The 115,343-nt window shown below is 71.3% G+C and carries 96 protein-coding genes and 6 pseudogenes (2 of these 102 only partly in view); 44 read left to right on the top strand and 58 right to left on the bottom strand.

Annotation, left to right across the window (positions count from 1 at the left end):
* Positions 1–287, bottom strand: the 5' end (the start) of a protein-coding gene (locus tag OG622_RS43460; protein WP_371582408.1) for an NAD(P)-binding domain-containing protein. Its footprint begins 1,078 nt before the window's first position; the window shows 287 of its 1,365 coding nt (coding positions 1–287); its start codon is at positions 285–287; its stop codon lies off the left edge, out of view.
* 114 nt (positions 288–401) lie between these two features.
* Here OG622_RS43460 and OG622_RS43455 point away from each other — a divergent pair, with 114 nt between their 5' ends.
* Entirely contained in the window at positions 402–767 is a 366-nt protein-coding gene (locus OG622_RS43455) for an ArsR/SmtB family transcription factor (protein WP_371582406.1), read from the top strand.
* Positions 764–1,267: pseudogene (locus OG622_RS43450) on the top strand (N-acetyltransferase family protein). Before OG622_RS43455 ends, OG622_RS43450 begins: the two are co-directional and overlap by 4 nt.
* 89 nt (positions 1,268–1,356) lie before the next feature.
* Here OG622_RS43450 and arsB read toward each other — a convergent pair.
* Together arsB and OG622_RS43440 are read right to left on the bottom strand one after the other, a co-directional pair.
* The gene (gene arsB / locus OG622_RS43445) at positions 1,357–2,445 is read right to left on the bottom strand and encodes an ACR3 family arsenite efflux transporter (RefSeq protein WP_371582404.1); all 1,089 of its coding nucleotides are present in this window, start codon (positions 2,443–2,445) and stop codon (positions 1,357–1,359) included.
* On the bottom strand, positions 2,442–2,750 hold the full coding sequence (locus OG622_RS43440; protein ID WP_371582403.1) for an ArsR/SmtB family transcription factor: 309 nt from the start codon (positions 2,748–2,750) through the stop codon (positions 2,442–2,444). The genes arsB and OG622_RS43440 overlap by 4 nt, the downstream gene beginning before the upstream one ends.
* A gap of 133 nt (positions 2,751–2,883) precedes the next feature.
* Here OG622_RS43440 and OG622_RS43435 point away from each other — a divergent pair, with 133 nt between their 5' ends.
* The 3 genes from OG622_RS43435 to OG622_RS43425 all read left to right on the top strand — a co-directional run bounded on the left by OG622_RS43435 (position 2,884) and on the right by OG622_RS43425 (position 4,842).
* Positions 2,884–3,282 carry an arsenate reductase ArsC gene (locus OG622_RS43435; protein ID WP_371582402.1) on the top strand — a complete coding sequence of 133 codons (399 nt, stop codon included), beginning with the start codon at positions 2,884–2,886 and terminating at the stop codon, positions 3,280–3,282.
* Between the two features lie 103 nt (positions 3,283–3,385).
* A complete protein-coding gene (locus OG622_RS43430) occupies positions 3,386–3,940 on the top strand; it encodes a hypothetical protein (RefSeq protein WP_371582401.1) in 555 nt (184 codons plus the stop codon).
* Positions 3,937–4,842 (top strand): amidohydrolase family protein, encoded by a 906-nt coding sequence (locus OG622_RS43425; protein WP_371582399.1) that lies wholly within the window; start codon positions 3,937–3,939, stop codon positions 4,840–4,842. Before OG622_RS43430 ends, OG622_RS43425 begins: the two co-directional genes overlap by 4 nt.
* Positions 4,843–4,976: 134 nt before the next feature.
* On the opposite strand, the gene OG622_RS43420 is transcribed toward OG622_RS43425, so the two are convergent.
* From OG622_RS43420 to OG622_RS43410, 3 genes are all read right to left on the bottom strand, one after another.
* Positions 4,977–6,404 (bottom strand): cytochrome P450, encoded by a 1,428-nt coding sequence (locus OG622_RS43420; RefSeq protein ID WP_371582397.1) that lies wholly within the window; start codon positions 6,402–6,404, stop codon positions 4,977–4,979.
* Positions 6,405–6,565: 161 nt separating this feature from the next.
* Complete coding sequence (locus OG622_RS43415) at positions 6,566–7,204, bottom strand: phosphoribosylanthranilate isomerase (protein WP_371584404.1); 639 nt, start codon at positions 7,202–7,204, stop codon at positions 6,566–6,568.
* 50 nt (positions 7,205–7,254) lie between these two features.
* Positions 7,255–8,499, bottom strand: coding sequence for a PucR family transcriptional regulator (locus tag OG622_RS43410; protein ID WP_371582395.1), 1,245 nt, complete (start codon positions 8,497–8,499; stop codon positions 7,255–7,257).
* Between the two features lie 332 nt (positions 8,500–8,831).
* Here OG622_RS43410 and OG622_RS43405 point away from each other — a divergent pair, with 332 nt between their 5' ends.
* The gene (locus OG622_RS43405; protein ID WP_371582393.1) at positions 8,832–9,707 is read left to right on the top strand and encodes a DUF4394 domain-containing protein; all 876 of its coding nucleotides are present in this window, start codon (positions 8,832–8,834) and stop codon (positions 9,705–9,707) included.
* Positions 9,708–9,866: 159 nt separating this feature from the next.
* On the opposite strand, the gene OG622_RS43400 is transcribed toward OG622_RS43405, so the two are convergent.
* The 3 genes from OG622_RS43400 to OG622_RS43390 form a co-directional block, all read right to left on the bottom strand.
* On the bottom strand, positions 9,867–11,180 hold the full coding sequence (locus OG622_RS43400) for an LCP family protein (RefSeq protein WP_371582391.1): 1,314 nt from the start codon (positions 11,178–11,180) through the stop codon (positions 9,867–9,869).
* 221 nt (positions 11,181–11,401) lie between these two features.
* A complete protein-coding gene (locus OG622_RS43395; RefSeq protein ID WP_371582389.1) occupies positions 11,402–12,334 on the bottom strand; it encodes a M56 family metallopeptidase in 933 nt (310 codons plus the stop codon).
* A 6-nt stretch (positions 12,335–12,340) separates the two neighbouring features.
* Positions 12,341–12,727: a BlaI/MecI/CopY family transcriptional regulator gene (locus OG622_RS43390; RefSeq protein ID WP_371582387.1), complete on the bottom strand. Its 387-nt coding sequence runs from the start codon at positions 12,725–12,727 to the stop codon at positions 12,341–12,343.
* A 161-nt stretch (positions 12,728–12,888) separates the two neighbouring features.
* Between OG622_RS43390 and OG622_RS43385 the strand changes: the two genes are divergently transcribed.
* Positions 12,889–13,464: a TerD family protein gene (locus OG622_RS43385; RefSeq protein WP_371582386.1), complete on the top strand. Its 576-nt coding sequence runs from the start codon at positions 12,889–12,891 to the stop codon at positions 13,462–13,464.
* 525 nt (positions 13,465–13,989) lie between these two features.
* Positions 13,990–14,238: a hypothetical protein gene (locus OG622_RS43380; protein ID WP_371582385.1), complete on the top strand. Its 249-nt coding sequence runs from the start codon at positions 13,990–13,992 to the stop codon at positions 14,236–14,238.
* A gap of 22 nt (positions 14,239–14,260) precedes the next feature.
* Here the strand turns inward: OG622_RS43380 and OG622_RS43375 are convergent, their stop codons facing one another.
* From OG622_RS43375 to OG622_RS43360, 4 genes are all read right to left on the bottom strand, one after another.
* On the bottom strand, positions 14,261–14,695 hold the full coding sequence (locus tag OG622_RS43375) for a hypothetical protein (RefSeq protein WP_371582383.1): 435 nt from the start codon (positions 14,693–14,695) through the stop codon (positions 14,261–14,263).
* Positions 14,696–14,728: 33 nt separating this feature from the next.
* Positions 14,729–15,199 (bottom strand): SHOCT domain-containing protein, encoded by a 471-nt coding sequence (locus OG622_RS43370; RefSeq protein WP_371582381.1) that lies wholly within the window; start codon positions 15,197–15,199, stop codon positions 14,729–14,731.
* 114 nt (positions 15,200–15,313) lie between these two features.
* The gene (locus OG622_RS43365) at positions 15,314–15,886 is read right to left on the bottom strand and encodes a hypothetical protein (RefSeq protein WP_371582379.1); all 573 of its coding nucleotides are present in this window, start codon (positions 15,884–15,886) and stop codon (positions 15,314–15,316) included.
* 26 nt (positions 15,887–15,912) lie between these two features.
* Positions 15,913–16,617 (bottom strand): HdeD family acid-resistance protein, encoded by a 705-nt coding sequence (locus OG622_RS43360; RefSeq protein WP_371582377.1) that lies wholly within the window; start codon positions 16,615–16,617, stop codon positions 15,913–15,915.
* Between the two features lie 183 nt (positions 16,618–16,800).
* Here OG622_RS43360 and OG622_RS43355 point away from each other — a divergent pair, with 183 nt between their 5' ends.
* Positions 16,801–18,216 carry a DUF2252 domain-containing protein gene (locus tag OG622_RS43355; protein WP_371582376.1) on the top strand — a complete coding sequence of 472 codons (1,416 nt, stop codon included), beginning with the start codon at positions 16,801–16,803 and terminating at the stop codon, positions 18,214–18,216.
* Positions 18,217–18,337: 121 nt separating this feature from the next.
* Here OG622_RS43355 and OG622_RS43350 read toward each other — a convergent pair whose 3' ends face one another.
* From OG622_RS43350 to OG622_RS43340, 3 genes are all read right to left on the bottom strand, one after another.
* The gene (locus OG622_RS43350) at positions 18,338–18,535 is read right to left on the bottom strand and encodes a hypothetical protein (RefSeq protein WP_037690953.1); all 198 of its coding nucleotides are present in this window, start codon (positions 18,533–18,535) and stop codon (positions 18,338–18,340) included.
* A 196-nt stretch (positions 18,536–18,731) separates the two neighbouring features.
* Positions 18,732–19,253, bottom strand: coding sequence for a hypothetical protein (locus OG622_RS43345; protein ID WP_371582373.1), 522 nt, complete (start codon positions 19,251–19,253; stop codon positions 18,732–18,734).
* A gap of 187 nt (positions 19,254–19,440) precedes the next feature.
* Entirely contained in the window at positions 19,441–21,108 is a 1,668-nt protein-coding gene (locus tag OG622_RS43340) for an MFS transporter (protein ID WP_371582371.1), read from the bottom strand.
* A 685-nt stretch (positions 21,109–21,793) separates the two neighbouring features.
* On the opposite strand from OG622_RS43340, the pseudogene OG622_RS43335 reads away from it, so the two are divergent.
* Positions 21,794–22,066 (top strand): annotated as a pseudogene (locus OG622_RS43335) (hypothetical protein); the annotation flags it as partial.
* Complete coding sequence (locus OG622_RS43330) at positions 22,063–30,186, top strand: SDR family NAD(P)-dependent oxidoreductase (RefSeq protein ID WP_371582370.1); 8,124 nt, start codon at positions 22,063–22,065, stop codon at positions 30,184–30,186. The pseudogene OG622_RS43335 and the gene OG622_RS43330, both read left to right, overlap by 4 nt.
* Before the next feature lie 131 nt (positions 30,187–30,317).
* On the opposite strand, the gene OG622_RS43325 is transcribed toward OG622_RS43330, so the two are convergent.
* Positions 30,318–31,295, bottom strand: a complete 978-nt coding sequence (locus tag OG622_RS43325; RefSeq protein ID WP_371582369.1) for an RNA ligase family protein — start codon at positions 31,293–31,295, stop codon at positions 30,318–30,320.
* 668 nt (positions 31,296–31,963) lie between these two features.
* On the opposite strand from OG622_RS43325, the gene OG622_RS43320 reads away from it, so the two are divergent.
* From OG622_RS43320 to OG622_RS43295, 6 genes are all read left to right on the top strand, one after another.
* Positions 31,964–32,725, top strand: a complete 762-nt coding sequence (locus OG622_RS43320) for a DeoR/GlpR family DNA-binding transcription regulator (RefSeq protein WP_371582368.1) — start codon at positions 31,964–31,966, stop codon at positions 32,723–32,725.
* 140 nt (positions 32,726–32,865) lie between these two features.
* Complete coding sequence (locus tag OG622_RS43315; protein ID WP_371582367.1) at positions 32,866–34,221, top strand: sugar ABC transporter substrate-binding protein; 1,356 nt, start codon at positions 32,866–32,868, stop codon at positions 34,219–34,221.
* 82 nt (positions 34,222–34,303) lie between these two features.
* Positions 34,304–35,263 carry a carbohydrate ABC transporter permease gene (locus OG622_RS43310; protein ID WP_371582365.1) on the top strand — a complete coding sequence of 320 codons (960 nt, stop codon included), beginning with the start codon at positions 34,304–34,306 and terminating at the stop codon, positions 35,261–35,263.
* Positions 35,260–36,144, top strand: a complete 885-nt coding sequence (locus tag OG622_RS43305) for a carbohydrate ABC transporter permease (protein WP_371582364.1) — start codon at positions 35,260–35,262, stop codon at positions 36,142–36,144. Before OG622_RS43310 ends, OG622_RS43305 begins: the two co-directional genes overlap by 4 nt.
* Positions 36,141–37,130 (top strand): zinc-dependent alcohol dehydrogenase family protein, encoded by a 990-nt coding sequence (locus OG622_RS43300; RefSeq protein ID WP_371582362.1) that lies wholly within the window; start codon positions 36,141–36,143, stop codon positions 37,128–37,130. The genes OG622_RS43305 and OG622_RS43300 overlap by 4 nt, the downstream gene beginning before the upstream one ends.
* Before the next feature lie 217 nt (positions 37,131–37,347).
* A complete protein-coding gene (locus OG622_RS43295) occupies positions 37,348–38,232 on the top strand; it encodes a carbohydrate kinase (protein WP_371582360.1) in 885 nt (294 codons plus the stop codon).
* Between the two features lie 337 nt (positions 38,233–38,569).
* On the opposite strand, the gene OG622_RS43290 is transcribed toward OG622_RS43295, so the two are convergent.
* From OG622_RS43290 to OG622_RS43255, 8 genes are all read right to left on the bottom strand, one after another.
* A complete protein-coding gene (locus OG622_RS43290) occupies positions 38,570–39,742 on the bottom strand; it encodes an exo-alpha-sialidase (RefSeq protein WP_371582359.1) in 1,173 nt (390 codons plus the stop codon).
* The gene (locus OG622_RS43285) at positions 39,739–40,518 is read right to left on the bottom strand and encodes an HpcH/HpaI aldolase/citrate lyase family protein (protein ID WP_371582358.1); all 780 of its coding nucleotides are present in this window, start codon (positions 40,516–40,518) and stop codon (positions 39,739–39,741) included. Before OG622_RS43285 ends, OG622_RS43290 begins: the two co-directional genes overlap by 4 nt.
* A gap of 71 nt (positions 40,519–40,589) precedes the next feature.
* Positions 40,590–41,579 carry an aldo/keto reductase gene (locus OG622_RS43280; protein ID WP_371582357.1) on the bottom strand — a complete coding sequence of 330 codons (990 nt, stop codon included), beginning with the start codon at positions 41,577–41,579 and terminating at the stop codon, positions 40,590–40,592.
* Positions 41,576–42,517 carry an ABC transporter ATP-binding protein gene (locus OG622_RS43275; RefSeq protein WP_371582356.1) on the bottom strand — a complete coding sequence of 314 codons (942 nt, stop codon included), beginning with the start codon at positions 42,515–42,517 and terminating at the stop codon, positions 41,576–41,578. Before OG622_RS43275 ends, OG622_RS43280 begins: the two co-directional genes overlap by 4 nt.
* The gene (locus OG622_RS43270) at positions 42,514–43,392 is read right to left on the bottom strand and encodes an ABC transporter ATP-binding protein (protein ID WP_371582355.1); all 879 of its coding nucleotides are present in this window, start codon (positions 43,390–43,392) and stop codon (positions 42,514–42,516) included. Before OG622_RS43270 ends, OG622_RS43275 begins: the two co-directional genes overlap by 4 nt.
* Positions 43,393–43,395: 3 nt before the next feature.
* Positions 43,396–44,310, bottom strand: a complete 915-nt coding sequence (locus OG622_RS43265) for an ABC transporter permease (RefSeq protein ID WP_371582353.1) — start codon at positions 44,308–44,310, stop codon at positions 43,396–43,398.
* Positions 44,311–44,312: 2 nt separating this feature from the next.
* A complete protein-coding gene (locus OG622_RS43260) occupies positions 44,313–45,242 on the bottom strand; it encodes an ABC transporter permease (RefSeq protein ID WP_371582351.1) in 930 nt (309 codons plus the stop codon).
* A 3-nt stretch (positions 45,243–45,245) separates the two neighbouring features.
* Positions 45,246–46,823, bottom strand: a complete 1,578-nt coding sequence (locus OG622_RS43255) for an ABC transporter substrate-binding protein (protein WP_371582349.1) — start codon at positions 46,821–46,823, stop codon at positions 45,246–45,248.
* Between the two features lie 219 nt (positions 46,824–47,042).
* Between OG622_RS43255 and pdxA the strand changes: the two genes are divergently transcribed.
* From pdxA to OG622_RS43240, 3 genes are read left to right on the top strand one after another with little or no spacing between them, the layout of a single operon-like run.
* Positions 47,043–49,391 carry a 4-hydroxythreonine-4-phosphate dehydrogenase PdxA gene (gene pdxA / locus OG622_RS43250; RefSeq protein WP_371582348.1) on the top strand — a complete coding sequence of 783 codons (2,349 nt, stop codon included), beginning with the start codon at positions 47,043–47,045 and terminating at the stop codon, positions 49,389–49,391.
* A 56-nt stretch (positions 49,392–49,447) separates the two neighbouring features.
* On the top strand, positions 49,448–50,260 hold the full coding sequence (locus OG622_RS43245; protein ID WP_371582346.1) for a DeoR/GlpR family DNA-binding transcription regulator: 813 nt from the start codon (positions 49,448–49,450) through the stop codon (positions 50,258–50,260).
* Positions 50,261–50,311: 51 nt separating this feature from the next.
* On the top strand, positions 50,312–50,992 hold the full coding sequence (locus OG622_RS43240; protein WP_371582344.1) for an SDR family NAD(P)-dependent oxidoreductase: 681 nt from the start codon (positions 50,312–50,314) through the stop codon (positions 50,990–50,992).
* Between the two features lie 151 nt (positions 50,993–51,143).
* Here OG622_RS43240 and OG622_RS43235 read toward each other — a convergent pair whose 3' ends face one another.
* From OG622_RS43235 to OG622_RS43220, 4 genes and pseudogenes are all read right to left on the bottom strand, one after another.
* Positions 51,144–51,596: a PaaI family thioesterase gene (locus OG622_RS43235; RefSeq protein ID WP_371582342.1), complete on the bottom strand. Its 453-nt coding sequence runs from the start codon at positions 51,594–51,596 to the stop codon at positions 51,144–51,146.
* Positions 51,597–51,811: 215 nt separating this feature from the next.
* Positions 51,812–52,023: pseudogene (locus tag OG622_RS43230) on the bottom strand (enoyl-CoA hydratase/isomerase family protein); the annotation flags it as partial.
* Positions 52,024–52,050: 27 nt separating this feature from the next.
* On the bottom strand, positions 52,051–52,215 hold the full coding sequence (locus OG622_RS43225) for a hypothetical protein (protein ID WP_371582340.1): 165 nt from the start codon (positions 52,213–52,215) through the stop codon (positions 52,051–52,053).
* Positions 52,216–52,278: 63 nt separating this feature from the next.
* Entirely contained in the window at positions 52,279–53,439 is a 1,161-nt protein-coding gene (locus OG622_RS43220; protein ID WP_371582339.1) for an iron-containing alcohol dehydrogenase, read from the bottom strand.
* 128 nt (positions 53,440–53,567) lie between these two features.
* Between OG622_RS43220 and OG622_RS43215 the strand changes: the two genes are divergently transcribed.
* Positions 53,568–54,548, top strand: coding sequence for a LysR family transcriptional regulator (locus OG622_RS43215; protein WP_371582337.1), 981 nt, complete (start codon positions 53,568–53,570; stop codon positions 54,546–54,548).
* Positions 54,549–54,588: 40 nt separating this feature from the next.
* Positions 54,589–55,221, top strand: a pseudogene (locus OG622_RS43210) (AMP-binding protein); the annotation flags it as partial.
* Positions 55,222–55,356: 135 nt separating this feature from the next.
* Here the strand turns inward: OG622_RS43210 and OG622_RS43205 are convergent.
* Complete coding sequence (locus OG622_RS43205) at positions 55,357–55,959, bottom strand: TetR/AcrR family transcriptional regulator (protein ID WP_371582336.1); 603 nt, start codon at positions 55,957–55,959, stop codon at positions 55,357–55,359.
* 168 nt (positions 55,960–56,127) lie between these two features.
* Between OG622_RS43205 and OG622_RS43200 the strand changes: the two genes are divergently transcribed.
* On the top strand, positions 56,128–56,841 hold the full coding sequence (locus OG622_RS43200) for an SDR family oxidoreductase (RefSeq protein WP_371582334.1): 714 nt from the start codon (positions 56,128–56,130) through the stop codon (positions 56,839–56,841).
* A gap of 202 nt (positions 56,842–57,043) precedes the next feature.
* On the opposite strand, the gene OG622_RS43195 is transcribed toward OG622_RS43200, so the two are convergent.
* Positions 57,044–57,313 carry a hypothetical protein gene (locus OG622_RS43195; protein WP_371582332.1) on the bottom strand — a complete coding sequence of 90 codons (270 nt, stop codon included), beginning with the start codon at positions 57,311–57,313 and terminating at the stop codon, positions 57,044–57,046.
* Positions 57,314–57,420: 107 nt separating this feature from the next.
* Between OG622_RS43195 and OG622_RS43190 the strand changes: the two genes are divergently transcribed.
* The gene (locus OG622_RS43190; protein ID WP_371582330.1) at positions 57,421–57,633 is read left to right on the top strand and encodes a hypothetical protein; all 213 of its coding nucleotides are present in this window, start codon (positions 57,421–57,423) and stop codon (positions 57,631–57,633) included.
* A gap of 51 nt (positions 57,634–57,684) precedes the next feature.
* On the opposite strand, the gene OG622_RS43185 is transcribed toward OG622_RS43190, so the two are convergent.
* Positions 57,685–58,680 (bottom strand): NADP-dependent oxidoreductase, encoded by a 996-nt coding sequence (locus OG622_RS43185; RefSeq protein WP_371582328.1) that lies wholly within the window; start codon positions 58,678–58,680, stop codon positions 57,685–57,687.
* A gap of 148 nt (positions 58,681–58,828) precedes the next feature.
* On the opposite strand from OG622_RS43185, the gene OG622_RS43180 reads away from it, so the two are divergent.
* On the top strand, positions 58,829–59,452 hold the full coding sequence (locus OG622_RS43180) for a TetR/AcrR family transcriptional regulator (protein ID WP_371582326.1): 624 nt from the start codon (positions 58,829–58,831) through the stop codon (positions 59,450–59,452).
* A gap of 369 nt (positions 59,453–59,821) precedes the next feature.
* Here OG622_RS43180 and OG622_RS43175 read toward each other — a convergent pair whose 3' ends face one another.
* The 4 genes from OG622_RS43175 to OG622_RS43160 all read right to left on the bottom strand — a co-directional run bounded on the left by OG622_RS43175 (position 59,822) and on the right by OG622_RS43160 (position 61,852).
* Positions 59,822–60,064: a DUF5302 domain-containing protein gene (locus tag OG622_RS43175; protein WP_371582324.1), complete on the bottom strand. Its 243-nt coding sequence runs from the start codon at positions 60,062–60,064 to the stop codon at positions 59,822–59,824.
* 254 nt (positions 60,065–60,318) lie between these two features.
* Positions 60,319–60,723 (bottom strand): XdhC family protein, encoded by a 405-nt coding sequence (locus OG622_RS43170; protein ID WP_371582322.1) that lies wholly within the window; start codon positions 60,721–60,723, stop codon positions 60,319–60,321.
* Positions 60,724–60,748: 25 nt separating this feature from the next.
* The gene (locus OG622_RS43165) at positions 60,749–61,153 is read right to left on the bottom strand and encodes a hypothetical protein (protein ID WP_371582321.1); all 405 of its coding nucleotides are present in this window, start codon (positions 61,151–61,153) and stop codon (positions 60,749–60,751) included.
* Positions 61,154–61,399: 246 nt separating this feature from the next.
* Positions 61,400–61,852 (bottom strand): DUF5707 domain-containing protein, encoded by a 453-nt coding sequence (locus OG622_RS43160; protein ID WP_371582320.1) that lies wholly within the window; start codon positions 61,850–61,852, stop codon positions 61,400–61,402.
* A 291-nt stretch (positions 61,853–62,143) separates the two neighbouring features.
* Between OG622_RS43160 and OG622_RS43155 the strand changes: the two genes are divergently transcribed.
* From OG622_RS43155 to OG622_RS43140, 4 genes are all read left to right on the top strand, one after another.
* A complete protein-coding gene (locus OG622_RS43155) occupies positions 62,144–64,543 on the top strand; it encodes a histidine kinase (protein WP_371582319.1) in 2,400 nt (799 codons plus the stop codon).
* Positions 64,540–65,220, top strand: a complete 681-nt coding sequence (locus OG622_RS43150) for a response regulator (protein ID WP_371582318.1) — start codon at positions 64,540–64,542, stop codon at positions 65,218–65,220. The genes OG622_RS43155 and OG622_RS43150 overlap by 4 nt, the downstream gene beginning before the upstream one ends.
* Before the next feature lie 43 nt (positions 65,221–65,263).
* Positions 65,264–65,590 carry an SCO4225 family membrane protein gene (locus tag OG622_RS43145; RefSeq protein ID WP_371582316.1) on the top strand — a complete coding sequence of 109 codons (327 nt, stop codon included), beginning with the start codon at positions 65,264–65,266 and terminating at the stop codon, positions 65,588–65,590.
* Positions 65,591–65,822: 232 nt separating this feature from the next.
* Positions 65,823–66,125 (top strand): hypothetical protein, encoded by a 303-nt coding sequence (locus OG622_RS43140; protein ID WP_371582315.1) that lies wholly within the window; start codon positions 65,823–65,825, stop codon positions 66,123–66,125.
* 400 nt (positions 66,126–66,525) lie between these two features.
* Here the strand turns inward: OG622_RS43140 and OG622_RS43135 are convergent, their stop codons facing one another.
* On the bottom strand, positions 66,526–66,912 hold the full coding sequence (locus OG622_RS43135; RefSeq protein ID WP_371582314.1) for a TetR/AcrR family transcriptional regulator C-terminal domain-containing protein: 387 nt from the start codon (positions 66,910–66,912) through the stop codon (positions 66,526–66,528).
* Here OG622_RS43135 and OG622_RS43130 point away from each other — a divergent pair.
* Positions 66,857–67,369: a zinc-binding dehydrogenase gene (locus OG622_RS43130; RefSeq protein ID WP_371582312.1), complete on the top strand. Its 513-nt coding sequence runs from the start codon at positions 66,857–66,859 to the stop codon at positions 67,367–67,369. The genes OG622_RS43135 and OG622_RS43130 overlap by 56 nt on opposite strands.
* A gap of 296 nt (positions 67,370–67,665) precedes the next feature.
* Complete coding sequence (locus tag OG622_RS43125) at positions 67,666–67,872, top strand: hypothetical protein (RefSeq protein WP_371582310.1); 207 nt, start codon at positions 67,666–67,668, stop codon at positions 67,870–67,872.
* Positions 67,873–68,053: 181 nt separating this feature from the next.
* On the opposite strand, the gene OG622_RS43120 is transcribed toward OG622_RS43125, so the two are convergent.
* A complete protein-coding gene (locus OG622_RS43120) occupies positions 68,054–72,064 on the bottom strand; it encodes a DNA-binding protein (RefSeq protein ID WP_371582308.1) in 4,011 nt (1,336 codons plus the stop codon).
* A gap of 257 nt (positions 72,065–72,321) precedes the next feature.
* On the opposite strand from OG622_RS43120, the gene OG622_RS43115 reads away from it, so the two are divergent.
* A complete protein-coding gene (locus OG622_RS43115; RefSeq protein ID WP_371582307.1) occupies positions 72,322–73,005 on the top strand; it encodes a hypothetical protein in 684 nt (227 codons plus the stop codon).
* A 131-nt stretch (positions 73,006–73,136) separates the two neighbouring features.
* On the opposite strand, the gene OG622_RS43110 is transcribed toward OG622_RS43115, so the two are convergent.
* Positions 73,137–75,824: a LuxR C-terminal-related transcriptional regulator gene (locus OG622_RS43110; RefSeq protein ID WP_371582306.1), complete on the bottom strand. Its 2,688-nt coding sequence runs from the start codon at positions 75,822–75,824 to the stop codon at positions 73,137–73,139.
* 729 nt (positions 75,825–76,553) lie between these two features.
* On the opposite strand from OG622_RS43110, the gene OG622_RS43105 reads away from it, so the two are divergent.
* The 4 genes from OG622_RS43105 (at position 76,554) to OG622_RS43090 (ending at position 83,912) form a co-directional block, all read left to right on the top strand.
* On the top strand, positions 76,554–77,687 hold the full coding sequence (locus tag OG622_RS43105) for a PP2C family protein-serine/threonine phosphatase (protein ID WP_371582304.1): 1,134 nt from the start codon (positions 76,554–76,556) through the stop codon (positions 77,685–77,687).
* 227 nt (positions 77,688–77,914) lie between these two features.
* A complete protein-coding gene (locus OG622_RS43100; protein WP_371582302.1) occupies positions 77,915–81,205 on the top strand; it encodes a discoidin domain-containing protein in 3,291 nt (1,096 codons plus the stop codon).
* Positions 81,202–82,698, top strand: coding sequence for a family 43 glycosylhydrolase (locus tag OG622_RS43095; protein ID WP_371582301.1), 1,497 nt, complete (start codon positions 81,202–81,204; stop codon positions 82,696–82,698). The genes OG622_RS43100 and OG622_RS43095 overlap by 4 nt, the downstream gene beginning before the upstream one ends.
* 68 nt (positions 82,699–82,766) lie before the next feature.
* Positions 82,767–83,912, top strand: coding sequence for a macro domain-containing protein (locus OG622_RS43090; RefSeq protein ID WP_371582300.1), 1,146 nt, complete (start codon positions 82,767–82,769; stop codon positions 83,910–83,912).
* A 254-nt stretch (positions 83,913–84,166) separates the two neighbouring features.
* On the opposite strand, the gene OG622_RS43085 is transcribed toward OG622_RS43090, so the two are convergent.
* Together OG622_RS43085 and OG622_RS43080 are read right to left on the bottom strand one after the other, a co-directional pair.
* Entirely contained in the window at positions 84,167–84,850 is a 684-nt protein-coding gene (locus OG622_RS43085) for an RES family NAD+ phosphorylase (RefSeq protein WP_371582298.1), read from the bottom strand.
* Position 84,851: 1 nt separating this feature from the next.
* Positions 84,852–85,586 carry a DUF3168 domain-containing protein gene (locus OG622_RS43080; protein ID WP_371582296.1) on the bottom strand — a complete coding sequence of 245 codons (735 nt, stop codon included), beginning with the start codon at positions 85,584–85,586 and terminating at the stop codon, positions 84,852–84,854.
* Between the two features lie 136 nt (positions 85,587–85,722).
* On the opposite strand from OG622_RS43080, the gene OG622_RS43075 reads away from it, so the two are divergent.
* On the top strand, positions 85,723–90,945 hold the full coding sequence (locus OG622_RS43075) for a CHAT domain-containing protein (protein ID WP_371582295.1): 5,223 nt from the start codon (positions 85,723–85,725) through the stop codon (positions 90,943–90,945).
* 63 nt (positions 90,946–91,008) lie between these two features.
* Here the strand turns inward: OG622_RS43075 and OG622_RS43070 are convergent, their stop codons facing one another.
* From OG622_RS43070 to OG622_RS43045, 6 genes are all read right to left on the bottom strand, one after another.
* Positions 91,009–91,596 (bottom strand): hypothetical protein, encoded by a 588-nt coding sequence (locus tag OG622_RS43070; RefSeq protein WP_371582294.1) that lies wholly within the window; start codon positions 91,594–91,596, stop codon positions 91,009–91,011.
* Between the two features lie 63 nt (positions 91,597–91,659).
* Positions 91,660–93,225 carry an AAA family ATPase gene (locus OG622_RS43065; RefSeq protein WP_371582292.1) on the bottom strand — a complete coding sequence of 522 codons (1,566 nt, stop codon included), beginning with the start codon at positions 93,223–93,225 and terminating at the stop codon, positions 91,660–91,662.
* Positions 93,226–93,247: 22 nt separating this feature from the next.
* Complete coding sequence (locus OG622_RS43060) at positions 93,248–93,802, bottom strand: hypothetical protein (protein ID WP_371582291.1); 555 nt, start codon at positions 93,800–93,802, stop codon at positions 93,248–93,250.
* Positions 93,799–94,149 (bottom strand): hypothetical protein, encoded by a 351-nt coding sequence (locus OG622_RS43055; protein ID WP_371582290.1) that lies wholly within the window; start codon positions 94,147–94,149, stop codon positions 93,799–93,801. Before OG622_RS43055 ends, OG622_RS43060 begins: the two co-directional genes overlap by 4 nt.
* 75 nt (positions 94,150–94,224) lie before the next feature.
* Positions 94,225–96,009: a hypothetical protein gene (locus OG622_RS43050; RefSeq protein WP_371582289.1), complete on the bottom strand. Its 1,785-nt coding sequence runs from the start codon at positions 96,007–96,009 to the stop codon at positions 94,225–94,227.
* A 150-nt stretch (positions 96,010–96,159) separates the two neighbouring features.
* A complete protein-coding gene (locus OG622_RS43045) occupies positions 96,160–96,627 on the bottom strand; it encodes a hypothetical protein (protein ID WP_371582288.1) in 468 nt (155 codons plus the stop codon).
* A gap of 866 nt (positions 96,628–97,493) precedes the next feature.
* Between OG622_RS43045 and OG622_RS43040 the strand changes: the two genes are divergently transcribed.
* From OG622_RS43040 to OG622_RS43030, 3 genes and pseudogenes are all read left to right on the top strand, one after another.
* Complete coding sequence (locus tag OG622_RS43040; RefSeq protein WP_371582287.1) at positions 97,494–98,045, top strand: hypothetical protein; 552 nt, start codon at positions 97,494–97,496, stop codon at positions 98,043–98,045.
* Between the two features lie 110 nt (positions 98,046–98,155).
* Positions 98,156–98,939, top strand: a pseudogene (locus tag OG622_RS43035) (transposase); the annotation flags it as partial.
* 80 nt (positions 98,940–99,019) lie between these two features.
* Positions 99,020–100,876, top strand: a complete 1,857-nt coding sequence (locus OG622_RS43030) for a zinc ribbon domain-containing protein (RefSeq protein WP_371582286.1) — start codon at positions 99,020–99,022, stop codon at positions 100,874–100,876.
* Between the two features lie 154 nt (positions 100,877–101,030).
* Here the strand turns inward: OG622_RS43030 and OG622_RS43025 are convergent, their stop codons facing one another.
* On the bottom strand, positions 101,031–101,636 hold the full coding sequence (locus OG622_RS43025) for a hypothetical protein (RefSeq protein WP_371582285.1): 606 nt from the start codon (positions 101,634–101,636) through the stop codon (positions 101,031–101,033).
* A 1,034-nt stretch (positions 101,637–102,670) separates the two neighbouring features.
* Here OG622_RS43025 and OG622_RS43020 point away from each other — a divergent pair.
* A complete protein-coding gene (locus OG622_RS43020) occupies positions 102,671–102,835 on the top strand; it encodes a hypothetical protein (protein ID WP_371582284.1) in 165 nt (54 codons plus the stop codon).
* 109 nt (positions 102,836–102,944) lie between these two features.
* On the opposite strand, the gene OG622_RS43015 is transcribed toward OG622_RS43020, so the two are convergent.
* Positions 102,945–103,508 (bottom strand): hemerythrin domain-containing protein, encoded by a 564-nt coding sequence (locus tag OG622_RS43015; RefSeq protein ID WP_371582283.1) that lies wholly within the window; start codon positions 103,506–103,508, stop codon positions 102,945–102,947.
* 271 nt (positions 103,509–103,779) lie between these two features.
* Here OG622_RS43015 and OG622_RS43010 point away from each other — a divergent pair, with 271 nt between their 5' ends.
* Positions 103,780–105,474, top strand: a complete 1,695-nt coding sequence (locus tag OG622_RS43010; RefSeq protein ID WP_371582282.1) for a dolichyl-phosphate-mannose--protein mannosyltransferase — start codon at positions 103,780–103,782, stop codon at positions 105,472–105,474.
* Positions 105,475–105,503: 29 nt separating this feature from the next.
* Here the strand turns inward: OG622_RS43010 and OG622_RS43005 are convergent, their stop codons facing one another.
* The 7 genes from OG622_RS43005 to OG622_RS42975 form a co-directional block, all read right to left on the bottom strand.
* Positions 105,504–106,082, bottom strand: a complete 579-nt coding sequence (locus OG622_RS43005; RefSeq protein WP_371584403.1) for a hypothetical protein — start codon at positions 106,080–106,082, stop codon at positions 105,504–105,506.
* 50 nt (positions 106,083–106,132) lie between these two features.
* Entirely contained in the window at positions 106,133–107,512 is a 1,380-nt protein-coding gene (locus OG622_RS43000) for a hypothetical protein (RefSeq protein ID WP_371582280.1), read from the bottom strand.
* On the bottom strand, positions 107,509–108,342 hold the full coding sequence (locus tag OG622_RS42995; protein ID WP_371582279.1) for an ABC transporter ATP-binding protein: 834 nt from the start codon (positions 108,340–108,342) through the stop codon (positions 107,509–107,511). Before OG622_RS42995 ends, OG622_RS43000 begins: the two co-directional genes overlap by 4 nt.
* Entirely contained in the window at positions 108,339–109,175 is an 837-nt protein-coding gene (locus OG622_RS42990; protein WP_371582278.1) for a zf-HC2 domain-containing protein, read from the bottom strand. The genes OG622_RS42995 and OG622_RS42990 overlap by 4 nt, the downstream gene beginning before the upstream one ends.
* Positions 109,172–109,732, bottom strand: coding sequence for an RNA polymerase sigma factor (locus OG622_RS42985; RefSeq protein ID WP_371582277.1), 561 nt, complete (start codon positions 109,730–109,732; stop codon positions 109,172–109,174). The genes OG622_RS42990 and OG622_RS42985 overlap by 4 nt, the downstream gene beginning before the upstream one ends.
* A gap of 90 nt (positions 109,733–109,822) precedes the next feature.
* Entirely contained in the window at positions 109,823–110,440 is a 618-nt protein-coding gene (locus OG622_RS42980; RefSeq protein WP_371582276.1) for a dihydrofolate reductase family protein, read from the bottom strand.
* A gap of 95 nt (positions 110,441–110,535) precedes the next feature.
* On the bottom strand, positions 110,536–111,024 hold the full coding sequence (locus OG622_RS42975; protein ID WP_371582274.1) for a DUF5709 domain-containing protein: 489 nt from the start codon (positions 111,022–111,024) through the stop codon (positions 110,536–110,538).
* Positions 111,025–111,253: 229 nt separating this feature from the next.
* On the opposite strand from OG622_RS42975, the gene OG622_RS42970 reads away from it, so the two are divergent.
* A complete protein-coding gene (locus OG622_RS42970; RefSeq protein WP_371582273.1) occupies positions 111,254–112,018 on the top strand; it encodes an IclR family transcriptional regulator in 765 nt (254 codons plus the stop codon).
* 101 nt (positions 112,019–112,119) lie between these two features.
* Positions 112,120–113,277 (top strand): PP2C family protein-serine/threonine phosphatase, encoded by a 1,158-nt coding sequence (locus OG622_RS42965; protein ID WP_371582272.1) that lies wholly within the window; start codon positions 112,120–112,122, stop codon positions 113,275–113,277.
* Between the two features lie 90 nt (positions 113,278–113,367).
* Here the strand turns inward: OG622_RS42965 and OG622_RS42960 are convergent.
* Positions 113,368–114,229, bottom strand: a pseudogene (locus OG622_RS42960) (GNAT family N-acetyltransferase).
* Between the two features lie 53 nt (positions 114,230–114,282).
* On the bottom strand, positions 114,283–115,343 hold the end of the coding sequence (locus OG622_RS42955) for a hypothetical protein (protein ID WP_371582271.1). Its footprint extends 2,335 nt past the window's final position; only the last 1,061 of its 3,396 coding nucleotides appear in the window; its start codon lies beyond the right edge, outside the window — the gene reads right to left on this strand; its stop codon occupies positions 114,283–114,285.

Below are 115,343 nucleotides of genomic sequence, written 5' to 3'. Positions count from 1 at the left end.
GGCTGGAGGTAGCGCTCGGCCCAGTCCGCGCCGGAGGGGTAGGTCGCACCGTCGGGGGCCGTCCAGCCGGTGGGCGCGAGGAGCTTCTCGGCGGCCGGGTCCACCAGCTCGGACCAGGTGGAGAACAGCCGCACGTGGCCCCACTCGCGTACCGCGCCGCCGGCGGCCGTTCCGGTTTCCAGGACCAGTGGCGTGAGGCCGCGCTCGGTGAGGTGGGCGGCGGCGGCCAGGCCGGCGGGGCCCGCTCCGATCACGACGACGGGCAGGGCTTCGGTGGATGTGTTCACGACGGACTCCCCTATTGATTCGATGTTTGTCGATGTCCTGACGCCTCAAGAGTGCACCGCATATCGACGTCCGTCAACATAGACATCTGTCGAAATTCGAAGGATGATGGGGGCATGTCGACTGTGAAGGTGTTGCCGCTGCTGGAGCCCGAGGCCGCGGCCCCGTGCTGCCCACCCCTGTCCGAGCGCCCACTGACGGCCGAGGAGGCGGAGCGGACCGCCTTGATGTTCAAGGCCCTCGGCGATCCGGTACGCCTGCGCCTGTTCTCACTGGTGGCCTCGCACGAGGGCGGGGAGGCGTGCGTGTGCGACATCTCCGACGTCGGCGTCTCCCAGCCCACGGTCTCCCACCACCTGAAGAAACTCCGCGAGGCCGGCCTGCTCTCCTCCGAGCGGCGCGGCACCTGGGTCTACTACCGGGTCGAGCCCTCGGTCCTGGCGGCCATGGGTCAGCTCCTCACCCGCGCGCCCACGCCGTGAGCCCCGCCATCACACCACTCACCGGCGCACACGCGGACGAAGTCCTCGCCATTTGCCGGGCGGGCATCCACGAGGGCAACGCCACGTTCGAGACCACCGCCCCCGACTGAACGGAGTTCGAGGCGGCGAAGCCGCCCGAGCACCGCTTCGCCGCGCTCGACGCCGACGGCAAGCCGCTGGGCCGGGTGGCCGCCACCGCGGTGTCCGGCCGCTGCGCGTACGCCGGAGTCGTGGAGCACTCCGTCCACGTCCACCCCGCGGCCCGGGGGCGCGGGCGCGGGGTGGCCAGAGCCCTTTGGACGCGCTGATCGCCTCCACGGAAGCCGCGGGCATCCGGACGATCCGGTCCGGGATCTTCCCGGAGAACACCGTCGACCTCGCCCTCGACCAGCGCGCCCGGTTCCGGTCATCGGCACCCGCGAGCGCCTCGGCCGCCGTCACGGGACGGGACCTGGCGTGATGGCGTCCTGCCGGAGCTCCGCAGCCGCCACGTCGGCTGACGCGGCGAGGACCGGACGGGCGGAGCAGGCGCCGGCCGGCGGTGAGCCCTGCCCTGCGGTGAACCCTGCCCGGCCACCGCCGGCAGCCCCTAGGCGAGCCGCTCCTGCGTGAATTTCCGGCGCCAGGCCAGCGACACGTAGACCAGGGCGACCAGGACGGGGACCTCGATGAGGGGGCCGACGACGCCGGAGAGGGCCTGGCCGGAGGTGACGCCGAAGGTGGCGATGGCGACAGCGATGGCGAGCTCGAAGTTGTTGCCGGCCGCCGTGAAGGCGAGGGTGGCGGTGCGGTCGTAGTTCAGGCCGATCGCCTTGCCGAGGGCGAAGGTGCCGAACCACATCACCGCGAAGTAGACCAGCAGCGGCAGTGCGATCCGGGCGACGTCCAGTGGCTGGGAGGTGATGGTCCTGCCCTGCAGGGCGAAGAGGATGACGATCGTGAACAGCAGGCCATAGAGGGCCCACGGGCCGATCCTCGGCAGGAACTTCGCCTCGTAGGTCTCGCGGCCCAGCCTTTTCTCCCCGATCCGGCGGGTGAGGAACCCGGCCAGCAGCGGGACACCGAGGAAGATGACGACGTTCAGGGCGATCTTCCACATGGAGATGTCGAGGTGTTCGCCGTCGCCGAGACCGAGCCATCCGGGCAACAGGTCGAGGTAGAACCAGCCGAGCACGCCGAAGGCGACGACCTGGAATGCCGAGTTCAGGGCGACGAGGACGGCGGCGGCCTCGCGGTCGCCGCAGGCGAGGTCGTTCCAGATGATGACCATGGCGATGCAGCGGGCAAGGCCGACGATGATCAGGCCGGTGCGGTACTCGGGCAGGTCCGCCAGGAAGATCCAGGCCAGCATGAACATGAGCGCGGGGCCGAGGATCCAGTTGACGACCAGCGAGGAGATCATCAGCCTGCGGTCGCCGGTGACCGTGTCGAGCTTGTCGTAGCGGACCTTCGCCAGGACCGGGTACATCATGATCAGCAGGCCGACCGCGATCGGCAGGGAAATGCCGCCGACCTCCACCTTGGCGAGCGCGCCGTTCAGGCCGGGGATCAGCCGGCCGAGTCCGAGGCCGAGGCCCATGGCGAGAAGGATCCAGACCGCGAGGAAACGGTCCAGGGTGGAGAGCTTCGCGACGACCGAGGAGTCCTCGGCGGCGGCGGGAGCTTGGGTGGGGGTCACGGACAGGCCCTCTTGTTCTCGGCGGCGGTGCGCGCGGATTCGGCAAGGTCGGCGAACTGGCCGGCGAGCTGGGCGATGACGTCCGGGCGCAGTTTGTAGTAGACGAAGCGGCCGCACGGCTCGGTGTCCACGACCCCGGCCTCTCTGAGCACCTTCAGGTGGTTGGAGAGGTTGGTCTGCTTGGCACCGGTCTCCTCCACGAGGTGCGTGGCGCACAGCGTCTCGCGGGAGAGCAGGGTCACGATCCGAAGCCTGAGGGGGTCCGCCAGGACCCGGATCAGTTCAGTGTCGACTGACGTCATCATGGACTGATACTTTCACATCAGTAATGGCTGACACCATCAGGTGATGATGTCATTGCCGACTGATATCCGCCTCTCTGCCTGCCTTCCCCGCCTCCCCGCCTGCCTGCCTGCCTGCCTGGAGAAGAGACCCTTCGTGTCCGAGAAGCCCTCCGTTCTGTTCGTCTGCGTCCACAACGCCGGCCGCTCGCAGATGGCCGCCGCCTGGCTGACCCATCTGGCCGGGGACCGCGTCGAGGTCCGTTCCGCAGGCTCCGCACCCGCGGGCTCCGTCAACCCGGCCGCGGTCGAGGCGATGCGCGAGGTCGGCATCGACATGTCCGCCCAGACGCCCAAGATCCTCACCGTTGAAGCGGTCAAGGCGTCGGACGTGTGTATCACCATGGGCTGCGGGGACGCCTGCCCCGTCTTCCCCGGCAAGCGCTACCTCGACTGGAAGCTCGACGACCCCGCCGGACAGGGCGTCGAAGCCGTCCGCCCGATCCGGGACGAGATCGAGCGGCGCATCCGCGGCCTGATCGCCGAACTCCTGTGAGCTCGCCCCTCGACTCCGACGCCGAGAGCGGAGTGACGGCTGTTGCCGCTCAGAGGACGGCGGTAACCCTGGCCTCAGGGACAAAGCTCAGGACGAGACGGACATGGGCCACCATGCCGAGACCTTCGACAAGGGTCTGCGTGACGACCACTTCCGCGGCCACCGCCAGGCTGTCGGGCAGGGCTGGGAGTTGTCGTCAATCAACACCTCGACCGCCCGCCAGGCGCCGGCGTGCCAGCTCGAAGCCCTCCACCGGGCAACGGCATGGGCGCCGTGTTCTTCGCCGTGTTCGCCGTGGCCGGGCGGATCGAGCGCAACTACATCCGGGAGAAGACCCCTGGAGGGTCAGGTCACCGCAGAGGCCAAGGGAAGCCATGGCGAACGGCCGAAGGTCATCGACGACGACATGCTCACCTTCGCCGTCGCACTCAAGGTCGCCGCGCGGGCGGTGGATCTGGCGGCACCGGCCGTACTGGGGCGGGGACCGGCGTTCCTGCGGCGTGCGATCAGGGAAGTTCTTCCCCGCCTGGACGACGACCGGCAGTACGGGGTGGACGTGGAGACGGTGCGCCGCGACATCCTGGAGTCCGACAACGTCCGGAGCACCCTGCGCGCCCTGACCGGGGAAGCGCCGGCCTTGGTGGGAGGAGCGGCATGACCAACTGCGACGTGCACCAGCATCTGTGGACCCCCTCGCTGGTGGCGGCCCTGCGGTCACGCCGCGAACCACCGTTCCTGGACGGGTGGACCCTGTTCCTCGACGGTGAGCCGCCCTACGGGATCCCGCCCGCCGACCACGACATCGCCCGCCGTACGGAACTCGCCGACACCGACGGCCTCGGCCTGGCCCTCGTCTCGCTCTCCTCCCCGATCGGCGTGGAGTGGCTGCCGGCGGCCGAGGCGCGCCCCCTGCTCGATGCCTATCACGAGGGTTCGGCCGCGCTCCCCGAACCGTTCGGCGCCTGGGCCGCCGCCTGCGTACGGGACGTCGACGCGAAGGCGACGGCCAAGGATCTCGACCGGGGCTTCGTCGGCCTCCAGCTCCCGGCGAACGCCCTTGCCGACGCGGCCGGTTACGCGCGCTGTGCCCCGCTCCTCGACCTCCTCGAAGAGCGCGGCCTCCCGCTGTTCGTACACCCGGGGCCCGCGCCCGGCGGCGCCGAGGGGCCCGGCTGGTGGCCCGCGATGGTCCCCTACGTCCAGCAGATGCACTCCGCCTGGTTCGCCTTCCGCGCCTTCGGGCGCCCCCGCCACTCCCGCCTGCGGGTGTGCTTCGCCCTGCTGGCCGGGCTCGCCCCGCTGCACGGGGAGCGCTTCGCCGCCCGCGGCGGCGCGAGCGACGCCGGGGTGGACCCGGACGTCTTCGTCGAGACGTCCTCCTACGGCCCGACCGCCGTCGAGGCCGTGGTCCGCGCCCTCGGCGTGGACGCCGTCGTCCAGGGCTCCGACCGTCCCTACGCCGAACTCCCGCAACAGCCCGGCTTCGGCCTGGGCGGGGCGGCGGCGTACGCCTTCCGACTCGCCAATCCACGGCGGCTGCTCACCGGGAAGGACGGCTGAGGTCGGCGCGGTCACGGGCCCGAGGAGCCCGTGACCGCGCGAAGCCCGGACGGCGGCCTTCCGACCGCCGTGATCGTCCGGCCGCCGGTGATCGTCCGGCCGCGGGTGATCGTCCGTCCGTCAGTGATGGCCCGTCAGCGGCCGGGGCGGATCAGTCCCGTGAGATAGCGCCACAGTGAGGAGCGCTGCCGGGCGGACACGTCCGGCGTCACCGTCTCCGCCGTGCCCCCCGCGTGCCCCGTCGGCTCCGCCGCCGGGTCGCCCGTAGGTGGCCGTTCGGGCGTCGGCACGAGTTCGTACCGTACGGGCAGCGAGCGCAGGCCCCGCATGAACGGTGAGGAACGCCAGGGCAGTTGGTCGACGGGGAGCGCGAGGTCCAGGTTCGCGAACCGCTCGAACAGCCGGCCCACTCCGACTGCGGCGACCGTCGAGGCGAGTTCTCGTGCCGGGCACTGGCGCGGGCCCGCGCCCCAGGACAGGTGCGCCCGGGTGCTGACCGTGGTGCTGGGTGCCACATGGTCGGCGAAGAGCGGGTCGGCGTGCGCCGCGGCGGAGGAGACCCAGACCGGGTCGCCCGCGCGGATCGTGTAGTTGCCGAGCGGGGTGTCCTCGGCCGCGAACCTCGGCACGAAGTTCACCAGCGGCGGCTTGCGCATCACGACCCGGTTCATGGCCTCCCGGACCATGCCGGCGGAGAGACTCGCCCGCACGCTGTCCTCGCCCGAGAGAACCTCGACGACCGTGTTGGAGATGAGGATGCCGACATGGTCGGACGTCATGCCCAGCAGCATGAACAGTTCACGGGCCAGCTCGTCGAGCGAGAGGTCCGGGTGGGCGGCCAGCAGGTAGGAGGGGAAGTCCTCGCCCGGCGTCTTCCGCTTCAGCTCCGCCAGTTCCGTCAGCGCGCCCAGCAGCCGGTCCAGGGCGGGCCCCGCGTCGGGGCCCGCGTCCAGTACCCGCCACATGTCCATCAGGGCGTCGTCGCCCTGGGAACCGGGGAAGCCGAGCAGATGGCTGGCCACCATCAGCGGCAGGGGCCGGGAGAACTGCGCGGACAGGTCCGCGAGCCCCGTACCGCCCGCCTGCCCCAGCAGGGTGATCAGCTCGTCGGCGTAGGCGGTCACGGCCGCCTTCAACCGCTTCGCCTGGGGATTGCGCGGGTCCTGGAACGGCTTGAGCGCCTGGTCCCACGCCATCCGCAGCGACCGGTAGCCGGGGCCGCCCTGGATCAGTACGTGGTTGACCTCCAGGGAGGGTCCGAGCGGCCAGTCGGCCGGGACCCTGCCCTCGGTCCGGGCCCGCCAGTTCTCCAGGCCCTTGGGCCATCCGGCGTCGTCCTGGAGCACCTGGAGCGCCTCGCGGTAGCCGAGCACCAGCCAGGCCGGCACGCCCAGCAGGTCGACCGGCGCCACCGCGCCGTGCCGCTGCCGCAGCCGCTCGTACACCAGCGAGGGGCGCGTCTCGTAGTCCCGGGTCAGCAGCGGTTCGGGAGACATCGCCTCCAACCCCGCGCCGCCCCGCTCCACGGACACACCCTCACCCGACTGGGTTTCCCTCACCATGCCGCCCCTCCGACACTCCCCGTACCGGACCACCTTCAGTCGGTAGTCGGAACGGTGGGGACCTTACCCCAGGGTCACTTGCGGGGGAACGCCGGGCATCACCACTCACAGCTCCAGCCCGTGACTCACAGCCGTGAAACAGACGGTGGCGCGGCCGCCCGTCACCTCCCGGCGCGGGCCGCCTTGATGAACTCCCTGATCAGACCGGGGTCCTTGACGCCTCGGCGCTGTTCGACGCCGCTGGAGACGTCGACGCCCCAGGGGTCGGTGGCGGCGACGGCGTCACGCACGTTCTCCGGGGTGAGGCCGCCCGCGAGGAGCCACTTCTCGCCGGCGGCCGTCAGCGGCCTGCTCGCCCAGTCCCAGGCGATCCCCGAGCCGGGGACGGGCGCGTCGACGAGGAGCATGTCCTCGCCGAACTCCCCGCAGCGCGGCACCGCGTCGCCGAACGCCGCGGCGCGGATCAGGGTCCAGTCGCCGGTCGCCAGGTCGTCGTAGTAGGCGCGGTCCTCGGGGCCGTGCAGCTGGATCGCCCCGATCCCCGACTCGGTCGCCAGGGACCGCACGTCGTCGAGGGGCTCCTGGCGGAAGACGCCGACCGTCAGGACGTGCTCCGGCACGCGGCGGCTCAGCCGGGCGGCGGTGGCGGCGTCGATCCGGCGCGGGCTGGCCGAGAAGACGAAGCCGATGGCGTCGGCGCCCGCCTCGACGGCCGTGTCGACGTCCTGCTCGGTCTTCAGACCGCAGATCTTGATGAAGAGGGAGTCACTGGAGTTGCTCACGGCCCCAGCCTGCCGCATCGGCGGCCGTACGGGGGCGGCGGCCACCTGGTCCGGCACACCGGACGCGGTCAGCGCCAGGCACCCGACAGGCGCCGGGTGACGACCGCGCTGAGCGTCCGCACGCCCCGGGTCGAGCCCGGGTCGATGCCGGTGAGTTCCCGTACCCGGCGCAGCCGGTAGTCCAGGGTGCGGGTGTGGACGTTGAGGGCGGTCGCCGTGGCGCCGCGGTGCATGTCGTGGCGGTAGTACGCGTCGAGGGTGATCAGCAGGTCCGGGCCGGAGTCCAGCCGACGGGCCAGCGAGCGCAGCCATGCGTCGACGAACGGCACGTCCGCGACGGCGAGTTCGACGAAGACGTCCGCCAAGGCGTGCGGTCGCGGCCGGGCGGAGGCGGGCCGCAGCGGGGCCGCCCTGCTGATCCGCCGAGCCCTGTCCAGGGCGTCCGCCGACCCGGACAGCGGCGCGGTGGCGGTGCCGACGGCGCAGGGGCGGCCGAGGGCGAGGGCGAAGTCCCGAACGAGATCCGGCAGGTGGCCGGGGGCGAGATCGGGCAAGAGGTCGGGATCGGCGTGCGGGGGTAAGTTCTCCGCTGCCTCGGCGCGGGGCGTCAGGGGCACCAGAGCGATCAGCTCACCGCTCCCGTCGCCGCCCTCCGGTCCCCACATGACCGGCACCTGGTGAGCCTTTACCAGGGTCTCGATCTCGTTTTCCAGGAAACGGTCCACGGTGGGCGGGTCCGGCAGCCGGAACACCGTCACGGCACAGTGATCCGGCAGTTTCATGTCGACGGCCGCGGCGAGTTCCGCCGATATCGGATCGCCGTTCAGCAATGACCGGGCCAGCAGGGCGACCTGCTCGGTGTACGGCATTCTGCGGCGCAGTACGCGTACGAATCCCTGGCGGTAGGCGCTGATGCCGCGCTCGCCCTGCGGGGCGAACCAGGTCATCATCCGCATGAGTTCGTCGACGCCGCCGCCCCGCTGGGCGTCGGTCGCCTCGTTGATCTCGCGCAGCATGAGCGCGGTGTGCACGCGCAGCACCTGCTGGCGTGCGTCGAGAGTCATCCCCGCGCCCGCCCGCAGCTCACCCATGGACGCGATGTAGCCGAGATCGTCATCGCTCAACTCGCTGTTGTGCGGCGACAGTTCGACCGTTCGATGCCGTAACCACATCGAGTGTTCCAGCGTCTCGACCCGGGCTCGGGGGTCCTTGTCCAGGAATCCGAACTCCGGGATCTCACGCGTGTACGTCTCTACCTCCCGGCGGGCGTTGGTCGACGCCTGACGGGCCAGTTCGGCGAAGAGGCTCCCCATGGAGGCGAGCATGTCATTCCGGACGAACCGGCCGACAGGCGAGATCCGGACGGCGTTCATCACTCCGCATAAATCGGCGGCAAGTATGCCGACAGGGTTTTTGTCACAGTGCGCAAAATTCCCGGATCGGGGCGTTCTCCTCCCGGCTTCCGCTTGTGGAGGAGTCGTAAAGCGGCCTTAATGAGAACCGCCTGGACGCCCGTGGGGGAAGGCCGGGTCAATCATTCCGGGACGATTCCGGAACGGCTTCGGCAATCAGTACGGGCGCGGGTACGGAATTCCTCAGTCAGGCGCCCCACGATGGCGCTCGCCCAAACGGGAGGGAAACCCCGATGAAAGCAGGCACGAGAAAGAGAATCACGGCGGCGATCGCGGTCGTGGTCACGTCGACGGCACTGATGCTCGGCATGCCGGGCATCGCTTCGGCCGCCCCCGCCGCCGGCCCCAGCCTGCGCGCGTTCGGGATCAGCGGCGACGGCACGCTGATGGCCACGTTCACGACGGACCGGCCGGACGTACTCAACTGGGTACGGGCCGTCACCGGGCTCAGCAGCGACACGGCCCTGGTCGGGATCGACTTCCGGGTGCAGGACGGCCTGCTGTACGGAGTCGGCAACAAGGGCGGCATCTACACGATCAAGACCCCGCCGGCCACCACGGACGTCGTGGTCACCAAGGTGTCCCAGCTCCAGTACGCGCTGACCGGCACGCAGTTCGGCGTCGACTTCAATCCGGCCGCCGACCGTCTCCGCGTGATCAGCGACAACGGCCAGAACCTGCGCCACAACCTCAACGACCACACGACCATCCAGGACGTGAACCTCACCACCCCGCCGACCGAGGGCACGACCAAGGGCGTCACCGCCGCCGCGTACACGAACAACGACCTCAACGGGGCCACGGCGACCACGCTGTTCGACATCAACACCAACAGCGACCAGGTCGTCATCCAGTCCCCGGCCAACAACGGCACGCTCGCCCCGACCGGCAGCCTCGGCCTCGACGCCCAGCTCAAGGCCGGCATGGACATCTACAGCACCCTCTCCGGCGGGAAGACGGTCGACAACACCGCCTTCGCCTCCCTCACCCCGTACGGCGCCACCCTTCCCTCGCTGTACTCCGTCAACGCCTTCACCGGTGAGGCGGCCTTCATCAAGCAGTTCCCGCTGAACATCACGGACCTGGCCATCAGCCTCACCGGCTCCTGACCCCTCAGCGACCACACCCTCGCCGCGGCCCGGCCACCACCGGACCGCGGCGAGTCCGCGTCCGGATCTCCCCGCGAGCACCACGGCGACGACGGCCACCGCTCCGGCCCTGGCATCGGCACCGCCGTCGCGCCGGGGGCTGACGGGCCCAGGGACCCGTTACCGCAACTCCTCCAGGTCGAGATCCGAGCCCACGACCAGGGTCACCACCCCGGCGGCGGCGTCCGCGGACCGCGTGGCCCTGGTGTCGGGCAACCGTGAGGCGAGGACCTTCGCCTCCTTGGTGAGGTCGGCCGGATAGGCGACCGTGGTGGCGTCGGTGTTCTCGGGCGCGTTGCCCGTGCTCACGACGGTGAAGCCGGCCTCGCGCAGCTTCTCGGCGACGGCGGCGGCGCGGCCGGTGACCCCGGTGCCGTTGAGGACCTGGACGCGTACGCCGGACGCGTAGATCAGATCGTTCTTCGCCTGTGCCTGCAGCCGCTTCTTGTCGACCTCCCTGTCGTTGGCGAGGGAGGTGAACAGGTCGGCGGCCTGCGGGTACTGCCAGACGACGTTGGCCTTGTCGGTCGGGACGTCGGCCTCACGAGGGTAGTTGGGAACGGTCAGGAAGGTCAGCCGGTCGCTCGGGATGCCCTTGAGCTCGGAGGCGAGGTCGTAGATCGGGTCGATACCGTCGAGATCCTCGTCCGTGGTCAGGGACTTGGTGGCGGACTGCAGGAAGGCGTAGAGCGACGTGGGGCTGGTCAGCTTGGACTTGGCCTTGGCGGCCAGGGCCTCCATGAACTCCTGCTGGCGGCCGATGCGTCCGATGTCGGAGCCGTCACCGACGGCGTAGCGGGTCCGTACGTAGCCGAGCGCCGTCTCCCCCTTGACGGTCTGGCAGCCCGCCTTCATGTCGAGGAGGGCGTTCTCGTCGTAGATGGCCTGCTCGGGGCAGACCTCGATGCCCTCCAGGGCGTCGACCATGCCCTTGAAGCCCTGGAAGTCGACGGACATGAAGTTGTCTATGCGCAGACCGGTGTTGGCCTCGACCGTCTTGATCGAACAGGCGGCGGCTCCGGCGACCTCACCGCTCGAACCACCGATCGCGAACGCCTCGTTGATCTTCGCCAGATGCGGGCCGGACGTACCGCCGTCACCCTTCTCGCACGCCGATATCTCGACCCACGAGTCACGCGGGAACGACACCACGGTGGCCCATTCCCGGTTCTCGGGGATGTGCAGCACCATCAGCGTGTCCGACTGCATGGTGGTCAGGTCCTTGCCGTACTTCGCGTTCGCCCCGTCACGGCTGTCCGAGCCGACGACCATGATGTTCTTCGAACCCGGGCTGAGGTTGACCGGGCGGTCCCCGCCGAGTTTGCCGTCGACGTCGGCGCCCGTGATGTTGTTGTCGAGGTCGTTGTAGACCCAGGCACCGACACCGCCCGCACCGAGGACGAGCACGGCGGAAGTGGCCGCGAGCCAGCTCACCGTCCGGCCCCGCCGCGTCAGGCGCGTCCCCCCGCCTCCGGCACCCGCGCGCCGCCTTCCCGTACCACTCACCGGCCTTCCCCCGCCTCGGCCGCACCCGGCCGGTCGACTACCCCCTGGACGTCCGGCACTGGTGATCACCGAACGCGCAGGACTCTACATGCATGTAGATATACGGATCGGTGCCTCACAAGTCTCACCACGCTCCACGGTCACGAAGGTCACAGAGGCGTCGCAGCGTACAGAATCAGGGCCATCGTCACGGCCGAGTTCGCCGATGACATCGCCGAGATCGCCGCCCCGACGGCCGCTCCCCACGCGGCCAGTCCCACCGAGGTGAACACCGGCGGCCAGCCGCGCACCGCGGGCGCCGGGCCGAGCAGGGCCGCCACCCGGCGCGGCACCGGCCCCGGCCCCGCGAAGCCGGCGAGCGTCGCCACCGGCGTACCGGCGGACACGAGCGCGGCCCTGCCGATCGCGCGCGCCACGACGCGGCGGCTGCCGACCGTGTGCGCCGCGTCCTCGTCCGCCCACCGCTCCGCCGTGTACGACACAGCCGTACGCAGGGGCCGCAGGAACGGGTTGGCGCGCGCGGCCAGTCGGACGACAAGCAGCAACCGGTGGTGTCCGGCCGCGAGATGGGCTCGCTCGTGGGCGAACAGCGCGCGCCGCTCGGCCGGTTCGAGGCACGACAGCAGGGTCGTGGTGACCACCACCCGGTCGCGTCGGCCACCGGGCAGCGCGTACGCGTACGGCACCTCGTCGGGCAGGACGGCCACCTGGGTGTCCGGCAGCCCGGCCAGGGCCCGGTGGGCGCGGCGGCGCATCCGGCCGTGCCGCCACAGCGTCCGGCCGCAGGCCAGCAGTACGGCAAGGAGGGCCGGAATGGCCAGGCGCCCGGCGACCTCGTCGTACGGGACCGCCGCGCGCACCTCGGGATCGGACCAGCCGTCGGGCAGCGGGTTGCCGGGCAGTTGGGCCGTGCCGACCACCATCAGCAGGCCCAGGCACACCGTGCTGCACAACGCCATCACCGCGGCCACGCCGGTCAGCAGCCGGGTGGCGGGGCGTGGATGCAGCCGCTGCTCGGCCAGCCGCGCGATCGGCCACGCCGTGAGCGGCAGGACCAGCGGCAGAAAGACGAACACCCCCATGAGACCTCAGGCGTCCCCTTCGGCCCTCGCCCGCCCGAGCAACTCGCGCAGCAGGCGCTCGTCGTCCGGCTGCAGGGAGGTGACGAAGCTGGCCAGCACGGCCTCGCGGTCACTCTCGCCGTCGAGGACCCTGCGCATCCGGTGCGCGGCCAGGCCCGCCTGGTCGGAGGCCGGGGTCCACACGAAAGAGCGGCCGGCGCGCTCCCGGGTCACCGCGTTCTTGGCCAGCAGCCGGGTCAGGATCGTGATCACCGTCGTGTAGGCGAGGTCTCCGCCGAGGCGTTCCTGCACCCACCCCGCGCTCTCGGGGGCGCGCGCCTCGCGCAGGGCGGACAGGACGAGGGCCTCCAGCTCGCCCTGCCCCCGGCGCCGGGGACGCTGCTGGTCCGTCATGCCCTGTCTCCCTTCCGCCCGCCGATCGATCCGCACCGTGGTCTCTACAGAATTGTAGAAGGGGGATTGCCGAAATACTCCCACTCGTCTTCTACAGTGTTGTAGATTTCGAGTCGCGGCAGAGCGCCACGACAGCAAGAGACATCAAGAAGGAGTCCACTGTGGGAGTTTCCCTGTCCAAGGGCGGCAACGTCTCGCTCAGCAAGGCGGCACCGGGCCTGACGGCCGTCCTGGTCGGTCTGGGCTGGGACGTGCGCACGACCACCGGCACCGACTACGACCTCGACGCGTCGGCGCTCCTGCTCGATACCTCCGGGAAGGTGCTCTCCGACGCGCATTTCATCTTCTACAACAACCTCACCAGCCCGGACGGGTCGGTCGAGCACACCGGTGACAACCTCACCGGTGAGGGCGAGGGCGACGACGAGTCGGTCAAGGTGAACCTGGCGACGGTGCCCGCCGAGGTCGACCGGATCGTCTTCCCGGTCTCGATCCACGACGCCGAGAACCGGGGCCAGAGCTTCGGCCAGGTGCGGGGCGCCTTCATCCGCGTCGTGAACCAGGCGGGCGGCGCCGAGATCGCCCGCTACGACCTGTCCGAGGACGCGGCCACGGAGACGGCGATGGTCTTCGGCGAGCTGTACCGCAACGGCGCCGAGTGGAAGTTCCGCGCCGTCGGGCAGGGTTACGCCTCCGGGCTGGCCGGGATCGCCTCCGACTTCGGCGTCAACATCTGAGGAAGCTCGGGGTGACGGGGCCGTGTCACCCGACCGGCCTCCACCCCAAGGACCGGGCCGACTTCGAGGCCGTGCCGCGCTGGACGTCCCGGATGTCCGGGACGTCCAGCGCGCCGACCCCAGCGGTACGGCCGCACGGCGGCTGCGGGTCCGGACCTCGGCGGACGCAGACGCGGTCGTGACGACGGCGCGGCGGCGCGGCGGCGCGGCGGCGCGGCGGCGCGGCGGCGCGGCGGCGCGGGACGAGTACCGCGCGTATCGCACCGCACTCGCGTCCGCCGCCGGGGCCGGGCGGACCGGCGAGGACACGCACGCGGTCGGGTCGGGCGCGGCGGCGACGTACCGGCTGCCGTCGCGGCCGAGGATGCCGACGGGCGGACGTGGCGTCGCGCCGCCGACGCCGAGTCGCTGCCGCTGGCGGCGGTGCTCACGCCGTCCGTGGCCACCTGCTCCGCCGCGATCGTGCTCGTCCTCGGCCGCCTCCTCCGATTGACCGGCATTCGGGGCACGTTGCCCGGTTAGCTCATGGCCGTCGGCTGGACCCTCGCCCTCTTCGCGGCCACGAGCGCCCTGCTCGCGTTCGCCGCGCTCTACCGGACGGCGCCGCGCGGCGCGGCCGAGACCCGGCCGGGCCCGCCCGACCGGAACACGCCCGACCGGTCCGGCAGTGGGCCCTGTCGCACCGGCGCATGCTCCCCGCACCTGCGCCGCCGCATCCACGAGGACCCGTCTCCGCGTCCTCCGCGGCAGACGGGTCCCGTGGGTTCGGGCTGAGCGGACTCACCGTCCCGCCGGGTCAGCGGAGCGAGTCCGCGGAATCGTCCCGCTTGACCACGCACAGGGCCCAGATGATGAAGCCCGAGAAGGCGATCATCACGATGGACCAGACGGGGTAGTACGGCAGGGACAGGAAGTTGGCGATGATGATGAGGCCGGCGATGGCGATGCCGGCGACGCGGGCCCACAGGGACGCCTGGAAGAGGCCCAGGCTGACGAGGACGGCCACGGCACCGAGGGCGAGGTGGACCCAGCCCCAGCCGGTGAGGTCGAACTCGAAGACGTAGTTGCGGGTCGTGACGAAGACGTCGTCCTCGGCGATGGCCATGATGCCCCGGCAGATACCGAGGACGCCCGCGATCATGAGCATGATGGCCGCGAAGACCGTCAGTCCCTCGGCGAAGGGCCGCGACCGCTTGGTCGAACGCATGTGGCCGGTGTGTGTGGCGGTCATACCGATGCCTCGATTCGGTGTCGTGCGGTGTGCTCAGCGCCCGGCGGCGGACGAGCCCGCGCCCGTGCGGGCCGAGGGGCCGTGGCCGCTCAGGACCAGTTCCTTCGCGCGGCGGTATTCGTCGTCCGTGATGTCACCTCGCGAGCGGATTTCGGACAGTTTGGCGAGTTCGTCGACACTGCTGGGGTGCCCGCCGCCGCCCTTGGCCGCCTCGCGGATGTAGGAGTCGAAGGCCGCCTGCTGCGCATGCGCCTGCGCCACCTCACGGCGGCCCATGTTCTTGCCACGGGCGATCACATAGACGAACACACCCAGGAACGGCAGCAGGACCGTGAAGGCCAGCCAGCCCGCCTTGGCCCCGCCGCTCATGTCGTCGTCGCGGAAGATGTCGACGACGATCCGGAAGAGCAGCACGAACCACATGATCCACAGGAACAGCCACAGCATGGACCAGAAGACGCTCAGCAGCGGGTAGTCGTACGCGAGGTACGTCTGACCACTCATCTCATTCCTCCCGTCCCGGGCGACCGCCCGGCAGGTGTTCTGCCGTTCCAGGCCCGCCCAAGGCACCGTGCTCGGCGCCACTCTCAGCGTGCCCACGGCAAGGGCCGGGCGGCCTCACCCCGGGCGGGTGAGACCTGACTCGTCCGGGGGGTCCGCGGCGGCGGCGAGCACCGCCACGACCGCCAGCACGACCACGACCACGACCAGGACCAGGACCAGGACCAGGACGGCGACGAGGACTGCCCCGCCGACCGTGGGACGGTTCCACAGCAGGAGCGCCAGGGCGCCCGCCCCGAGCACGATGCCGCTGGTCCAGCGAGGGTGGGCGGCGAGCCGGCGTCCGGTCCGCCCGGTGCTCACCCCGGCGCCACGCAGCGCCCGCCCGGCCGCCGTGGTGCCGCGCCGGGCCAGGGCCCGCACCCGGCGGGCGACCCGCCCCGGGCCGTACAGATAGGCGGCGTGCACCCGGGCCGCGACGACGGCGAGGGGAGCGAGGAGCAGGGGCACCACCAGCAGGACGGCTGCACCCACCTTGCGCAGCCGCCGGTGGCGTACGCCCGCGTGCCGGCGCAGCCGCTCGTACTCGGCACGCTCCCCGGCGCTCAGCGTGTGCCCCGCTCCGGCGCCCGAGCCGCTTTCGCCGCCCGGTCCGGAGTGGGGCAGTACGGCATCCTTGCTCTCGGCCATGGCCCCTCCTCCGTCAGGCTGGGGGTTCAGGCGGTGCCGGCGGTCGGCCCCCGTGAATCCGTCGGGTCCGCCCGGTGGAGGGCGGCCCGCCAGGCGAGGGCGACCGCCGCCTCACCCAGACCGAGCAGGACGAGCCACAGGCCGAGCAGCCGGGTCAGCGCCGTGGCGGACTCGGTCGGCAGGGCCAGCACCACGATCCCCGCGACGATGCCGAGCACCGCGGCGACGAGGACGAACCCGCGGTGGGGCAGTTCCTTGGCGGCGAGGGCGGTGTGGAGGGTGAGAATGCCGGTCGCCAGCCAGACGATCCCGACGATCAGCGAGAGCGCCGCGATCGTCTGCAGTGGGTTCCGCAGGCAGAGCACACCGGCCAGGACGTACAGCAGGGCGAGGAGCAGCCCCGTCAGCCGCTCGCCCGGTTCCTCCCGGGCGAAGACGTCGACGAACCGGAACGCGCCGATCGCGAGCAGGTACAGGCCGATGAGGACCGCGAGGACGTGCAGGGTCTCGTCAGGCCAGACCAGGACGACGATGCCCGGCACCAGCGTGGCCAGCGCCGCGCCGAGGATCCATTTCCAGGACCGGCCGACCCGCGCCAGCGTCTCCGCCGGGTCACCCAGGCCTCCGGGCGCCGCCCCACGGGGCATGGCGCCCGTTCCGACCGGCCCGGCGGCCCCGCCGGGCCGGTCGTCCGTCCGGGTACGCGGTTCCGGGCCACGGGACTCGGTCATGGCTCCTCCTCGCGGCCGAGCGGGCCGCTTCGCACCGTCGGCGCGCGACGGTGTGCGGTGACATCACCGGGCCAGCGTCCCGCCGCGCTCCGCCCGCCGGATCACCCCCGGCGGGTGATCCCCGAGCGCCTCGGGCGCGGTGAGGTGGGATATGCCTGGCCGGCGGATCAGGAGGTATGTGTCATGACGTTGTCGAGCGCATTCTCGGCGTCGCTGTCCGTGCCCGAGAGAGCGGCGTACGGACGCGACGCGCGCACGCGCGCCTCTCGGTCCTGTCACGGCTGGTTCGAGGCGGACGCGGACGCCGGACGAACCGACCCGATCGAGGTGATAGAGCGTCAGTCGGTCACCCGACTGCAGGAGTTGGTGCCGATCCGCTACGGCCGCATGCTCGAATCGCCGTTCCGCTTCTACCGGGGCGCGGCCGCGATCATGGCATCGGACCTCGGGCCTCTGCCCAACACCGGCCTGACGGTGCAGCTCTGCGGTGACGCCCATCTCCTCAACTTCCGGCTGCTGGCCTCACCCGAACGGCATCTCGTCTTCGACATCAACGACTTCGACGAGACGCTGGCCGGGCCGTTCGAATGGGATGTGAAGCGGCTGGCGGTCAGCTTCGCGATCGCGGGCCGGGCCAACGGTTTCCCGGTCGAGGAGCAGAACAGCGCGGTGCGGGCCTGCGTGAAGGCGTACCGACGGCGGATGCGCGAGTTCGCCGGCATGCGCACCCTGGACATCTGGTACGCACAGGACGACGCCGACCGGCTGCGGGAGCTGATGGCCTCGTCGATGGACAAGGAGAGCAGACGCCGTACCGCCGAGGCGACGGCGAAGGCCCGGACGCGCACCCATCTCCAGGCCTTCGAGAAACTCACCCGGGTCACGGCCGAGGGCCGGCTGATCGCACCTGACCCGCCGCTGATCACCCCGCTCCGGGACCTGCTGGCGGACTCCTCCGGCGAGGGTCAGGAAAAGGAGCTCCACCACGTCCTGGACCAGTACGTACGGACCCTGTCGTCCGAGCGCCGGCATCTGCTGCGCCACTACCACGTCGCCGACATGGCCCGGAAGGTGGTGGGCGTCGGCAGCGTCGGAACGCGCTGCTGGATCGTGCTGCTGCTCGGCCGCGACGACACCGACCCGCTGCTGCTCCAGGCCAAGGAGGCGCAGCCGTCCGTCCTCTCCGCCCAGCTCGGCGGCGACCGCTACGACAACCAGGGCCGCCGTGTGGTGTCGGGGCAGCGGCTGATCCAGACGACCAGTGACATCTTCCTGGGCTGGACCCACGTCGTCGGTCTCGACGGACGCGAACGGGACTTCTACGTACGGCAGTTGCGCGACTGGAAGGGCATAGCGCAGCCGGAGACCATGGATCCCGGTCTGCTGCGGCTCTTCGCCCGGCTGTGCGGGGCCAGCCTGGCGCGGGCCCACGCCCGCTCCGGCGACCCCGTCGCCATCGCCGCCTACCTCGGCGGCAGCGACCGCTTCGACCGCGCGCTCGCCGAGTTCGCGCAGGCCTACGCCGACCGGAACGAGCGGGACTTCGACGCGCTGGGCGTCGCCGCGCGCACGGGCAGGATCCGCGCGGAGAGCCTCTGAACCACCGGCGGAGAGCCTCTGAACCACTGGTCGGCTCCGGCCCACTCCGGCAGCGGGCTCCTGCCCGCTCCGGCAGTGGGCTCCGGCCGTGGGCTCCTGCCCGCTCGGGTGAGGGCGTCGCTCACTCGGGCAGCTGGCGCATCTCCAGGACCCGCAGGCCCAGGGACTGGCAGCGGGCGAGCAACCCGTACAGGTGCGCCTCGTCGACGACGTGCCCGAACAGGACGGTGTGGCCGGACATCTCCACATGGTCCAGCTCGGGGAAGGCGCTGGTCAGCGCCTTCGACAGCTGTCCGTCGACGCGGATCTCGTAGCGCATGAGCGATGTTCCCCCATGGCCTCGTACGGGCGGGCCGCGGCCCCTCGTCTGCGATCTGGTCCCTGCGATCTGGTCCCTGCGTTCCAGTCCCTGCGATCCAGTCCGTGCGCCTTCTCTGCGATCGTCCGTCCCGGAGCACCGGCGGGGCTTCACCCCGGGAAGGTGAGGCGGCGGGCAGGCGGTCGGCGGGCAGGGGTCAATGAGTCAGATAGAGCTTGAACGCGATGATCAGGAGGCCGAGCAGCAGGTTCACCGAGGCGGTGGCGGCGACCAGCCTCCACGAGGCGTCGGCCCGGCGGGCCGCGGCCGCCGACCAGCCCACCTGTTCTGCCACGGCCACCGAGAGCGCCAGCCACAGGGCTCCTGACACATCGAGGCCGAGAGCAGGGCTGACGGCCACGGCGGCTGCCGGTGGGAGGGCGGCGTTGACGATCGGCCACTCGTCACGGCACACCTCCAGCACGATCCGGCGGTCCAGGCCCCGCTGCGCCAGCCGTGCCCCGAACAACTGGGCGTGCACATGCGCGATCCAGAACACCAGGCCGGTGAGCAGCAGCAGGAGGACGAGTTCCAGGCGGGGGTAGACGCCCAGGGTGCCCGCGCCGATGAGCACGGAGGAGGCGAGCATGGATCCGTAGACACCGCCGGTGTAGTCGGCACGTGCCCGGCGCTCGGCGCCGCGCTCGGTACCGGACGTGACAGGCTCGGTCGCGGACATCGTCTCGGCCTCCTCACCGGGGGCAGCGCGTCGGGCCGCGCTTCCGGGGCGCCGGCTCGGACGCGGCCGACCGCCGTCTCGCGCCACCGTCCCGGCCGCTGTCTCGCTCCGCCGCCCCAGTCGCCTTCTCCAAGGCCGTCGCTGTTGCCGTCTCATCGCCGCCTCGGTCGCCGTGGTGGCTGCCGTCTCAACTGCCGTCCGAGTGCGTCGAGCCGCGTGCGGCGGCCGGGGTGCCGCCGGTGCCGGGTGGCTTCGAGCGGCCCGTTCCGGACGGTCGCGTACGGTCCGTCTGCCCGCTCGGCAGCCGCGAGGTGACCAGGAAGGCGGCGAGCGTGATGCCACCGGTGGCGAGGATGGCCGCCTTCAGGCCGTCCAGCTGGGCCGACGCGTAGGAGTCGGCGACGGCGTCGACCTCGGACGGCGGCAGCCCGGCGCGCTCGGCCGCCGTCCGCACCTGGTCGGTGGGGACGAAGCTGATCCCGGCCTCCAGCGCGACACTCGTCTGCTGCTTGGCCTCCTGCGACAGCCTCGGGTCGTCCTCCACCTGCGCGGTGAAGGCATGGGCGAGGGAGCCGATGAGCAGCGATCCGATGAGCGCGGTGCCCAGGGCGGAACCCAGGTTCTGGGCCGTGAACTGCAGGCCCCCGACCTCACTGCGTTCCTCCTCGCCCACGCTGGACTGCACGACGTTGCCCAGTTGCGAGGCGAGCAGTCCCATGCCCACGCCGAGCAGGGCCATGGCCAGGGCGAACTGGGTGTCGTCGATGACGGGGTCGATGGTGGCCAGCAACCACACGATGGCCGCGACCAGGGTCGCCAGGGCCAGTCGCACCACCCGGCGCGGTCCCGCCACCCGGCCCAGCCGGGAGGCGATCAAGGAGGCGGCGAGCATGGTGACGGACACCGGGAGCAGCCGCAGTCCGGTCTGGAAGGCGTCGAAGCCCTGCACGACCTGCAGATAGAGCGGGATGGTGAAGAACAGCCCGAGCAGGATGAGGTTCTGGCAGAGCAGGACCGACAGACCCGAACGCAGTGCCGGCCGACGCAGCAGGGGCAGGTGAACGAGGGGGTCGGTGCCGTGGGCGACCCGTCGGTGCTCCCAGTGCGCGAAGGCGGCCAGGACGAGCCCTCCGGCGCCGATGACGAACAGGGTCGGCGCGAAGCCCATGACGGTGAAGGGCGGGTTGCGGGGCTGCACCCAGCCCCAGGTGCCGCTCTGCAGCACACCGAGCACGCCCAGTCCGAGGCCGGCCGCCGACAGCGCGGCGCCGACGCCGTCCATCGCGGGGCGTGGGCCGGTCCGCGGGGCTTCGGTGATCACGCGGCGGAAGCACAGGACGGCGACGACCACCACGACCTCACCGGCGAAGACCAGGCGCCAGGTGAGGTATGTCGTCACCCAGCCGCCCAGCAGCGGGCCGACCGCGATCCCCGCGCCGGCCAGTCCGCCGATGACTCCGTAGGCGACGGCCCGGTCCTTGCCCCGGTAGGACTCGGCCACGAGGGCGGCCATGGCCGGCAGCACCATGGCCGCTCCGAGGCCTTCGATGACCGACCAGCCCAGCGCGAGGACCCACAGGGTGGGTGCCACGGCGGTCAGGGCCGAGCCGATGCCGTAGACCACGAGGCCGAGGAAGAAGAGCCGACGGCGGCCGAGGAGGTCGCCGAGTCTGCCGCCGATGATCATGAAGGCGGCCATGACCAGCGCGTACAGCGTGATGACAGCCTGGATGGCGGTGACCTCGGTGTCGAAGTCCTCGACCAGTTGGCTGATGGAGACGTTCATGACGGACGTGTCCAGAACCATCAGGAACTGGGCCGTCCCCAGGACGATCAGAGCCCGCCACTGCTTCACGGTGTCCTCCACGCCGAGTCGGCCCGGAACCCCGGTGGGGGTGGTCCGGAGGCGACCGGCCGCCGACCGGCCGCCACCTCCATCGCAGCTCAGAAGCCCTGCCGGCGCCTCACCCGCCACGGGCGAGGCAGCCACCCGCGCGGCCGGTGACCACGATCCGTCGGAGCGGCGAGCCGGGCACGACAACGGCAGCCCGCGTACCCGGCACACCGTCTCGGAATCGGCCGCGATCAGCCCTGGGGAGAATCTGGGGAGTTTCGACCGGCAGACCGATTCCCCTGCCTCCCCAGCAGTCCGTCAATGACGGTGCGTCCCTTCCTTCCGTCCTCCGGAAGGAAGGGGGCGTAGTAACGAAGCGTGACGGTTGGCGAAGAGTGCCCGAGCCGGCGCGCCACGGTCACCACGGAGTGGAGGAACGCCCGCCTGGCCCCGAAGGCGGAGTTCCTCGGACCCGACAGCGTCCTCGGCGTGCCGCGACCGGACGCTACCGGGCCGGAGGACGGGCGCTCCTACTGGTGCGTGCAATGGGCGGCCCCGGCGCTCTCGGCGTCCCGGACGCGGTCTCTCAGCTCGTTGCGGTCGGCAGGTTGAGGCAGGTGGAGGCGCAGCGGGCAGCCGATGAGCCCGAGGGCGCCCCGCCGGCGTACCGAACCAGCTCGCGCCCTCTATCACCGACGGCCCCCAGCTCCACCGCCGCTTCGAGAACGCGCGGGGCAAGCTGTACGAGATGGAGCTCGCCGGCCAGGAGCTACGGGTGCTGCGCGGACCTGGACGACGGCGGCGGCTGACGCCGCGCTGCACTGCGGACAGACCAGACAGATCTGACAGGCGTGACACGACACCGGTCGTCGACACATTCGATCACCGGCCGACCTGCCTTTACGATCAATACCGTTGCTCTGCAAGGGGATTGACAACGGGCCGTGCTGCGCCACGTGCCGGAGGGGCGGGTACATGACGCGCGACGAGCTGATCCGGCCGCTGCCCGAACTGTTGAAGGCGCACGCCGAGAGGTCACCGTCGCGGGTGGCGTACGCCGACGACGAACGGGACGTCACCTACGCGGAGTTGGAGCGGCGCACCGGTCGGCTGGCCGCGTATCTCGCGGGGGCGGGTGTGCGGCGCGGGGACCGGGTCGCGATCCTGCTGGGCAACCGTGTGGAGATGGTGGAGAGCGTCCTCGCCGGTGTCCGGGCGGGTGCGGTCGGCGTGCCCCTCAACCCCCGGTCCTCGGACGCCGAACTGGCCCATTTCCTGGAGGACAGCGGGGCCTCGGTCGTCGTCACCGACCGCGCGCACCTGGCCCGCCTGAACCGCGCGGGGGGCCTGCACGACCGTACGCGCGTCCTGCTCACCGGCACGGATCCCGTGCCGTCGGACGCCCCCGACGGCACGGTCCTCTTCGAGGAGGTGGCCGAGGCGGAGCCCGCCGTGCCGCCCCGCGACGATCTCGGGCTCGACGAGCCGGCCTGGATGCTCTACACCTCCGGCACCACCCATCGGCCCAAGGGCGTGCTGTCCACGCAGCGTGCGGCCCTGTGGTCGGTGGCGGCCTGCTACACGCCGATCTTCGGGCTCTCCCCCGAGGACCGGCTGCTCTGGCCGCTCCCGCTGTTCCACAGCTTCGGGCACTCGCTGGCGATCCTGGGGGTCACCGCGGTCGGCGCGAGCGCGCGGATCACCGGCGAACTGCTGCCTCCCGGCGGCCTGTTGAGGGAGCTGCGCACGCCTCGCGCATCCCTGGGCGGCTCCTACACCGCCCTGGCCGGGGTGCCCGCCGTGTACCACCAGCTGGTGGCGTCGGCGGCCGAGGACACCTCGCCCGTACCTGCTCTGCGGACGTGTGTCGTGGCGGGCGCCCCGAGCGCGCCGGCCCTGCGACGGGCGGTGGAGGACCTGCTGGGGGCGCCGCTGCTCGACGCGTACGGCAGTACCGAGACCTGCGGGATGATCGCGGTGAACCGGCCGGACGGGTCGAGGGTCGACGGGTCCTGTGGGCTGCCGGTCCCGGGGATGGACGTACGGCTGGTCGATCCGGGCTCCGGCAACGATGTCGCGGACGGCGACGAGGGCGAGATCTGGGCGCGTGGGCCGAGTCTGATGACCGGCTATCACCGCCGGCCCGAGGCGACGGCGTCCGCGCTGCGGGACGGCTGGTACCGCACCGGTGACCTGGGGCGACGCGTCGCGCACGGGCATCTCGCCCTCACCGGCCGGGTCAGCGAGCTGATCATCCGGGGCGGGGAGAACATCCACCCCACCGAGATCGAGCAGGCCCTGCTGCACTGTCCCGGCGTGCGGGACGCGGTGGTGGTGGGCAGGCCGCACGACGTCCTCGGCGAGGTCCCGGTGGCGTACGTCGTTCCGGGACCGGACGGGTTCGACCCTCGGCGGATACTGGCCGCGTGCCGGAAGCGGCTGGCCGCGTACAAGCTGCCCGTCGAGATCCACGAGATCGCGGCCGTCCCGCGTACGGCGTCCGGCAAGATCACCCGCCACGCGGTCCTGCCGGACCTGGCCCGACCGGTACCCGAGGTCCGCCCCGCCTCCCCGACGGCGACCGACGGTGCCCTGCGCCGACGCCTGCTCGCTCTCCCGCCGGAGGGGAGGGAACGCGCCCTGCGCGAGGCGGTACTCGCGCAGACGTCCGCGGTGTGCGGCGACGGATCGTACGAAGGACTCGACGCCGACGGTCCGCACGAACGGCTCGACGCCGACCGCCCGTTCACCGATCTCGGGCTGACGTCCGAGGGAGCCGTCACGCTGATCGAGCGGCTCGGCGAGGCGACCGGGCTGCGGCTCCCGTCGACGCTGGTCTTCGACCATCCCACGCCGGACGCCCTGACCCGGCACGTGCACGACATCCTCTTCACCCCGGCGCCCGTACCTGTGCCGCGCCTCGGCTCCGCGACGGAAGCGGACGACCCTGTGGTGATCGTCGCCATGGGCTGCCGTTACCCCGGGGACGTGTACTCCCCCGAGGATCTGTGGGACCTGGTGGCGGAGGGCCGGGACGTGGTCTCGGGCTTCCCCACCGACCGGGGCTGGGACCTGGCCGCCCTGTACGACCCTGACCCGGACCGGGTCGGCACGTCGTACACCCGCAGCGGCGGATTCCTGCACCGGGCCGCCGAGTTCGACGCGGGCCTGTTCGGGATCTCACCGCGGGAGGCACTGGCCATGGACCCGCAGCAGCGACTGCTGCTGGAGACCTCGTGGGAGGTGTGGGAGCGGGCGGGCATCTCCCAGGCGGCGCTGCGCGAGAGCGACACGGGTGTGTTCGTCGGCGTGATGCACGGCGACTACTCCACGCGCTTGGACAGGCACGAGCTGGAGGCCCATCTGGCCCTGGGCTCGGCGGGCAGCGTGGCCTCCGGCCGGATCTCGTACGTGTACGGCCTGCGCGGGCCGTCGATCACGCTCGACACCGCGTGCTCGTCCTCGCTGGTGGCCCTGCACTGGGCGGCGCGGGCGCTGCGCTCCGGCGAGTGTTCCCTGGCCCTGGCCGGGGGTGTCACCGTGATGGCGACTCCCAAGGCGTTCACGGCTTTCAGCCGACATCGCGCTCTGTCGCCCGATGGCCGCTGCAAGTCGTTCTCGGCCTCGGCGGACGGCACCTCCTGGGGCGAGGGCGCGGGCCTTGTGCTGCTGGAGCGGTTGTCCGACGCCCGCCGGAACGGCCACCCCGTCCTGGCCGTGCTGCGCGGCTCCGCCGTCAACTCCGACGGCGCGTCCAACGGCCTGACGGCACCGAACGGCCAGGCCCAACAGCGCCTGATCACCAGGGCGTTGACCGACGCCGGGCTCGGCGCTGACGACGTGGACGTGGTGGAGGCGCACGGTACGGGCACCACGCTGGGTGACCCCGTCGAGGCGAGCGCCCTGCTGGCCACCTACGGACAGGGGCGGGCCGGGGACCGGCCGCCGCTGTGGCTGGGCTCGGTCAAGTCCAACCTGGGACACACCCAGGCCGCCGCCGGTGTCGCCGGGGTCATCAAGATGGTGCAGGCCATGCGCCACGAGCAGCTCCCGCGCTCGCTGTACGCGGCGGAACCCAGCCCGCACGTCGACTGGTCGGCGGGCCGGGTGGAACTGCTGGCCGAGTCCCGCCCCTGGCCGGTGACGGGCTCCCGGCCACGCCGGGCCGGGGTGTCCGCGTTCGGCATCAGCGGGACCAACGCCCATGTGATCCTGGAGGAGCCCCCTCAGCGGCCCGACACCGGACCGAGCACCACACAGGTCCCGGTGCCCTGGCTACTGTCCGGCGCCGACGAGGTCGCCCTGCGCTCCCAGGCCCGACGTCTCGCCGCCCACCTGGCGTCCCGGCCCCACCTGTCGCCCACCGACGTCGGTGTCTCCCTCGCCGTGCCGAGGTCCCCGCTCGCCCACCGGGCGATGGTTCCGGCCGACGACCGGGCACGGATGCTGAGCGCGCTGGAGGCGCTCGCCGACGGTACGGGAGCGGGGCGTGCCGTCGCCGATCCCGGCGTCCGTACAGCCTTCCTGTTCACCGGCCAGGGCTCTCAACGTGCCCATATGGGTGCGGAGTTGCGTGCCGCCTTCCCCGCCTTCGACTCGGCGTTCGAGGAGGTCTGCCGGGCACTGGACGGCCGTCTGCAGCACCCTCTCGACGTGGTGCTGTCCGCGGAGTCGGGCACGCCGGAGGCCGCCGTGCTCGACCGTACGGACTTCACCCAGGCCGGCCTGTTCGCGTTCGAGGTGGCACTGTTCCGGCTGCTGGAGTCCTGGGGAGTACGCCCCGACTTCCTGGCCGGGCACTCCGTGGGGGAACTGGCGGCCGCCCATGTCGCCGGAGTGCTGGACCTGGCCGACGCGGCGGAACTCGTCGCGGCCCGGGGTCGGTTGATGCACGCCCTGCCGGGCGGCGGGGCGATGGTGGCGCTGCACGCGACGGAGGAGGAAGTCCTCGCCGAACTCCCCACGTTCGACGGCCAGGTGGCGATCGCCTCGGTCAACGGACCTCGTGCGGTGGTGATTTCGGGAGCGGAGAACGCCGTGCTGGCCGTGGCGGCCGGATTCGAGGCGCGAGGTCGCAGGACCGTTCGGCTGCGGGTCGGTCACGCCTTCCACTCCCCACTCGTGGAACCGATGCTCGACGACTTCCGCCGGGTCGCCGAGGGGCTGACGTTCCGGCCGCCGCGGATCCCGGTCGTCTCGGCCGTGTCGGGCCGCCCGGCCGAGGCCGGGGAACTGTGTTCGCCGGAGTACTGGGTGCGGCACGCCCGTCTGCCGGTGCGATTCGCCGACGCCGTGCGATGGCTCGGGGACAACGGGGTGTCGGCGTTCCTGGAGATCGGCCCGGGGGCGGCGCTCACCACCGCCGCCGAGGACTGTCTGACCGGCCCGGACGGCGAGGGCCCCGCCCCCGTGTGCGCCGCCGCCACCCGCGCCGGCGATCCCGAACCGAAGAGCCTGCTGACCGCCGTGGCCCGCCTCCATGTGCGCGGAACGCCCGTCGACTGGCCCGTCGTGTTCACGGGTAGCGGTGCACGGCACCTGGAGGATCTGCCGACGTACGCCTTCCAACGGCAGCGGTACTGGCTGGCCGCGCCAAGCGCTCCCTTCGCCGCCACGGACCCGCACGAACACCCGCTGCTGGGACCGGCGTTCACCGTGCCGGACACCGGCCGGACGGTGTTCTCCGGCCTGCTCTCCACCACCGCTCACCCGTGGCTCGCCGACCATGTGATCGGCGGAAGGGTCCTGGTCCCCGCGACGGGGTTCGTGGAGATGGCCGTACGGGCGGGTGACGAGGTCGGCTTCGGCACGCTCGACGAACTCGTGGTCCTGGCCCCGCTGATCCTGCCCGCGGCCACCGGCGTTCGCGTCCAGGTCGTCGTGGGCCCGGCGGACGACTCCGGCAGGCGCCTGGTCGACATCCACGCCCGGCCCGCCACGGACGACTCCGAGCCCGACTGGACCCGGCACGCCACAGGTCTCCTCTGCGCCACGGAAACCGCCCGGCCGGAGGCGGAACCGGCGGTGTGGCCGCCGCAGGACGCGACCGAGGTCGACCTGGCCGACGCGTACGACAGCCTCGCGGAGGCCGGCCTCTCCTACGGCCCGGCATTCCGGGGCGTACAGGCGGTCTGGCGGCTCGGCGACGAGATGTTCGCGGACGTCCGCCTGCCCGAGGCGGAGTCGGAACACGCCAACCGGTTCGGGATCCATCCGGCGCTGCTGGACGCGGCCCTGCACGCCCCGATGCTCGCGGGCTCGGCTCCCGGCTCCGGCACGGTCCGGGTGCCGTTCGCGTGGAATGGCGTACGCCTGTACGCGACGGGTGCGTCGGAGGTGCGCGTACGGATCGCCCCGAGCGGGAAGGACTCGGTCACGGTCACCCTGGCCGACCCGTCGGGACGCCCGGTGGCTCACGTGGACTCCATGACCACGCGTGAACTCCCCGCCGAGACGGTCGAATCGGCGGCCGACGCCGTGCGCAGGGCCCTGCTGCGCCCCGAGTGGACCGGTGTCGAGGAGCCGGAGGGCGAGCGGCGACCCGTGACCGGCGGACGCTGGGCGCTGGTCGGCCCGGACGAGCTGGACCTGCGCGGGGCACTCCCCGACCTCGTGGGAACCGACGCCCCCGAACCGGACACCGTCGTCGTCACGGCCGTCGACGGCGGCCCGGAGGCGGATGCCGATCCGCTCCCCGCCGTACACCGGCTGACCGGCAGGGTGCTGCGTACCCTCCAGGACTGGCAGGACGACCCTCGGACGGCGGGCTCCCGTCTGGTCGTGCTGACGCGGAACGCGACCGCACCCGAGCCGGATCCGGCCGGGGCCGCCGTGTGGGGGCTGGTGCGTGCCGCACAGACGGAGCTGCCCGGACGTGTCGTCCTCGTCGATGTGGACGGGCGGCCGGAATCACTGCGGCTGCTCCCCGCTGCGGCGGCCGGCGACGAGGGCCAACTCTCCGTACGGAACGGGCACTTGGCGGTCCCGCGCCTGATCGGCGCCGGTGAGATCTCCACCCGGGGCGACAGCTTCGGGCCCGACGGCACGGTCCTGATCACCGGCGGTACCGGCGCGCTCGGCGCGGAGGTCGCCCGCCATCTCGTGACCGCCCATGGCGTACGGCATCTGCTGCTCACCGGTCGGCAGGGGCCCCAGGCGCCGAATGCCGGGGAACTGCGCGTCATGCTGGAGGAGTTGGGCGCCGAGGTACGGATCGTGGCCTGTGACGCGGCCGACCGCGCCGCGCTGGCCGAGGTGATCAAGGAGTGCTCGCCCGCGCCGGCCGCCGTGGTGCATGCGGCAGGGGTGCTGGACGACGGTGTCATCGCCGCGCTGACACCCGGGCGGATGGCGGCCGTGCTGCGGCCGAAGGTGGACGCGGCCTGGCATCTGCACGAGCTGACCCGGGACCTGGACCTGTCGGCGTTCGTCCTGTTCTCCTCGGTGTCCGGCCTGCTGGGCCGCGTCGGCCAGGGCAACTACGCGGCGGCGAACGCCTTCCTGGACGCCCTGGCCCGGCACCGTTCCCAACTGGGGCTGCCCGCCGTGTCCTTGGCCTGGGGACCGTGGGACCACGGGGCCGGCATGGCCGGTGCGGCTGATGAGGACGCGGGGGTGGTCCCGCGCCGGTCGGCCGGTGAGGTGCTCCGAGCGCTCTCCGTGGAGCAGGGCCTGGCCCTCTTCGACGCGGCGCTGCGCGCGGGCGAACCCGTGCTGGCGCCGGTACTGCTGGACCGGGGGGCACTCAGGTCCGCCCAGGGGCTCCTGCCGCCGCCGCTGCGCGGACTCGTGCCTCCCCGCAGGCCGGCCGCCGGGACCGGGGAGGGCGCCGGTGACGGCTCCTCGCCCGGTGCGGAGCAGCTTTGGGAGCCGGGCGCCTGGCGCAAGGTGCTGGCCGGGCTGCCCGCCGCCCAACGGGAGGACGCCCTCGCGGAGTTGATGCGTGCCGACGTGGCCACGGTCCTCGGCTACCCGGACGCTGACGCGCTGCCGGCCGGCAAGTCCTTCGCCGAGCTGGGCTTCGACTCCCTGATGGCGGTCCAGGTCCGCAACCGGCTGAGCATGGCCCTGCGGCTGAGGCTGTCCGCCGCCGTGGTGTTCGAGCACCCGACGGCCCAGGGGCTGGCCCGCCACGTACTCGGTCTGCTGGACGGCCTGCCCGACGTCGCACCGGAGCCGGAGCACGCGCCCGCGGAGGGCCGGCCCGCGCAGACGCTCTCCTCGCTCTACCGGCGGGTCTGCGAGGCCGGGCAGGTGGTCGCGGCGATGCACATGCTGGTCACGGCTTCCTGGGCGCTGCCGACCTTCGGCCCGGACGCCGACCGGGAGCACGCCCTGGCCCCGCTGCGGCGCGCCGACGGTTCCCAAGCCGGGCCAGTACTCGTCTTCCTCAACGGCTTCCACCCGCCCTTCGCCGCCCCCGGTGGTGAATTCGCCGGATTCCACGCCCACTTCCAGGGCGAACTGGACGTCCTCGAACTCCCGCACCCCGGCATCGGGGCGGGCCGTGCCGTGCCGGCCGACCGGGACACGCTCGCCCGGACACACGCGGAGACGGTGCGACAGCACGTCGGCGACCGGCCCTTCGTGATCGTCGGCGTGAGCACCGGAGGCGCGGTCGCCCATGCGGTGACCCGGCGGCTCGAAGCCATGGGGAACCCGCCCGTCGGACAGGTGCTGCTCGACACGTACCTCATCAACGACGGCAACAGCGACAAGGACTGGCTGCTGTCCCTGCCCGCCGTGATCGCGCCGCGCCTGGGCGGAAACCAGTTCACGGGGGACGAGGACACCGGGGTGGCCGCGCTGGGCGCGTACACCCGGATGTTCCTGGATTGGGAGCCGGAGCCGGTCGCCACCCCCACCCTGCTGGTCCGGGCCACCCGGCCGACGCCCGCGATGGCGGCGGGCGCGGCCCCGGACGAGTGGCGCACCTCCTGGCCGCTGCCGCACACCCGGGTCGACGTCCCCGGCGACCACTTCTCGTTCATGCGGGAACACACCCTCACCACGGCGGCGGCCGTCCGCACCTGGATCGATTCCCTCGGCCGTGCGGGCGCCGCGTCGGCGCCGAACACAGAAACAGAAGGAGAGCGGTGAACCCCGACCACGAGACAGGGAAGACAGTGGAGACCGAGGAGTTCGACGTGATCGTCGTGGGCGGCGGCCCGGCCGGGTCGACCGCCGCCACGGCCGTCGCACTGCGGGGTCACCGCGTCCTCCCCCTGCCGTCACCGTGTGCCTTGTCTGCCTGTCCGGGAACGGTGGCGGTCCTTGGCATCGAACACCGCCAAGGACCGCGCCCCAGGCAGAAGCGCTCGCTCCAGCGGGCGTAGGAGTGTGTCTTCTAGGCCTCCCAGCGCTTCGGCGAGCTCCTCCGAAACATCCCGTGTGATCTCCTCCGCCACAGCATCTACCGGAGCGCGGGGGCCCAGCTTGCTGACCACGGCGGCCGCGCGAGCGGGGGTGAGGAGTGCCGAGGCCTGGGCCAGGAGCCAGGCGGGAACCCCGGCCGCTCCCTGCGGCGGCGGCAGATAGGGACGTGCGCCGTCGAACCGCTCGTCCTCCGCGAAAGACTTTTGCTTCACCTTGACAACAGGACGTATGCCTATGCACGCAGCCTTCGTCTCCGACCATTCGTCGGCTGGCTTGAGGACGTAGCCTTCGGCAAGATTGTCTGCCAACTCAGGCAGCTCAAAGACGGCTGGGACCCTTGTGGGGAAGGCACACGGCAGCTCCTGGAGCTTGTTCAGCGCGCCGTTCCCCAGAGCTGGAGGACAGACGAGCCCTGCAGCGGCTGCGGCGTCACGCAGAGCACGGTCAGAGATCCAGCAGCGTCCCTCGGCCGTCTCGACTGAGGCGTCGAACGGCAGCCACTGCAGGCCCGGCGCGTACCACACGCCCGTCTGCACTGGCTCGGCCCCGGCGATGGCGGGAACATCCGGGTGCGGATAGCTTCCACCGGCCAGCTCACCGTAGATCGTCACCATTGCAGCGTCGCCCCACGAACTGTGCAGTGCGGAAGCGAAACGGGCCGCCGCTACCGACAGCACCGGCCAAATTCTGCTCACGCCGAAGAAACCATCCAGCGCATCATCGCCCAACAGCTCACGCCGCTTCGCCGGACGAACCCCCGTGCCATCACACACCACCGCAAAGTGCGCTCCATGCACTTTTTCCACCGCGACCCACTCCCGGACTCCGGACACGCCAAGCCCTCCCCTTGCAGAGATCTTGGGATACGGCCGTAGTGCGGGACCCGCAGACGCAGCATCGAGCATGAGGAGGATCATCGCTGCCTGCCCAGCCCCGGGCAACCAGAATTCACCGCGACAACTCTGAAAGATCAACCCATGCGAGGCAGCTGCAGCTGTCCAACACACCGGTCGACGACACGGAGGGTATCGCCGACACCGTGGAGTCACTCCTCCAGCAGGGCATGGAAGGGGTGGTCATCTCCGAGCCCGTCTTTGAAGGAAACTGGCTGGTCATGGTGGAGGCACCACGGGGCGACACGAGGACGGCCCGCCGTCGCGGCTGCCGCTGCGGAGCCTGGAACCGTCTGCTCAAAGAAGGCCGTGACAGGTACCAGCACGGGACCCATCGCCCGTTCCGCCAGGAATACGGGCGGCGAACGGGCACTCTCCGCGGGCAAGCGGGCAGTGGCCTTCCGCGTCCGGGGTGCCAACGGCGCCTCGTCCAGGGGGTTCCGACTTTACCGAACGGGCACATTCGGTCATGAAGCGCTGTACTGAGAGCCTGGCCAGCGGGGTGGTCCGCCTGTAGAAATTAGCCACCGGACGCCCAAACGGGCAGGACCTCCGGGAATCAGCCGGCGCGGGCGCACCCTGCGGAGCCGTGGAACGGAGGTGTCGCCGTGGACGCCGAGGAGCGAAGGCGCGTGATTCTGGAGACGGCACGACGTACCGGATCCGTGGACGTCGGAAAGCTCGCCGCCGATCTCGGGGTCTCCAAGGAGACCGTGAGGCGTGATCTGAACGTACTGGAGGAGCACGGGCTGGTCCGGCGTACCCATGGGGGCGCCCATCCCGTGGAGAGCGCGGGCTTCGAGACGACGCTCGCCTTCCGCACCACTATGCACGTCCCCGAGAAGTCCCGGATCGCGAACGCCGCGGTCGAACTGCTCGCAGACGCCGAAACCGTCTTCATCGACGAGGGCTACACCCCGCAGCTCATCGCCGCCGCCCTCCCCCGCGACCGGCCACTGACCGTGGTCACCTCCTCGCTGCCCACGGCGGGTGCCCTGGCCTCCGCCGAGAACATGACCGTGTTGCTGCTCGGCGGCCGGGTGCGTGGCGGGACACTGGCCACGGTCGACCACTGGGCGACGCGCATGCTCTCCGGCTTCGTCATCGACCTGGCGTACGTCGGTGCGAACGGCATCTCCCGCGAGTACGGACTCACCACCCCCGACCCCGCGGTCAGTGAGCTCAAGGCCCAGGTCATGAGGGCCGCCCGCCGCCGGGTGTTCTCCGGCGTCCATACGAAGTTCGGTGCCGCCAGCTTCTGCCGCTTCGCGGAGGTCACGGAGTTCGAGGCGATCGTCACCGACGCAGGACTCCCCGCCTCCGAGGCACACCGCTACTCACTGCTGGGCCCCGAGGTCATACGGGCCTGAGCCGCGGTTCCCCCTCCCTGTCCCACTGAGCCGCAGTCCCCTCCCTGTCCCCGCCCTCACGTCCCTGGCCCACCCTCCCCGCCACCCTCGCAGGCCTGGGGGCCTGGTTCCCCACGCCCTCGAACACCCTGGAGTCAGTCATGCGTACACGGAGAATGATCCACGTCCTCGCCACGGCCACGGCCACAAGCGCGCTGCTGGTCGCCTGCAGCGGCGCGGGCGGCTCCTCGAGCTCCGGCGGCGACGGCGAGAGCATCAACGTCCTGATGGTCGGCAACCCGCAGATGGAGGACATCGCGAAGCTGACGAAGAGCACCTTCACCAAGGACACCGGGATCAAGGTCAACTTCACGATCCTTCCCGAGAACGAGCTGCGCGACAAGGTCACCCAGGACATCGCCACCCAGGCCGGCCAGTACGACGTCGCCACCATCGGCGCCTACGAGGTGCCCATCTGGGAGAAGAACGGCTGGCTGCACGAGCTCGGCTCCTACGCCGACAAGGACACGAGCTTCGACAAGGCCGACCTGCTCAAGCCGATGGTCACGTCCCTGTCCGGCTCCGACGGCAAGCTCTACGCCCTGCCGTTCTACGGCGAGTCCTCGATGCTCATGTACAACAAGGACGTCATGAAGGCGAAGGGCATCACCGTGCCCGAGCACCCGACCTGGCAGCAGATCGCCGACATCGCCGCCGAGGTCGACGGCGCCGAGCCCGGCATGAAGGGCATCTGTCTGCGCGGTCTTGCCGGCTGGGGCGAGCTCGGCGCGTCGCTGACGACCGTGGTCAACACCTTCGGCGGCACCTGGTTCACCAAGGACTGGAAGGCCCAGGTCAACAGCCCCGAGTTCAAGAAGGCCACCACCTTCTACGTCGACCTGGTGAGGAAGCACGGGCAGGCGGGAGCGGCACAGGCCGGCTTCACGGAGTGCCTCAACGCCATGAGCCAGAAGAAGGTCGCGATGTGGTACGACGCGACCAGCGCCGCCGGATCGCTTGAGGACGCCAAGTCCAGCAAGATCGCCGGCAAGGTCGGTTACGCCTACGCCCCGACCGTCGAGACCAAGAGCAGCGGCTGGCTGTGGAGCTGGGCGTGGGCCATGCCCAAGACCACGAAGAACGCCGACGCAGCCTCGCAGTTCATGCTGTGGGCCTCCAGCAAGAAGTACGAGAACCTCGTCGGCGAGAAGCTCGGCTGGTCACGTGTCCCGGCCGGCAAGCGGGCCAGCACCTACGAGAACCCCGAGTACCAGAAGGCCGCCGGGTCGTTCGGTGACATCACCCTGAAGTCGATCGAGGCGGCCGACCCGGCGAACCCGGGCGTCCAGCCCCGGCCGACGGTGGGCATCCAGTACGTGGCCATCCCCGAGTTCCAGGACCTCGGCACCAAGGTCACCCAGGAGATCTCCGCCGCCATCGCCGGAAAGACCAGTGTGGACAAGGCGCTGAACGACGGCCAGAAGCTCGCCGAGGACGTCGCCGAGAACTACCGGTAACCCGCCCGAACCGCCCGGCCGCCCCTTCCCCCGGCCGGGCGCCGCTTCCCCCACCCCGGCCGTCATCGGCAGAGGAACCATCATGACCGCGCTCAGCGCCCCACCCAAGACAGCCCCACCACCCAGCCGCACACGCACCTCCACCGAAGTCAGCAAGTGGCGGCGGCGCTTCCCGCTGCTGCCGGCGCTGGTCTTCACCATCGTCGTCACGCAGCTGCCCTTCGTGGCCACGCTCGTCATCTCCACCTTCCGGTGGAACATCCTCAAGCCCGGCGAGCGGCACTTCGTCGGCCTGTCCAACTTCACGTTCGTCTTCACCGACGAGCGACTGCGCGCGGCGGTGCTCAACACCATCGTGCTCACCGCCTCCGTGGTGCTCATCAGCGTGCTCCTCGGCCTCGGGCTGGCGATGCTCCTCGACCGCAAGTTCGTCGGCCGCGGGCTGGCGCGCACCCTGCTCATCGCCCCGTTCCTCGTGATGCCGGTCGCGGCGGCACTGCTGTGGAAGCACGCCATCTACAACCCCGACTACGGCCTGCTCAACGGCACCCTCAACGCCGTATACCGGTTCTTCGGAGCGGACAACGGCCCCACGGTCGACTGGATCTCCTTCTACCCCATGCCCGCCGTCGTGATCTCACTGGTCTGGCAGTGGACACCGTTCATGATGCTGATCCTCCTGGCCGGTCTGCAGGCGCAGCCCGGCGATGTCCTGGAGGCGGCCCGCGTCGACGGGGCCTCGGCCATGGCGACCTTCCGCCACATCACCCTGCCGCACCTGCGCCAGTACCTCGAACTGGGCATCCTGCTCGGCACGATCTACGTCGTGCAGACCTTCGACGCGGTCTACACCATCACCCAGGGCGGCCCCGGCTCACAGACGACCAACCTGCCCTACGAGATCTACCTGACCATGTTCCGCAAATTCGAGTACGGCGAGGCCGCGGCCGCCGGAGTGGTCGTCGTCCTCGGCTCGATCGTGATCGCGACCTTCGCCCTGCGCACGATCGCGTCGCTGTTCCGCGAGGAGGTGTCCCGATGACCGCGCACGCGGCAGCCGCCCCCGGGGCGAAGCTCAGGAAACTCCTCCGCCGACGCGACGACCAGGGCGGCGCGCCCCGCCTGTCGCCCACGTGGACCTTCGTCGCCTGGCTCGCCACCCTGGCGTTCTTCGCACCGGTGGCGTGGATGGTCCTCACCTCCTTCCACCAGGAGGCGGACGCGGCGACCAACCCGCCGACCCCTCTCGCCGCCCTCACCCTCGACCAGTACGAACTCCTCTTCAGCCGGGACATCACCCCCTTCCTCCTCAACTCGGCCATGGCCAGCGTCATCTCGACCCTGCTGGTGCTCGCCCTCGCGGTACCGACGGCCTACGCGCTGTCCATCAAGCCGGTCGAGAAGTGGACCGACGTGATGTTCTTCTTCCTGTCCACCAAGTTCCTCCCCGCCATCGCCGCCCTGCTTCCCGTGTACCTGATCGTCAAGGACGCCGGAATGCTCGACAACGTGTGGACGCTGGTCATCCTCTACACCGCCATGAACCTCCCGATCGCGGTGTGGATGATGCGCTCCTTCCTCGCCGAGGTCCCCAAGGAGATCCTCGAGGCCGCCGAGGTCGACGGCGCCAACCTGCCCACCATGCTGCTGCGGATCGTCGCACCGGTCGCCATGCCCGGACTCGCCGCCACCTCGCTGATCTGCTTCATCTTCAGCTGGAACGAGTTCATGTTCGCCGTCAACCTCACCGCGACCAAGGCATCGACCGCCCCGGTCTTCCTCGTCGGCTTCATCACCAACGAGGGCCTGTTCCTGGCCCGGCTGTGCGCCGCGGCCACGCTGGTCTCCCTGCCGGTCCTCATCGCCGGTTTCGCCGCCCAGGACAAACTGGTCCGCGGCCTGTCCCTAGGAGCAGTCAAGTGAAAGCCGCTGTCATCGAAGCCCCCGGCAAGGTCACCGTCACCACGGTGCCCGACCCCACACCCGGGCCGCGCGAGGTCGTGGTCGATGTGGCGGCCTGCGGGCTGTGCGGGACCGATCTGCACATCCTGCAGGGCGAGTTCGCACCGACGCTGCCGGTCGTGCCGGGTCACGAGTTCGCCGGGGAGGTCGTGGGCCTCGGCAGAGACGTCACCGAACTCGCGCTCGGCGACCGGGTCGCCGTGGACCCCTCGCTGTACTGCAACGAATGCCGCTACTGCCGGGTGGGGCGCAACAACCTCTGCGACCGCTGGCAGGCGATCGGGGTGACCCGGGCCGGTGGCGCCGCCGAGTACGCCGTGGCGCCCGTCGCCAACTGCGTACGGCTGCCCGACCACGTGGACGTCCAGGACGCGGCCCTGATCGAGCCGCTGTCCTGCGCCGTACGCGGCTACGACGTCCTCAACAGCAGGCTCGGCTCCCACGTGCTCATCTACGGCAGCGGGACGATGGGGCTGATGATGCTGGAGCTGGCCAAGCGCACCGGCGCCTCGTCGGTCGACGTCGTCGACGTCAACCCGGATCGACTGGTGACGGCCGCGAAGCTGGGCTGCTCCCGAACGGCGCTCTCCGCCGAGGAGTTGGGGCGGCCGGCCGGCTGGGACGTGGTGGTCGACGCGACGGGCAACGCCGCCGCCATCCAGGACGGCCTGGAACGGGTCGCCAAGGCCGGGACGTTCCTGCAGTTCGGCGTCTCCGACTACGCGACGACAGCCACCATCTCCCCGTACCGCATCTACAACCAGGAGATCACCATCACCGGCTCCATGGCGGTGCTGCACAGCTACGAGCGGGCGGCGGAACTCTTCGCCACCGGGGTACTCGATCCCCAGGTCTTCATCAGCCACCGGATGCCGCTGTCGGAGTACCCGCAGGCACTGGACCAGTTCGCCGCCGGCCAGGGACGCAAGATCGTCGTACTGCCCTGACCTCCACCCCAGCCGACGCCCTCGTCGTCCTCCCCGACGTCACGCCCGGTGGCACGCACCTCTCGGGCAGGGGCTGGACCGGTCATCGCCCGGGTCCGGCCCCGACGTGCTCCCTTCAAGGCGGGTGCTCTCCGACGAGGGTGACGTCCTCTGCGCCCCGGCAACGTCGCACGGCCTCACATTTGACCTCTTCGAGCCTTCCTCGGGAGAGCAACCCATGAGCCCGCATCAGATCACCGTCCTGGGAGAGTGCGTCGCGGACGCCTTCACCCAACCGGCAGACGCCGCGAACGAACTCGCCCTGCGGGTGCTGCCCGGCGGCGGACCCGCGAATACGGCGGTGGCCCTGGCTCGGATGGGCACACCAGCCCGCTTCCTCGCACGTCTGTCCAACGACGTGTTCGGCCGTCTGTTCCGGGCCCACCTGGAGGCGTCCGGCGTCGACCTGTCGAACGCCGTCGCCGCCGGCGAGCCCAGCACACTGGCCGTGGCGGAGCTGGATGCCGCGGGGCAGGCCGCGTTCTCGTTCCACGCCCAGAACACGGCCGACTGGCAGTGGACCCCAGGCGAACTGGCCAGGGTGGATCTGTCCGAAACGGCCTGCCTCCACACCGGATCGCTGGCGCTGATCCGAGAGCCCGGCGGGGCGGTGGTGGAGGAGTTCCCGGCGGCAGCCGCCCCGCAGACCACCATCAGCATCGATCCCAACGTAAGACCGCTGTTGGTGCGCCCCGAGGTCTACCGCGCCCGGCTGGCACGCTGGTGCGTTCTCGCCGACATCCTGCGGCTGAGCGAGGACGACCTGGAACTGCTCCTGACGGGCACCCCGCCCGAGCAGGCGTGCGACACCTGGCACGCCGCGGGGGTACGACTCGTCGTCATCACCCTCGGCGGCGACGGCGCCATGGCCTCACTCGACGGCGAACGGCTGCGCGTGCCCGCGGTGACCACGCAGGTCGTCGACACGGTCGGCGCGGGTGACTCGCGCAAGGGTGCTCTCGAAGGCCTCCAAAAGGGTGCCCGCAACGCTCCGCCCACAGGGCGACCGTCTGGGGCCGCTCGGCCTACAGGTTCTTCACGAAGTGTGCTTCGTCGACCATGAGGTGTCCGGCCTCCCCGCCGCCCGGCGCGGAAAACGGCGCAGCGCATTGGTGCGGTACGCGTTCCGGAGCGTCTGGGTGATCGCGTTGCCGCTGGTGTCGACCGAAGTGGCTGGGATACTGACCGTGCCGGGCTTCCCGAAGGCGACCGTCACCCCATCCAGGCCCAGCGGCATGCCGTGCGGCCCGGCCGCTGTGCTCCGAGGGTCGGGCCGCCAGGACCGGCTCGATCAACGCCGGCGGACATCGGGCGTTTTGAACTCGGACAGGCGCGAGCCGCATCCCGTCCCGGCCTCCACCCCACTCGGGCATCGAGGCTCGACCGGCCCGAGCGGTCACTCACCTCGTGCTCTGCGGGGCGAGCCTGATGTGGCGGATGACCTTTCGGTGGTGTGTGTAGGCGATGTGGAGGGCGCCGTCCGGTGTCTGCGCTATCGAGGGATAGGACAGTTCGCGGTTGAGGCCGTCGCGGGAGTTGTTGGTGAGGCAGTGGCCGTCGCCGGTCACGAGGTCGGCGCGCAGCGGCCAGGTCAGGCCGCCGTCGGAGGAGAGGGCGAGGCTGAGTGGCGCGCGGGGGGCACCCCAGAACGCGGTCGAGGGAGCCTCCCGTACCGCCGTGGTCGCCGAGCCGCCCGGGGCCTTGTGGTCGGCGAGTTTGCCCGTGTCGTCGATCTCGTCGTAGAGGGAGGCGCGGCGTGCGGTCGCGTCGGCGGCGCTGCTGTGGTTGTAGACGAGAGCCAGGCGGCCGTCGGCCAACGGGACGTACTGGATCGAGGAGTTGTTGTTCGGCAGCCCGAGCGGCTCCGGCTCACTCCAGGTGTCGCCGTCGTCCAGCGACACGGACCGGTGGACGGCGTCGGCGCGTCGGCTGCGGTAGAGGGCGAGCAGGGAGCCGTCCGGCAACCGGTGGACGTTCATGTGGACCAGGCCCGTGGAGTCGGGCACGCGCTGCTCGCGCCAGGTACTGCCCTCGTCTTCGCTGATCATGACGGCGCTGGTGTCGAGGTCGCCCGACCACTTCTCGCCGGGGGCGGTCCGGCAGCGGAAGACGGGCAGCAGCAGACGGCCGGTGGGCAGGACGACGGGGGGCTGGCGTACGAAGACGCCGCCGACGTCCGGGGTCGCGGGGAACAGGGTGCGGGTCGCCTCCCAGGTCGTGCCGTTGTCGTGGCTGACGCGCAGCCGTACCTCCGCGGTGTCCTGGTCTCCGCCCCGCTGGGCGGTATGCAGCAGCCACAGGGCGCCCGAGGGGGTGGGGAAGAGCACGGGGTTCTGCTCTGAGCGTGTCGGGTCGTCCGAGAGGCGGACCGGGTCCGTCCAGGTCGTGGTGCCGGGTGCGAGGCGCGAGAACCACACGCTGATGTCCGCCATGCCCTCCTGCGTGCCGCCGAACCAGACGCAGCCGAGATCCCCGCCGGGCAGCACGGTGAGGTTGGCGGCGTGGTTCTGCACGGTCGGTGCGGGCAGCGTGGTGTCGGTGCGGTCGAAGGCGTCGAGGAGCGGGTTCGTCACAGTGCCTCTCCAGAGGTCCGGGCAGCGCCCAGGTGTTGGCGGGCGGTCTGTTCCAGGTGCACCAGGTCGCAGGCGACGGTCGCGAAGGTGAAGCCCTCGGCGAGGCGCTTGGCGGCGCTCGCCCCGTCCGGGTTGTGGATGCCCGCGGCGATTCCGGCGGCCGCCGCTGCCTCGCGTACGGTGCCGAGTGCGGCCTCGAAGGCGTCGGCCAGGTTCGGGTCCGTGGACGAGGCGCCGCCGAGGGCGATGCGCAGGTCGGAGGGGCCGACGTAGACGCCGTCAAGGCCCGGCGTCGCGCAGATCGCCTCGACGTCGGCGAGTCCTTCGGCCGTCTCGATCATGGCGAGGACGACCGTGGTGTCGTGCGTGTCGGCCGGGTCGGGGCCGATCCTCAGCGCCGAGCGCATCGGGCCGTAGGAGCGCCGGCCGAGGGGCGGGTAGCGGACCGCGGCCACGGCCTCGGCGGCCTGCGCGGCCGTGTCGACCAGCGGCACGATCACTCCGGTCGCGCCCGCGTCGAGGGCGCGGCCGATCGGGGCGGGGTCGTTGGCCTCCACCCGGACCAGGCCCACGGCCGTGGAGCCCCGGCTGTCGATCGCGAGGAGGTTGTTGAGCATGCCGGAGTAGCCGAACAGGCCGTGCTGGGCGTCCAGGGCGACGTAGTCGTAACCGAGGCGGGCGATGCGTTCGGTGGCCACGGGCGCGTCCATCAGGCACCAGTAGCCGAGCAGTTGCTCGCGGGCGCGCAGGGCGGCGGTGAACTCTGCGGGGGTCATGGTCAGGTGTTCCTTCACAGGGGGCACAGAGGGCGGGCAGTGGGACGGGGGCTTCGAGGTCCCGTCCGGGCTCAGCGGTTGTAGGCGGGCATGGGGCCGCGCAGACCCGCGCCGACCTCGTCGCAGGCGGCGGTCACGTCGAGCGGCAGCGGTCCGGCCTGCGCGGCGGCGAGGTTGGCGCGCAGGTGGCCGGTCCGGGAACCGCCGAGCAGCAAGGCGTCGGTCGAGTCCCGGTCGAGGAGCCAGCGCAGGGCCAGTTCGGTGAGCGGGACGCCGAAGCCCTCGGCGATCCGGGCCAGTTCGGCGACCGCGGCGAACAGGCGCGGATCCCAGTAGCGCTGCCGGTACATGTCCGCGAGCCGGGAGTCGGCGAACCGTCCGCCCTCGGGGGCCTGCTCGTAGCGGTGCCGTCCGGTGAGGAGGCCGCCGCCGAGCGGGTTGTAGACCATGGTGCGCAGGCCGGTGACGGCTGCGTACGCCGCATACTCGACGTATTCCTCCTCGATCCGGCGAGCGAGCAGATTGTGCAGCTGCTGGGCGACGACCGGTCGTGGGGCACCCACCTCGTCGGCGACGCGCACCAGTTCGGCGATCTGCCAGGCGGCGAAGTTGGAGACGCCGAGCGCGAGGACCTTCCCTTCGGCGACGAACTCGGCGACGGTGGCGAGGGTTTCGGCGAGGGGTGTGGCCCGGTCGGGCTGGTGCAGATAGAACAGGTCGACGCGGTCGGTGCCGAGTCGCTTGAGGCTGCCTTCCAGGGCGGCCCGCAGGCCCGGGGCGGACAGCGGGGCGTGCTCCCCTTGGTCGGGGTGCGGTATGCCGGCCTTGGTGGCGAGCACGATCCGGTCGCGGTGGGCGGGGAGCAGCTCGGCGAGGATGCGTTCGCTCTCGCCGCCGGCGTAGCCGTTCGCGGTGTCCACGCCCGTGATGCCGGCCTCCAGCGCCGTCGCGAGCATGTCCGCGGCGCCGGCCCGGTCGACGGTGTCGCCGAACGTCATGGTGCCGAGGACGAGCCGGGACAGGGGCACGGGCACGTTCGGCAGTTCGATGCCGGTGGTCACTTGCCGGGTCCTTCCGGTGAGACGGTGAGAGGGTTGTGGGGGGTCTGGGGCGTGTGCGGCTCCGGTGCGCCGGTGGCCGAGGCCGGGGTCGTGGCCGCCCGGGTGCGGGGTTTGAGTCCCCGTATCGCCGTGGGGTCGAGGGCGGCGCGGCGCAGCGCGCGGGTGTAGGGCTCGGCGGGGGCGGCGAGGACGTCGGCGGTACGGCCGCGCTCGACGACCCGTCCCGCCTTCAGGACGACGACGTCGGTGCTGATCTCGCGCACCACGCCGAGGTGGTGGGCGATGACGATGTAGGTGATGCCGGTCTCCTCCCGCAGTTCGCGCAGCAGATCGAGCACCTGGGCCTGCACGGACACGTCGAGGGCCGAGGTGGCCTCGTCGCACACCAGCAGGTCGGGTTCCGAGGCCAGGGCGCGGGCGATGCCGATGCGCTGGCGCTGTCCGCCGGAGAACTCGGCGGGCCGTCGTTCGAGTGCCGTGGCCGGCAGTCCCACGCGGTCGAGCAGTCCGGTGGCGCGGCGGCGCCGTTCGGTCTTGTCCTTCACGCCCGCGACGCGCAGCGGTTCGGCCACGATCTCCAGGGCGGTCAGGTGCGGGGCGAGGGATCCGTAGGGATCCTGGAAGACCATCTGGACGCGGCGCCGCAGCGGCCTCAGGCGCCGCTCGGGCAGCGCGGCGAGGTCGGTGCCGTCCAGCACGATCCGCCCGGAGGCGGGCTTGAGCAGCCGTACGATCGCGCAGGCGATGGTCGACTTGCCGCTGCCCGACTCGCCGACGACGGCGAGTGAGCCACCGCGGGGCACGCTGAAGCTGACGTGGTCGACGGCGCGCACGGGGCCGGCCGGCGTGGGGTAGTCGACGACGAGATCCTCGACGGCGAGAAACGCCGACGCGTCGGCGGCGTCGGCCGCGTCCGGTGTCACTGCTGCCTGGCTCATCGGGCGGCCCTGTCTTCCTGCTCGGGCTGGGCGGTGTGGTCGTCGAGCCCGTCCTCGTCCCAGGGTCCGAGGCTCGGGACGGCCGCGAGCAGTTTCCCGGTGTACGGGTGTGCGGGCCGCTCGACGATCTGCTGGGCCGGCCCCGACTCGACGAACCGGCCCTCCTTCATGACGTGGATGCGGTCGGACACCAGCCGGGCGACGCCGAGGTCGTGGGTGATCATCAACATGCCTACGCCGGTGCGTTCCTGAAGGTCCATCAGCAGGTCGAGGACGCTCGCCTGGACGGTGGCGTCCAGGGCGGAGGTGGGTTCGTCGGCGACCAGCAACTGGGGTTCGGCGGCCAGCGCGACGGCGATGAGGACGCGCTGGAGCATGCCGCCGGAGAACTGGTGCGGGTACGCCTTCCAGCGCGTTTCGGGCCTGCTGATCCGTACCTGGTCCAGCAGGTGGGTGCCGCGCTCGCGGGCCTCGGCCCGGGACAGGCCGGGGTGCCGCAGCCGCAGGGCCTCGCCGAGCTGCCGCCCGACGGTGTGGACGGGGCTGAGCGCGGTCATCGGGTCCTGGGGGATGAGGGACACGGTGCGGCCGCGCGCCCGCCGGGCCGCCCCGGGGTCGGTGACGACGTCCTCGCCGCCGATGCGGGCGGTGCCGGACAGCACGGCGAGCCCTTCGGGCAGCAGCCGCAGCACGCCCATCGCCGTGGTGGACTTGCCGGAGCCGGACTCCCCGATGAGCGTGACGGTCTCGCCGCGTCCGACGGTGAAACTCACGCCGTCGACGGCGCGGACCACGCCACGATGGGTGACCAGTTCGATCTGCAGGTCCTCGACCTCCAGCAGGGCGCCGGAGGCCGACGAGGTGTCGCTGGTCATGGCTCAGGCTCCCTTCGCGGGCTTTGTCGTACGGATGCGGTCGCGCAGGCCGTCGCCCATGAGGTTGACGCCGACCACAAGGAGGGCGATGACCAGGCCGGGGAGCGTGACCAGCCACCAGGAGGTGGTGATGTAGTCCTGGCCGTCGGAGATGATGCGGCCCCAGGTGGCGAACGGCCGCTGGGGTCCGGCGCCCAGGAAGCTGAGGGCGCTCTCCAGGAGCACGGCCTGGGCGAGCAGCAGCAGGACCACCAGGCTCGCGGGGCGCAGGACGTTGGGGATGATGTGCCGTCCCAGGACCGACCAGCTGCGCATACCGAGCAGACGGGCGGCCGCCACATACGGTTTCTCGCGTTCGACCAGGACCAGGGAGCGGGTCAGCCGGGCCACTTCCGGCCACTGGGCGATCGCGATCACGCAGGTGATGACGGTGACCGACGGGCCGAAGAGGGCGACGACGAGCAGCAGCATCATCAGCAGGGGCAGCGCCAGTTGGGCTTCGAGGAGCCGGCTGACGACCGTGTCGATCCAGCCCCCGAAGTAACCGGCCGCCGAGCCTGCGGCGATCCCGATGAGCCCGGAGACGACGACGGCGAGGATGCCCACGGTCAGCGACACCTGGCCGCCGTGCAGGATGCGGGAGAGCAGATCGCGCCCGAGCTGGTCGGTGCCGAACAGGTGCCCGCCGGTGAGCGGCGGCAGCCGGCGCCCCGCGAGGTTCTGGGCGTCCGGGTCCGGCAGCGGCAGCAGGCTCGCGAGGGCCACCGGCAGGGCGACCAGCGCGGTGCACAGGGCTCCCGCCCACAGCTTGAAGCGGGCGCCGCGCCGCTGCCTGGTGGCGGTGGCGCGGGCCAGGTGCCGGGCGGTGACAGCACTGGAGCGGGCGCTGTCGGCGGACGGTGTGAGCGTGGCGGACATGGTCAGGCCGCCTTTCCGAGTCGGACCCGCGGGTCGAGGAGCGGGTAGGCGAGGTCGACGAGGAGCTGGACGAGGATGGCGAGGGTCGCCGTGACCAGGACGGTCGCCTGGATGAGCGGGTAGTCGCGGGTCTCCAGGGCGCGGACGACGAGGGAACCGACGCCGGGCCAGCCGAAGACGACCTCGACCAGCACGACGCCGTTGAGCAGTGCCGCGAAGCGGGTGCCGACCGCGGTGACGAGCGGGACGGACGAGTTGGCGAGGGCGTACCGCCAGGTGAGGGCCCGTTCGGAGACACCGCGCGAGCGGGCCACGGTGATGTACGGCGAGGCGAGTGCCGTGGTCATCTCGCGGCGTACGAGCCGTGAGACGAGGGCGAGTTGGAGGATCGCGATGGTGACGGTCGGCAGGACGAGGCCGCTCCATGAGGTGAAGCCGGAGGCGGGCAGCACCGGCAGCAGCACGGCGAAGACCGTCAGCAGCATCACGCCGGTCCAGAAGTCCGGCATGGACTGTCCGGTGATGGTCAGGACGTTGGCGCCGAGTTCGCGCGAGGTGTCGGCGTGGCGGGCCATCCACACCCCCAGCGGGACCGCGACGGCCACGGTGACGGCGATCGCCGCGACGGAGAGCGTGAGCGTGTACGGCATGCGGTCCAGGACCACGCTGAGGGCGGAGTCGTGGAAGGAGTAGCTGGTGCCGAGATCGCCGCTCAGCAGGTCGCGCAGGAAGATCCCGTACTGGGTGATCAATGGCTTGTCGAGGCCGAACTGGGCGCGGATGCGCTCCAGGTCGGCTGTGGTGGCGCTCGGTGGCGCGTATGCGGCGGCGGGGTCTCCGGGGGCGAGCCGGACCAGGACGAAGACCGTGGAGACGGTCAGGAAGATGGTCAACAGGCTCTGGCCGAGACGGCGGGCGAGATACTTCGGCACGGCTCAGCCCTCCAGCCGTACGGCGGTCAGGTCGTAGGAGTTGACCGGCAGCAACCGGACGCCGTCGACGCGGGCGCGGCGAGCGAGCACGGTCTTCGGCACGAAGGCCCACATGGCCGGCCAGGTGTCCCAGACGGCGTGCTGGGCGGCGGCGAGCTTGCGGTCGCGGGTGGCGGGGTCGGTCTCGGTGGCCGCGTCGGACAGCTGTCGGGCGATGCGGGGGACGACGTAGCCCATGAACGCGTCACCGGTGCGTTCGTCCTCGGCCGTGCCCGCGTACATGGCCTGGAGCATGGTGGTGGCCTGGCCGGTGGTGCCGGGGAAGCCGTTGCCGATGACGTCCCAGTCGCCGCCCTTGCCCTGGCGCCACTTGAGGATGTCGCCGCCGGGCTCGAACTGTTGCAGGGTGGCGCGCACACCGACCTCCTTCAGCATCTCCGCGATGGCTTCCATCACGGAGGCGTCCGCGGCGAACTCGCCCGACTCCCAGATGATTTTGATCCGCAGCCCGTCGGCGACGCCCAGGGACCTGAGCAACTGCCGCGCCCGTGCGGGGTCGTGGGCGAAGCGGCCGGTGCGTTCGGCGCCCTGGAGACTGAGCGGGACCACTCCCTGGGCCTGCTCGGCCGAGTCGGTGAGCACGTCTCGGACGAGGGACTCGCCGTCGATGGCGTACGTCAGCGCCTGGCGCACCCGGGCGTCGGCGAGCGGGTGCTTCTTCGGCTTGCGGAAGTTGTAGAAGAGCTGGCAGATCCGCACCCCGGAGGTCCGCTCCAGGCGCACGCCGGGCAGCCCGGTGAGCTGTTCGGCGGAGTCGGGGGTGATGGTGTCGATGACGTCCAGTTCGCCGCTGCGCAGGGCGACGACCCGGCTCGACTCCTCCGGTACGAAGCGGACGCGGACCCGTTCGACGGGCGGCCGCCCGCCCCAGTACTCCGGGACCCGGGCCAGGGTGTACTCGCCCGCGCCGCTGTTGGCGCCGGCCACCCGGTAGGGGCCGGTGCCGACGCCGGAGCGGAGTTCCTCTGGCCGGTTGTCCTTCGCCGGGGTGATGAGGATGTTGGCCATCAGCCGGTCCAGGATGGGCACCGGTTCGCGGGTGTGGAGCAGGAAGGTGCGGTCGCCCGTCGCCTCGACGTCGGGGAGTTCGGGGAACAGGCCGAGGATGAACGAGCCGGCGACCTCTCCGTACATGCGCACCGCGGTGGTCACGTCGTCGACGGTCACGGGCCGGCCGTCGGAGTAGCGGATCCCGTCGCGCAGGCGGACGCTCCAGGTGGTCGGCGCGGTCATCTCGAACCGGTCGGCGAGGACCCGGGTGAGTCGCATGTCCGGACCGATGGCGGTGAGGGCCTGACGCACGGCCCGCTGCACGGTCACCGCGGCGTCGAACTGGTTGAGCTTGTTGTCGAGGCTGACCAGCGAGCGGTTCAGCCCGAGTGTGAGGGTGCCGGGGCCGGGGGCGCCGGTGGGTCCGGCGCAGGCGGCCAGCGGGGAGAGAGCGAGACCGGCGCCGCCCGCGGCGCCCCAGCGCAGCAGGGTGCGACGGCTGGGCGTCTCACTCGGAGGAGTTCGGGTCATCGTCGACCTCTCGGGGTTTTTTGTGCGGCGACCGGCTCGGGACGGCGCCCGGTCCCGCAGGACGCCGTCGGGTGCCGTCGGTTTTCTGTCGCGCCGGAAACCGTTCCATGGTTGCGCGAATCACGCAAGAGGTCTCGCGCACATCGCGCAGACTGTGTCATCATCGAGCGCCGAGGCCGCCCCGCGTGCCCCCTTCGACGACAGGTCCAGGAGGATGACGTGCCCTTCCCCTCCACTTCCCCCCTCCGCGAGGAGACGGCACCGCGACGTGTCCTCGCCCTCGCCGACGACCTGTCCGGGGCGGCGGAGACCGCGGTCGCGCTCGGCGTGCCGGGCCGGATCGTGCTCGGTCCGGCGTCCTTGGACCCCCACGCGTACGGCGAGGCCGTCGTGGTCGACCTCGACTGCCGTTGCCTGCCCGCGGCCGACGCGGCCCGCCGCGTACGCGAGGCACTGCGAGCCGTGCCCTCGGACGTTCTGGTGCTGAAGAAGGCCGACTCGCTGCTGCGGGGCAACCTCGCCGCCGAGACGGCCGCCTGCGCCGAAGGCACCGCGGGCGTCGTCGTCGCCACCGCCCTGCCCGCCCTCGGCCGCACGGTCCGTGGCGGTGTCGTCCATCTCGACGGCGTCCCCCTGCACACCACGGACGCCTGGCGGGCGGAGAGCACCGCGCCCCCGCCGTCGGTCTCCGCCGCACTCGGGGACGCCCGTACGACGCTCGTCCCGCTGGAGGAGGTACGGGGCGACGCGCTGGCCGCCATGCTGCGCGCGGCGGTCAGCGCCGGACACCTTCCGGTGTGCGACGCCGAGACGGACTCGGACCTGGACCTGATCGCCGAGGCGGCGCTCGCCTGCGGGCCCGGCGTCCGCCTGGCAGGCACGAGCGGCCTCGCCGCGGCGGTCGGCCGCCTGCTGAGGCGTACCGACGGGACGTCGGCAGCAACCACGACGGAACAAGCGGCTCCGGCGACGGCCGGGGAACGCCGGCGACGGCCCCTCCTGGTCGTCGTCGGCACCGCCGATCCCTCCGCGCCTGCGCAGATCGCGCAACTCACGGAGCGCGGCGCCCGCCATGTATCCGTGAACCCCGACGTCCTGGACTCCGGCGTCCTGGACCCCGGCGTCCTGGACTCCGGCGTCATGAACTCCGACGTTCTGTCGCCCCCGGGCGCACCGCATTCATGTGATGAAATTTCAGACGCTGTCACCGTCCTCAGCATCGACAGCGGCCCGGGCATCCGGCCCGGCTCGGCACGCCGTCTGGTGTCCGCACTCGCTCGCCTCGCCGCCGACCGCGCGGGCGATGCCGACCTCGTCCTGACGGGTGGTGAGACCGCCCGCCGCGTCCTCGACGCGCTCGGCGTCGCGCACCTCGCGCCGCTCGGCCAGATCCACCACGGCGCCGTCCACGCACTCACACCCGACGGACGCCATGTCGTCACCCGGCCCGGCAGCTTCGGCGACACCGATTCCCTGCTGCGGATCGCCACAGCGCTCCGGCCGGACCTTCCCCACCTCCCACCGCAAGGAGACTTCCCGGTGAACGCGACCCCGACCGCCGACAACCACCGTTCGCTGCCGCTCATCGCGGTGACCATGGGAGACGGCGCGGGCATCGGCCCCGAGGTGATCGTCCCGGCGCTGCTGCACCCGGACACCCTCGCCCGCTGCCGTCCCGTCGTCATCGGTGATGCCGGGCGGCTGCGGCAGGCCGCCGCGATCCTGGGGGTCGACTGCGACATCGTCTCCGTGACCACCCCGGGCGAGGCCGAGTTCCCACCGGGCCGCGTCAACGTCGTGGACCTGGACCTGCTCCCCGCAGACCTGCCCTGGGGCGAACTGTCCGCCCTCGCCGGCGAGGCCGCCTACCAGTACGTACGGGTGGCCGCGGACCTCGCGATGAAGGGCGCCGTGCACGGCATCTGCACCGCGCCGCTCAACAAGGAGGCCCTGCACTCCGCCGGGCATCTCTACCCGGGCCACACCGAGTTGCTGGCCCACCTCACCGGCGTGGACGAGGTGTCGATGATGCTGTCCACGCCCAAGGTGAAGGTCATTCACGTCACCACCCACATCGGCCTGATCGACGCCATACGGCGCATCGAGCCGGGCCTGGTCGAGCGCACGGTGCGCCGCGGTCACGACGCGATGGTGCGGGCCGGTGTCGCGAAGCCGGTGATCGGCGTCTGCGGCATCAACCCGCATGCGGGTGAGAACGGACTGTTCGGCTACGGCGAGGAGGAGGAGAAGATCGTCCCCGCGCTCGAAGTGCTGCGCGCGGACGGCATCGACGCCCGCGGCCCCCTCCCGGCCGACACGGCCTTCTTCCTCGCCGGGCGCGGAGACTACGACCTGATCGTCGCGATGTACCACGACCAGGGGCACGGCCCGGTGAAGGTGCTGGGCATCGAGGCGGGCGTCAACCTGACCGTGGGACTGCCCGTCATCCGCACCTCGGTGGACCATGGAACGGCCTTCGACATCGCAGGCAAGGGCGTGGCCGAGGCCGGTAGCATGGTCGAGGCCGTGCGCCAGGCAGCCGAGATGTCGTCCGTAGCGGTCCGCTGAGACCGCAGTCCGCAGTCCGCAGTCCGCAGTCCGCGCAGAGAAGGACTCCACGACAGATGTCTCCCCTCGGATCCAAGGCCCGGCGTGAACGGATCCTGCACGTGGCCACCACGACCGGCCTCACCAGCGTCGAGGAGCTGTCGCAGCGCTTCGGCGTGACGGCCTCCACGATCCGCCGGGACCTCGCCAGGCTGACCGCCGACGGCCGGCTGGCCCGCACCTACGGCGGCGCCATGGCGCTGACCGCCCATCCCGAGGCGTCGCTCCGGCAGCGTACGGGCGAGGCGTTCGAGGAGAAGCGGGCCATCGCGCGCCGAGCCGCCGCCGAGGTGCGCGCCGGTGAGACGGTGCTGCTGGACGCCGGATCGACCGTGGGTGCCCTCGCCCACGAACTGCGCTCCGCGAAGGAACTGACGGTCGCGACCACGGGTCTGACGGCCCTTCAGGAACTCTCCGACGCCGAGACCGTGCACGTCGAGTGTCTCGGCGGCACGCTGCGGCCGCTCAGTCAGGGCTTCGTCGGTCCGCTGACCGAGGCCGCGCTGGAACGGATGACCTTCGACCGGGTCTTCCTCGGCACCGACGGCATCTCGCCCGAGCACGGCATCTGCGAGGCCGATCTGCGCCAGACGCGGCTGAAGGAACTGATGGCCCGCCGCGCCGACCATGTGTACGTCCTCGCGCACGCGGCGAAGCTCGGCCGCCGCCCCTTCCACGCCTGGGCGAAGCTCCCGGCCGACTGGACCCTCGTCACCGACGACGGCGCCGACCCGTCGATCGTGGCCGAGTTGCGCGGACGCGGCGTCGAGGTGGTGCTGACCGAGGTGACGGCGTCCACCGAGCCGGAGCACAGGACGTCGCCCTCATGACGTTGTCGGAGAGCGCCGAGCACGCCGGCACGCGGGCCGGGCGGGTGTGCCATGTCTGAGACACGGCACGCCCTGGTCACCGGCGTCAGCTCGGGAATCGGTGAGGCGATCAGTGGTCGCCTGCTGCGGGAGGGATGGCAGGTCACCGGGATCAGTCGCCGCCGTCCGGTACCCGCGCCGGGGTTGACCTGGCTCCCGGCGGATCTGTCCGAGCCCACCGAGCTGGTCCGGGTCCTCGACGGCGTACCCGCCCCCGACGCCGTCGTGCACGCCGCCGGACTCCAGCGCTCGGCACCGCTGGGCGAACTGTCCGCCGACGACGGCGAGTTGATGTGGCGGGTACACGTCCACGCCGCCACGATCCTCGTCGACACGCTCGCCGACCGGCTGCCCGACGGGGCCCGCGTGGTCCTCGTCGGCAGCCGCACCGCCACCGGCGTACCCGGCAAGAGCCAGTACGCCGCGACCAAAGCCGCCCTGCCCGCGCTCGCGCGCTCCTGGGCAGCGGAACTGGCCGTCCGCGGCATCACCGTCAACGTGATCGCCCCCGGCCCGACCGACACGCCGATGCTGTCCGACCCCGGCCGCGCCCGCACGCCCCCGGCGCACCCGCCCCTCGGTCGGTTCGTCTCTCCCGACGAGGTCGCCGGCCTGACCGCGTTCCTCCTCGGCCCGGACGGCGGAGCGATCACCGGGCAGCAACTCGTCCAGTGCGCCGGCGCCTCACTTTGACATCTGCGCGCCGGGATGTCGCCGCCGGGCGACCAGAACGTCGCCGCCGACCGGCTGAGCCGCCTTGCTGCCACCGGCGCCAGGTCGGCCGAGGTCATGGTCGTGGTCGGGAGCACTGCTTGGTGCAAGCCGTGAACACACCCGTCGTGGTTCAGGGCGTGGGGAGTGGAAAGAGCATGCAGCTGCTGGTGGCGTGGGCGAGGAGACGATCCTTCGCGTCGACCGACTGGGCCTGCGCGAGAGCAGTTTGGCGTCCCCTGCTGACAACCGTACCGATGGCGCGGACCTTGCCCGTGTCCACCGTGTTCGACCGGAGGAACTTCACGGACAGATCGAGCGAGGTGCATGCCGTGCCCTGCGGCAAGGTCGACTGGACCGCCCCGCCGGCCGCCGAGTCGAGCAGCGTGGCGTAGACCCCTCCGTGCACACTGCCGAGGAAGTTGCAGTGCTCCTCGCCCGGCACCAGCGCGAAGACCACGCGGCTCTCCTCCACTTCGTCGAGGGCGAAGTCAAGGGCGGCCACGATGGGCGGTGCGGGCAGGCGTCGCTCGAGTAGGTCGCGCAGCACCTCCACACCCGTGGTGCGGCCTGCGGTTGCTCCCACAATCGCGGGATCCTGCCAACGGGGAGGGGAGGAGAAAGGTGGCTTGAGGTGAGCACGGACAGTTGTCCGGTCCAACTCACGCTCGTGTGGTCGGGGAAATCGTCCGGTTCGGCTGTGGGCTGGAGCGATCGGTCCGCGAGGAAGTTGGTCGCACTCTTCGCGAAGAGCGCGGCACACTGGAGCAGGAAGCCTGGCGGCAGTGACATCGCCGGCACCGCGCGCTCGGTGACGACGCGGAAGCCGCAGTGGACGGACAGACCGAGACCGCCGCCCATGCACACACCATCGATGAGCGACACGATCGGGACGGATACTCGGCGATCCGGGCGTTGAGCCGGTACTCGGAGGCGAAGAACCGCTCGCTGGCCTCGGCATCCTCCCCGGCGAGGCTGTACTCGCGGATCGTACGGATGTCTCCACCGGCACAGAAACGCCTTCGTGCTGGTACTGGCGATCAGCACAGCGGACAGCGGTGTGTCCTCCCACGCGGCGAGCACACGTCGATGGCGGTGACCATGTCTGTCGTCAGGGCGTTGAGCGCCTTGGGCCGGTTCAGCAGGATGCGGCCGACGCCCCGATGGACGTCGGCGAGAATCTCGACTGCTGCGGTGTCAGTCATTGGTCGTCACCTCGCCGTCCATGCGGACTTGCTGTCGTGGACATCACGTTCCCCACTCGCCGGTCAGGCGTAGATCTGCGCGTAGAGATCCTGGATCTCGTCCACGGTGGGTACGACGGGGTTGTTGGCCGGGGATCCGGACGCGAGCGCCTGCTCGGCCATGAGGGGCGACAGGCGGAACCAGTCGTCCTTGTCGATGCCGTGGGCTTGAGGGGTGGGCACCTCAAGATCCTGGCACAGGGCTCGGAGCGCCTCCACGAACTTATCGGCGGCCAAGGCGTCACTGTCGCCGTCGGTGGCGGCTCCGAGGGCGCGGGCGCAGTCGGCGTACCGGCTCTCGGCGGCGGGCACGGAGAACGCCGTCACCGCGGGGAAGAGCATCGCGTTCGACAGACCGTGGGCGACGTGGAAGTGAGCGCCGATCGGACGGCTCATGCCGTGCACGAGCGCCACGCTGGAGTTGGAGAAGGCGATGCCGGCCTGTGTCGCGGCGAGCATCATCGCTTCGCGCGCCTCGGTGTCTTCCCCGTCGGCGTAGACGCGGCGGAGGTACCGGCCGATGGTCCGGATCGCGTTCAGGGCGAGGCCGTCGGCGAACGGATTGGCCTTGCGGCTCACGTATGCCTCGACGGCATGGGTGAGTGCGTCGATGCCGGTGTCGGCGGTCAGCCGGGCCGGCATCGACAGGGTCAGTTCGAAGTCGACGATGGCGGCGACCGGCAGGAACGCCGGCCCCGGGCAGAGCATTTTCTCGTCCGTGGCACTGTCGGTGATGATGGTGAACTGGGTGGCCTCCGAGCCGCTGCCCGCGGTCGTCGGAACCGCGATCACCGGCAGCGCCGGGCCGAGGTTGGTGTGCGGGGCCTTGTAGTCCCGCATCCGGCCGCCTTGTACGCCCAGCAGGCCGAGGGCCTTGGCGGTGTCCAACGGGCTGCCGCCGCCGAACCCGATCACCGAGTCCGCACCGTGTTCCCGCAGCACGGCCAGGCCCGCGACGAGCGAGTCGGTCGTCGGATCCGGGACGGTACGGGCGAACAGGTGCGGCTGCAGTCCGGCGTTCCTCAGCGTCGTCATCACGCGTTCCGCCGCACCGGTCCCGGCAAGGAACGCGTCCGTCACCAACAGGGGGCGGCGCAGGCCCAGCCCCGCGACGACGTCACCCAGCTCGCCGACGGCGCCGCCGCCGACACGCATGATCCGCGGAAGGGAAAGGCTGGCAACCATGGCGGCCCTTTCGGCAGGAACGGCGGGGCATGTCACGCCCACTGCCCCGACTGTGCGGTCCCGCGCGGTGTGCAATCAACCACCAATAGCGCACACCCACTGTGCAGAAATGCAGATACGGTCGGACCGTGCATCCCCACGCCCACCCCGACTCCCACTCCTCGGACGAGAACCCCGCCCCGCGGCCGGCCGGCTCCCATCGCCCCGTCGATCCGCGCAGACTTCGCGCGGACGATCTGCGCTACCTGCTCGCGGTGTCCCGTACCGGACGCCTGGTGACGGCCGCCGACGCACTCGGCGTGGATCACACCACCGTGTCACGCCGCATCGCCGCATTGGAGAAGAGCATCGGCCTGCGCCTCATCGAGCGCGGCACGGAAGGGTGGACGCTGACGGACATCGGAAGAGCCGTCTCGGAGAACGCACGCGCGATCGAGGAGGCCATCGACCGCGTCGTCGACACCGTGGCGGGTCAGGACTCGCCGTCCCTGCACGGTACGGTGCGCGTCAGCGCGCCCGACGGTTTCGGCACCGCCTTCGCCACACCCGCCCTCGTTCGCGTACGCCGTCGACACCCCCGCCTCCAGGTCGAACTCATCACCGCGACACGGCAGCTCGCCCTGCGCCCGTCCGGTTTCGATCTCGCTCTCGTCATCGGCGTTCCCTCCAGCAGTCGCCTGGTGACCGAGCACCTCACCGACTACACACTGGGGCTCTACGCCTGCGACGAATACCTCACCCAGTACGGCCGACCGGAGACGGTGGCCGAGCTGCGGGAGCACCCACTCATCTTCTACGTCGAGTCGATGCTGCAGGTCGGCGACCTCGACATCGAGCGCCACCTTCCCGGCATGACCCCCGCCTTCTCCTCGACCAACGTCTTCGCCCAACTCGAAGCCACCCAGCAGGGGGCGGGCATCGGCGTCCTACCAGCCTTCCTGACCCAGCGAACGCAACTGCGCCGACTCCTCGCCGACGAGATCAACATCCTGCTCCCCATCACCCTGGCCGTCCGCCGCGAGGCCGTGACGCACCCCGCCGTACGCGCCGTATGGACCGCTCTACGGCACGAGGTCGCCGACCGGGCCGACGAACTGCTGTCGGAATGAACGCCAAGGAGATCCTTCATCGCGGCCGCCTCCGCAACACGCCCTGAACTCCACGGGCGCACCCTTCTACCGCTGGTTTCCCGACGGGCGGCTCAACGTCTGTTTCAACGCGCTCGACCGGCACATCGAAGCCGGCCGAGGCGAACAGCCCGCGCTCGTCCACGACTCACCCGCGACCGACACCCGCCGCACCTCCACCTACGAACAGCTCAGGAACGAGGTGGCGGCCTTCGCCGGAGCACTCGCACAGCTCGGCGTGGAACACGGCGACCGCGTCGTCATCTACATGCCGATGATCCCCGAGGCCGTCGTCGCGATGCCGGCCTGCGCACGTATCGGCGCGGTCCGCTCGGTCGTCTTCGGCGGCTTCGCCCCACGCGAACTCGCCCTCCGCATCGACGCCGCCGCCGCCAAGGTGGTCGTCTCCGCCTCCTGCGGCATCGAGGGCAAGCGCGTCATCGCGTACAAGCCCCTGCTCGACCAGGCCATCGAACTCGCCGTCCACAAACCGCAGAAGAGCGTAATCCTGCAACGCCCGCAGGAACACGCCGAATTGGAGCCCGACGATCTCGACTGGGGCGATCTGGTCGCCGCCGCGCCGCCGGCCGACTGCGTTCCCGTCGCCGCCACCGATCCGCTCTACATCCTCTGCACGTCAGGGACGACCGGAAAGCGCGAACGCAACTGCGCCGACTCCTCGCCGACGAGATCGACATCCGGCTCCCCATCACCGTGGCCGTCCGCCGCGAGGCCGTGACACACGCCGCCGTACGCTCCGTATCGCCTGGGCCTGAGGCTGGGCCGCGCTTCAGCGAGGCAGCAGGACGTCGATCTGCCCCCGGATGTCCTGCACGATCTCCTCGACGCTCAAGGCGATGTTCACGCTCGTCGCCATGCTGAGGAACATCACGGCGGACACGATGTGTGCCAGCGTCGCGGCGTCGCCCTCTGTGACCCGCTCGTCTCGGCGCAGCGCGGCGGCGATGGCCTCCTCGGCCTGCGCGACGATGGCGAGTGCTGCGCTGTGCCGGGGCTCCTCGGGGTCGCCGAAGGCCATCTCTCGCAGGTAGGTGCGTCCGTTGTCGATCTGGGTGCGGTTGCACTCCACCATCGGCCGGACGATCGCCAGCACCGCGTCCAGCACGCCTGGGACGGTCTCGGCGTCCGCCCGGCCCCGCTCGAGCGCTTCGGCGTACTTGGCGTTCTGCACAAGCAGGAGGAGTTCGCCCTTGGTCTTGGCATAAAGGAACAGGGTCCCGGTGCCGATGTCGGCCTTGTCGGCGATCTGCTGGGTCGTGACCTCATCGACGCCGTGTTCGGCGAACAGCTCACTGGCGGCAGCGACAATGCGGTCGAGCTTGTCCTGCTTGTTCCGCTCGCGCCGTCCGACCGCCTGGGGGGCAACAGGCATGGCGGTGTCCTCCAGGAATAGATTCTGACTGCAATCAGTTATGATTGCAGTCACTACCGTGTGGGCTCGAATGTAGCTCCGCTCATTCTCCCACGGCAGGGCGAGGAGCCACTGCTCCATCCGTGCACAGCCGCGCACTTCACATCCCGCTGGAAAGAAGGAACACCAATGCCCTCTCTCGATGGAGCAGTCGTCCTCGTCACCGGAGCCAATGGCGGTATCGGTACCCACTTCGTCCACGACGCCCTGGCTCGCGGCGCCGTCAAGGTCTACGCCACCGCCCGTTCCCCCCGCGCCTGGGACGATGAACGCATCGTCCCCCTGACCCTTGACGTCACCGACCGCGCGTCGATCGACGCGGCCGTCGCCGCCGCGGCGGATGTCACCGTGCTCGTCAACAACGCGGGCGCCATCCCGCCGAGCGCGAGCCTGCTGGACGTCACCGAGGCGGACATCCGGGCAAACATGGAGACGAACTTCTTCGGACCAGTCTTCCTCGCCCGCGCCTTCGCACCGATCCTCGCCGCCGGGAAGGGGTCGATCCTCATCGACGTGCACTCCGTTGCCAGCTGGTATGCCTTCGGCGGCGCCTACAGCGCGTCCAAGGCCGCGCTGTGGTCGGCCACCAACTCGCTGCGCATCGAGTTCGCACCCATGGGCGTCCACGTGACGGGTGTGCACATGGGCTACGTCGACACCGGTATGGCCGCGCACGCGGACGGACCCAAGATGCCGCCGACGCAGCTGGTGACGATGGTCTACGACGCCGTCGAGGCCGACGAATACGAGGTCCTGGCCGACGAGTTGACCGCGCAGGTCAAGGCGGCTCTGAGCGGCCCGGTTGAGGCGCTTTACCCGGACCTGCCCAGCACGAACGCCTGAGCCTGCTCTTCGGTCCCTACGTGATCTCTTCACGCCGGGCCCCCGTGATCCATGGCGTTCGAACGATTGGCCGGCGTCGAGGAGGCGTGCACCGTCGCGGCCGTCGAGCCGTGGATGACATCGGCAGTCGATCCAGCAGCAGACAGATCAGCAGCGCGGCACCATCGTGATGACAGACCATCGCGGCTGTTGCGCCACGGGCTCAGGCGGTGCCAGGCGCCGCCAGTTCGGTCTGGTCGGTGTCGGTGCATTCGGTCAAGCCGTGCTCGGCGAGCACTTCGTCGGGCATCATCCGGTCCGGTTCGTCCAGCGACCGGCGGAGCACTTCCCCGACGGGCGCTGCGACGCGCTCGAATTGGCCCTCGATGCTGGGGCGCCGCTCGACCACGGCGCCGAAGACGTCGAACACCACCGCGTCCACAGAGGCGCCGATCCGTCGGCCGTCTTCGGTGGTGACAGGGCTTCGCGCCATTGTTCTTCTCCCTCATCGGGCACGGATACGACGACGAACCAGGTGGGCCCCGCGACAGACGAGTAACGGCCGCAGCATCTGCTGCGTCCGTACTCGCTTTCTGATGGGTGTCGGCGTTGCTGGTTGGCGATGCCGATGTAGTGCCCGAGGCGGTACTCGAAGTCGATGCCGGCCTGCTCGACGATGGCCTGCGTGCCGGCGGCGCGGGCGAGGAATCCGGGGAGGGTGAGGGAGTGGGCGAACTCGCCGTAGGCGGCGACCGGGTCCGCGTCCGGGGGCAGGGAGGCCCGGTTGATCTGGGCTTTGGCCGAGGCGAGTGAGGTGCGGTCGAAGGAGGCGAGCCGGGCGACGATGTCGCGGTTGCGGGCGGGTCAGCTGTTGCCGATGACGGCCTTGCCGCGGATGCCACCCTGGGCCAGGGACTGCAGCGCCTGCGGGGTCTGGTCGAAGCCGAACACCTTTCCCACGACCGGGCGCACCACGCCCTGGTCGATGAGGGTGGTGATCTGGCGGAGCTGGTCGCCGCTGGCGCGCATGAGCAGGAACTCATACGTCACGCCGAGCTTCTTGGCCTGCCTGCGGATCTTGCCGCTCAGGCCTGCGACCGCCAGGCGCAGCAGCGGGTTCAGGCCGGCCTCGCGGGCGAACGCGGGGTCCGGGGGACCGGAGATCCCAAGGGCTTTGCCGCCGGGCTTGAGCACCCGCAGGGACTTCTCGAGAGTCTCCCCACCGAGGCTGTCCAACACCAGGTCGTAGCCGGTCAGGAGCTGCTCGAAGTCCTGGGTGCGGTAATCGATCACCGTGTCCGCGCCGAGCGCGCGCACGAAGTCCGCGTTGGAACCGCTGGCGGTCGTGGCGACGCTCGCACCGAGGTGCGCGGCGAGCTGAATCGCGATCGAACCGACCCCGCCGGCGCCGGCGTGGATGAGAACCTTCTGCCCGGGCCGCACCCTCCCGCGCTCCACCAGCGCCTGCCACGCCGTGAGCGCCACCAGGGGCAGCGAGCCCGCCTCTTCCATGCTGATCGAGGCGGGCTTGAGCGCCAGGTCGCTCTCCGCGACGGCGATGCGCTCGGCGAACGTGCCGATGCGGTCCTGGTCGGGCCGGGCGTAGACCTCGTCTCCGGGTTTGAAGCCGCGAACTTCCGTCCCGACGCCGATGACGGTGCCCGCGACGTCGTTGCCCAGGATCAGCGGCAGCTTGTAGGGCAGGATCTGCTTGAACTCACCGGCGCGGATCTTCTCATCCAGCGGGTTCAGTCCGGCGGCCTCCACCCGGACGAGTACGTCGTGCTCCCCCACGGTGGGCTCGGGGACGTCCGCCTCCTGCAGCGGCTCCTTGTACTTGGTGACGACGAACGCTCTCATGGGGCGCCTCTCCTTACCTTCGTCCTATTTATCCAGGTCTGAGACCAGGTCAGCCAATTCAGCGCGACTTCCGGGGTCTCGCCTCACTCAGCCAATCCGAGTACACTCAATTATGAGTATCCTCAGAATTATTGTCAAGGGAGATCCCATGGGACGCGGTCACATGCCGATCGGGCGCCGCGAGCTGGCCAAACAGGCCAAGCGCGAGCGCATCATGACCGCAGCCCGCGAGCTGTTCCTCGAACACGGCGTCAGCAGGGTCACGACGCAGCAGATCGCCCGCCGGGCCGACGTCGCGATCGGCACCCTCTACCTGTACGCGTCCACGAAGGCCGAGTTGCTGATCATGGTGCAGAACGAGAAGTTCGCCGCCGCCATCGACGTCGGCCTCGCCGCCTCGAACGCCGCCGTCGGGCAGGGTGTGCTGGAGCCGGTCGTCACTCTCATCCGTCCCGTGGTGGAGTGCGTGAGGGAGCACGTCGAGAACGGCCGCACATACCTGCACGAACTCATCTTCGGCGACCCGGCCGAGCCCTACCGGCAAGCGGGTCTGGCCCTCGCCGGCCGCCTCGAGGACGGCATCACCGGCCTGCTCACCCGCGACGAGTACATCGGTGCCGCCGACGCGGCAACGCTGGCGCGGGTGATCACCGCGATCATCCACATCAGCACCACCGCCACCCTGTACCTGCACCGCAGCGACGAAGCCGTCCTCGCCGACATCCGCGACCAGATCCACGCCACCCTGGCGCCCCACCACCGCGCCGCATGACCACTCGCTCCACGAGCCAACCATCGAACACCCTGGAAAGGGGGCACCTCATGAGCGCGCCCGACGGCGTCGTCGCCCTCGGTGTCGGCCCCATCGGATACGTCACCGCGATCCGCGCCGCGCAACTCGGCAAGAACGCCTGTTGACGGCCAGGCCGCCGCACCACCGCCATGTCAGCGACCGGTTCGCAGAGTCACCTTGGGACCGCTGCCGTGTCCCACTTGTACTCCCTGCTGCGGGTGACGCAGAGCGTTCTGGCCAACGCTTGCGAACAGGTCGCAGCTTTGGTTCATGGCTGCGCGTGCCAAGTTGGGCAAGCACGGCCGCCGGACCGTGCCTTGCCGAGTTCCCTCCGGCGGCCGCTTGGACTCAGCCGCCGCTCTTGCGCCGAAACGACCGCTGACTCGCAGCCGGGCCGTGCGCCCCGCGGATCTTCGACGCGTCCGTGTTCCCAGCGAGGGCGGCCGCGTCCGCCTGCATGCCCCGCTTGCGCGCCAGGGCCTCCCGGAACTTGCGCTTCAAGTCATCCTGGCCTTCGTCGTCGGGTGCCGGCACGGGCTCCTCGATGTCGGCCGTCTCCGAACCTTCTTGCGGTGAGGGCTCTGCAGTCATGGTGACCTCCTGGTTCGGGCAGTGGGAAGCTCAGCTTGTCATGAGCCATGAGGTCCGCGATCAGGGCCCCAGTCCGGCGCGCGTCCGCGAAGGTCGGCGCGGCCTACACGCCCGCCGGGGGGCGACTTCTCGTGGAGGTCATGGCGGGCACCACCCGGCACGCGGTCGTCTTCCCTGTCAAGTTCTTGTGTTCAGCTCTGACAGGGGCAGGCTGCCTTGGTCAGTGTGATCGGTGGATCGGGCGCTGATCCGGGTCAAGGGCCGGCCCGTGCCCTGGTTGGTGTGGGCGGCGATCTCCGCGGTGATCGACAGGCCGGTCTCCTCGGGTGTGCGGGCGCGCCGAGGTCGAGGCCGATCGGAGAGGGCAGCCGGGCCAACCGCTCGCCGGACACCCCGGCCTCATCCAGGAACCGCAGGCGTTCGTCGTGAGTGCGGCGGGAGCCCGTCGCGATGACGTAGCCGACGGGCAGGGCGAGCGCACGGTGTCCCAACCGTGCGGGACCGTCCTCCCGCTTCTTCGAGCCGTATGGCCACAGGTCGCTGCCCCAGACGCAGGACGCGGTGACGCGGACCAGCGCGTCGGTGGGCTGTTTGATGACGGAATCCGGGACGTCCTCGACCCGGACATCGCGCGCTCCGCACATGAGGGTTGCACGCATGAGATGTTCTCCGATCAGGTGGTACTTACCGCTGGTATTTCGTGTTGCCGCCGATGGCGGCAGTTGCGGAGCGACGGCGCTGGGCGCGGGCGATGGTGATCGTGGGGATCAGGGGCAGTGCGGCGATGGCGGTGCCGACCACGGCGGGGCCGGTGGCACCGAGGGTGGAGTCGAGGGCGAGTCCGGCGCCCCAGGAACCGGCCGCGGCGCCGAGGTCGAACGCCGAGTCGGTCAGGTCGGATCCCAGCGTGGGCGCCTGGCCCGAGAACCGGACGGCCAGTGAGATCAGCACCGGGTTGGCGCCGAGCCCGAAGAGGCCCAGCAGGGCGACCAGTACGACCGTGGGCGCGGTGAAGCCGGACAGCAGGCACACGCCAGCAGCAAGGCTGTGGTCGTCGCGGCTGCCACGACTGTCAGCCAGGTGGCTCACGCGGGTGACCTGCGGCCATCAGCCCGCTCTGTGGGCGGACGGCAGGGAAGCATCGGTGGTGCTCATGTCGCCTGCGGTGAGGGACACGCCGACGCTTCCAGAGCCGACCTTCCCCGCCTCTCTGCTCGCCGTGCCGGTGCTTTACGCGGCAGTTTCACCTCGCCGACCTTCTCCAGGTTGGCGGCGGAGCCGTGTTCCGCGGAAGAACGGCAGACCGCCTCACTGAACGACGGTTCGACCGGCGTGTCAGCGTGTGACGTCGAACGTGGCGGCGCGGGGCACGAACGTCGTGTCCCCGTCCTCGGCCGTCGCCAGTGCCGAGACGTACCAGGTGCCCTTGGCCAGTTCGGCCGCCTCCTGCTTGGTGACCTTCAGCGTGTAGGTGCAGCGGCTGGTCTCGTCCGAGGTGCTCCGGCACTTGGCGCTCTCATCCGCAGAGCGAAGCTCCGCCTCGGTCGGGTCGAGCTTCGAACTCGCGGGCCAGGCAACGACCTTGAGGCCCCGGATGCCCGAGTCGTCGCTCACGTCCACGGTGTAGGTGAACGAGCCCGCGCTGCCGTCGGACGGAGCCGTGTAGCGAACCGAGCCGCGATCCAGGGTCGGCTCGGTGGGGGTCGAGGCCAGGGCGGGGCCGCAGGCGGTCACTCCGCCGAGGGCGACGGCGCCGATGAGCGACGAGAAGAGAATGCGCTTGGACATGGGAGATCCCCCTGAATTCGTTGAAGAGTCGCGTTGGATACGCGGAAGAGCGTGGAAGAACCGCTGGCAGAGCCGCTGGTGGAGCCGGTCTTGGAAGTGGTCGTAGAAGCGGTGGCCGACCACGTTCTCGATGTGATCGAGACTAGGGCCGGGGGCATGGCGCCGTCCTCGCGCTGCGGGACGATTGGCGCGTCGAACCACAGGTAGAGACTCTGCAACCCAGGTAAGAGACCGCGATCCGCCTCCAGCCGGATCCGGGCCGCTCACCTGCGGCCATAGCCTTGATCCGCCATGAATCGAACCGACGACCGGCTGCTCCCGGTCCTGCTGATCTGCGCCCAGGCCGTGGTGTGGCCCGGGGCGCCGCTGGTGCGCGGGGCCGTCCCGGTCGCGTCCGCCCTTCTCGTGGCGGCCCTGGTCGCCGCAGTGGTGACGGCCGCGCTCGCCCTGCGCCGTACCCGCCCGGTGGCCACCCTCGTCGTGGTCGCCGCCGCCTGCGCGCTGGGTGCCGGGCCGCTGCCCGCCGGGGCGATGGCGGTGCTCGGGACCGCGGGTGTCGCGCTGGCTCTGTTCACCGTGGCGACCGAACGCGACGCCTTCACCGCCGTGCTGTGCGTGGTGGCGCTTGCCGCCTGGCAGTTCCTGCAGGGCATCACCCTGCACGGGCTCAGCGACCGCGACGGGCTCGACCTCGTACTGACGGCTCTGCTGTACGCCACCGCGTGCGGCACCGGCCTGCTCGTACGGCGGACCCGTCGCGCACGGCGAGCTGCCGAACAGCTGCTGAAGCGGGCCGAGTCCGAGCGCCACCGGCTACCGGCGGTCGAACGGCGCCGTATGGAACGGGAGTTGCACGACGTCAGCGCCCACCATCTGACGGCCGTGGTGGTCACGGCGGGAGCGGCCCTCGGGTTGCGCGACCGGCGTCCCGAACTGGCCGAGGAGGCACTGGAGTTCGCGGTCGAGACCGGCCGCGAGGTCACTCGCGCGCTCGGCGCGGTACGAGCGCCGACGCCCTCCCGCGGGGATGTGCCGGCACCGGAGGAACGGCTGCTGGACCTGGTCGCCGGGTTCCGGCGCCTGGACCAGCAGGTGGACTGCGAGATCGACCCCCTGCCGGACGGCGTCGTCGCGGAGGCGGCGTACGGCATCGTGCGCGAGGCGCTGACCAACGTGGCACGGTATGCCCCCGGCGCGCATACGAGGGTGCTGTGCCGGTACGGCGACACCCGCACCGACGTCGTGGTCACGAGCACGCCCCCGTCGGCCGGCGCGGTGGCGCACGGTGCGGGACTCGGCGGCGGCCGCGGGCAGGGCTTCCTGCGCTCCCGGGCCCGGGAGGCGGGCGGCACGGTGCGCAGCGGCCCGACGACGGAGGGCGGTTGGGAGGTACGGGCGGTACTGCCGGGCCGGACGGCCACGACGGTGGAGCCGTCGGCGCCGAGGACGTACCGCGTGGCGCAGGTGGTGGCGGCGGCGGGCCTGGTCCTGCAGCCGCTGCTGCCCGTGCTGGTCATCCGGGCCGAGGAGACGTCGAGCGCGACGCGGGTATCCGCGGGTGTCTTCTTCGCCCTGCTGGCGGCGGGTCAGGCGGTGGCCCTGCTGTGGCTGCGGAGGGCTCCGCGGACGGCGTACGGGATGCTGCTGGGGCTTGCGCTGTTGTGGCCGGTGGCGATGGCGGCGGGGAACTACAGCGGCCCGGTCCTCCTCCCACCCGCGCTGAGCCTGTTGGCCACGTGCGCGGCCCTCGCGAGGGAACCGACCCGAACCGCAACGCCCCGAAAGGGACGCGGAGTTGTATCGAAACGCGGCTCAGCCGCGACGGGGGCCCTGGACGAGCGGGGGAGCGACCAGCCCCCACCGGCCCGCGGCCACGTCATGACCGTTCTCCTCACGGTGCTGGTGCACGCCGCGGCCACCACCACCGCGGTTCTGGACCGAGGCACGGCCGCGCCCCTCTGGACGGTCATCGCGGGAACCACGGTCGGCGCGACCCTCACAGGCACCGCGGCTCACCTGACCGGACGCCGCCGCACCCTGCGCCGACAGGCTGACCGCCGCGCCCACGACGAACGCCTCGCCGCCTGGACCGAGGAGGCCGTCCGCGACGCCTGGACCGAGCGCCGCCGCATCGCCGCCGGCCTCGAAACCACGGTACTGGCCCGCACCGCCGACATGGTCACCGAGGCGGCGGCAGGCCGACTCGACGCGACAGCGACCCGCGCCCGCGAGGCCCTGGCCGCGATGCGCGCCCTGCTCGACACCGTCCGGGAGGGCGAGACAGAGCCCGAACTGCGGCCGCAGCCCACCCTCCAGGCGCTCGACCTGCTCGCCCACCAACTCCGGGCCACCGGCCGCGACATCGAGATACGGCTGACCGACCGCGTACCGGAACGGCTGCCCACCGCCGTCGACCTGGTCGCCTACCGCGCCGCCGAGACGGTGCTCGCGGCCGGCGGCGAGGAGCCTGCGATGCTCGAACTCGACGTGGACAACGATACGTTGACGCTCACGGCCACCGGGGTGCCCCGCGCCGCCGACTCCGCCTTACGGGAGCGGCTGACCACGCGGGTCGCGGCGCTCGGCGGCACCCTGACCACTGGCCCGCGGGGAACGGTCCGCCTCCGGCTGCCGCTCGCCGTCGCGCCGGACAACCCGGATAACCCGGACAACGAGGAGAGACATCGATGAGCCTCAACGTACTGGTCGTCGACGACCAGGGCATCGTACGGGCGGGGTTCGCCGCCGTGATCGACGCCGAGGAGGACATGACGGTCGTCGGCGAGGCCGCCGACGGCGCCGCCGCGGTGCGGCTCGCCGAAGAGCTGGCTCCCGACGTGGTCATCATGGACGTACGCATGCCCGAACTGGACGGAATCGCCGCCACCCGCATCATCACCGGACGGGAGAACGCGCCCCGTGTCCTCGTCCTCACCACCTTCGACCTCGACGCTTATGTCTTCGACGCGCTGCGCGCCGGCGCCTCGGGCTTCCTCCTCAAGGACGTACACCCCGCCCAACTACTGCGGGGAATCCGGGAGGTGGCGGCCGGCGAGAGCGTACTCGCCCCGTCCGCGACCCGCCGCCTCATCGGCCACTACGCGTCCGGACCACCCGCCGCGGTCCCGGCCGGGAGCGCCCCCGAACTGGACAGCCTGACCGGCAGCCAGCGGGGCGTCCTCACCCTGGTCGCGGCCGGACTCACCAACACGGAGATCGCCGAGCAACTCGGCATCACCGTAGGCACCGTGAAGTCCCACGTGAACGCGCTGCTCCGCAAGCTCGGCCTGCGCGACCGCGTACAGGCGACGATCCTCGCGTACGACCTCGGCCTCGCCCGCCCGAACCCGCCCGGTGCCCACCTCTGACACCGAGACCGACCACCGCGACGCAACCAAGGAGTCCAGCCCCATGACCGGTACCGACTCCGATACCGATTCCGGCCGATCCGTCCCGCGCCGACTGCGCGACCACGTCGGCGTCGTCGGCCTCGCCTACCTCGGCGTCTGTGCCGTCCTGCTCGTGTGGGCACTGGTGGTGACCATCAGCGACAGCTCGGACGAGTCCATGGCCGGCGTCATCCCGCTCCTTGCCACCGCTCCAGCCAGCCTCGTACTCCTCGTGTTGCCGGACAACATCGTCATGGCCGTCATCGCCGTCGCTCTCGGGGCAGCGGTCAACGCCGCGATCATCGGCTGGTGCACCCGCGCACTGCGCCGCGGCGGTCGCCCGGACTAGTGTTCCAGTGAGACATCACCATTTGCGCTGGTCAGAGGCATTCTTTCGAGCCTCTTGAGGTGCCTCCACCGAGGGCGGACATGCCCCCTGCTCTGCGACCGGTACCCAGTTCGCACGGACGGACCGTCCCGAAGTGCCTGACGGGCCCGAGCTGCCTAGCGTCGTCATGCGCGGACCGCGCAGATCAGGCAGACCATGCCTCGGCGCGTTGAGGCAGTTGAGAGGCACCTTCATGGCAGTCGTGATGACTTTCGTCTGGCCCGAGATCACGCCCGAGTTGTACGCCGCGGTGCGCAAGAAGGTGCGTTGGGAGGAGGAATCCCCGGACGGGTGCGTGTTGCATGTGGCGTGGTTCACCGCCGAGGGCTTCAACGTGCTGGACATCTGGGAGTCGGAGGAGCACTTCACGCGGTTCATCAGCACCAGGGTCGAACCCGTACTCAAGGGCGAACTGGGTGTGAAGAGCGACCCGCAGGCGGAGTTCTTCCCGCTCCACCGGCGCTTCGTCGCCCCCGGCGTCAGCGGCGCCGCCTGATCCGCGCCGGCGAATGCCGCGACCTCGTCGACCCAACACCGCCCCGTCACGTCCCTCCAAAGGCTCGAAAACGGGCTGTGCTCCTGATGCGTGGTCGACGCCACAAGCCTGTGCCGGTCGCAGGGCCCGCGCCCCGCTGACCGCCGTTGACCGCCGGACGGATCCGAGAGGGCCAGGGTGCGCTGGCCTCATGCGTTTCTGAGCGGCGCAGATGGACGGCGGATCCGCCGAGCGCCGGCACCGGTTCGCCGACCACAGCGAGCGAACGAGTACGGCGGCGATGTTCACGGCGGCGGCGAGGACCAGACGGAGGCTGAGGCCGGCCGGGCTCTGCTCCGTGTGCGCTTCATGGTGCCGAGCCCCGCGGGATCTGACGGGCGGCGGGTACGCCGCCGGCTCGTCAGCCCGCTGTTTGCCGGAGGCCGTCGAGGATGAGGTCCAGTCCGAATTCGAACTCGTCGCCGTAGGCATACCCCGGACGCATGACGTGAGCGGTCGCGATCTCGGTCAGGTACGGGTACTGGCCGTCACCGAATCCGCTCATGATGGTGTCCGCCAGTTCGGCCGTCTCCTCCGGAGAGCCGAAGGGCAGGGTTTTCTCCTGCAGGGCGAACCCGTAGATGTAGCTGTCGAGAACCGAGACGGCGTGGGCGGTCAGGGTGAGGGAGAACCCACCCTGACGCAGGCAGCCGAGAACGGCGTCGTGGTGACGCAGAGTGGCCGGGCCCGGAGTGGACCGTGAGACCTTCGCCGTCCAACTCGCCCACTCCTTCGGCGCCCGGGTCACGGCCGTCGCGAGCACCCCCAAGCTCGACGCCGTACGAGCGCTGGGCGCCGACCACGTGATCGACTACACGCGCGAGGACTTCCTTGCCGGCCCGCGACGCTACGACGCCATCATCGACATCGCGGGCAACCGCGGTCTGCGCGACCTGCGCCACGCCCTCACACCCCGCGGCAGGCTGGTCATCACCGGCGGCGAGACGAACGGCCCCTGGCTCGGCGGCACCGACCGGCAGCTGCGCGCACAGATGCTGTCCCCGTTCACCAGTCGGCACCTGGGGACCTTCATTTCCTCCGAGCACGCCGATGGGCTGCGCGACCTGACCGTTCTCATCGACACGGGCAGGCTCACCCCTGTCGTGGACCGCGTCCACCCGCTCGCCGAGACTGCCTCAGCCGTCCGAGACCTCCTCGCCGGCCGCGTCACGGGCAAGGTGGCGCTTGCCGTGCCCGCGAAGTGACGCCGTAGGCCGACGCCGACAACGAGCCATCCATCAGCAGCGCCCGGACATCACCACGTCCGGCGACCGACTGCCCCGTATGCCCGACAGCGGCAAGGCCACCACAGCCGGCCATCGCCCAGCGTTCGATCCAGCGGCATGACCGAGCGGCGCCGAGCCCTCTTCCGCTTGCCCTGACCGCGTCAGCAGGCTGATACCTATGCCGTTGTGGTCACGTTCACGTCCACGGCGCCCGTCGCCGTCGGCGGCAGCGGATCGACACAGGCGCTCCAGAGGAGAGGGGACCGGAGTACTTCATGCACCTGGACCTGGTCTGCGGCCCGCTCCGCATCGCCGAGGGCGACTTCCCGAACCGGGAGTGGATGCTCGGCCCTCCGCCACACGACGGCGACCATCGAACTCACCGCCATGACCCGCTCCGCGCCCCCATCGCCCTGGCCGAACGCCTCACCGCCATCGCGACACGGCTGACCACGGCAGAGGTGCCGTCGACGCACGGCTGAGCCCGGATGGCGGGCACGCTGGTTCCGACGGGCGTCCACACGCGGGTCACCAGCGACCGCACCGCCACCGGACCTGAATCGCGACGCACCTCCACGGTGCAGGGGGTGTCCCTGAATCGCCCTGGGGCGAACTCGGCTCAGTGGAGGACCCCCCATGGGGCGTCGCCCGGGGCCGGGGAGGCTACAGCGGGCCACTCCCACGAGTGCCACGAGCCGACGAGCTTGACCGGCTGGACGGTGCCGATGCACAGGTCTCCCGGTAAGGGATCCCCGGCAGGTATGCCCGCCAGTCCGCCGGGGACAGACCGGAGCCCGCCCGGTCGCAGAGGCGGGCGGCGACCCGGTCGGGGTCGATGTCGTACGCCTGCACCGGCACGTGCGTGCCCGCCCCGTACAGCGTGCCGCCGTCCGGGCCGAAGGCGAGCGAGCGGATCGTGTCGCCCGGCGTGGACAGTGCGGAGCCGAGGAGCCGGTGCGAGTCGGTGCCCCACAGCTGGAGCGTGCCCAGGTCGCCCGCGACGGCCAGGGTCTCGCCGTCCGGCGAGAAGGCCAGCGCGGCCACTCCCTCGTTCTCCGCGCGGCGGGACTCGGTGTACGTAGCCGGCAGCACGCCGAGGCGCTCGCGCAGGCCGCCGTCCCAGACGGTGACCCGGCCCAGCGCGTCCCCCACCGCCAGATAGGCGCCGTCCGGGCTGAAGGCCAGGGCGGTCGTATCGTCCCCGCCCAGTACGCGCTGCGTCACCTGTCCGGACGACAGGTCCGCGACCGAGTCCTCCCAGGACACGATCGTCCCGCCGTCCGGGCGCACGGCCAGTTCCGCGCCCCCGAAGCCGGGCAGAGTACGCAGACGCTTTCCCCCGCGTACGTCCCACAGTTCGAGCACGTCCCGCTCGGCGACGCGGGACACGGCGAGGGTGCGGCCATCGGCGCTGAGGGCGATTCCGGAGACGCCGAGGGGCATTTCGCCGTCCGGCACGCGCGTACCGCCCTTGCCCGGGTCGACAGTGGCGAGCACGCGGCGGGCGCGTACGTCCCACACGGTGATCAACGCACGTTCGGAGGAACTCGAGTCGTAGTCCCGCCAGACCGGGCCGTACGCGAAGTACCCGCCGCCGGGGCTGAACGTCATGGCGTCGGAGCAGTTGTTCAGGGCCATCTCCGCGGCCTCCAGTCGGTGCACGACCGCCCCGGACTCTTCCTCCAGGACCTCGCCCTCAAGCGTCTGTTCGTCCGGACTCCCCTCGTCGGGCTCCGGCGGAGGGCAGGGCTCGCCGGGCAGCTTCGCCACCAGGGTGCCGTGCGCGTCCAGCAGCTCATATCCGGCCAGGTCGTCGGTGCGGCCCACGGTGGCCAGCGTTCGGCCGTCGCCGCTCCACTTCGCGCCGCCTGTCTCCCTGTTCTGCCAGCGGTCGGTCACCGCACTGCCGAGACTAAGCGACCGGACTATCGCGCCGCTGCCCGACGTGTACCGTATGGCGCCTTCGGCGAGGTCCAGCCGGAGCTCGTAGGGAGTCTCGTTGACGAGGGTGTAGCGGAACACCGGGGCGCCGGGCGCCGCGACCCGCCACAGCAGGATCTCGTCAGGAGTGGACGCCACGACGAACCGGCCGTCGGCGCTGAACCGGAATCCCTCGATGCCCTCGGCCTTGAGCTGAGGAAGTGCGCGGCCGGAACGGAAGTCCCAGAGGCGGATACCGGTGCCGGTCACGATCGCGATGCGGCGGCTGTCCGGGGTGAAGGCGAACTCGGACGCGAAGCAGTCCCGCTTCCCCGCACGGTCCAGCCAGGGCAGCGGCAGCTTCCGGCCCCCGCCGCCAAGGTCGCGGATCTCCAGCGGCCGTTTGTCGGTGCAGAAGGCCAGCCACCGGCCGTCCGGGCTGACGGCGCTGTCCTGAAGCACATCGGACTCCCCGAACGGGACACGCAGAAGCCGCCGCCGCTGCCGCAGGTCCCACACCTGCAGTTCCATCGAATCGTCGATGTCCAATCCCGCGCTCTCCACAACGAGAACGTGCCCGCCCGGCGCGAACCACGCGGCCATGGGAAACTCCACGGCGAGGCTGCCGGTCGCACGGGCCGTGCGCACATCCCACAGCCGTACGGCTCCCTCCTCCAACAGCGCGAGCGTGCGCCCCTCCTGGCTGACCAGCAATTCCCCGTCCTGGTCGTCCGGACTCCGGTCTACGCCGGGCTGGGTGCGGGTGCGGCGGTGGGTGCGTACGTCCCAGGTGTCGATGCGGTCCGGTGCGATCGACACGACGGACCGGCCGTCGGCGCTCAGGTAGTTCTCGGCGCCCTCGGCATCGGCATCGGTGTCGGTGGAGTCGGGGACGGTGAAGACGTCCTGCTCCTTCTGCCCGAGGGAACCGAGCAGAGCGGACCGGGTCTCCGTCGTCCGCGCGAGCTCCCAGGCCGCGATGCTGAGGCGTATCGCCTTCGCCGGATCGGTCAGACGCAGGGTGGCGGCGACGGCGGCGAGGCGGCCCGCCTCCGCCTCGACGCGCCGGCGATCGCTGGTACGGCTCTGCTGCCAGGCGACCGCACCGGCGACCAGAGCCAGGACCAGCAGGCAGGACAGGGCGCTGATCAGAGCATGACGGCCGCGGCGCTCCCGGACGCGACCCGCGAGGGAGGCGGTCAGGAAGGCGTCTTCGAGGGGGGTGAGCGCGGCAGGGCGCCCGGAGGCGCCCCGGAAGTGCTCCCCGGCGGCGGCCAGACGGGCGCCCCGGTACAGCGCGCCCGGGTCGCGGCCGAGGTCGTCCCAGGCACGGGCGGCCTCGGTAAGGCGACGGTGGGCGCGCAGGCCTTCACGGTCCTCGTCGATCCAGCCGCCGAGCCGGGACCAGGCGGTGATCAGGGCCTCGTGGGCAAGACTGACGGTGTCGTCGTCGAGGGTGAGCAGACGGGCGCGGGCCAGACGGTCGAGGACGAGTTCGACATCGTCGGGGGCGGCTATGTCGAGCTCGGCACGGGGGACGGGGCGGCGGGTGTCCTGAGAGCCCTCGCCGGGCGCGATCAGCCGGAGCATCAGCAGCCGGGCCAGTTCGGCCTGTGCGGGCGAGAGCCCGGTATGGATGTCCTCGGCGGTCTGCGCGATGGCGCCGTCGAGCCCGCCCGCCGCCTGGTACGCCTCCTCGGTCAGCGCCCGGCCCCGACGCCTGCGCCAGGTCTCCCGCAGGACATGCGACAACAGCGGCAGGCCGCCGGGTCGGCCCTCCACCTCGCGGACGAGGCGGGCGGTGAGCGAGCGTTCGACGATCAGGCCGGTCGCCTGGGCCGGCTTGACGACAGCCTCGCGCAACTCGGCCGGGCTCATGGGCCCCACGAGCACGCTGGTGTCGCGCAGGGCACGGGCGAGGCCGCGGTGCTCGGCGCAACGGCTGTAGAAGTCGGCGCGTACGGCGATGACGACCCGCAACCCGCTGTCCGGGCGGTGGGCTGTGAGCAGCAGGTCGATGAACGCGGCGCGCTCGGCCTGGTCCTGGCAGAGCGTGAAAACCTCCTCGAACTGGTCGACCACGACCAGGGTGTCTCCCCCTTTCCCGGGCGGGTCCGTGAGCGGCTTCCCGGGCGGGTCCGTGAGCGGCCGGAGCGCGTCGGCGTGGGTGGTGAGAGGGTGCTCCCCCGGGGTCAGGACGCGGATGGCGGCCAGATGGACGGCGCTGCCGCCGTGGCCTTCGCCGCCGCCCCTGCTGTTACCGCTGCCGCCGTCGCGCCGCAGGGACGGGATCAGCCCGGCACGCAGCAGGGAGGACTTGCCGCTGCCGGACGGGCCGAAGACGGCGGTGAAGCGGTGTTCGGCCACTGACTGCCGCAGCGCGGAGGTGAGTTCACCGCGGCCGAAGAACCGGTCGTGGTCCTCCGGCTCGAACCGGGCGAGGCCCTGGTAGGGCGGCTCGGCGTCCTCGTCCTCGCGGACCTGGCCGGCCACCTCCGCCTCCACCGCGCGCCAGCGCTGCTCCCACTCCGCCGGGTCGCCGCCGCAGGCACCGACGTACCCCAGGGTCACCGCCAGCGAGGGGAACTGTTCGCCGGCCGCGGCCTGGGAGAGCGAGGTCACCGAGTAATGGGCACGCCGCGCCATCTCCCGATAGGTGATGCCGTCCGCCTCGCGCCGCAGCTTCCGCAACTCGTACGCGAAGCGCTGTACCGCACCCGCGTTCGGGTCGACCGGTCTCTCTTGACGCCCCACCGCAAGGTCCCCCGTCCCCCGTCACAGGGATCTCCGTGTGTCCGGCACACGGACAACTCCCCGTGCGTGCGGCCACGTTAGGAACCGACCTGGATGCCTGGCAAGCGTTCACGGTCGCTGACCGGCCGTTTCTGTTTTGTTCGGCGTGGCGGAAGGGGCCTGCCGAACAACCGGTCCGGCTGGTGAACTCTGTGTCGTCGGCCCAGTCAAAGGCCGGACACCGCTCCGTCAGGGGCGGTCCAACGGGAGGAACAGTCATGAACACAGGTACAGCACACCCCGTACGCCGGAGGCTCAAGGCCATCGCGACGGCCGGCGTGGCAGCCGTCGCGGTGAGCCTGCTGCCGTCTGCGGCGGTGGCGCAGGAGCCGGGGGCGTCGGCGGTGGGAGCGCTGGACGCGCCGAGGGCGGCCGAACTGACGTCGGTCACGGCGGCTGCCGCGAAGGGCACCACGTACCTGCAGTTCAAGAAGAACAAGAAGGACCCGTCGAACTCGCGCCTCTCCCTCTACTTCATCCAGCAGGTCTCCCCGGACAAGACGCGCACGTGGCGGGTCGACAGCTGGCGTGCGGGCTCGGGCCTCGGGACCGCCGACAACAAGATCGGCCGCGACGGCTGCAAGAGCAACGTGGGCTGGCTGCCCAGCGGCACATACGACATCACGAGCTTCTCCAACAACTTCTCGGGCAAGATCAACGGAATCGTCTGGCGGCTCAGCGACAAGAGGTGCTTGGGCAAGGCCAAGACCAAGCGCACCGCCCTGTTCATCCACAGCGAGATGAAGTCGAACGGCGCGCAGGGCTCCACGGAGTCGACGCGCTGGGACGGCAACAGCGACTACAAGTCGAACGGCTGCGTAAAGCTCAAGCCGGCCGACGTCCGTGAGCTGAAGAGCTACCGGTCGAGCTACCCGAAGCCGACACAGCTGTACGTCTCCTAGCCGGCGGGCGCGCGTCCCGGATACCGGCCCTGCCGCGTGAGCGGCGGGGCCGGGCCCTGTCACCGGCCACGGCGGGTACGCCGTCGCCCGGCCGGTGTCACGGACGGCGACAGGGCCACGCCGTGGCGGGGTCAGAGCAGGCGCAGCTCGCGGGCGCGGCGTACCGCCTCGTTGCGGCGGTTGACCGCCAGTTTCCGGAAGACGCTCTTGAGGTGGGTCTTGACGGTGTTCACCGACACGCACAGGTCGGCGGCGATCTCCTCGGTGGACATCATCCGTTCCAGCCGCCGCAGCACATCGCGTTCGCGTCCGCTCAGTTCCTCCACGACCGGCGGCCGGTCCTCGGGGCGGGGCGGCCCGGTGCGGGAGGGCGGTCCGGGGGTGAGCCAGCCGGCCGCGAGGGCCCTCAGCGGTGCGGTGTCGAGGACGGGCCGGAGCCACCCGCCGGCTTCGGCGAAGGGGCGGCGCAGCCGCTCGCGCCGGGCCTCGTGGAGCGCCTGGGCGACGTGCCTGCGCACGGCGGCCGGGTCTCCCACCGCGTGCGCGGCCTCCGCGCGGACCAGCAGCGCCCGTACGGTCACCGCGGGGCCGGTGCGGCTCTCGGGCAGTACCCCGTCCAGCAGGTCGATCGCCGCGAGGGGCGTGCCCGCGGCCAGCCGGGCCCGTGCCTCCCCCACGGCGCACACCGGCTGGTGGCCGGGTACGGCGTGCAGCAGTTCGGCGGCTTCCTCGGGCCGGCCTCGGGCGAGGTGGGCGGCGGAGGCGACCAGCGCCGTGTGTCCCTCCGCCCAGGGTGAGGCCACGTCGGCGGCCACGGCCGGTTCGGTCGCCGCCAGGGCGGCACGGATGTCCCCGCGGGCCAGCAGCAGGCGGGCGGTGGCGATGGCCCGGCCGGCCTCCGCCACCGGGTCGCGCAGGGTGGGGTGGGCGTCCGCCGCCGCGTCGAGATGGGCCCGGGCCAGCCGCAGCTCGTCCCGGTCGACGGCCACGGCGGCCAGGACCAGCCGTCCGACGCCGAAGCCGGACGGCTGCGGGAGGCTGTACCGCTCGGAGACGGTCAGCGCCGCCATGGCCTTGCGTTCCGCCCTGCCGGGCCAGCCGTTCAGATAGTCGATGAGGGCCAGCCGGCCGAGAGCGTCCTCGCGCGGCAGTGCCGTCGACGCGTCCCCGGAGCCGTCGGCGACCAGGGACAGGGCGGCACGTGCCTCCTCGAAGCGCCCGGCCCACAGCCGTGTGGACCCCAGGTGGGCCAGGAGCAGGGCGGTGAGTTCGGGGTGCGCGTCCAGGAGGTGGGCGGGGACCTGCTCCCGCAGTCGCTCGGCCGTTCCGGCCGCCAGTTCCGCCCTTCCCGGCGAGCCGGTCAGCCGGGCCGCCAGCGTCTCCAGCAGGAGACAGCTCAGCCGGGCCGCAGCCGGACCCGGTTCGTCCTCGGTCTCCGCCCGGTCCTCCTCCCCCGCCAGACTCCGCTCCGCGTGCCGCAGGTGGGTCAGGCCCCGGTCGAGTTCGCACCGGGAGAGCTCACGGGCCGCCCGTACGAGGTTCGCGGCCGGGCTCGTCGCCTCGGGGCCCATGCGGGAGAACAGTTCGGCGAGGTCGTCGGAGCGCAGTCCCGTGAAGAGCTGGCCGATGGCGAGGTCGTCGACGAGGGCGCCGGCGGTGAATTCCCAGTCGCCCGCGGCGGCACCGTGGCCGAGCGCCTCCGCGAGGGTTCCCGAGTGGCGCAGCCACCGGGCGGCCCGCCGGTGGAGTTCGGGTTCCAGGCCGGGGCTGCGCATCCGCAGATGAGCGCGGAGGATCTCCCCGAAGAGCGGGTGGAGGCGGTACCAGGTGTGCCCGAGGTCCTCGACGAACGCGTTCCCGCGGTGCAGCTCCGCCAGGATGCCCGCGGCGTCGGTGCGTTCCGTCAGCGCGTCCGCCAGCTCGGGGCTGAACCGCTCCAGGACGCTGACCCGCAGGAGGAGATCCTGTGTCTCGGGGGTCTGTCGTTCGAGCACCTCCGCGAGCAGGAAGTCGGCTACGGCCGTGCGCTCGGCCTCGAACCGCTTCAGATAGGTCTCCGGTTCCGGGCTCTCCCGCGCGGCCAGCGCGCTCAGCCGCAGACCGGCCGCCCACCCCCGGGTGCGCTCCACGAGCGCCTCCGCGACGGGCACCGGGAGCCGCAGGCCGTGCAGGCCCAGCAGGACGGAGGCTTCCTCGGGCGTGAAGGCCAGCTCGGCGTTCCTGATCTCCGTCATGTCGCCGGCCGTCCGGTGGCGGTGCAGGGGCAGCAGGGGTTCGGTGCGGGTGACGAGGACCAGGCGCAGGCCCCGCGCCGCGTGGTGCAGTACGAACTCCAGCTGGTCCGCTATCTCCGGTTCGGTCACCCGGTCGTACTCGTCGAGCACCACGATCACGCGCCGCTCGCGGGCGCCCAGCTCCGCGGCGAGCCGTGTCAGCAGCGTGCGGTCCACCCGGCCGGCGTCGGCCGGGCAGCCGATCTCGGGCGCCAGTGGCACACCGGCGGCGCGCAGCGTCTGGAGGAAGTAGGCCCAGAACATGCCGGGGCCCTGGTCGCCGGCCTCGGTGGTGAGCCAGGCGACCGGCGGGTCCTGCCGTGCGGCCCAGTCGGCGACCAGCAGGGTCTTGCCGGCACCGGCGGCACCGTTGACCACGGTCAGCGGGGTTCTCAGGGCCTGGTCGAGGTGGTCGACCAGCCGTTTCCGCCGGAGGAACGTGGCGGGCCGGGCCGGTACGGCGAACCGGGTGCGCAGGAACGGGTCGCCCTGCGGATCGGCGCACGGGACGGCAGGCCCCGACGCACTCTCACTGGACCTTGCCATGGCTCTCACCACCGGTCGTCAGAACTCGGGTCGCGCTCCTCGTTCAGCATCGGCTTCCCGGCGTTCCCCCGCGACTGCGCGCCGCGTCGGTCTTCGCGACGTCGCGGACTCTTTGCCGTAGCGATCACTCCAACTGTAGTGATCGCTGCAGTAAGGGAGCCGGGGCGGTCAAAGGCCGCGTGCGTGTGCCGGGGGCCCGGCACACCGCGAAAGGCGGATTCCGCATGACGAACACCCCGGTCGGATCGATGCCCTGTTCCACCGGCACGCCGTGCCGGACTTCCACCGCGATCTCCTCGCCAGGGCGGGCATCACCGAGGCGGGCGGGCGCTGCCGGACCAGAGCTCCGAGGGCGCCCCGGAACTGAAGGCCCTGCTGGGCACCGCCACGGCGATATCACAGCCCCGTGTTCGCCGTCCCCGGCAGGTACGAGGTCCAGCGGCGAACGCCCGACCGGGGCCGGGGCAGGCCCGAAGATCCACCTCGCCCCCGACCGGCGAGCCCTCTGAGGCTCGACTCCGCGGCCCTCCGAGGCTGGGCTCCATGCCCTCCGAGGCTGGGCTCCGCGGCTTTCGATCGGTCGGCTCGGCGCGCCCTCACACGCTCCCCTCGGCAGCATTCGGAAAGCCGGCTCGGCGCCCCCTCGGGCCCGGTTCGGCGGGGCGCCCGCCGTGCGTGACCGGGCCCGGCTTACCGTACGGGGAGATCACGATCTGCCCGGGAGTTCGCATGGCCGGTAGCCGCCCGAAGAGAGCCGTCGAGGCCGTCGATGCCTTCGAGGCCATCGAGCCGCCCCGCAACGCCGAACTGGTCCTGGGCGTGCTGACGGTGACGGCCCTGGTGGAGGCGCTCGGTGTGCTGTCCGGGTCCGAGGTGTGGCTCCTCGGGCTGCTGGTGTTCCTGCCGGGGACGGCGTCGGCGCTGTGCACCGTCCGGCAGACGGCGTTCGTCGCCGCGTGGACCACGCTCGTCGTCTTCGCCACGGCGGTGGTGCGCAACGTCGACGCGGACCGGTGGCTCGACCGGCTCCTGCTGGTCCTGCTCACCCTCGCCCTGGGCGTGGCCTCGGTGTACGCCTGTCACCGGCGGATCAGCCGCGAGCACGAGATGTTCAGGCTGCGCTCCACGGCCGCGGCCATGCAGCGGCACATCCTGCACCCGCTGCCCCTGCTCACCGACGACGTCCTGGTCAACGGGATCTACGAGCCCCTTCAGGGGGACCGGCTCGTCGGAGGCGACATCTACGACGTCGTCGCCTCGCCCTGGGGGACCCGGGTGCTGATCGGTGACGTCCAGGGCAAGGGACTGGCCGCCGTGGGCGCCGCGTTCGCCGTCATCGGCGCCTTCCGCGAAGCGGCACATCGCGAGCCCACGCTCACCGCGCTCGTCGACGCCCTGGACGCGGCCGTCGTCCGGCACAACTCCTACGCCGAGAACACCGGCGACGACGAGCGATTCGTCACCGCCCTCGTCCTCGGCATCGACGCGGTCGGCGAGGAGGTGCAGGCCGTCAACTGCGGGCACATCCCGCCCCATGTGATGCACGAGGGCACGGTCACCACGGCCGAGCTGGACTCCGGTGTCCCGCTCGGTCTCGCCGAGCTGGCGTTCGAACCCACGACCGTGGGCTGGTTCCCGTTCCCGGACGGCGCGACGCTGCTGTTGAGCACCGACGGCCTCACCGAGACCCGCGCCGCCGACGGCACGTTCTACCCGGTCGACGACCGCCTCGCCAAGCACATCGACCTCTCCCCCACCGACCTGCCCCGGGCCCTGTACGAGGACGCCCGCGCGTACGCGGGCAGCGGCGGCCGGCACGACGACGTGGCTGTTCTGACGGTCCGCCGGTCACCACGTCACTGAACCAGTACCGAAAAGGGTTTCCGCAGCACGGACGGGCGCAGAGGGACGCCTGCGTGTCCTGAACCGCTCGGTCCACGAACTCCGGCCTCTTCCGGCTCCCTTGACACTTCAACAGGCCGCTCCTACGTTGCGAAAACCTTTCAGGTCGCTTTTCCGCACTCCCCGGTTCACGAACGTCGGTGCCATCGCGAGCGAACGCGTGTTGTCAACGGGACAGGGAGCATCCGATGAGAAGTCCGCACGTCCTCCTGATACGGCGCCGGCGCACGAGGTGCCTCCTCGTCGCGCTGGCGCTGAGCGCATGTTCCGTCGTCGCCGCTCCTCCGGCCGCCGCGGCACAGACCATCGGGTTCCCCTCCTTCGGCGGACCCGCGATACCGGCACCACCCGTCGCGCACACGCCGGGCGACATGATGAAGGCCATCTACGACTCGGAGAGTTCGGGGACCGACTTCTGGATGGACCGCCTGCTGGCCCGCTCCGGCAACGATCCCGCCGGGCCCTGGCTGATGAGCCGCGGGCGGGCGCTCTTCATGAAGGAGCACAACCCCGCCCAGCTCGGTTTCGGCGGGAAGGCCGCCTACTGGGAGAGCATCAACGACAGCAGCGCGTACACCGTGGCGATCACCCCGGGCACCTTCACCGAACAGGTCGCCCAGCGCCGGCAGACGCCCAGCCACTGGAAGAGCGTCCACACCAGCGGCTCGGTCACGGTCGACCAGACGAAGTTCATCACCGACAACAACGTCGCCGTGACCAACCTGTCCATCAGGAACACCGGTTCCAGTTCCACGACGCTGCAACTGCGGGCGACCTCGCCGTACGCCACCTCCGGCACCGGAAGTGAACTGACCGGCCAGGTCAACGCCTTCAACAACCTCACGACTCTCCGCCCCCGCCTCACCGGCGACGGCTTCGGCGTCTCCAGCGGCGGCCTCAACCGGTCCGTGACGATCGCGGCCGGCGCCACGGTGACGGCCAAGGTGGTCATGGGGTTCGTCACCGACGAGATCCCCCAGTCACTGACCGAGTACAACGCCTACGCGGGTTACTCACCCGCGACCGCGTTCGCCACCCACGTCAAGGCCTACAACCTGTGGTGGGCACAGAACGTGCCGTACATCGACGTGCCCGAGCCTGCGATCAAGAAGAACATCTACTACCGCTGGTGGCTGATGCGCTTCAACAGTCTCGACGCGGACATCCCCGGGCAGACCTTCCAGTTCCCGACCTCCACCGAGGGCGTCCTCGGCTACAACAACGCGATCGCGCTCACCCAGCCGATGCACATCGACGACCTCAAGTACCTGCGCAACCCGGCCTACGCGTACGGGGACTGGCTGAGCGTCGGCCAGACCTCCAAGGGCGGCCGTTTCCTCGACAACCCCGGTGACCCGGAGAACTGGTCCAACAGCTACACCCAGTACATCGCCGAGGCGGCCTGGAAGAGCTACCAGATCCACGGCGGCCAGCCGGGCATCGCCGCCAACCTGGCCCGCTATGCCGAGGGCGACATCAAGGGACAGCTCGCGCACTACGACCACGACAACAACAAGCTCATCGAGTACGACTGGGGCGCCCTGACCGGCAACGACGCCGACGCCGTCTCCTTCCACTGGAAGCCCGGCAACATGGACCGCGCCGAGTCCGCCTACCAGTACAGCGGCGCGCTCGCCGCCGCCCAGGCCTATGAGGCGACCGGCAACACGGCCAAGGCCACCGAGATGCGCACGCTGGCGACGCAGATCAAGGACGCGATCGTCAACGTGCTGTGGAACCCCAACCGGCAGCTGTTCGAGCACCGGTTGAAGTCGACGAACGAGTGGGTGCCCTGGAAGGAGATCAACAACTACTATCCGTTCTCGGTCGGCGCCGTCCCGAACACGGCGACGTACCGGCAGGCCCTGCGGCTGTACGACGACCCGGCCCAGTATCCGATCTTCCCCTTCTACACGGCCAACCAGGTCGACAAGCAGGCGGCGGCCGACGCCGGGGAGCCGGGCTCCAACAACTTCTCCACGATCAACTCGACCGTGCAGTTCCGGCTGTACTCGTCGGTGCTGCGCAACTACCCCAACTCCTGGATGAACGCCACCGACTACAAGAAGCTCCTCTACTGGAACACCTGGGCGCAGTACGTCGGCGGCAACACCCAGTGGCCCGACGCCAACGAGTTCTGGGCGGACTGGAACGGCAGCTCCGTCAACTACCGTTCCTGGATCCACCACAACATCCTCGGCAGCAGCAACTGGACCGTCATCGAGGACGTGGCCGGGCTGCGGCCCCGCAACGACGCCAAGGTCGAGCTGTCCCCGATCGACATCGGCTGGAGTCACTTCACCGTCAACAACCTCCGCTACCGGGGCGCCGACCTGTCCGTCGTCTGGGACGACCCGGCCGACGGCGTGGTGCGCTACCCCGGCATCCCGGAGGGCTATTCGGTCTACGTGAACGGCGACCGGGTCGCCACCGTCAGCTCGCTGGTACCCCTGACCTGGGACCCGGCCACGGGTGATGTGACCACGAACGGCACGGTCACCCACCACACCGCCAAGTCCGGGCTCAAGGCCCCCAACCAGGTCGTGCAGGACAGCCCGCAGATGGTCGACATGCTCGCCAAGGCGGGTGTCGACCTGACCGCCGACCTCACCAACCTCGCCGCCGGCGCGACCGTGTCCGCCTCGCACACCGGCTCCGGCAGCACTGTCGCCGGCGCGGTCGACGGCTACCCCACCAACGAACCGTTCTGGGGCGCGGGCGGCTCCGCCAACAGCCAGGACTGGTACGAGCTGAACTTCGGCACCACCCGCACACTCAACGAGGTCCGGCTGCACTTCAAGGACAGCCGCCCGGCGAACACCACCTACCGGGCGCCGTCCGCGTACACGATCCAGTACTACAACGGCAGTTCGTGGGTGAACGCACCCGACCAGACGAAGAGTCCGGTGGCGCCCCGGGCCAACTACAACCGGGTGCAGTTCCCGGCGATCAGCGCCCAGCGCATCCGGGTCCTGGCCACCAACGCCTCCGGCGCGAAGACGGGCCTCACCGAGGTCAAGGTGTTCAACCGGGGTGGCGTCCAGCCGCCGGGCAACCTGGCGACGTCGGCCACGGCCTCGGCGTCGTACACCTCCTCCTGGGAGAGTGTCACCGCCGTCAACGACGGGATCGATCCGCCGTCGTCCAACGACACCGTGAACCCGCGCTGGGGAACCTGGCCGGAGACGGGCCAGCAGTGGGCCGAGCTGACCTGGCCCTCCGCGAAGACCCTGAACAAGGCCGAGGTGTACTTCTTCGACGACGACCAGGGCATCGACATGCCCGCCTCGTGGAAACTCCAGTACTGGAACGGCAGCGCGTACGTGGATGTGCCGGGCGCCGGGGCCTACCCGCTGGCCAAGAACCAGTACAACACCGTCTCCTTCGACGCCACGAGCACCACACGACTACGGGTGCTGCTCACCGGCAACGGCACGAACTCCGTCGGACTCCTCGAAGCAAAGGTGTACGGACCGTGACTCGTCCCAGATTCCTGTCCGCGTTCTTCGCGTCGGTCACCATGGCGGTCGCCTTCCTGGTGGCGCCGCAGCCCGCTGCCGCCGCCGTCGCCTTCACCTCGACGGGGGTGAACCAGAACGGCGGCAACTGCCTCGACCTTCCGGGTGGTTCGTCGTCCAACGGCACTCAGCTGCGGGCCTTGGCCTGCGACGGCGGGGCCAACCAGAGCCTGAGTTTCACACCGGTCCCGGGGACGGCCGACACCTACACGATCACCACCCGGTCCGGGCAGTGCGTCGACGTGTACGGCGCCTCCACGGCGGACAACGCCGCGGTCATCCAGTGGCCCTGCCACGGTGCGACCAACCAGCAGTGGCGGCTCACACCGGTGTCGGTCGCCGGCACGGACAAGACCTTCAACCTGGTCTCCGTCGGCTCGGGCAAGTGCGTCGCGCCGAGCGGCGGTTCGTCGGCCTCGAACACCAACCTGGTGCAGCTGCCGTGCGCCACGACGAACGGCAGGGTGTGGCGGCTGCCCGACTTCACCGGCGGCACCACCACCCCGAAGACGTTCACCAACCCGCTGGCCCAGCGCGGCCCCGACCCGTGGCTGACGTACCACGACGGCTTCTACTACCTCGCCACCACGACCTGGAACTCGACGGTCACCATGCGCAAGGCGAGCACGCTCGCCGGGCTCGCCACGGCCAACGAACAGGTGATCTTCAATCTGACCCGGCCCAACGGGGCAGGCACGATGTGGGCCCCGGAGTTCCATCTCCTCGACGGCCCCAACGGCAAGCGCTGGTACTTCTACTACACGGCCGGCCGGGAGCCGTACGACCTGGGCACCCAGCGGATCCACGTCCTGGAGAGCGCCGGCCTGGACCCCATGGGCCCGTACAGCTTCAAGGCCGACCTGCTCGACCCGACCCAGGACAACACCTGGGAGCTGGACCCCGGCATCCTGCAACTCGACGGCAAGCTGTACCTCCTGGGCACGTTCTACAACGGCTCGCAGCCCATGTTCATCCGCCCGCTGTCGAACCCGTGGACCGCGAGCGGCACCCGCCGTGTGCTCTCCACGCCGACCTACAGCTGGGAGACGGTGGGCGGCGCGGTCAACGAGGGCGCCGAGGTCCTGCAGCGCGGCGGCAGGACCTTCATCGTCTACTCGGCCAGCCACTGCTCCACCCCCGACTACAAGCTCGGCATGCTCACCTACAACGGCGGGGACCCGCTCAGCTCCTCCTCGTGGGTCAAGTCGCCGAACCCGGTCTTCCAGCGGTCCAACGCCAACGGCGTCTACGGCCCCGGCCACAACGGGTTCTTCAAGTCGCCCGACGGGACCGAGGACTGGATGGTCTACCACGCCAACAACTCCGCCTCCGGAGGCTGCGACATGAACCGATCGACCAGGGCGCAGAAGTTCACCTGGAACGCCGACGGCACCCCGAACTTCGGCACCCCTGTCTCCCTCGGCGTCACCTTGACCGCACCATCGGGCGAATAATCGTACCGATTCCTCCTGATCGCCCCAAACCGCTTGCCCGGCGCGGGACCCCTGCCCATCCTTGAGCGGTGACCGATGAGCAGCCGCACGCCGGACCCGACCTCCCGACGACGCTGCGCAGGCTGGTCGACGAACTGGGCCGGGTCCGGGCACTCGGGCTGCTGCGGCTGCACGAGGCGGAGCTGGAGACGCTGTACGCGTGTGTCGCGGGCCGCTCGCCCGGTGCGGAGGCAGCCGCACCGGGCGACGGCGGGGGGCCGGAGGCTGTCGAACACCTGCTGCACACCGTGGTGCTGGGCCTCGACGGGGAGCTGTTGCGCGACGCGGCCCTCCACTCGTTCGGTTTCGCCTCCGGTACCCGTGATCTGTCGGGCAAGGAGCGCCGGGAGCGGGCGGCCCATGTCTACCGCGTCGGGGCGGAGCGGTTCCGCAAGCACCAGGAGAAGCTGATGCTCCAGCAGGTGGCCCGCGCGATCATGAGCTTCGGGAGTCACGAGCCGGCGCCTCTCCCGGACTCCCGGCCCGGCTCTCCGGAGAGCACCGTCGCACCCGTCCGCGCGGGACGGCATGTGTTACGGGCCGCCTTCTCCCACGGGGACGTCCTGCTCACTCTGCATGTGGCACCCATCGAGCTGGTCACGGGCGTGGACGTCCTGGTCTCCTCGGAGAACATCTACTTCGAGATGTCGAAGACGTTCCGGCGCACGGTCTCCGGCAGCCTGCGGCGGGCCGGGGCCACGAAGGACGCCGTCGGCCGTATCACGGACGACGTGATAGCACGGCAACTCGCGGACTGGGTAAGGATGTTCGGGGTGCCCGGTCTCCCGGTGGCGGCGGGCACGGTCGCCGTCACCTCACCGGGCGCTCTGTCGGCGCAGGGGGTGCGGCGGATCCTCCACGCGGCGGTCGCCACGCCCTCGGCGACGGGCGACGGCTACGAGACGGCGCCCGCGGCCGTCGCGGCGGCCGTACGGCGCGTCTTCCAGCTGGCGGCGGCCGAACGCCGTGCCGGGCGGGTCCCCCTGCGGTCCATCGCGCTGCCCCTGCTCGGGGCCGGCCGGGGCGGCCTCGACGCGCGGACCAGCGCCGAGACCGTCGTCGGGACGCTGGAACAGGTGCTCGGGGCCGACCCCGACTGGTCGGTGCACCTGGTGACGCGCAATCCGCTCAGCGCCCGTGCGGTGATCGACGTGCTGAGCGACCGGCGTCCCTGAAAACCGGCCCATGCGCCGGCCGACGCGAAAGAGCACGGTATTCGAATTCCCTCGCCCCGTGGGACTCGAATACCGTGCTTCATTTCTGCCGCATTCCCCCGTCTTTCCCCGCGGCCTTTCGATCAGAAGTATGCACGAGCGGTGGCGGGCATCGGAACCCGTTCCACCGATCCTCCGGAACAACCCGGAAAACTACCGGTTCCCGCCCGGAAAACGCCCCGGGCGGGGTCGTGCGACGGTGCGGGTGGACGGCGTCAGGACCCGATCCCCGGTACGGGGTCCACCGACCCGATCTCGACGCGGTACTCCTCCAGGGTCGCGGCCAGCCAGCGCAGACCGTCCTCGTCGTCGAGGATCCTCGGCGGCTCGTCGGTCACGGTCAGCAGGTCGCTCTCGGCGGCGGAGCCGAACAGGACCAGGGACTCGTTGGGACCGTCCAGACGCGAGCGCCAGACGAAGCCGTCCGCCCAGTCCGCCTCGGCCCGCAGCCAGTGCCCCCAGCGCCGGGTGAACGCGTACTCCGTGGGCTCGGACTCCACGAGCCACCAGTCGCTCTGCTGCACGGCGTTGAGGTGGAGGATGCTGCACAGGGAGACCAGTTCGACGTCCCGGGTGAGCCGCACCTGCGACAGCAGCCTGCCCTCCAGTTCCTTCTGCGGCAGGACGCGGGAGTTGCCCAGGCCGTCGAAGCGCAGGGTACGGACGAACCTCTCGATGATCGCGGTCTCGGGCTTGGGCGCCGCGTACAGGTACGCGTAGGAATCGTTCGGAGTGCTGTCGAAGCGACCGCCGCCGAAGTGGTGGTCCTGCGGTTCGGGGTTGAAGCCGTCCGCCGCGCGGTGCCGCGAGTGCACCCGGTAGAAGAGCTCGCCCGCCCTGCGGACGACCTTCCGCGCGTTCGCCGTGCCCTTGTCGGGGAGTTTCGCTCCACGGGCCATGTCAGTCGTCCTCCCCCACCACGCTCGCGGCGGCGAGCAGTTGATCGTCCAGCCCCGCGCCGAGCAGGGTCGCCGGCACGGCGTCCAGCCACAGATTGGGCCCCAGCCACCAGTCGGCCACACCCCAGGGGTCGGCCGCCGCGCCCAGCATCGCGTTGACCGCGAGCACCAGGGGCCGGGGACGGCCCTCCCCGTCGAACTGGAACGCGGGCAGCAGTTCAGGTCCCTGGGGTACGCGTAGTCGGATCAGCTCGGGCTGGTCGACCGCGATGCCGAAGATCTCCGCCAGTTCCGCGTCCGTCAGGGCGGGCTCGGCCAGCAGCCGGTCGCGGGCCGAGGCCCACCGCACCTCGGGCGGCGGTGTGCCGCCCGGTCCGCCGCCGCCCGAGGTCGCCGCGGGTCCGGCGGGTGGGCCCGCGGTGCGGGACCCCTCGGGCGTGCCGCCCGTACCGCCCGGCGCGAAGCGTTCCAGCAGTACGTCGTGCGGTGGCCGCCGGGTCAGCGACGAGGAGGTGTACCGCCGACCCACCGCGCTCCCTTCGTCGTCCGGCAGGGCCTCGCGCAGATGGGCGGCGACGGCGCGCGCGATCCCCCGCGACCGCTGCTCGCTCCCGCCCTCGGCGACGAGGTCCAGCAGAACATCGAGCTGTTCCCGGTCCTCCTGGGAAAGTCTTTCCCGGATCGACTGCGGTTCCGACACGAGCGCGACGATTAGTTGCTGCTCGTACTCGTCCATTCGTTCCCCTCCTCGAATCCGGAATCCGGATGCGGCCGTACGCTAGTGAGCTACGATCCGATTGGCAATTCAAGAGCCGGGACGGGACATTTCCCGAAGCGGGCAGGGGGCTTTCGTGTACACCGAGAATCAGGGTTTGGATGATCACTCCGGTGAATCCGGGGCGACGGATCGTTTTGATCGGATCGATGTCGTCCTGCAACTCCTCGAAGCCGCCGAGGACGCCCTGGGGCAGGAGGACCAGGGACATGTCGTGGACCTCGTCGACGAGGTGGAGCGGATCCTGGCGGAGCTGTCCGACTCCCCCACCGGCGCGGGCGAACGGCGTCTGCTGCTCGGGCTGTCGGCCGACGCGGCCCGGCTCCGCTACGCGCACGGGCAGGAACCCCGGGACCTGGACGACACGATCGCACGGCTGGACACCGTCCACTCCCTGACCGTCGAGGCGTTCACGTCCACCGGGCCGGAAGGCCCGCCCGACCTCGAAGACCTGGTCCTGGTCCGCCGCGAACTCGCCCTCGACCTCGCGGAACGCTGGCGTACGGGCGAGGCCGGCTCCCGTCGGTCGGCCGACGCCGACCGGGTCGCCGACCTGCTCGGCCCGATCCTCGACGGACCGGACGTGCGGTACCTGCCGGACGCCGCCCAGTGCCGGGCGGTACTGGGCCTGGTCCTCTCGGACCGCTGCCGGTGCCCCGAACACGACACCCCCGAACGGCTCGCGGACCGCCACGCGGCCATCGGACACCTGCGGACGGCACACGACTCCGACGACCTCGACCCGGACCTGCGCCCCGCCGTGGCCTTCGACCTCGCGTTACTGTCCTACCTCGCCCTGGGCGACCGCTACCAGAAGCCCGACCGTCCGGCCGGATCACCGGACGCCTCCTCGGAGTTCGGCGCGGTGCTGGCCGTGCTGCGGCCCCTCCTGGCCGACCGTGGTCCGGGCGGCGCCGACGCGGCCGAGCTGGGCGCGGACGTGTGCGACGCGCTCACGCAGTACGGCGCCGGTCAGCGGGCCCAGTCGACCGCCGTGGACTGGTACCGGACAGCCCTCGCCCATCCCGCGCTGCCCGAGGAGGCCGCCCACCGGATCGCGACGAATCTGGGGCTCGCCCTGGCGGAACGCTCCGAGCGCAATCGGAAGGCTCGGCATCCCGACGATCCCGCACCCGCCGTCGACCGCGCCGAGGCCGCCGCCCTGTGGGAGGAGGCGCTGACCCGGCTCTCCGCCGCCGCGGACGCGGGCGGTTCCGGGACGGGCCCGGGTGGTGCCGCCGCCGAGGTCCATGAGGACAGGGTGGCGTGTCTGGCGGGGATCCTCGACCTGTACTGGATCGAGATGTCGGACGGGTTGCTGGACGAGGACGGCATCGGCCGTCTCACCGCCCGGGCACGTGAACTCGCCTCCCTCATCGGGCCCGACGACACCGACCGGGCCGAACTGGTGCTGAAGACCTCGATCGCTCTGACCCAGCGAGTGATCGGCCGCGGTACGCCGTACGCGTACGACCTCGCCAACCACGCCCTCGTGACCGGCGCCGCCGATCCGGACCTGGCCCTGGACCGAGCGCTGCCGCGCATGGTGTCGGACCTCCGGGAGGCCATCGACCTCCTGCGCACGGGCACCGGCCTCTACCACCACCAGGACGAGCTCCAGCTGGGCGCCCAGTGCCTGCTGGGCATCGCGCTGCTGCTGGACTTCGCCTGCGCGCTGCCCCAGGTCAGGCACGACTCCCTCCGTGACGCCCTGCGGATTCTGCGCGTGGTCCTGGAACGCGCTCCGGCCGGCAGCGAGTTCCGCGACGAGAACCTCCACGGGTCGTTCCTCACCGCGATGCTGTACCGCGTCTGGTACACCGACCCGTTCGCCGTCCCCCAGGGCCCCGGCGGGCCACCGCTTCCGGACGTCACCGGATTCCCCATCGTCGAGGACGATCTGCACCTGCTCGCCGGTCTGCTGGACCCGGCCACCCTGGAGCGGGAGCCGCACTTCGTCTTCGTATCCGTCATGGTGAACTTCCTGCGGTCACCGGACGGCAAGCCCTCGGCGGCCGACTGCCGTACATGGTCGGCCCAGTTACTGCGGGCCGCCCCGCGGCTCGAACCCGAGGCGTGGGCGCTCAGGGCCTCGATGCTGGCGGTCGCGGGCACACTGGGACTCCTCATCGGCAGAGAGGGCGAGGCCACCTTCGCGGAGCGGGCCGCCGCCACGGCAGCGCTGCGCGAGGCACAAGCCCTGCTCCCGCCCGGCTCCGAGATGCGCCGGCACATCGACGAGGCACTGCGACAGGGCGCGGTGACCGACTTCCAGACGTTGCTGGGAACCCTGTTCCCGGCCGCCGCGAGCCGCCGTCGGCCGGCCGAGCCGCCGACGTCCCGGCCGGAGGGCGCCGCCCCCGTGGACCCGCGGGACGACGAGGGCACGCTCACCGCGCCCACGATCGACCCCGCCGCGACCATCCTGCTCGGGGACGGCTCGCCTGACCCGTTCGCCGTTCCCCTGGGCAGGGTCGCCGAGATCCTGTCCGGCGACCCGGAGTCGGCGAGCCCGGCCGAGGCCGCCGCACGCTCCCTGATGCACTACCGCCGCTGGCTGCGGGAGCGGGACGGGCAGGACCTGACCCGGGCCATCGCCCTCGTACGGCACGCTCTGACCGTCCTCGGCTCCACGTCGCCGGACGACGTACGGCGAGCGGGGCCCGCCTCCTCGGCCCTCGCCGACCGGTGCGCCGAGTTCCTGGCCCATCTCCTCCTGGACCGGCATGTCCTGCTCGGCGACCACGCCGATCTCGACGCCGCCGTCCACGAGTACGACCTGCTGCTCGACCGCACGCCGAGCCACCTCACCCGGCCGCCGCTGCACACCGTGCTGGCACAGGCGGGCGATCCACGGGTTCCGCCGCACCTCTTCCGCGCCGTGGAGCGGACGGAGCACGTTCCCTTCCGCGCCGAGCTGTCGGCGGCTGCCGGCTCGGCGTGGCTGCTGCTCTCGCGGTCCCGGCGACGCCACTCCGCGGCGCTCGCCGGTGACGCCGTGCGGGCCTGGGAGGAGGCCGGGGGCACGCTGCCGCCGGACCATCCGAGGGTTCCGGCCGTCCGGGCCGAACTGGCCGCGCGGACCCTGCGGGAGGCACGCGAGGCGGGCGACGACGCAGCCGTCCGGGCGTCGGTCGCCGCGCTCGTCGAGGCGGCGACCACCTGCCCTGCCGGGAGTCCGCACCGCCCCGCGCTGTGCCTGCGCGCGGCGGCGGCCCTGGCGCAGCCGAGGCTCGTCGATAGTGCACCGGCCGACGCCGACGCGCCCGGCCCGTCCGGCGGCGGACACGGAGCTCACGGAGCACACGAGCCGGCGGCCGTGCCCGGTCGGCATGACGCTCTCGGCCAGGGCATCGCGCTGCTGAGGGACGCGGCGGAGGAGGGCCCGCACGAGTTCCACGGGTCGCGCGGGCGGTGCCTGTACGGGCTGGGGAGCCTGCTCCTGGCCCGGCACCTGGATTCGGGGCGGCGCGAGGACCTGGAGGAGTCGGTCGCCGTGCTGCGGGAGGCGTGGGTGGTGCTCAACGCGAGCCCCGGCGACCCCTTCGCCATCGCGCTGATCCGGACCATCGCCCTCGCCCATCGCGCCTTCGGGCCGCGGGACGGCGAACACCGGCGGCAGTCACGGGAGACGGCCCGATCGGCGCTGACCGCCTACGGCCGCTCCGTCCTCCTGCAGGCGGGCGCGGACCACGGGCTGGAAGCCGCGCGGGCCGTCGCGCCCGACATGCTGCGGCTGGTCCGCTGGAGCCTCGCCGACGGCCTGCCCGAGTCGGCTTTCGAGGCGCTCGAACTCGGCCGTGGACTGGTGCTGAACGCCGCGACGATGAACGTCACCGTCCCCGATCTGCTCCGGGACGCCGACCGGCGCGATCTCGCCGACGCATGGGTACGGGCCGCCGTCGACGGAAGCAGACCGAGTGAGGTACCGGACGACCTGCGGCGCCGCGTACTGGAGGCGCTGGCGGGCAGCGCCGCCGAGAAACGGCTCCTCTCCGCGCCCGGCCCGGCCCCGCTCGGACGCACCCTGCGCCGGCTGGGGACCGACGCGTTGGCCTACCTCGTCCCCGGTGAGGACGGGGCACCCGGCCACGCGGTGATCGTCACTGCGACCGGGGCGGTCCGCTCCCTGCGGCTGCCGAAGCTGACCTCGGTGTCCGCCGGCCCGGTCGGCGTGTACGCCGCCGCCCTGGAGGCGTTCCAGAGGGCGGGCCGTCTGGAGCGGCCCGCCCCGCACCACCCGCTGGTCATGCACGAACTCCACCGGAAGCGTCTGCTGCGCCTGGAGAAACTGTGGCGGCAAGCGCTCCAGCAGCTGTGCTCGTGGGCCGGTGAGGCCGCGATGACACCGCTCCTCGCTGCCGCCGAGGCCTGGTGGCCGGGCCGGGCCCCCCGGATCGTCCTCGCGCCCGTGGGTCCTCTCGGCATCGTCCCCTGGCACGCGGCGCGCTGCCCCGCGTCCGCTCCCTCGACAGTCGGTGAGCGGCTCACGACGCTCGGTGAGCGGGTCACGGGGAAGGGCGATTACGCGTGCGAGCGGGCCGTCATCTCGTACTGTGCCAGCGCCCGTCAGCTCATCGAGGTGGCCGCCCGCCCCACGGCCGTCCTGGGCCGGGGGGCCGTGGCCGTCGTCGTGGACCCCGGCGGATCCCCCACGATGCACCGTGAGGCAGCGCTCGTCGCGTCCCTCCACCCTGAGGTCACCGTGATCGGCGGCATGGGACGGGAGGACAACTTGTCGGGGAACCCCCACGGGGCGAGGCCGGCGCCCCTGCCGCCCGAACCCCGGTCACTGGAACCCTTCCTGCCGGGCCGGGGGCCCGCACCGACGGCGCTCCTGCACGTCAACTGTCACGCGGACACCGGCCCGACCTCGAACGACTCCGTCCTCAAGCTGGACGCCACGCACACGGTGTCGGTGCAGGACCTGCTGACCGGCGCCGCCGGTCGCGATCCCGGGATGCCCGGCGGCACGGTCCTGCTCGCCAACTGCACGAGCGATCTGACCCTGAGCGATCATGACGAGGCGCTGACCCTGGCGACGGCCTTCCTGGGCGCGGGGGCCACGGCGGTCGTCGGTTCCCGCTGGGCCGTCGCCGACGACCCCCGGACCACGCTGCTGGTGCTTCTCGTCCACCACCACATGAAGCGGGGCGTGTTGCCGCGGGACGCGCTGCGCGCGGCCCAGTTGTGGATGCTGGCCCCCGACCGGGTCCTGCCTCCCGAGCTGGCCGAGTTCGAAGCGCTGGTCGGGGACACCGCGCACGGCCCGCTGGACGAGCTGGAGGTCTGGGCCTCTTTCACTCATCACGGCCAGTGAGCCCACTGCCGGGCCCCGGCCGGGCCTCCCGCTCGCCGAGGCCCGTCATCAGTCCGGGGCTCGTCATGAACCGAGGTCGTCGACTCCCAGGTCGCGGCGCATGGTGTGGCGCATGTCCGAGAGCAGCGTCCACGCCGTGCGCAGTTCCGGCTCGAACGCGTCCAGCGCCGGGCTGTCCACGGACGGCCCGGCGAGGGCCTTCTTGAGGGTGCCGTATCCCGTGTTGAGCCGTCGGCTGACGGCGCCGGCGGAAGCGAGCACGGCCGTCGGCACGATCATCTGGGCCTCGGCGTAGCTCTCCCGGTGGGCGGAGCGGCGCTCGTCCAGCTGTTGCAGACACGCATCGACCCCGGTGCCCTCCTTCAGCGCGTGCCACAGGTTGACCTGGGCGGTCTGGTACTGCCGGGCGGCGGTGTTGAGCGCGATACAGCAGGCACGGCGGAGATCCAGCAGTTCGCGTCCGCGGGCGGCCGACAGCTCGGCCTGGCGCACCCGTTCGGCGTGCTCACGCTCCTCGCGCTGCTGCCGGGCCAGCGCCTCAAGTTCCAGGCGCTTGGTGCGGTCGGCCCGGCTCTGCGTCAGCAGCGCGGCACCCAGCGTGCCCACGACTCCGACCGAGGCGACCATCAGAGCCACCCACGCGTCCCCCACACCCCGCACCTCCGCCCTACTCTGCCCCGCTCTGCCCCGCCCTGCCGGACGCGTCATCGACTCTCAGTCCCCGAGGACGACCACCCTTCGGGGCGTGCCCGCGCCGGCCGTGGTGGGGGAGGCGGCGGACCGTCCTGCGGGTACCGCGCGTTCCCGGCCCCAGGCGCGGATCTCCTCGATCTGTTCGGGGTTGCTGCGGCTGAGGGGTGCCGTGTTGGCGAACGTGTCCTCGACGAACGAGGGATCGAGGCGCTCCGCCCCGCCGCCCAGCAGGACCTCGGCGCCGACGTCGTGGAGGGCGGACTCGATGTCGGAGCCCGCGAAGCCCTCGGAGAGATCCACGAGGCGGTCGACCTGGTCCGGATGGGGTTCGGTTTTCACATAACGCCGGTAGTAGAGGGCGATGATCTCCCTGCGGTCCTGGTCGTCCGGCAGGTCCACGAAGAACAGTTCGTCGAACCGCCCCTTGCGCAGCAGTTCGGGCGGCAGACTGCGCACGTCGTTGGCTGTCGCGACCACGAAGACCCGGGAGTCCGACTCCTGCAGCCAGAACAGGAACTGCCCGATGATGCGCTGCTGGACGCCGGAGCTGTCGTGCGCGCCGGCCAGTCCCTTCTCGATCTCGTCGATCCACAGGATGCACGGGGCGACCCGGTCGGCGGCGTCGAGCGCCTCCCGCATCCGTCCCTCGGACTCACCCAGGTAGCGGCCGTGGATGCTGGCCATGTCCAGCCGATAGAGGGGCAGTTGCCACTGTTGGGCGATGGCCTTCGCCGACAGGGACTTGCCGCAGCCGGGGACACCGACAAGCAGGACACCTCGGGGCGGGCGCAGTTGGGTGCCCCGCAGGTCGGTGTGGATGAGCCGGTGTTTGCGCTCCAGCCACCCGCGCAGGTTGCTGAGTCCGCCGACGGAGTAGTCGACGTCCTTGCGGGCGACGCGTTCGAGGCCGGCGAGGTTGTTGAAGATGCGGTCCTTGGAACTGGCGAGGGCCAGCACGTCGGCGGCTTCCACCGATCCCTTGGCGATGAGCGTGGCCAGGAGGTTCACCGCTTCGCCCTCGGTCACCCCCTGGAGGAACTCGGCGGCCCGGCGGGCGTCGTGCTCGGTCCAGGCGATGGCGACCATGCCCCGGTGGTCGCCGAGGAAGCCGCTGATGGTCTCGTACATCTCGTCGGCGTTCGGCAGGTCCAACTGCAGGCTCATGCCGAGTCGTTGCAGGCCGCTCCAGATCGGGTTGTCCGTGATGAGGACGACGCATCCGGCGTGGGTGTCGGCGATCCTGGCGAGTTCGGCGACGTTACGGGTGAAGGGTGTGTCGGACTCCAGCTCCCCGGGGTCGACCAGGACGAGGGTGGCGTGCGGGCGGGCGCTGAACTGGGCGGCGGCGAAGTCCATGGCACCGGTCAGCGAACGGTCGTCGAGCACGGCCGATCCCGACCGCAGGTCGCGCAGACCGGTGGCTCTGGTGTGGATCCAGAACTGCTGACCGGCGCGCCTCGGTTGGGTCGCGACCTCTTTGAGCATGCGCAGGGCGCGGGCCTGTTCGATGGTGCGCAGTCCGACGACGGGCACCCGCGCGGTGAGGTAGTTGTCCAGGTCACGCTTGCTGTCGGAGTAGTTCGACATGGTGGGCTCTTTCGTGATGCCGTCAGTCGGGGGTGACGATGCGACGTCCGCCGGTCGGCTCGTACCAGCCGACGGGGGGCGGGGCGGATGGCTCGGACAGCACGGCGGTGAGGGGGTTGTCGCGCAGGGTCCGGCGCCGGGTCTCGACGGCGTGGGGGTCCGCGCCGTCCGCGAGCAGGGACCGCACGCCCCGTTCGAGTTCCTCCTGGAGCCGGTGGGTGTGGTCGTCCATGAGGCTCGCCATGCGTCGGCGGAAGTCGGCGGGCAGGCTCGTGTGGGTGATGACGGAGCGAACGGAGCGCAGTACGTCGCGGCCGCGGGTGAGGGCCCGTCCGACGGAGAACTCGTCGGAGGCGTCGTTCACCTCACGGACCATCACGTCGAGTCCGCTCTGCAGCCGCCGGTCGACGGCGGCGGCGATGCGTGCCAGCAGCCGCTGCCAGATGTCGGCGGGCAGGTCGTCGGCGGACAGCGGCGGCAGGTGGACGGGGCCGGCCTGTTCGCCCTCGGCCCACCGGTCCAGGGTCCGGGCCCAGACCTGGTAGTCGCTGTCGCCTCCCCACCGGGCGCGGTTCACAGGTCCCTCGGCGGGCGACGCACGCGTTGTTCACCGGGCGGCAGGGGGTCCCAGGCCGGGAGGTCGGACACGGTCTGCCGCAGCCGTCTGGTGACGGCGGGATCAGGGGCGGGCCGCCCCGGCGGCTGCGACGTGGCCGAGGCCCAGGGGGCGGGCGTGACCATCGGTGCCGCCGGCACCGCCGGAGATACGGGTGCCGGGGCGGTGTCGGCGTCCCGCTGGCCGGGTAGGGCGGGAGGCTGTTCCGGCCTGGGGGGCGCCGCGAACGACCGCAGGTGCTCCGGGATCTCGGGCCTGAGCCAGGGGGGCGTCGAATCGGGCGAGAAGGAGGCGAGATCGTCGCTCATGGTCGTTTCCTCTCGGTCGTCTCAGTCATCTCGGTCTTCTCGGTTGTCTCTGCCGTCTCAGTCGTCTCGGTCGTCTCAGTCGTCGGCGCCGACGACGCGGCCCTCGAAGGGGGACGGTGCGTTGGTGGCGGTGTTCAGGGAGGCGATGAAGTAGCGGGCCTCGGCCTCCACGAAGTCGGCCGCCCAGTAATGCTGTTGCCAGTCGGTGAGTTCGGCGTGGGCGCCCCGGAGTTGGTTGACAGCCTCCTCCATGTGGCGCCCGAGCAGTTGGCGAGCCTGCTCCTGCGCGGTGCGGCCGGCTTCGGCGCGGTTGTAGAGGACGACGCCCCAGATCCCTCCGACGGCGATCGCCGCGAGGAACGCGAACCCGACGTTGACCCCGAGGAAGATCATGAGGATCGCGGTGACCGTGGCGCCGAGGAGGGCGAGCGGGGATCTGTAGTCGTAGGCGAGGGGCTTGACGTACATCTCGACGTAACTGTTCCAGTGCCGGGTCAGCGACGCCTCCAGGTCCGGCAGGTCGTCGGTGAGCGGCTTGGTCCAGGTCGTGAGCTTGAAGCGCTTGGTCCCGTGGCTGACGCCGTAGGTGTTGGGGAGGGAGATCTCGATCTTGGGGGGCATGGCGGCCCGGTAGTCGCGGCTGAACCCGGCGTGCGCCTGCGCGAACCACTCCTGGCACGACGCCACGGCCAGCCGCTGTGCCGCGGGCGAGGCGCCCACAGCCGCGGGGTCGAGGGCCGCGACCGACTGCACGCTCAGGTAGTTGCGTGTCTCGTCGAGCGCCTCGGCCCGCATGTCCGCTTCCTTCCGCGCGGCCTCCTCGTCCCCCTCGTGACGCACGATGGCCTGGTTGAGAAGCAGTTCGCGCTGCAGGGGGAGCTCCTCCTCGTCCGAGTTGCGGACCAGGTTGTCGAGGATGTCGTCGACCGTGTCCTCCAGGTTGTGGGCCGGGAGGATCTCGCTCTCCATGAGCGTGCGGAACCGGGCCAGGAGTGCCTCGTGGGCGCGGGCGCGGGCGAGGACGTCGTCCAGCAACGGCCACTGGGGGCTCACTTCGGCCAGGCGCGGGAAGTCGTCGGCGGCCGACGGGGCACGCATGGAGTCGATCTCCTGACGCCAGCGCCCCGCCTGGGCCGCGCGTACGGCGTCGTCGTCCAGCAGGCGCTGCCGCCAGTCCTCCAGGGTCCGGCTGAGCAGTTGACGTCCCTGGGGTCCGAAGGCGCCCTGGGAGACGCACTCCAGGATGACCTGGAACTCGCGGCCGAGCACGCGGGGGTCCTGACCCTCCAGATAGTGCCGCAGCCAGCGGACGGAGGCCTCCTGACGCCCCTGCCTGCGGAGGATCAGCGCGAAGAAGAGGGACGTCTTGGCCGTCGAGCGCCGGAAGGCTTCTTCCACCGCCCGCGTGCACAGGGCCTCGTCGTCACCTGCCCAGGCCGCCAGCCCGACGAGGGCGGGGGCCAGCCAGTAGCGCGGCGTCTGGATCATCAGCTCTTCGCTGACCTGCCGCACCGTCTCCTCCTGGACGAGCCCGGTGTCGAACGCCTGGAGGATGCCGGTCGCGGTACGGCGGACCACCTTGTGGTGGCCGTACTTGTGCTCGACCTCGTCGTTGATCCGGACGATACGGGTCTCCGCGCGCTGGGCGGCGGCGATGCGTTCGGTTCTCCCGACGTGGTCCAGGAATTTCTCGAAGAGCAGTTCCAGGCGGTCCTTCGTCTGCGCCTGCACGGCTCTGACGTCCCGGACCTCACTGTCCACCTGCTCGATCTGGCCGCCGAGCGAGCGGACGGAGCGGTCCAGTTGCCGCTCCAGGTTGTTGAGGCTGCTGAGGATCGGGCCGATGTTGATCTCGGTCACGCGGGTCTCCGTTCCGTGCCGTGCGGGGCCGTGCCGTGCCGTGCGGGGCCGTGCCATGCCGTTCCGTGCCGAACCGTGCGGCGCCATGCCGTGGTGGATGCCGTGGGTGCCGCCCGTGCCGTGGTGTTCGTGTGGCCGCGGTTCGCCGCCTCAGGGCCTGACGACACTGCCGTCGGGCAGCACGGGCAGGACCAGTCCGTCCGCGTACACCTCGACGAAGGCGTACGCGCCCGAACGGGCCAGCATGCGGGCGGCGTCGAACGGCGGCGGCATCACGTCGTGTGCCGCGCAGTGCTCCAGGATGCGCCCGTCGAGGCCGAGCCGATGGTCCACGTAGGGGGAGCCGAGCAGGCACTGCGCGACGAAGCCCACGGGGACCGGCGCTCCCCGGCCGGCGTACTGCTCGTGCAGCCAGCAGGCGATGTCCTGGACGGCCGCGTCGTCCACCGCGGCGTCCAACCGGCGGAGCCGCCCCAGGAGTTCCTGCGTCCGGGTGGCGAACTGCTGCCGGGTGCTGACGGGCCCGGGCGGCTGTGGCACGGCGATGCGCATGCCGTCGGGTGCGACGGACGTGCCCGGAGGCACGACGATGCGGCGAGGCCGCTCAACGGATCCCATGAATGCCCCCTGCCGAACATGGACCGCCATGCGTCTCGTCGGTGACGCGCGGTATCCGAAGGTTATTGACGCCCCCTCAGCAGCGCCGAAGTTGAGCGATATCTATCGACAATGACCGTTTACTACCCGGATAAGTACCGGATAACAACCGGGCACCGCCCCGGCAGGGGCACGGCTATCCGCGTACGACGGGCACACCGCGTTCCACGGTGTGCCCGCGGACGGCGGTGAGGGCCTCGTGCTGGTCGGCGACGAGCCCTGGCCGAGGACAGGGCGAAGAGGTTCTGCTCGTCGAGGTGGACCCCCGCGCGTGCGGCACGGCACGGCATGGCGAGCGCGGCGGCCGTGCTCCCGAAGCGGACCTCGGCCACCCGATCGCCCGCGCCAGTGCACCGGGATGCCGGTGCCCACCGTGGGAGAGGAGGGCCGGTAGCCGTGCTCGGTGGGCGAGAAGACCCGCTGGACGGACCCGGCCTGACCGGGCAGCGGCGACCTGGTCGTCCGGGGGCCAAGACGTTGGGGACAGACACCGCGCACGTGCGGGATGTCCTCTCCCGGGTCGGGATCCCCGTCCCCGACGTGCGGATGAAAGGCCGGGCGTGAGCACGACGGGCATGTCTTCGGACGAGCAAAATCAGTGGGTGAAGACCGCGCACACCATGGCCGATGACGCCGAGTTGAACACCGCGCTGATCACTCCATCTCACTCCTCTCGGCGTACATGCGTGGCGATGGAACGCTGCCCACACCCACGCTTCGCGAACGACGTGAGAGCGCAGAACGGAAGCCCGGCAGGATCTGTAGACGCTGCACAGCAGTTGACGGGATCAGCCCCACGGGGTTGGTCCCGTCGGCATGATGGCGCCGTGGATCACGTGACGCTGGCCCTGTGGGGGCTGAACAAGGAATACACCGTTGCGCTCGTGGGCTTGTCGGGGGCGCTCATCGGCTCACTGGTGGCCTTTCTGACGATGCGGTATCAGGTGGGACGCCAGGAGAAGGAGCAACAGCTCGACCATGCCACCAAGGAGGCAGGACAGGCACTGCTGAAGCTCCTGCGCCTCTTCCGGCAGAGCGGCACAAGGGCCGGATGGGAAGACGAGATGACGGACCAGTTGGACGTCCTGAAGCTCACGACGCCCCTCTTCCACAGCGAGGAGCTGAGGAAGCGTCTGAACGCGACCGTCGATATCGTGGCGAACTGGCACTTTGTGGTCTTCGACGGCCCCAACCTCGATGAGTACGAGGACTCTTCCCCGAGGATCCGCCAGGTCCTCCAGCACGCCATCGACTGCCTGGGGGCGGTCCGCAGGGGCGCGCGTCAGATCCCAGACGAGACGGACGCCTTCAGGAGCGCCTGGAGCAACATCGACGCCTACTGGGACTACATGGGCGCAAATGACCGACCCCCGTCATGACGTCCGTCAGCCAAGTGCTGGCAATCTGAATCATCTTGACCGCATGATCGCGATCAACAGGACCACTGTGTCCGCATGCAGGCCCCGACTCCTCCGGAGACCGGGGCCTGGGTGACCCGGAGGTTCTGGTCGTGCTGGATGCGGCATACGACGCTCCACGCATTGCCCACCTGCTGGCGGGGCTGCCCGTCGAGATCGTCGGGAGGCTCCGTTCGGACCGCGTGATGCGGCGGCCGACACCGCTGCGGGTCTACGACCCCAAGGGCGGCCGGCCGCCCAAGTACGGCGGCGAGCTCGTCTTCGGCGACCCGGCGACCCGGCGACCCGGGGCACCGAACAGGCCGTGACGGCCACGGGCACCCCGCTCTATGGGAAGGCGACCGCGCAGGCGTGAGACCGGCTGCACCCGCGCCTGACCCGCCGGGCCGCACGGCTTGACCACGACGGCCCGCTGCCCATCATCGAGGGCACCGTCATCCGGCTGGCCGTGGAGAAGCTGCCCAGCGGCGGGGTCAACAAGCCGGTATGGCTGAGGTGATCGGGCACCGGTGCGAGCGAAGCGGATGTCGACCGCTGCTGGCAGTCCTTCCTCCGACGCTTCGACATCGAGCACACCTTTCGCCTGTTCAAGCAGACACTCGGCTGGACCAAACCTCGGCGCCGCGACTCGGAAGCGGCCGACTGGTGAACATGGTTGGTGATCGCCGCCTATGCCCAGCTCCGACTCGCCCGCCCACTGGCCACCGACCTGCGGCGGCCTTGCGAAAGGCCGGCCGAACCGAACAGATGACACCCGCCCGCGTCCGCAGAGGCTCGCGTATTTCCTTAGGTATCCGTAGCGATTCGTCATCCGCCTGCGTCATGCCGTGTGCTCGGTGTCGGTGTCGTATGTGAGTGCGTGGATCGAATGCGTGACCTTCCGCGGGGGGTGTCGTTGACCGGATGACAGCATCGCGGACGGGAAGGGGGTATCGGTGAGCCGGAAACTGCCGCTCGCCGGGGGCGAGACCCCCCGTACCGCCTGTGCCCGCGGTCTGCTGCGTACCGGCGTGGAGGAGAAGAGCGGCGAACTCCTGCCCGCTGCCGTGCTGGCCGAGAGGGTGGGCTGGGCTGCCGATCTGGTGTCGGGCATGGTCGCCGCGCTGCTGGCCGGGCACTGGAACGCCGCCTGTGTGGACGTGCTGGCCGCCGGTGAGGACGCCACAGGCCGCCCGCTGCCGTCGAACGCCTGGATGGCCCTGCGCCGCCTGGGCTGGACGGTCGGCCCGGCCGGGGGCATCCGGGTCAATGACCGCATCGTGCGCATCGCCCAGGAGGCGGCCGGGCGCACGCTGCGTGCGGCGAAGTGGCGCGCCGACCTCACCACCGCGGTCCTCGCGACCTGGCCCGCCGACCCCGTCAGGCGCACCCCCAAGGAGTGGGACCGGGTGCGTGCGGCGGTGCCCGGCGGGGAGTACCTGCCGTCCAGCGTCATCAAGGGCCGGACCCGGCAGATCACCGCGTTCGTCAAGCAGCACGGCCGGATGCCGGTGAACGTGTTCGAGGTGGAGGCCGCGCCCCGCATCGCACGGATGCTGCTGCTGTCCGCCTGCGACCAGCAGCAGGCCACCCTCGAACGCGCCGACGAGCCGGGCCGGGCGCTGCTGCGGCTGCAACTGCCCACCCGCCCGGACCCGCGGTCCTATGCGGACTGGACGTGGGTGGCCTGCCCCGTCAAGCTGCCGCCGACGGTCCCCGGATGCGCGGTGCTGCACCTGCCCACCCTGCGCATCCACCGGGGCACCGTGCGGGCCGACCTCGCCTACACCCACGCCGTCCCCAGGACACAGCGGACCGGGCATACGGTCGCGCTCGGCGTGGACTGGGGACTCAATACCCTGCTGTCCGCTGGGGCCGCCCGGCTGCACGCCGACGGAACCATCACCGCCCTCGGCGGCGGCATGTTCCGGGCCGCCGGGGTCTTGGCGAAACAGCACCGGCTGCGCCGCCAGGGCGAGCAGCTGCACACCAAGGCCGGTCACTACCAGCGGCTCATCGCCGAAGACGAACAGCACGCCCTGACGGCCAGGCACCAGGTCCTGGCCGAGGAGATCCGGCACGTGTCCGGGCGCCGGTCGAACCTCAACGACGCCCTGGCCCGGGCTGGTGCACGGTGGGCTGTCGATCAGGCTCTCGCCGCCGGCGCGAGCCTGATCTACGTGGAGGACCTGCGCTCGATGGAGGCCCGGGGCATGGGCCGCACGATGAACACCCGGCTCTCCCAGGCCGTGCGCGGGCAGATCGTGGACCGGATGCGGCACCTGGCCGCCGAGACCGGTATCGCTGTGGTCACCGTCCCGGCCCGCAACACCTCCAGGCACTGCCCGCAGTGCCTGGAGGTGTTGCGGCACCGCAAGGCCCCCGACCGGCCCACCATTGCGGGCTGGAAGTGGGCCCTGTGCGGCTCCTGCGGCTGGCAGGGCGACCGCGATGCGGGCGCCTGGAAGCGCATCGCCGCCCGCGGCCTGACTCACCAGACCAAGACCGTCACCGACCGCACCACCGGTGCCATGGCCATCCGCACCGTGACCGACAAACTCGAAGCGGGCGCGGTCATCACACCCGCGCCGAAGACCAGCCGGACGGACCGGTCCAAGACCGGACCCACCCGGCACCGCACCACACGTCCGACGCCCAGGCGACGCCGGACACCCTCCCCCACCGGCCCTTCGGGTCCGGCGGGCCAGCGTCCGGAGGGACACTCCCCCACTCTCGACTTCGCTCGAGCGGGGGGACCCCCATCACGGACCGCAGACGGCTGCCCCGCGCAGCCGACCGGCACCAGGGCGTGACGACGATCAGCACACCCACCAACCGGCATCGGCCACGAGGGACAGCACTGGGCGCGGGCTTCCACCTGCACGCCCACGCCACCCCTCCACAGTGGGCAGACCCCATACCGGACACCACGTCCGACATGGGATCACTAAGCTGATCAGAGACGCTTCAGAAACCTTCACGCGAAGACCGGGTCACCAGCCGGTGCACCGAAACCGTCCCGGCCCGGACCAGATCGGCCCCCGGGTTCGAAGAACCGCCGCCAAGCCGCCCGTGCTCGCGCACATAGCCGCTCACCTGCCGGGTACGGTTACGGATCTCGGCGTTGCCGACACCTGCGGGCAGCGCGGCCCGCAGCGCCGTCCACTCCGCCGCGGTGCGCCGGCGCGGATCGGCGGGCCAGGCGGCCAGGATCGCCGCGATCAGGGTGCGCCGGTGCAGGGCCAGCCGCAGCATGCGGGCCGCGTACTCCTGCGCCGCCCGCCGCACCCGGTCCGACACATACACGCCTCCAGCCGCCGCGGCGCTCTGCGCCCAGCCCAGACGCCGCAGCGCCATCCACCCCTTGGACGGCAACCGCTCGCCCTGCCCGTCAACCCCGGCGGCCAGCACATCCAGACAGTCCACGTCCCACCGGGCAGCCACCAGCTGCCGAGTGAGATCCCCGCACAGCCCGGTCAGGAACGACACCCGCTGATGCAGCAGACGTGCCCCGACCTGCTCATCACTGCCCTCGACCATGCCACGGAAGGCGGTACATGGAGCTGTCGCCATCAACCGGCCCACACCCACCACCCCCTCCCACACGGCTCCGCACCGGGCACACCCCGTATCCGATCGACCTAACGACCGACCATCACACAAAGACACGCACCCCTGTGCCACCACCCGATTCACACAGGAAACCGCCAACAAAACCACCAACAGTCGAAGACCCTCCCCGGCACGTCCCGACCGACCGCCTGCGCGTCCTCATAGCGGCGTACGAGGACGAGATGGGCACGTGCTTCCGGTGCTCCCGTCGCCGTGCCCAGGTGACCCGCTTCGGCGAGATGGGCCTGCAGCGGCCCCGGGGGGTGACGCGCATACTCTCCCGGCTCCAGCCGATCGCCGACCTGGAGAAGAATCGCGTTCACCGAGGTCAGCGAGCTGGTCGGCTGGCTGCCGGACTCGCACGCGGCGGTCGCTTTCTCCAGCGCCCGCACGCCCGCACGCCCGCTGGAGCAGTCCGTCGCCACCCGTCATGGGATCGGTGTGGCCATGGGCATCCTCCACCTCTGCGAGGAGGAGGCGTTCGGCGCGAGCGGGGCTGTCTCTGACGATGGCGAGGCACGGAGTGGCAGAAGACGGCTCCTCCGGCACGTGGTCAGAACCAGAGAAGCCTGGCCGGGCCGACCCCCAGGGGAACGCCGTCGAACTCGACCTGCACACCAAGTCCCCCCGCCTTGGCTGTCCACACCTCACAAGCCCGACGACCGGGCCGTGACACGTCGGCCGTCGGCCCGCTCATTCCGTCGGCCCGCTCATTCCGCCGGTTCGTCCGTGCCGAAGAGGTACCCGCAGAGCGCACAGATCGCTGTCCCACACCCGGAGACGCCATGAAAGCCCTGGTCATCGACTGCACGCTCGAATAAGCCCTCCGAGCCCTCCACACCGGGGCCCTGGCCGGCTGTGAGGGTAACCGTCTGTGACCGCCGTTTGAGCCCTCGGTCGCCGGGAACCCGGTTGGGCGCACACGAAGAAGCTGAAGAAGCTGTCGCAGAAGCCGTGGAAGAAGCGGTTCGGGTCCGGAAAGAAGATGAGATGTCGTGAGCACGCACACCGTCGAGAAACTCGTCGTCCGCGAGAGCGGCTGGGCCAAGGCCCGGCACCGGCGCGGGAAGGGTGTGCGCATGTGCCTTCCCGCCCTCACGTGCGACAGCGGCTCCCGCACGGCGGAGACGGATTCGAACATCGTCAGGGGTGACGACTGACCCTCGATCCGCGGGCGGCCACGGGCGAAGGGCCGGCAGAGACGAGCGAAGCTCTCCCTGCCGGCCCTTCGCCCGTCCGGTCCGATCGGGCCCTGTCCGGTACGAGGTGTCAGTCGTCCTTTCCCCGGCCGGTCAGCGCGTCGCGCATGCGGTCGACGAGGCCCATGCCGGGGGCGAGCAGCTTGTTGGCCGGAGGGGTGTCCGGGGCCGACGGGTGGGGCCGGGTCGGGGCCGTCTGCTTGGCCCTGCGGACCTTCTCGCCGAGGCTGTTCAGGGTGTCGGCCGAACAGGACGCGCGCAGCCGGGGGAAGAGGTTGTTCTCCTCGTCCTGGATATGGGACCTGATCTCGGTCATCAGCTGGGCGATCAGCAGGTCGAAGTCCGGGTGGTCGGGCTCGCACCCCTCCAGGGCCTTCATGGTGCGCTCGGCCTCGGCGTGGTCCTCCAGTTCCCGGTCGGCGATCACGTCACCGTCCGGAATGTGCTTTCGGACCGCCGGGTAGAGGTACGCCTCCTCGGCCACCGAGTGACGCACCAGTTCGATGGTGACCTTGTCCACGCAGTCCTTGCGCCGGGGGTCCCCGGAGGGCAGCGCCTCGATCTCGCCGAACATCTCCTCCACCTCCCCGTGGTCCGTGGTCAGTTCGGCGATGACGTCTCCACCGTGTCCCATGTCCTTCGCTCCTCTCCTGAGTACAACGCTTCCGCATCTGTACCCGTCGGCCCTGTCGGCCTTTCGGCGCGACGCCGAGTACCCGCGAACGGCCCAGCCACGCAGTTCTCCGACATGGGTGACCTCCGGGTTCACGTGTCGTGCTCCGGGTGGGCGTCAGGCAGCCGATCGTCTTCGGGGTGGCCCTGCTAGCCTCCGGGCGCACCCCGGACTCGGCCGGACGATCACCGGCACCGCACCGCCCGCGATCTCAAAGGACTTCTTCACCGCGATGCTCCACGGCACCCGTTCGACGACGGCGCCCATCGGCTGGAACGACCGTCTGCGCCTGTTCGGGTACGCCGGACGCCCCCGGAGCGACATCCGTGAACGTCTGGTCCCGCCCTTCCCGGAGCCGGAAACCGGGCTCTGGGAGCGCGCGGGGCTCGGCCCGGTGGCGGCGTACCGCGTCGTGAAGGCGATGGAGTGGCTGGGGCCGCTGCTCGTCGCGGTGTTGGCCGGAACGATTCGCTTCTGGCGTCTCGACCGGCCGCACGAACTCGCCTTCGACGAGACCTACTACGCCAAGGACGCCTGGTCGCTGCTGCGGCTCGGCTACGAGGGCACCTGGCCGGACCGTAAGGTCGCCGACCCGCAGGTCCTGGGCGACCCCCAGGTGATCCCGCTCTCCGACACCGGGAACTTCGTCGCGCATCCGCCGACGGGCAAATGGGTGATCGCCGTCGGTGAGTGGATGTTCGGCCTCGACCCGTTCGGCTGGCGCTTCATGACGGCCGTGCTGGGCACGCTGTCGGTGCTGATGCTGTGCCGCATCGGACGGCGTCTGTTCCGTTCGACGTTCCTGGGCTGTCTGGCCGGCGCGCTGATGGCCGTGGACGGCCTGCACTACGTGATGAGCCGCACCGCTCTGCTCGACCTCGTCGTCATGTTCTTCGTACTGGCGGCCTTCGGGTGCCTGCTGATCGACCGGGACCACGCGCGGGCCCGGCTCGCGGCGGCGTTGCCGGTGGGCGGCGACGGGCACGTCGGCCCGGACGGAGACACCGGCGACCGGGCCGGGACGGGATGGCGGCCATGGCGGCTCGCGGCCGGCCTCTGCCTGGGTCTGGCCGCCTCGACCAAGTGGAACGGCCTGTACTTCCTGGCCTTCTTCATGGTCCTGACCGTGTTGTGGGACGTCGGCGCCCGCCGCGTCGCGGGGGCACGCCACCCGTACCGGGCGGTGCTCCGCAAGGACCTCGGCCGGTCGGTGCTGTCCGTCGTCCCGGTCGCCGTGGTGACCTATGTGGCGACGTGGACCGGCTGGTTCCTGTCCGACGACGGCTACGGGCGGCACTGGGCGGACGGCCGTGGCGGCGCCTGGTCGTGGATACCGGCACCGCTCCGCAGCCTGTGGCACTACGAGTACGGCGTCTACCAGTTCAACGTGGGACTGGACACGTTCCACAAGTACGAGTCCAATCCGTGGAGTTGGCTGGTTCTCGGCCGTCCCGTGCTGTTCTCCTACCAGTCACCCGAACCCGGGGAGGCCGGCTGCCACGCGCTCACCGGCTGCTCGCAGGCGCTCCTCGCCCTGGGTACACCGATGCTGTGGTGGTCGGCGTGCTGCGCCCTGGTGTATCTGCTCTTCCGGTGGGCCCTGCGCCGCGACTGGCGCGCGGGCGCCGTCCTGTGCGCCGTGGGCGCGGGTTATCTGCCGTGGTTCCTGTACCAGGACCGCACGATCTTCTCGTTCTACGCCGTCGTCTTCGTGCCGTACCTGTGTCTGGCCGTGGCGATGACGCTGGGGGCGCTGCTGGGCCCGCCGGGCGTGAGCGCCGAACGCCGCACTCGGGGAGCGGTGGCGGCGGGCACGCTCGTCCTGCTCATCGCCTGGAACTTCATCTACTTCTTCCCGGTCTACACGGGGAGCACGATCCCGTATCCCGACTGGCAGACCCGCATGTGGCTCGACACCTGGATCTAGACCGCCACCAGGCCACCACGGATGTTGCGCTACCGTCGCGGGCCCGCGAGGGCGTAGGCCGTCGTGCCGGTGACCGCGAGGGTCAGGGCCGTCCAGGTGGCCGTCGGGGTGCCGGACGGCAGCAGCATCCAGGTGGCCGTCTGCATGGGCACACTCGTCGGGGGCGGGGCAAAGACCGAGAAGGACAGCCAGGCGATCGGCAGGGTCCACGCGTACTGCGCCCCGCACACCACCGCCCCGAGCGCGACGAGTCCCGTCAGCCCCGCGCTGTCCCGGACGACGAACGCGGTCGCGGCCAGGTCCTCGCCCCCCGTCGTCTGCACCGCGAGGAGCGCGGCGCAGACGACGGTGCCGATGAGCAGTACGTGTGCCGCCCTGCGGGGCCGCCAGCTGATCGCGGCGGTGCGGTCCAGCGCGAGGTCCTGCCCGCCGAGCCCGATCGATGCCGCCGTCACCCCCGCGACGAGGACGAACACGGGCACCTTCAAATCGCCCGGTCCCCCGCCGCCGTCCCGGGCGAGTGCCCACACCGCCACCGTGCTGATCACCACCGTGGCTAGCGACGCGGGCACCTGCCGGGAGCGCGCGTACAGCGTCAGCCATCTCACCGGCGGGTACAGCGTCAGCCATCTCACCGGCGCGTGCAGCGTCAGCCGTCTCATCGGCCCGAACCGCCGTCCAGTATGGCGAGCGGGTCGCCCGCGCAGGGAACGGCGGCGGTGTGCGCCGCCTTGACGCGTGCGACCTGTTCGGACCACGGCAGCGCCTTGAGTTCCTTCCACACCGGGCGGGCCGTCTTGAGCTGGTCGCTCGACGTGTGCATGGCGCCGCTGAACGGCTTGAGGTCCCCGAGGACCCAGCCCGCCGCGACGCTCTGCCCGGCGATCTCGCTGAGCATGCCGCTCTCGTTCGCGCTGCGGCCGGAGCAGATCGGCGCCATGCCCTGGGCGAGCAGGGCCCGGGTCAGCTCCTCGCCGTTCGCGTCGGCGATCACGCTGTCGTCGAAGTCGAAGAGCACGGCCGAACGGGACCGCTCCGGCGGGTCGAAGATCCCCCGTGGGGCGGTGCTCTCCCGGACGGACGTCGGTGCCTCGCCGCCGAGGACGCCCCGCAGGAGGCCGAGCGCCTTCTTCCCGGGGCCCGCGAGGTCGGCGAGGCGGTCCTGATGCACCTTCGCCACGCACACCGGGCCGTCGCACACCTGGGCCGCGGTGGCCTCGTCGACGACGTACGTCCGGCGCGGGTCGGTGGGAAGGAGGAGCAGGGCGATCGCCGCGCCCGCCAGGACGGGTGCCAGGGCGAGCAGGCGGGCGCGCGGGGTCGCGGCGGCCAGCAGCGCGAAGCCGGTGGCGGCCATGCCGAGCAGCCAGACCGTCTGCCCCAGGTGCACGGGGGCGGAGAGCGTGAGGAACACGTCGCGTACCTCGTCCACCACCGGTGACAGCAGCGCGACCCGGGTCGGTACCGTGGCCGTCGCCACCCCCGATTCCGTCGACACCCGCAGCAGGTTGACGAACACGAAGGCGGCCACGGCCAGCGTGGGCGGGATCAGCGGGGAGGGGAGGATTCGCCCGATCCCCATGCCGAGGACGGCTCCCGCGACAAGGGCCAGCCCGCCGACGAGCGAGATCGGCAGCCAGCCGAGGTGCGTGTACCGGGTGTCGCCGAGCACCTGGACCGCGCCCAGCACGACGACGAGCGCGAAGGCCGAGGCCAGCGTGATCGCCGTCGCGCCCGCGGTCGTGGCCGCGCGGTGCCGGGCCGGTCGCGGTGTGCTCGTCAGCAGCTCGGCCATCCTCGAACGGTGGTCACGCAGCCCCTGGAGGGCCCCGAGCGCCATGCCGAGCGGCCACAGGAAGACCAGCAGGAACCGGGTCCACAGGGCCATGGACGTCCACTGGGTCGTCCACAGCGCGGTGCCCTTCCACCACGGCCCGCTCAGCAGGTACAGGAACGCCGGGGCGGTCGTCAGGACCACGACACCGGCCCATGGCGCGACGGAACGTCGCAACTCGATGCACAGGACACGTACGTTCACCAGGTGCCCCTCTCCTGCTCAGGGTTGAGGAGCAGCGCCGAGTAGCCGCGCTCCAGCGGGCTGTCGCCCACGTGCTCGGGTCCGCCCGCCGCGGCCAGCTCGTCCGGGGTGCCCTGGAAGACCAGCCGGCCCTCGGCGAAGAGCACCACGTCGGTGCAGGCGGCGGCGACGTCCTCCACCAGATGTGTCGAGACGACCACGCAGGTGTCCGTGCCCAGCTCCAGCAACAGCTCGCGGAAGCGCAGCCGTTGGGCCGGGTCCAGGCCGACCGTCGGCTCGTCGAGGAGCAGGATCGCCGGGTCGTTGACGATGGCCTGGGCGATCCCGACGCGCCGCACCATGCCGCCCGACAGGGCCTTCATCCGCTCGTCGGCACGGTCCGCGAGGCCGACCCGTTCGACCGCCCGCTGCACCGCCGCGGGGATGTCCGCCTTGGGAACCTCCTTCAGCCAGGCCATGTACTCGACGAACTCGCGTACCGTGAAACGCTTGTAGTAGCCGAACTCCTGCGGCAGATAGCCGATCCGGCGGCGCAACGCCCGGTGTTCCCCCAGGCCTCCCGCAGGCTCGCCGAGCAGTTCCAGGGTGCCCTCGGCGGGCCGCAGCACAGTGGCCAGCGCCCGGATGAGGGTGGTCTTGCCGGCCCCGTTGGGTCCGAGCAGGCCGTGCACGCCGGTGCCCATGGACAGGTCGAGGCCGTCGACGGCCATCCGTTTCCTGCCGACTCTCACCTTCAGCCCCGTGGCCCGGATCTCCCAGGCGTAGGGCGTCGGCGCGAGGTCGGCCGCGCTCACCGCGGACATCAAGTGGTGTTCCTTCCGGTCGGTCATCGATGGGCTCCCAGCACGGCGTACGCGCCCCTGCGGGCGATCACGACACCGATGCCGAGAGTGAGGATCAGCCCCCAGACGGGCAGACCGTCCGTCTGCAGGGCGAAGGGCGGGCGGCTGGTGGCCAGGGTCGGCGCCACGACCACGGCGGCCCACACCGCGACCAGCGCGACAGCGGCGCGGGTCACGCCGACGACTCCGCCGAGCGCCAGGGTCGTCGAGGTGAACGCCAGACAGGGCAGCAGCCACTGCGCGGCCGTCACCCCCGTCACCCAACCGCCGGCCATCAGCGCGGGGATCACGACGGCGAGCACGGCCGTGGTGCGCCGCAGCACCAGGGGAAGCCCGGCCCTGGGCACGGAGGCCGTCAGCTCGTACGCCGGGTCCAGGCCGCGTGACCAGGACGCCGCGACGCCGAGCACGGGCAGGACGGGGGCGAGCAGCAGCACCAGTGGCACCTGGCCGGGGCCGGAGCCGTGCCCCGTGCCGGTGTCGGCGACGTCGAGCAACAGCGCGAGCAGCGTCACGCTCATGACCATGGCCAGCCACGGCACCATGGTGGGCGTCAGCCACCTCGACACCTGCGCCGACCAGCGCCGGCGGCGGGGCATCGTGGGGGTGGCGGCCAGCCGGGGTTCGAGGTCGGACCAGACGGTGCCGACCAGTGTTGCCACGGCGGGCGCGTGCGCCGTGGAGGCGGCCGACAGCCGGTCCCGGCAGATCCGGCACGCCTCCAGATGGGCCTCCAGGGCCCACACCTCGTCGGCGCCGATGTCCGTGTCGCCGCGCACGTAACCGTCGATGATCCGCGTCGACGCGTGTTCCACGCTCATGCCAGGGCCCTCCGCATCTCGGTCCGGGCCCGGCGGGCGCGGGTCTTGACCGTGCCCTCGGGCACGCCGAGCAGGACCGAGGTCTCCCGGACGGACAGTCCGTCGAGCACCATGGCCTGCAGTACCTGTCTGAGTTCGGGCGCGAGGCGCCGCAGCGCGTCGCCGACGTCACCACCGACGGTGGCCGCGAGCGCCTCGTCCTCGGCGGCGGGCACCATCGGCTGCCCGGCGGCCGCGGGCGGCGGCTCGGCGTGGTGGGCCCTGCGGCGGAACGCGTCGACGAGACGGCGGGCCGCGATGGTCCACAGCCAGCCGACGGCGGTGCCGCCGACCGCGGCCCCGGCGAACGCGCCCGCCGCGCGCCACACCGCCAGATACGTCTCCTGCATGACCTCGGCCACGATCTGCTCGTCGGCGCAGCGGCGCCGCAACCGCACCGCCAGCCACGGCGCGGTGCGCCGGTACAGCTCCTCGAACGCCGCGCGGTCGCCTCTGGCCACGAGCCGGACGAGGCGCTCCTCGTCCGGCTCTGCCGGTGCTTTCCTGACTGATCTCACACCGGCTAGACGCGGCGCCCGGCCGACGGGTTTTCCATCAGACGTGATCCCCGTCACGTCGCTGTCGCGCACCGGTGACGGGCGGGGTGTTCACCTCCTGAAGCGGTACTTCAGGTGGGTGGCGAGAGGGGTGTCGACCACCTGGACCGGTTCGAGGTCGCGGCGCCCCGTGCCCAGGTCGTCGAAGAGCCGCAGCCCCGCTCCGAGGAGCACGGGCACGACGTGCAGGTGCAGCTCGTCGATGAGCCCCTCCCGGAGGTACTGCCGCACCGTGCTCGCCCCGCCGGCGATGTCGACGTTCCGCTCCCCCGCCGCGGCCCTCGCCCGGTCGAGAGCGCTGTGGATGCCGTCGGTGACGAAGGTGAAGGTGGTGCCGCCCTCCTTGACCAGGGTCGGCCGGGGCCGGTGGGTGAGCACGAAGACCGGGGTCCGGAACGGCGGGTCGGCGCCCCAGAACTCCTCGCCGGTGTCGTACATCATCCGGCCCATGACCACGGCGCCGGTGGCGTCGAACCACTCGCGCATCAGCTCGGAGTCACGGTTCTCCTCCCCGCCGGTCATGCCCTGGCGCTCCCGCCAGCTCGCCAGCCCGTGGATCCACTCGAAGAGCGGCTCGGCGCCGTCGCCTCCCGGGTTGTCGAGGGCGACGTCGGTGCCGGCGACGTATCCGTCGAGGGAGATGGCCATATCCGCGGTCACGGTCACCATGGGTGCTCCTGAAGTCCTGGGACGTACTGCCTACACCCTCACGTCGATCGGGAACCGCCGCATTCGACATGACCGGGGTGCGCCGCCGGGACTTGTCAGTCCTCCCGTTCGTCCGGCCGGGGCAGTCGGTCGTCGGGGACGACGTGCATCGCCGCCTCCTCCGCGCCCGCCGCTCCGCCGTCGATGCCCTCGTCCTCGGCGACGAGTTCCTTGGTCGTGTCCGTTCGCGCGCCCTCGTCCGGGGCGACCAGACGGCCGGCTCGGGCCGAACCGGCCTCCGGGTCGAGGGGTTCGCCCTCGCCACCCGGCAGGTCGCCGATACCGTCCCCGGCCGGCACCTCCACGTCGGGCACCTCCTGCCGCAGCCTGTCGTCCAGCGACTCCCCCTCGTGCTGCTCGGCCACTGTGGTGCCGCTCCTGGTGACGCCCAGGGGCTTCTCCGGGGGCGAGTAGCCCTCGTCCAGGATCTCGTCGTACGTACGCTCGTCGAGGGCGTCCTGGAGATCCAGCGGGGAGGCGTCCTCCTGCTCCTCGTTGCCACCCGTGGGCTGGTGGGCGTCGTCCGCCATGCTCTGGTCACTCATGATCGCCTCCGGGACGGTCGGCTGGTTCCTGTTCCCGTGCGGAGTACCGAGTTCCCCGGGTGTGACACTTCTGCCGCCGCGACCGCCCAGGCACTCGGGCACTCGGGCACTCGGGCACTCGGGCGACCATGAATCAGAGCCCTGATCGTCCCGCCCGTGACGGGGGTGGCAAGCTCCGCCCGGCCCGGCGGAGCTTGCCCGCGCCGGGCGCCCGGCGCACGCTGGTCGTATGGCTGCGCACGACGATCCCGGCCCCACACTCATCACGTCCGTGCAGCGGGCCTTCCGCCTGCTGGAGGCGGTGAGCGCGCACGAGAACGGCGCGCCGGCGAAGCAGCTGGCACGCGAGACGGGGCTGCCCCTGGCCACCGCCTACCACCTGCTGCGGACCCTGGTCCACGACGGATACCTGCGGAAGCTGGGCGACGGCGGGTTCGTCCTGGGCGACAAGGTGCAGGCGCTGCACACCACCGGGCGGGGCCAGGCGCTGCTCAGCCGGGTCCGTCCGACGCTCGCCGCACTGCGGGACGAGCTGACCAGCGCCGCCTACCTCACCTTCTACGAGGACGGTGAGATCCGCGTCGCCGAGATCGTGGACAGCCCCCGGGCACCCCGGGTCGATCTCTGGGTGGGGTTCGAGGACGCCGGGCACGCCACCGCGCTGGGCAAGTCGGTGCTGCGCGAGCTGGACGAGGAGTCCCGCAGGGACTATCTCTCCCGGCACCAGCTGGCCGATCTCACCCCGAAAACCATCACCGACGCGCCGGAGCTGCTCCGGCGGCTGGACTCCTCCCCCGAGGCGCCGGCCGTCACGGACCTGGAGGAGTACGCCCTCGGGACGGTCTGCATCGCGGTGCCCGTGTACAGCGGGGACACGCTCGGCTCGCTCGGCGTCTCGCTGCGGTCGGACCGGCTCTCCCGGCTGGAGGAGGTCCGGGCGCGGCTGCTCCCGGTCGCGAACCGCGTGACCAGGGGCCTGTCACTCACTATCTGAAAACCGTGTCCTTGTGGCGCCGGAGCCAATCCTCTTTCCTGGACCAAACGGACAATTCCGGAGCGCGAGCTCCGCGCACACGTGAGGATCGCGGGCGATACATGAGTCAGACCCGAGAGCTTGGTGGCGACCACGGGCCGATCCGGCCGTCCAGGAAGCGAGCGTCCGCCCCGGAGAGGCCGGCCCCCAACCGTGTGGCCGCGCAGTTGGCCTCGGGCACGCCCGTACTGCCTGTGCTGATCGTTTCCGCGATCGTGGTCGTCGACCTCCTCGGCGGAGCCGGGCTGACCTGGCTGCCGCTGCTCGCCGCCGGGCCCGCGCTGGCCGCCACCACCAGCGGGCCGCGCGGGGTTCTCTGTGTCGGCCTTCTCGCCGGGGTGCTGGGCACGATGCTCGGCGTCCGGGACGGTGCGCCGGGCCGCGAGCTGGCCTCCGTACTGTCCGCGCTGGTGGCCGTCACCCTGGCGAGCGGCCTGGCCAGCGCGTTGCGCGGGCGGCGCGAGCGGGTACTCGCGGCCGTCCGTTCGGTCGCCGAGGCCGCCCAGCACGCACTGCTCCAGCCGGTTCCGGCGACCGTCGGCCCGTTCCAGGTGGCCGTCCGCTACAGCGCCGCCGCAGCCGAGGCCCGTATCGGCGGGGATCTCTACGCCCTCGTGCCCACCCCGTACGGGGTTCGGCTGATCGTCGGCGATGTGCGCGGCAAGGGGCTGCCCGCGGTCGGGATAGCCGCTCTGGTGGTCGGGGTCTTCCGCGAGGCGGCGTACGAGGAGCCCGATCTCCTCGCGGTCGTCGACCGGATCGAGCGGAGTCTGGCGCGCAACCTCCGCAGCGACGACTTCGTCACCGCCGTGGTCGCGGGACACCCTCGGCCGGGCCTTCTGGAACTGGTCAACTGCGGTCACGCGCCTCCGCTGCTGGTGCGCGGCTCCGGGGTCGTCCCGGTGGAGCCCGCCTGTCCGGCCCCGCCGCTGGGGCTGCGCGCGCTCACGGGCGAGACCCCCGGTCTGCAGACGCTGCCCTTCGCCGACGAGGATCAGCTGCTGCTCTACACCGACGGCGTCACGGAGGCCCGCGACCGTGACCGCGAGTTCTACCCGCTCGCCGAGAGGCTGGCACACCACCTGTCCGACGAGCCGGCCCACACCCTCACCGCCCTCCACAACGAACTGCTCACCCATGTGGGAGGCCGGCTCCACGACGACGCCGCCCTGCTCCTGCTCCGCAAACCGACCGCTCCCGAGACAGCCGTGGTCGGATAGCCGCCGGTCGTCGTGGTACTGGTGGGCGGTACCCGCCTGGCTGGTCCCGGCCCGTCGGCGCGGCGCGGCCTGAAGTACGGGGACTCGCTCTCACCGACCCGAGAAGTCGTACACGGTGAAGTCGGCGACCGGGACGTAGCCGATGCGCTGGTAGAGGGCGTTGCTGGTGGGATTGGCCAGGTCCGCGAAGAGCAGGACCTCCGTCGCGCCCGCGTCGAGCGCGGCACGGCTCGCCTCGGCCGTGGCGGCGCTCGCGTAGCCGCGGCCTCGTAGGTGGGCCGGGGTGTAGACGGGGGCCACCCGGATCTGGCCGGCGGTCATCGGGATCATGCCCGCCATGGAGACGGGAGTGCCGTCCGGGGTCTCCCAGAGGGCGACGCGCCGGTCGGCGAAGCGGGCGGCGGCCCGCGGGTCGGCCGGCGGAGGGTGTGCCTCCGATGGCGGCGGCGAACTCGTGGTGCCAGCGGACCAGTTGCTCGCGGTCCTGCCCGCCCGCGATGCGGCCCCGGCCCGCCGGGAGCGGCCGTGGCGGGGTGAGTGTGCCGAGGCGGTACAGGCGTTGCCGTTCGCGGAGGGCCGGGGTCGCGCCGGTGTGCCGCTGCCAGGCCCGCGCGAAGGCGGTGGCGGTGGCGTGGTCCGCGCCGACGCCGGGGAGGGGGTGGCCGAGGCCGGCCAGACGGGCGGCGAGGGCGTCGGCCTCCTCGGGCGTGAGCGAGGTGAGGTTCACACGGTGGGGCGGGGTGCGGAAGAAGGTGGCGCGGACCTTGCCCGCCCGCTCCAGCCGGCCGAGGACGGGGGCTTCGGCGCCGTACGCGTCCGCCCCGTCGGTCTGCGGCGTCTCGGTGACCGTCAACTGCACGGTGTGCGGGACGGGGCGCGAGCGCAGGAAGTCTCCGGCTCGGGCGAGGAAGTCGTCGACGTCGTCGGTGAGGTGCCAGTTGCCCGGGTTCATGCCTGATGAATTCCCCGTCCCTCAGGTGCGCTCTCCTCCCCGGCGCCGGGCGGTCATTCGCTCTCCGTCAGGGTCGTGTGCGCCTCGTGACGTACGTCGGCGTTCGCGTGCCGGCGCAGCAGGCGCAACAGCGACCGCCACTCCTCGGGCCAGCCGAGCGCGCTGCCCGTTCCCTTCACCAGGCCGACCGCCAGCAGGCCCGCGGAGGTGCCGCCGTCGCGGGCGAACCGGTCGGCCGCGGTCAGCAGCGCGTCGGCGCGCTCCGGATGAGCGCGAGAGGCCGAGGACGTCCGCAACCGGCCGGACGCGTGGACCGCGACGGTCACGCCGGTGTCTTCCAGCGCGTCCGCCAGGTCCCGCAGCCGTTCGAGCAGCGCGGCCGGCTCCACGGTGTGGTCGACCAACTGGCCCAGCAGGTAAGCACGTTCGGCAACCAGCAGGGGTTCCGACGCCAGCTGTCGCGCGACCGCTTCGAGCAACTCGGGGCGCACTCCTTCGACGTAGCCGAACGACGTCAGACTCCGCAGTCGCTGCAGCGCCGGCAGGTCCCGGCCCTCCAGCGCGTCACAGCCGCCCTCCGTCGTGCGCGTCGCGGCCAGCAACTCGGCCACCGTGCCGTGGAACACGCTGCCCGGCGCGGCACCGCCCACGGGATGCGGCAGCTCGGAGGCGGCCAGATCGCGCAGCACACCCTCCGCGCTCCGCCAGTGCGTACGGTCGCCGAGGTCGCGGACGGTCCGGGAGATTCGGACGGCCAGTTCGGGTGAGTAGCGGCACCACACCTCCATGGCGCGCAACAGGCCATAGCCGCCCCCGAATCCCTCGGTGAGCGCGAGGGACGTGTCGTAGGCCGCGACGACCACGGCGGCGTACGCGCGGCGGTGTGTCTCGGCCAGCTCCCAGGGAGTGACGGCCCGGAGCGCTTCGTGTACGGCCTGGCTGTCGTCGCGTGCGACGTCCTCCAGCAGGGGCCAGGCCTCCGCCTCGCCGAGGAGCGGTGGCAGCGCACGGACGACGGCCGCCCGCACGTCCGGGTGCCGGTCGGGGGCGTGGAAGGTGCTCGCCAGCAGGGACACCGCCTGCCAGGGCGGAAGGAAGCGCGCGGCGAGCCGTA

Origin of the sequence: Streptomyces sp. NBC_01314 (genome assembly GCF_041435215.1) — a bacterium.
In the GTDB taxonomy this organism is placed as follows: domain Bacteria; phylum Actinomycetota; class Actinomycetes; order Streptomycetales; family Streptomycetaceae; genus Streptomyces.
The sequence above is the reverse complement of the archived record's forward strand: the minus strand, read 5'-3'. Positions and strand labels throughout refer to the sequence as shown.

What these genes read in the sequence shown, in the direction of transcription:
- OG622_RS43110 (WP_371582306.1), bottom strand. Translation starts at nt 75,824, where the DNA reads ATGGCAAGGTCCAGTGAGAGTGCGTCGGGGCCTGCCGTCCCGTGCGCC.
- OG622_RS43080 (WP_371582296.1), bottom strand. Translation starts at nt 85,586, where the DNA reads ATGGACGAGTACGAGCAGCAACTAATCGTCGCGCTCGTGTCGGAACCG.
- OG622_RS43420 (WP_371582397.1), bottom strand. Translation starts at nt 6,404, where the DNA reads ATGGTGAGGGAAACCCAGTCGGGTGAGGGTGTGTCCGTGGAGCGGGGC.
- OG622_RS43155 (WP_371582319.1), top strand. Translation starts at nt 62,144, where the DNA reads ATGAATCGAACCGACGACCGGCTGCTCCCGGTCCTGCTGATCTGCGCC.
- OG622_RS43310 (WP_371582365.1), top strand. Translation starts at nt 34,304, where the DNA reads ATGACCGCGCTCAGCGCCCCACCCAAGACAGCCCCACCACCCAGCCGC.
- OG622_RS43100 (WP_371582302.1), top strand. Translation starts at nt 77,915, where the DNA reads ATGAGAAGTCCGCACGTCCTCCTGATACGGCGCCGGCGCACGAGGTGC.
- OG622_RS43425 (WP_371582399.1), top strand. Translation starts at nt 3,937, where the DNA reads ATGACCAACTGCGACGTGCACCAGCATCTGTGGACCCCCTCGCTGGTG.
- OG622_RS43125 (WP_371582310.1), top strand. Translation starts at nt 67,666, where the DNA reads ATGCACCTGGACCTGGTCTGCGGCCCGCTCCGCATCGCCGAGGGCGAC.
- OG622_RS43145 (WP_371582316.1), top strand. Translation starts at nt 65,264, where the DNA reads ATGACCGGTACCGACTCCGATACCGATTCCGGCCGATCCGTCCCGCGC.
- OG622_RS43205 (WP_371582336.1), bottom strand. Translation starts at nt 55,959, where the DNA reads ATGCCTGTTGCCCCCCAGGCGGTCGGACGGCGCGAGCGGAACAAGCAG.
- OG622_RS43175 (WP_371582324.1), bottom strand. Translation starts at nt 60,064, where the DNA reads ATGACTGCAGAGCCCTCACCGCAAGAAGGTTCGGAGACGGCCGACATC.
- OG622_RS43200 (WP_371582334.1), top strand. Translation starts at nt 56,128, where the DNA reads ATGCCCTCTCTCGATGGAGCAGTCGTCCTCGTCACCGGAGCCAATGGC.
- OG622_RS43140 (WP_371582315.1), top strand. Translation starts at nt 65,823, where the DNA reads ATGGCAGTCGTGATGACTTTCGTCTGGCCCGAGATCACGCCCGAGTTG.
- OG622_RS43355 (WP_371582376.1), top strand. Translation starts at nt 16,801, where the DNA reads ATGACGTTGTCGAGCGCATTCTCGGCGTCGCTGTCCGTGCCCGAGAGA.
- OG622_RS43415 (WP_371584404.1), bottom strand. Translation starts at nt 7,204, where the DNA reads ATGCGGCAGGCTGGGGCCGTGAGCAACTCCAGTGACTCCCTCTTCATC.
- OG622_RS43405 (WP_371582393.1), top strand. Translation starts at nt 8,832, where the DNA reads ATGAAAGCAGGCACGAGAAAGAGAATCACGGCGGCGATCGCGGTCGTG.
- OG622_RS43370 (WP_371582381.1), bottom strand. Translation starts at nt 15,199, where the DNA reads ATGAGTGGTCAGACGTACCTCGCGTACGACTACCCGCTGCTGAGCGTC.
- OG622_RS43345 (WP_371582373.1), bottom strand. Translation starts at nt 19,253, where the DNA reads ATGTCCGCGACCGAGCCTGTCACGTCCGGTACCGAGCGCGGCGCCGAG.
- OG622_RS43440 (WP_371582403.1), bottom strand. Translation starts at nt 2,750, where the DNA reads ATGATGACGTCAGTCGACACTGAACTGATCCGGGTCCTGGCGGACCCC.
- OG622_RS43220 (WP_371582339.1), bottom strand. Translation starts at nt 53,439, where the DNA reads ATGGTTGCCAGCCTTTCCCTTCCGCGGATCATGCGTGTCGGCGGCGGC.
- OG622_RS43265 (WP_371582353.1), bottom strand. Translation starts at nt 44,310, where the DNA reads ATGTCCGCCACGCTCACACCGTCCGCCGACAGCGCCCGCTCCAGTGCT.
- OG622_RS43010 (WP_371582282.1), top strand. Translation starts at nt 103,780, where the DNA reads ATGCTCCACGGCACCCGTTCGACGACGGCGCCCATCGGCTGGAACGAC.
- OG622_RS43255 (WP_371582349.1), bottom strand. Translation starts at nt 46,823, where the DNA reads ATGACCCGAACTCCTCCGAGTGAGACGCCCAGCCGTCGCACCCTGCTG.
- OG622_RS42975 (WP_371582274.1), bottom strand. Translation starts at nt 111,024, where the DNA reads ATGAGTGACCAGAGCATGGCGGACGACGCCCACCAGCCCACGGGTGGC.
- OG622_RS42990 (WP_371582278.1), bottom strand. Translation starts at nt 109,175, where the DNA reads ATGAGCGTGGAACACGCGTCGACGCGGATCATCGACGGTTACGTGCGC.
- OG622_RS43065 (WP_371582292.1), bottom strand. Translation starts at nt 93,225, where the DNA reads ATGTCGAACTACTCCGACAGCAAGCGTGACCTGGACAACTACCTCACC.
- OG622_RS43305 (WP_371582364.1), top strand. Translation starts at nt 35,260, where the DNA reads ATGACCGCGCACGCGGCAGCCGCCCCCGGGGCGAAGCTCAGGAAACTC.
- OG622_RS43410 (WP_371582395.1), bottom strand. Translation starts at nt 8,499, where the DNA reads ATGGGGAGCCTCTTCGCCGAACTGGCCCGTCAGGCGTCGACCAACGCC.
- OG622_RS43330 (WP_371582370.1), top strand. Translation starts at nt 22,063, where the DNA reads ATGACGCGCGACGAGCTGATCCGGCCGCTGCCCGAACTGTTGAAGGCG.
- OG622_RS43285 (WP_371582358.1), bottom strand. Translation starts at nt 40,518, where the DNA reads ATGACCCCCGCAGAGTTCACCGCCGCCCTGCGCGCCCGCGAGCAACTG.
- OG622_RS43390 (WP_371582387.1), bottom strand. Translation starts at nt 12,727, where the DNA reads ATGACGGACCAGCAGCGTCCCCGGCGCCGGGGGCAGGGCGAGCTGGAG.
- OG622_RS43045 (WP_371582288.1), bottom strand. Translation starts at nt 96,627, where the DNA reads ATGGGATCCGTTGAGCGGCCTCGCCGCATCGTCGTGCCTCCGGGCACG.
- OG622_RS43315 (WP_371582367.1), top strand. Translation starts at nt 32,866, where the DNA reads ATGCGTACACGGAGAATGATCCACGTCCTCGCCACGGCCACGGCCACA.
- OG622_RS43375 (WP_371582383.1), bottom strand. Translation starts at nt 14,695, where the DNA reads ATGACCGCCACACACACCGGCCACATGCGTTCGACCAAGCGGTCGCGG.
- OG622_RS43225 (WP_371582340.1), bottom strand. Translation starts at nt 52,215, where the DNA reads ATGACTGACACCGCAGCAGTCGAGATTCTCGCCGACGTCCATCGGGGC.
- OG622_RS43180 (WP_371582326.1), top strand. Translation starts at nt 58,829, where the DNA reads ATGGGACGCGGTCACATGCCGATCGGGCGCCGCGAGCTGGCCAAACAG.
- OG622_RS42965 (WP_371582272.1), top strand. Translation starts at nt 112,120, where the DNA reads ATGAGTCAGACCCGAGAGCTTGGTGGCGACCACGGGCCGATCCGGCCG.
- OG622_RS43015 (WP_371582283.1), bottom strand. Translation starts at nt 103,508, where the DNA reads ATGGGACACGGTGGAGACGTCATCGCCGAACTGACCACGGACCACGGG.
- OG622_RS43195 (WP_371582332.1), bottom strand. Translation starts at nt 57,313, where the DNA reads ATGGCGCGAAGCCCTGTCACCACCGAAGACGGCCGACGGATCGGCGCC.
- OG622_RS43245 (WP_371582346.1), top strand. Translation starts at nt 49,448, where the DNA reads ATGTCTCCCCTCGGATCCAAGGCCCGGCGTGAACGGATCCTGCACGTG.
- OG622_RS43350 (WP_037690953.1), bottom strand. Translation starts at nt 18,535, where the DNA reads ATGCGCTACGAGATCCGCGTCGACGGACAGCTGTCGAAGGCGCTGACC.
- OG622_RS42970 (WP_371582273.1), top strand. Translation starts at nt 111,254, where the DNA reads ATGGCTGCGCACGACGATCCCGGCCCCACACTCATCACGTCCGTGCAG.
- OG622_RS43105 (WP_371582304.1), top strand. Translation starts at nt 76,554, where the DNA reads ATGGCCGGTAGCCGCCCGAAGAGAGCCGTCGAGGCCGTCGATGCCTTC.
- OG622_RS43170 (WP_371582322.1), bottom strand. Translation starts at nt 60,723, where the DNA reads ATGCGTGCAACCCTCATGTGCGGAGCGCGCGATGTCCGGGTCGAGGAC.
- OG622_RS42980 (WP_371582276.1), bottom strand. Translation starts at nt 110,440, where the DNA reads ATGGTGACCGTGACCGCGGATATGGCCATCTCCCTCGACGGATACGTC.
- OG622_RS43160 (WP_371582320.1), bottom strand. Translation starts at nt 61,852, where the DNA reads ATGTCCAAGCGCATTCTCTTCTCGTCGCTCATCGGCGCCGTCGCCCTC.
- OG622_RS43295 (WP_371582360.1), top strand. Translation starts at nt 37,348, where the DNA reads ATGAGCCCGCATCAGATCACCGTCCTGGGAGAGTGCGTCGCGGACGCC.
- OG622_RS43455 (WP_371582406.1), top strand. Translation starts at nt 402, where the DNA reads ATGTCGACTGTGAAGGTGTTGCCGCTGCTGGAGCCCGAGGCCGCGGCC.
- OG622_RS43085 (WP_371582298.1), bottom strand. Translation starts at nt 84,850, where the DNA reads ATGGCCCGTGGAGCGAAACTCCCCGACAAGGGCACGGCGAACGCGCGG.
- OG622_RS43430 (WP_371582401.1), top strand. Translation starts at nt 3,386, where the DNA reads ATGGGCCACCATGCCGAGACCTTCGACAAGGGTCTGCGTGACGACCAC.
- OG622_RS43185 (WP_371582328.1), bottom strand. Translation starts at nt 58,680, where the DNA reads ATGAGAGCGTTCGTCGTCACCAAGTACAAGGAGCCGCTGCAGGAGGCG.
- OG622_RS43240 (WP_371582344.1), top strand. Translation starts at nt 50,312, where the DNA reads ATGTCTGAGACACGGCACGCCCTGGTCACCGGCGTCAGCTCGGGAATC.
- OG622_RS43055 (WP_371582290.1), bottom strand. Translation starts at nt 94,149, where the DNA reads ATGAGCGACGATCTCGCCTCCTTCTCGCCCGATTCGACGCCCCCCTGG.
- OG622_RS43025 (WP_371582285.1), bottom strand. Translation starts at nt 101,636, where the DNA reads ATGGCGACAGCTCCATGTACCGCCTTCCGTGGCATGGTCGAGGGCAGT.
- OG622_RS43360 (WP_371582377.1), bottom strand. Translation starts at nt 16,617, where the DNA reads ATGACCGAGTCCCGTGGCCCGGAACCGCGTACCCGGACGGACGACCGG.
- OG622_RS43380 (WP_371582385.1), top strand. Translation starts at nt 13,990, where the DNA reads ATGGCCGTCGGCTGGACCCTCGCCCTCTTCGCGGCCACGAGCGCCCTG.
- OG622_RS43275 (WP_371582356.1), bottom strand. Translation starts at nt 42,517, where the DNA reads ATGAGCCAGGCAGCAGTGACACCGGACGCGGCCGACGCCGCCGACGCG.
- OG622_RS42995 (WP_371582279.1), bottom strand. Translation starts at nt 108,342, where the DNA reads ATGACCGACCGGAAGGAACACCACTTGATGTCCGCGGTGAGCGCGGCC.
- OG622_RS43270 (WP_371582355.1), bottom strand. Translation starts at nt 43,392, where the DNA reads ATGACCAGCGACACCTCGTCGGCCTCCGGCGCCCTGCTGGAGGTCGAG.
- OG622_RS43115 (WP_371582307.1), top strand. Translation starts at nt 72,322, where the DNA reads ATGAACACAGGTACAGCACACCCCGTACGCCGGAGGCTCAAGGCCATC.
- OG622_RS43365 (WP_371582379.1), bottom strand. Translation starts at nt 15,886, where the DNA reads ATGGCCGAGAGCAAGGATGCCGTACTGCCCCACTCCGGACCGGGCGGC.
- OG622_RS43150 (WP_371582318.1), top strand. Translation starts at nt 64,540, where the DNA reads ATGAGCCTCAACGTACTGGTCGTCGACGACCAGGGCATCGTACGGGCG.
- OG622_RS43395 (WP_371582389.1), bottom strand. Translation starts at nt 12,334, where the DNA reads ATGGGGGTGTTCGTCTTTCTGCCGCTGGTCCTGCCGCTCACGGCGTGG.